Genomic DNA, 115,343 nt, shown 5'->3' with positions numbered 1-115,343 from the left:
GAAATGTCGTAGAGCAGGTTCTGCACCAGCAGGTGCATCGGCAGCATCGGCAGGAACGGAATGAACGCACTGGCCACGAGCACCGAGAACACGTTGCCGAAGTTCGAGCTGGCCGTCATCTTGATGTACTTGAGCATGTTGGCGAAGGTGCGGCGCCCCTCCAGCACGCCCTCCTCCAGCACCATCAGGCTTTTTTCCAGGAGAATGATATCTGCCGCCTCCTTGGCGATGTCCACGGCGCTGTCCACCGAAATGCCGATGTCGGCGGTGCGCAACGCCGGAGCATCGTTGATGCCGTCGCCCATGAAGCCGACCACATGGCCATTACCCTTGAGCAAACGGACGAGGCGTTCCTTGTGCGTGGGTGTCAGCTTGGCAAAGACGTTGGTGGTTTCCACGACCAACGCCAGCTCGGCATCTGTCATGCCCTCGATGTCATTGCCCAGCAGCAGGCCTTGCTGTTCCAGACCGACCTCCCGGCAGATCTTCGCGGTGACCAGCTCGTTGTCACCGGTCAACACCTTCACCGCCACGCCATGCGCGGCGAGGGCCTTCAAGGCCGGCGCGGTGCTCTCCTTTGGAGGATCGAGGAATGCCACATAACCGATCAGCGTCAGAGCCTGCTCATCCGCCAGGCTGTAGGCGTCGCGATCTTCGAGCATCGGCCGGGCGGCAACCGCCACCACGCGCAAACCCTCGACATTGAAGGTGGCGGTGACCTGGCGAATCCGCGCCAGCAAGTCATCGCTAAGCGCTTCATCGACCACGCCATGACGCACCCGGGTGCACACCGCCAGCACTTCCTCCACCGCGCCCTTGCAGATCAGCAGGTGCGAATGATCATGTTCGGCGACCACCACCGACATGCGCCGACGGGTAAAGTCGAACGGGATCTCGTCGACCTTGCGAAATGCCGTCCCCACCTTCAATTGCCGGTGGACCTCGACGTGTTCAAGCACCGCAACGTCCAGCAGATTTTTCAATCCGGTCTGGTAGTAGCTGTTGAGGTAGGCCATTTCCAGCACGTCATCGCTGTCGTTGCCCCAGACATCGACATTGCGCGCGAGGAAAATTTTGTCCTGGGTCAGGGTGCCGGTCTTGTCGGTGCACAGCACGTCCATGGCACCGAAGTTCTGGATCGCATCCAGGCGCTTGACGATGACCTTTTTGCGTGACAGGAAGACCGCGCCCTTGGCCAGGGTCGAGGTGACGATCATCGGCAACATTTCCGGGGTCAGGCCCACGGCAATCGACAGCGCGAACAGCAGTGCCTCGGTCCAGTCGCCCTTGGTAAAACCGTTGATGAACAGCACCAGCGGTGCCATGACGAACATGAAGCGGATCAGCAGCCAACTGATGTTATTGACCCCGGTCTGAAACGACGTCGGCGCACGATCCGTCGCCCCGACCCGCTGCGCAAGCGCGCCAAAATACGTGCTGTTGCCGGTGGTCAGGATCAGCACAATCGCCGTGCCCGAGACCACGTTGGTCCCCATGAACAGAATGTTGTCCAGGTCCAGCGGATTGCGGGTGTCGGCGTCCTGCTGGTGGCGGAATTTCTCCACCGGCATCGATTCCCCGGTCATAGCCGCCTGGCTGACGAACAAGTCCTTGGCATTGAGTATCCGGCAATCGGCGGGAATCATGTCGCCAGCCGACAGCACGATCAGGTCGCCTGGGACCAGCAGTTTGATCGGCACCTCCGTGCGCAGCGCATCACGACGCATCACCGTGGCCGTGTTGCTGACCATCGCCTTGAGCGCGTCGGCCGCCTGGTTGGATTTGCTTTCCTGCCAGAAGCGCAGCAGCGTGGACAGCACCACCATCGAGAAAATCACGATGGCGGCTTTCAAGTCCTCGGTGAGCCAGGAAATCACCGCGAGCAAGGTCAGCAGCAGGTTGAACGGGTTCTTGTAGCAATGCCACAAGTGCACCCACCACGGCAGCGGTTGCTCGTGCTCGACTTCGTTGAAGCCGAACTGTTCGCGAAGCGTATCGGCCTCGGTTTCACTCAGGCCATCGGTATGGCTGCCGAGCTGCGCCAGCACTGCACCGGTGTCGCTGTTGGCGGCGCTCACCAGCGTTTGCGCCAAGGTGGGCGGCACCTCGCGGCTGACCGTGGTGTCGGTGAAGGTTTCCAGCAATGCCAGACGCCGGAAGTGGCGGGCAAAGTGGCGAGTGCGCAGGAATCCGGCGAAGAATTCCTTGAGCAGGGTCAGGTTCATGGCAGTTCCCCCAGGTTGGGCCGGGAAACCTTCGAGCGGGCGTGCAAGAGCGCCGCGATAACGACCGCAGTCGAAATCACGCAGGGTTCAGCGTCGATGAGAGGACGTCGGGAACCGGGCCGGGACCGGCCAGGTATCGGGATGCCGCTGCTCGCTTTTACGGCGAGACGACGGCACGGAAAATCAGTGCGTTATCTTGCCGGGAAATTGCCGGTTACTAAAACCGGCCGACTACTGTCACTCGAACAAGTACCCACTGTGGGTCTCCGCAATTGATGAAAACGCGCGAAGCTTACGCCCCGATTTATGGAGAGTAAACGAAGGTTTGAGAGTCGATGGGGGGAATTGCGGGGTTCTTCAGGGAGGGTTCAGGAATGGAGATTTTGGGGTGATTGTGAGGGCCCCATCGTCGGAACGCCGCCCGGAGCCAGCTCGCTCCTACAGTGTGGGGGTGTTCACCACAAACCTGTAGGAGCGAGCTGGCTCCGGGCGGCGTTCCGACGATGACGGCCTGGAGGCTGCCGAAAATCAGCTGGCAGTGGCCAACAACAAATCCGCCACCGACCGCCCATGCCCGCGATGCTTGCCGTGCTCATACAGCGACCCGGCAATCTCATCGGCACGGATTGGCAGGATAGACAGCAAGGTATCGCTCAAGCCATGGCTCGCCTGGCAGAAGCCCTGCATGTAGAGGCCGGCCTTGCAGCGCTCGTCGGTGATCAGTTTGTAATGGCGGTCCACTTCGAAGTCACCCAGATACTCTTCCAGCGGCGCCAACAGCTGGCGGTGCATCTGCCGCTCATATCCGGTGGCCAGCACCACCGCGTCGTACTGCCGGGCCGTCACTTCACCGGTGGCGTTGTTGCGCACCACCAGTTCAATGCCACGCGCGGTGACGGTGGCCTTTTCGACCGTGGTCAGGGTCCGGAACGCATGGCGGGCGATGCCCGAGACTTTCTGCCTGTAGAAGATGCCGTAGATGCGTTCGATCAAGTCCAGGTCCACCACCGAATAATTGGTGTTGTGGTACTCGTTGACCAGGCGTTCGCGCTCGCTGCTGTCCTGCTGGAACACCAGGTCGGTGAATTCCGGCGAGAACACCTCGTTGACGAACGGGCTGTCATCCGCCGGCTTCAGTGCCGAGCCACGCAGAATCATGTCGACCTGCACCGACGGGAAGCTGTCGTTCAAATCGATGAAAGCTTCCGCTGCGCTCTGCCCGCCACCGATGATCGCAATGCTCATGGGTTGGTTGTTCACGCACGGCTGCTGGGCCATCCGGGACAGGTATTGTGAGTGGTGAAAAACCCGCCCGTCATCCTTCAGCGCCTTGAACGCCTCGGGAATACGCGGCGTACCACCGGCACTGACCACCACCGAGCGGGCGCTGCGCACATGCTGCTGGCCCTGGATATCCCGCGAGATCACCCGCAATGCATCAACCTGCTGGCCGTGCACCACCGGCTCGATGGTCAGCACTTCTTCGCCGTAACGACTCTGCTCGGCAAATTGGCCGGCGACCCAGCCCAGGTAATCGTTGAACTCCATCCGGCATGGGTAAAACGTACCCAGGTTGATGAAATCCACCAGACGCCCGTGCTGTTTGAGGTAATTGACGAAGGAGTACGGGCTGGTCGGGTTGCGCAGGGTCACCAGGTCCTTGAGGAACGAAATCTGCAATTCGCTCTGGGTCACCAGGGTGTCGCCATGCCACCGATAGTGGGCCTGTTTGTCCAGAAACAGCACATCCAGCGCGCCCTGGCTCGCGGCACGTTCCTGCAAGGCGATGGCCAGGGCCAGGTTCGAGGGGCCGAAACCCACACCGATCAGGTCGTGAACGAGGGGCGATGCAATTGCCTGTGTCATTTCCAGTGTCCTCTGGATGAACCGCTCAACCGCGGGGATTAAACCTCAATGACTTGATCTGCCCGGAGCAGAACTGCAAGTCGTCTGTTGATAGGGAACGAGGACAGTGAAATAAAATTTAATCCGACTGGCGTGCGATCAGTGCGCCTCCCACTGGCGCATCTGCACGCGGCAATGCTTCATCGCGTTGACGATGTGCTTTTCCACCAGCGCCCGGGAAATCCCCAGGCGCTCGGCGATTTCCGGGTGCGACAAACCTTCGATCTTGCGCAGCAGGAAGCTCTCGCGGCAAGGCTTCGGCAATTCGGCCAGGGCGCGCTGAAGCATCTCGAGGCGCTGGCCGTGATCGAGGCTGTTATGAGGGGATGGGATGAAATAGCGCTCTTCGTTGTCGAGCACCTCAAGCGATTCGACCTGACGCAGGGCGTTACGCCGATGTTCGTCGATCACCAGATTGAGCGCGGTGCGATAGAGAAATGCCCGGGGCTGCTCGATCGGCGTGTTACTGGAACGCTCCAGGACTCGCAGATAAGCGTCATGCACCACATCTTCGGCCACCTGACGGTTGCCCAGCTTGGCGTTGAGGAAACACACCAGCTCGCGGTAGTAGTTTTCCAACCATGACTCCCGGCCGCACGCATGCGACATCTGTCCTTGCGCCAGACCCGCAACCGCCCAATAGGCAGTGGCACGATAGTGGCAATTCTAAGGTGTAATTTATAGTAATTCTCATATAGATTTAAAGTGTTGTTTGAGTTTGCCTACCGAATCGTCATTTCCTACACACCTGTAACTCTGTGTGTCTGCGGTTAAATTCCTTCGCGATTCCATCGTTTACAGGACAGCCCCCGTTTCTGTCGGCCGTCCGACAGCGTTCGCCGTGTCGCCGATTTGCGCGCAGCCTGCATGACGGGCCGAACTCCATTGGCCGGAACACCGCATGAAACGTCCCCGTCACGCCCGACGCGCCCTGCTTGTCGCACTTTGTCTGATCCCGATCATTGCCGTGTCAGCCTGGCAGGTGCTGCCACCGGGCCGTGATCAATACGCCACGGTGCAGGTCGGGCGCGGTGACATTGAAAGCAGCGTCACCGCCCTGGGCACCCTGCAACCACGACGTTATGTCGACGTCGGCGCCCAGGCATCCGGCCAGATCCAGAAGATCCACGTGGAAGTCGGCGACGTGGTCAAGGAAGGCCAGTTGCTGGTGGAAATCGACCCGTCCACGCAACAGGCCAAGCTCGACGCAGGACGCTTTTCCATCGATAACCTCAAGGCCCAGCTCCAGGAGCAACGGGCCCTGCACGATCTCGCCCAGCAAAAGTACAAACGCCAACAGAATCTCGCCGCTGGCGGTGCGACCCGCGACGAAGACGTGCAGACGGCCCAGGCCGAGCTGCGCACCACTCAAGCGCGTATCGACATGTTCCAGGCGCAGATCCGCCAGGCCCAGGCCAACCTGCGCAGCGACCAGGCGGAACTTGGCTACACCCGAATCTATGCGCCCATGAGTGGCACCGTGGTAGCCCTTGACGCCCGCGAAGGCCAGACCCTCAACGCGCAACAACAGACGCCGCTGATCCTGCGCATCGCCAAATTGTCGCCCATGACGGTCTGGGCCGAGGTATCGGAAGCCGACATCGGCCACGTTAAACCGGGCATGACCGCCTGGTTCACCACCTTGAGTGGCGGCAATCGGCGCTGGAGCAGCACGGTGAGGCAGATACTGCCGATCCCGCCCAAGCCGCTTGACCAGACCAGCCAGGGCGGTGGCAGCCCGGCCAGCACCAGCAAGAGCGGCACCGGTCGCGTGGTGCTCTACACCGTGCTGTTGGATGTGGATAACGCCGACAACGCACTGATGGCGGAAATGACCACCCAGGTGTTCTTTGTCTCCAACCAGGCGAAAAACGTGCTAACGGCGCCGATAGCCGCTTTGCAGGGCAGTGCGCAACCGCACAGCCAGACTGCCAACGTGGTGGCGAAAAACGGCGCCATCGAACAACGCACCGTGCGTACCGGCATCAGCGACCGCCTGAAAGTACAGATTCTCGACGGGCTACAGGAAGGCGATCACCTGCTGATCGGCCCGGCCGACGGGAGTGGCGGCTGAATGCAGACACCCCTGATCGAACTGCAGGACATCCGCAAAGCCTACGGCGGCGGCGATTCGCCAGAGGTTCACGTGTTGCGCGGCATCGACCTGTCGATTCATGCCGGCGAATTCGTGGCGATTGTCGGCGCCTCCGGGTCCGGCAAGTCGACACTGATGAACATCCTCGGTTGCCTCGATCGGCCCACCTCGGGTGAATACCGCTTCGCCGGGGAAAACGTCGCGGCCTTGGGCAGCGACGAATTGGCCTGGCTGCGTCGCGAGGCCTTCGGTTTTGTGTTCCAGGGCTACCATTTGATCCCGTCCGGCTCGGCCCAGGAAAACGTCGAGATGCCGGCGATCTATGCCGGCATCCCGGCCGCCGAACGCCACGCCCGCGCCGCCGCCCTGCTCGACCGCCTGGGCCTGGCCTCTCGCACCGGCAATCGCCCGCATCAACTGTCCGGTGGCCAGCAGCAACGGGTGTCCATCGCCCGTGCGCTGATGAACGGCGGCCACATCATTCTCGCCGACGAACCCACCGGCGCCCTCGACAGTCACAGCGGCGCCGAAGTCATGGCCTTGCTCGATGAACTGGCAAGCCAGGGCCACGTGGTGATTCTGATCACTCACGATCGTGAAGTGGCGGCGCGGGCCAAGCGCATCATCGAGATCCGCGACGGCCTGATCATCAGCGACAGCGCCCAGGGCAATCCCAACGCGCAACACTCGGCCAATCCCGGCGCCCTGCAGGCCGTCGACCTGCGCAAGCGACTGAGCGAAGGCGCGGAGGCGACCGGTGCCTGGAAAGGCGAGGTGGTGGACGCGGTACACGCGGCCTGGCGCGTGATGTGGATCAACCGCTTTCGTACCGCACTCACACTGCTGGGCATCATCATCGGCGTAGCGTCGGTGGTGGTCATGCTGGCCGTCGGTGAAGGCAGCAAACGACAGGTGATGGCGCAAATGGGTGCCTTTGGCTCGAACATCATCTACCTGAGCGGCTCGGCCCCCAACCCACGCACCCCGCCAGGCACCGTTACCCTCGATGACGTCGCGGCGCTGGCCAGCCTGCCGCAAGTGATGCGCATCATGCCGGTCAACGGCGCCGAGGCCGGCGTGCGCTTTGGCAACCTTGACCACATGAGCTACGTCGGCGGCAACGACACCAACTTCCCGGCCATCTTCAACTGGCCCGTGGTCGAAGGCAGCTACTTCACCGCTGCCGACGAACAGAGCGCCGCAGCCGTCGCGGTGATTGGCCACAAGGTACGCAACAAGCTGCTCAAGGATGTCGCCAACCCCATCGGTCAGTACATCCTGATTGAAAACGTGCCGTTCCAGGTGGTCGGTGTGCTCGCGGAAAAAGGCGCCAGCTCCGGCGATTCCGACAGCGACGACCGCATTGCCGTGCCCTACTCGGCCGCCAGCGTGCGCCTGTTCGGCACCCACAACCCGGAATACGTGGCGATCGCGGCCGCCGATGCGCGCAAGGTCAAGGAAACCGAAGCCGCCATCGAGCAACTGATGCTGCGCCTGCACAACGGCAAAAAGGATTTCGAGTTGACCAACAATGCCGCAATGATCCAGGCCGAGGCACGCACCCAGAACACCCTGTCGCTGATGCTCGGGTCGATTGCCGCGATCTCGTTGCTGGTGGGCGGGATCGGCGTGATGAACATCATGCTCATGACCGTACGCGAACGCACCCGCGAGATCGGCATCCGCATGGCCACCGGCGCCCGGCAGCGGGACATCCTGCGCCAGTTTCTCACCGAAGCGGTGATGCTTTCGGTGGTGGGCGGCCTCGCGGGGATCGCCCTGGCGCTGATCGTCGGCGGCGTGCTGATCCTCAGCGAAGTCGCCGTAGCCTTTTCCGTGGTGGCCGTGCTGGGCGCCTTCGCCTGCGCGCTGGTCACCGGTGTCGTCTTCGGCTTCATGCCGGCCCGCAAAGCTGCCCGGCTCGACCCGGTCACGGCCCTTACCAGTGAATGATCGACCTATGAAACCGCGTCTCAGCCTGTTGACCCTGTGCCTGCTGCTCAGCGCCTGCGCCAATAACGTCCCGCGCCCGGACAGCGGCATCGTCGCGCCCGCCGCGTGGCAGTCGCCGCACATTGCCCAGGCGGCTCGCAGCAACGCGCAATGGTGGAACCGCTTCGGCAGCCCGGAACTCGATCGCCTGATCGAGCAGGCCCGGGCCGGCAGCTTCGACCTGGCCGCCGCCGTCGCCCGGGTGCGCCAGGCCCAGGCCGGCACCGTGATCGCCGGCGGCTCGCAACTGCCCGAAATCAAGGGCGCCGCCAACGCCAACCGTCAGAAGCTGCTACGCGGCAACGGCTACAACCAGCTCGACGTCGACGACAGCAACAAGGCCGTTGACTACTTCGACGCCAGCCTCACCGCCAGCTATGAACTCGACTTCTGGGGTGGCCAAAGTGCGACGCGCGACAGCGCCCGCTTCGGCTTGCAGGCCAGCGAGTTCGACCAGGCCACGGTGGAGCTGACCTTGCTCAGCGGCGTGGCCAGCACTTACGCACAAACCCTGTCCCTGCACGAACAACGGCGCATCGCCGAACTGAACCTGGCCAACGCCCAGCGCGTGCTGAATCTGGTGCAGACCCGTTTTGATTCAGGTTCGGCCACGGCCCTGGAACTGGCGCAACAGAAGAGCCTGGTGGCCGCCCAGCAACGGCAATTGCCAACCGTACAACAACAGGCGGTAGACGCCCGGATCAGCCTCGCCGCCCTGCTCGGCCACCCGGTGCAGGAATTGCCGCCGTTGCAAGAGACGTTCGACCAATTGCAATGGCCCACCGTCGACAGCGGCGTACCCAGCGACCTGCTCAGCCGCCGCCCGGACATCGCCCGCGCCGAAGCCCAACTGGCGGCGGCTCAGGCCGACGTGCGCGTCGCCCGCGCGGCCATGCTGCCAACCGTGACCCTGAGCGCCAACCTGGGTTCGGGGGCCAACACCGCTTCCGATATCTTGCGCAGCCCGTTCTACAACCTCACGGCCGGGCTCGTTGCGCCGATCTTCAACAACGGCAGGCTGGGTGCCGAGCGCGACAAGGCCAGCGCCCGGCAGCAAGAGCTTCTGGAAAACTATCGCGCCAGCATCATCAACGGCTTCGCCGACGTGGAAAAAGCACTGAACAGCATTCGTGGGCTGGATGAACAACGTCAATGGCAAAGCGAGGAACTGACCCAGGCGCAGACCGCCTTCAACATCGCCCAGAGTCGATATCAGGCCGGGGCCGAGGATTTGCTGACGGTGCTGGAAACGCAGCGCACGCTGTATGCAGCGCAGGATTTGAATGTGCAATTGCGGTTGGCGCGGTTGCAGGCGAGTGTGGCGTTGTACAAGGCGCTTGGGGGTGGGTGGCAGGCGCTGTGATTGGCGGTGACTGTCAGGCCGCCATCGCAGCCAAGCCGAGTCATCGCACCGCCGTTTCGACAGGGGCACGCATTCCCTTGTGGGAGCGGGCTTGCTCGCGATGAACGATAACGCGGTCTTACCCCTCAACTGCTGATCGGATTCACCTTCAAATGCCGCGCATACCAAGGCCGCTGCGGCACACGCCGGAACAACCCGGCCAGTTTTTCTTCATCGTCGATAAAGGTAATCCGCAACGCCAGTTTCATGGTCTCGGGGTCCATCTCCATCGACTTGCCCACCTGCAAACCTGGTGTGGTGCTGCATCCGTGGGTATCCGGCCCCAGCCAGGGATCAGCCACCTCGACCCAGCGCCCCGGCGCAAACCACGGCACACCATTGACCTGCAACCGACTGACTTCCCCCGGATGGAAACGCTCATGGGCGCGAAACCAATCTTCCAGGCGATCGTCGATCCAGCCGTGGAACTGCCAGAACACCGGATTGACGTGGGAAGAAAACGGGTCGCCGAGGAAATCATTTTCCGGCGCATACCAGCGCGCCGCGAAATCCGCCGGATCCCGGGCGAACGGCACCGGCTGGCCATTCGACGGATCGCGTGGCACCGAGGCCCAGCGCATGTGCAGCCAGTCATGCAAGCCCAGCTCGACTTCCGATCCGAACTGCCCCAGGGTCATTTTCGAGAGGTAACGTGGGTCGCGGTAGCGTGACTCCCAGACTTCGAAATTGCTGTGGTAGGTCTCGGCGGTCTTGATGTCGCTGACCCACTGCGTGTACTCGGTGTCTTCGGCGGCGAGCCAGGTGGGCGGCAGCGCCGCGCCGTCATGATTGTCGAAGTAGCGGGCGAAGCCCTGGCGATCCCGTTCCAACTCGGGCTGGGGCATGGGGAAGCTCGACCACGACGGCAGGTCCTGCATCGAACGCGCTGTGCCGAGCATGTGCCGGTGCATGAAGAAAAAGTCGATGCCCGAGCCATTGCGGTCCTTGCGATCCCCTCGAGCATCGCGTTCCTGGCCCCGAGGACCGGGCTGCCAGCCGATGCCGCGCAAGGCATTGCGCTTGTCTTCGGACAGGGTGTGCCATTTGTCCCGGCTCGCGTGCCACAGTTGATGGAACAACCGATGCTCGGGGGACACCAGCCAGGCCAGCAGCGTCGGGTTCAGGCCGACACGCTCACGGGCCTCGGGGAACAGGCGTTTACGCGCAACGAAGCGATTGTCCCGCTCCGGCTCGGCGAGTGGCCGGTCCAGGCGCAGCAGACGGCCACTAAGCGTGCCGCTGCCGGCGTTGCCGAAATCGGCCCAGACTTCATCGAGCACCACCGCCAGCTCATAGACGGGCGCGTCGTCGCTCGACTGGCTGTCGAACAGGCGCCAATACAGTTCGGTGGGTTGTGGCTGTACCAGATCGCCGATCACCCGATAGCGCGGTGGCGCGTCACCGCGCAATTGCTCGGTGGTGTCGAGGAAGCCACGCAGCCCGCGACCGCGCTGGGCAACATCAAGAAACAGCTCCAGGCCGGTCAACGGCAAGCCTTCCAGCCCCGCATGCGAACCTTCGAAACGAATGTCCCAGACCCCGCGCAGCGCGTTGGCCAACTGTTGGCCGGCGGCATCAGCCAGCTCGACCGTGGCCTCCCCGGGGGTGATCGTCGGGTCCGGTTTCGACCACTCACGATGCCCGAAAAAGCCGCCGGCACCGCAGCGCCTGTGAGCGCCAGGCCTGCCATGAACCATCGTCGAGAAATCTTCATTGCCCTACCTGTGTCAGCCGTGAAGCAGGCTTTATCAGAGCTAGAACGAGCGTTGCCCGGCTAAATTTAGAAGCCATCGCGAGCAGGCTCGCGATGAAGCCCGCACAAACACTAAATTCCTCCCTCAGCCACTCGTTCTCCCCAGATAGCAAAGGCCCCCGCGCCTGCACTTCGACGGCGAACCTGACTGAGACGGCAATGAAAAGACCACGTTCGAAAAAGGCTCTGTACATCGGCCTGCCATTGGCTTTGGCGATCGCCGCCGCGGGCGGGTTCGCCGCCTGGGATCACTGGTTCAGCGACGATCTCGGTTACCCAGCCAACGTGGTGAAGCAGGCTGATGAGCTGCACCAGCGCCTGCTCTCTTTCGACAGCCACGTCAGCCTCACGCAGAACTTCGGCACCGACGGCAACGAGGCTGACAAGGATGGCGACGGCCAGTTCGACCTGATCAAGGTCAACCGTGGTCAGTTGTCTGGCGCGGCGCTGACCATTTTCGGCTGGCCGGAAATCTGGAACGGCGCCAACGCCCCGCACAAGCCCACCGACGGGTTTGTCGACGAGGCGCGCAACCAGCAGGAGATCCGCTACAAAATCATCACCGGCATGGTCCGCGACTTCCCCAACCAGGTCGCCATCGCCTACACCCCGGACGATATGCGCCGCCTGCACGGCGAAGGCAAGTTCGCCATCTTCATCAGCATGCTCAACGCCTACCCGCTGGGCCACGACCTGAGCCAACTGGACCTGTGGACCGCGCGCGGCATGCGCATGTTCGGCTTCAGCTACATCGGCAACAACGATTGGGCCGACTCCTCGCGGCCGTTGCCGTTTTTCAACGACTCGCCGGATCCGCTCAACGGCCTCTCGGACCTCGGCAAGCAAGCGGTCGGGCGTCTGAATGACTTGGGCGTGATCATCGACGTGTCGCAGATGTCGACCCAGGCCCTGGAACAGGTGGCGCAGCTCAGTCGCACGCCGATGGTGGCTTCGCACTCGGCGCCACGGGCGATGGTCGACATCCCGCGCAACCTCAGCGACAAGGAAATGCAACTGATCAGGAACAGCGGCGGCGTGGTCCAGATCGTCGGCTTCTCGCAGTACCTCAAGCCGTTGACGCAGACCACCCAGGACAAGCTCAACGAGCTGCGCAAAAGCTTCGACCTGCCGCCGCTGCCCAACCTCGCCGTGGCCCTGATGCCAGGTGACCCGATCATCGCGGCCTGGTCCGAAGAGAAGTTCGGCAAGTACGCCAGCCGCCTCTACGCCATTCTCGAAGAAGAACCCAAGGCGAGCCTCAAGGACCTAGGCGATGCCATCGACTACACGGTACGCAAGATCGGTATCGATCACGTCGGCATCAGCTCCGACTTCAACGAGGGCGGTGGGGTCAAGGGCTGGGAGAACGTTGGTGAGATCCGCAACGTCACCGCCGAGCTGATTTCACGCGGCTACTCCGAAGCCGACATCGCCAAGCTCTGGGGCGGCAACTTCCTGCGGGTCTGGGACCAAGTGCAGAAAGCCGCCAAGCCCGCATTGATTTCCCGCCAGGACACACCATGACTGATCGTCGCACCTTTCTGAAACAGGCCGGCCTTCTGGCCGCCGCCCTGCCATTGAGTGGCGGCCTGCCTAACGTCTGCGGCGCAGCATCACTGGCGCCACCCCTGCCTCGGAACAAATGGGCGCAACTGCGGCAATTGTTCGATCAGGATCCGGACTACCTGCATTTCTCCAATTTCCTCGTCACCTCGCATCCCAAACCGGTACGAGACGCCATCGCCATGCACCGCGAGGCCATCGACAAAAACCCCGGGCTGGCCATGGACTGGGACATGGGTGTGACTGAACAGCGCGAGGAAGAAGTGCGCGTCTGGGCCGGTCGTTACCTGAACGCCGACGCCAAGCAGATCGCCTTGACCGGCAGCACCACCCAAGGGCTGGCGATGATCTATGGCGGCGTGCAGGTGCGTCCGGATCAGGAAATCCTCACCACGGTCCATGAGCACTATGCGACCCATACGATTCTCGATTTGCGCCAGGAACGGGACGGCACCCGCGTGCGCAAGATCGAATTGTTCAGGGACCCGCAAACCCTGTCGCGCCAGGAAATCCTCGACAACATCGACCGGGCCATCGAGCCGCACACCCGCGTGCTGGGCATGACCTGGGTGCATTCGGGCAGTGGCGTCAAACTGCCGATTGCCGACATCGGTGCGCTGGTGGACAAGCACAACCGCAACCGCAGCGAACAGGACCGCATCGTCTACCTGGTGGACGGCGTGCACGGGTTTGGCGTCGAGGACCTGGATTTCCCGACCATGAACTGCGATTTCTTCATCACCGGCACCCACAAATGGCTGTTCGGCCCCCGTGGCACCGGCCTCATTTGCAGCCGCAGCGCCGAGGTCAAATATGTCACGCCAATCATCCCGACGTTCTCCGAGGCCGAACACTTTTCCACCACCATGACACCCGGTGGGTTCCACTCGTTCGAGCATCGCTGGGCGCTCAACGAAGCCTTCAAGCTGCATTTGCAACTGGGCAAGGCCGACGTGCAGGCGCGTATCCATGAGCTCAATACCTACTTGAAACAACAGTTGGCCAAGCACCCGCAGATCGTACTAGTGACACCGCGCAGCCCGGAGTTCTCCTCGGGCTTCACCTTTTTCCGGGTCAAGGGCAAGGACTGCGACGCCATCGCCGCTTACCTGATGCAAAACCGCGTGGTGGCCGACGCCGTGGAGCGCGACGTCGGCCCGGTGATCCGCACGGCGCCCGGCCTGCTCAACAACGAGAGCGAAATCGATCGATTCATGCTGTTGCTGGCCAGGCAGCTCTGATTTATCCACTTGTTGACGAGGGAAACGATGAACCGTTCGTTGTCAGGTTTTTCCATGGGGGCGTTGTTGACGCTCGCCATCGGCGCGTTGTTGCCGGCCAGTGCCCAGGCGGACGCCATTGCCCCGGGCAAGGTGTTCAAGGACTGCAAGGATTGTCCGCAAATGGTAGTACTGCCCGCAGGGACCTTCACCATGGGCACCCCGGAAGATGAGGTTGGCCACGAGCCCGACGAAAGCCCGCAACACCCGGTGACCTTTGCCCATCCGGTGGCGATCAGTCGCTTCCAGGTACTGGCCGGAGAGTGGCAGGCCTACTTGCGCGACACCGGTTACGTCATGCCCGACGGCGACGACCGTCCAGGACGCGAGTGCAAGGCGGGCATCCCGCGTTACGAATACACGGCACGGCACCCAGCGGTGTGCATGGATCTTGAGGAAGCGCGTGCGTATGTAGTCTGGCTGTCGAAAAAATCCGGCAAAAATTATCACCTGGTCAGCGAATCCCTGCGCGAATACGCCGCCCGCGCCGGCAGCACCGGGCCGTTCCCCTTCCCGTTCGATGAAGGCAAGGAATACAGCATCGCCAAGCACGCCAACACCTACGGCGCCGCAGACGGCTACAACTTTACCTCGCCCGCCGGACGCTTCCCGGCCAACGCCTTCGGCGTGTATGACATGCACGGCAACGTCTACGAATGGACGGCTGATTGCTACACCGAAAACTACGTGGGCGCCCCCAGCGACGGCAGCGCCTGGCTGACCGAAGACTGCAAGGTCCAGCGCCTGCGCGGCAACGACTGGGGTGAAGCACCGGTGTTCTCCCGCTCAGGCAACCGCAACGCCGCCTACGGCGATGCCCGCGGGGATTGGCTGGGCTTTCGGGTGGCGCGGGATCTCTGATCCGCCCCCGATCCGTCCCCTCCTGTAGGAGCGAGCATGCTCGCGATGCAAGCCCAGTCACCACGGGCATCCAGACAGCCAGCGTCATCGTTGACGACCATCGCGAGCATGCTCGCTCCTACAGGGATTTGTGGTTAACGCAGATGTTGTGAACCACCTGAAATCATTGTGGGAGCGGGCTTGCCCGCGATGGCGGTGTGTCAGTCAATGCATTTTTCGCCTAACCCAGCGCATTCGCGAGCAAGTCGAATCGTCGCACCGCCGCTCCCACAGTTGATCACCAAACCCACCCACAAACCCGTGCGCGGCTAAATCATCGCCCACGGGTTTCGTCTTTTAACCAGCCCAACTCTTTGAACCCCGCCCTCGTCGGCACTTGCAGTGGAATTGCCCATGACCTCAAAACCCCGCGGAGCCATCAGTGAAGTCCTTGGCCTGCTCAGGCCCTATCGGGTCGTCGTGGTGCTGTCCATCCTGCTCGGCATGCTCGGGGGCCTGTCCATCACGGCGTTGCTGGCGACCATCAATGACGCCCTCAACGCCGAAGGCATTCCTTCACCAAAGGTGCTCGCCACCTTTGTCGGCTTGTGTATCGCGGCGCTTGCGACCTCGATCCTGTCCGACATCGGCACCAACCACGTCGGCCAGCACATCATTGCCGGCCTGCGCAAATCCCTGGGGGAAAAGGTGCTGCTGGCCCCCATCGAACAGATCGAGCGTTTTCGCAGCCACCGTCTAATCCCCGTGCTGACCCACGACGTCGACACCGTCAGCGACTTCGCCTTTTCCTTCGCCCCGCTGGCCATCGCCTTCACCGTAACCCTCGGCTGCCTGGGTTACCTGGCTTACCTGTCGGTGCCGATGTTCGCCCTGCTGCTGGTCGCCATCGTCATCGGCACGGTGGTGCAATACGTGGCCCGGGCGAAGGGCATCAGGGGATTCGAGGCCGCCCGTGAAGCCGAAGACGAACTGCAAAAGCACTACAGCGCCATCGCCGCCGGCGCCAAGGAACTGCGCATCCATCGCCCGCGCCGCCAGCGCATGTTCAGCCAGCGCATCGAAGGCACCGCCGACTACATCTGCCACACACACATCCGCTCGATCAATACCTTCGTGGTCGCCAAAACGTTCGGCTCGATGCTGTTTTTCGTGGTGATCGGTCTGGCGCTGGCCCTTCAAGCGTTCTGGCTGGGCACCGACAAAGCCGTACTCAGCGGTTTCGTGCTGGTGCTGTTGTACATGAAAGGCCCACTGGAATACCTGGTGACCACCCTGCCGGTAATCAGCCGCGCCAATATCGCCTTCAAGCGTATTGCCGAACTGGCCGAACAATTCTCCTCGCCGGAGCCGCACCTGCTATTGCGCGAAAACGCCGCCGAAAAGAAAGCCACCGTTCAGCAGCTGCAAATGCGCGACGTGCACTATGCCTTCCCCGCCGTCAAAGGCAGCGCCGCGTTCGAACTGGGCCCGGTCAACCTGACAATCAAACAGGGCGAAATCGTGTTCATCGTCGGCGAAAATGGCGGCGGCAAAACCACCCTGATCAAACTGTTGCTGGGCCTCTACGCGCCGCAACGCGGTGAAGTGTTGGTCGATGGCAAGGTGGTTGGCGCCGAAGGCCGCGACGACTACCGCCAGCTGTTCACCACGATTTTCGCAGACTATTACCTGTTCGATGAACTGGTACAGGGCGACCAGCAAGTGCCGGAAGACGCCAACCGCTACCTGGAACGCCTGGAAATCGCCCACAAGGTCAGCATCCAGGATGGCGCCTTCAGCACCACCGACCTGTCCACCGGCCAGCGCAAGCGCCTGGCCCTGCTCAATGCCTGGCTGGAGGAACGCCCGGTGCTGGTGTTCGACGAATGGGCCGCCGACCAGGACCCGACGTTCCGACGGATTTTCTACACCGAGCTGTTGCCCGAACTCAAATACCTGGGCAAGACCATCATTGTGATTTCCCACGATGACCGCTACTTCGACGTCGCCGATCAATTGGTGCGCATGGAAGGTGGGCGGGTCGTCGCGCAACAGCAACCGCTGGCGACAAACGCATGATGAACGATCTGATCGACGACGATGTACTTGCCCTGTTGCTGGCAGACGCCGCAGACCACACCCGGGACATCACCGCCCGGCCCCGTCAGGCGCCGGCTGCCATGTCCTTTGCCCAGCAACGCTTATGGTTTTTGCAGCAACTGGCCCCGGCCAGCGCCGCCTACAACCTGCCACGGGTGATTCGTATCGGCGGCGCGTTGCAGCCCCAGCGCCTGGAGCGTGCGTTGAATCAGTTGCTGGCCCGTCACGACATCCTGCGCACGGCGTTCCGCGAAATCGACGGTGTGGCGATGCAGGTGGTCGATGACCAGGCCCGGCTGACCCTCGACCAGCACGACCTCACGCACCTGGCCGAACAGCCCCGCACCGAGGAGATCGCCCAGCGTATCGAGGCCCAGGCCAACACGCCGTTCGACCTGCGCCAGGCTCCGCTGATGCGCGCCACCCTGCTCAAGGTCGACGCCGATGAGCATCTGTTGCTGATGGACATGCACCACATCGTTTCCGATGCCTGGTCCAACGCGATCCTCATGCACGACCTGACCCGCGCCTTTGTCCACGACCAACCGCTGCAGCGCCCCGCGATGCAGTACGCCGACTACGCCACCTGGCAACGCGGCGAGTACCTGCACAGCGCGGCCTGCGCCAACAGCGCCACGTACTGGCAAAACTACCTGGGCAAAGCGCTGCCGACCCTCGACATGCCGGTGGACTTTTCGCGCAGCGAGCAGCACCGCCATCCGGCCGGCCAGCACGACCTGCGCCTGTCGGCCGAGCTGTGCGCCGACCTCAACCGCTTTTGCCAGCAACAGGGCCTGACGCCGTTCGTGGTCGCCCTGGGCGCCTGGCAATTGCTGCTCAGCCGCTACAGCGGTCAGCAGGACTTCACCGTTGGCGTGCCCAACGCCACGCGCAATCGCAGCGAAACCCAGGAACTGGTCGGTTGCTTCGTCAGCAGCCAGGTGTACCGCGTGCGGATCGACCCGCTGCTGCCGGCCCGCGACTTCCTGCAACGACTGCGCCGCGAATCCATGGCAGCCTTGGACCACGGCGACTATCCACTGGAACTGAGTTTCGACGCCCTGCAATTGCAGGCCAGCGCGCAAGCCAACCCGCTGTTCCAGGTGCTGTTCAACTGGCGCACCGACAGCGTCGCCCACGAACGGATCGAACTCGACTGCCTGTCGCTGGAGTTTCTCGAAAGTGGTCCGGGCCAAGCCAAGTTCGTCCTGTCGCTGGATGTCAGCTACTCGCTGCTGGGTATCGAGGCGAGCCTGGAATACAGCCGCGACCTCTACCTGCCGGCGACCATCGCGCGCATGGCCGAGCATTGGCTGAACCTGCTGCGGGCGCTTGTGACTGAGCCGGCCTGTGCCCTGGGAGAACTGGCGCTGCTGAACGACGCCGAACGTCAGGTGCAACTGCACCAGTGGAATCCGCCTCTGTCGCTACCGCCCGAAGAGAGCGTGCATCAGTTGTTCGAACGTCAGGCACGGGCGACACCGGATGCCGTAGCGCTGATCTGCAACGAGCTGACGCTCAGTTATGCACAGCTCAACGCCGCCGCCAACGCAGTGGCCCATGGCTTGATCGCCCAGGGCGTCGGACCCGAGGTGCTGGTAGGCATTGCCGTCGAGCGAAGCGCTGCGATGATCATCAGCCTGCTGGCGGTGTTGAAGGCCGGTGGCGCCTATGTGCCGCTTGACCCCGATTACCCGCAGGAGCGTCTGGGCTGGATGATCGAAGACAGCGGCCTGAGTGTGTTGTTGAGTCAACAATCCCTGCTGGGACGCCTGCCGTCATTACCAGGCGTGCAGATCCGCTGTGTCGATGATCTCGACGTTCCGGGCACATCGAACATGCCCAATCCGCCTTGCCGCACCACCGGCCACAACCTTGCCTATGTGATGTTCACCTCAGGTTCCACCGGGCGCCCCAAAGGCGTCGGCATTACCCAGGCCGCGCTGACTCGCCACACCCAGGTGGCGTTGGCGTTTATCGGCCTCACGCCAGAGGACCGCTCGCTGCAATTCGCCACGTTCAATTTCGATGCCTTCGTCGAACAGCTTTACCCGGCGCTGATCTGCGGCGCCTCGGTGGTGCTGCGCGGCCAGGACATCTGGGACAGCGCCACCTGGTACCGCGAACTGCTCGACAAACAGTTCACCACCAGCGATCTGACCACCACCTACTGGAACATGCTGGCCAAGGATTTTGCTGCCGCAGGCAATCGCGACTACGGCGCGTTGCGCCAGGTGATCGTCGGTGGCGAAGCGATGCCGCCGGAAGGCGTGGCGGCCTGGGGCCAGGCGGGACTGGGGCATGTAAAACTGCTCAACACCTATGGGCCAACGGAGACGACAGTCAGCGCCACCCTGCTCGATTGCAGCGGCTACGTGACCGGGCTATTGCCCCTTCCCCCGCAGCATGCCGATTGGCCGACCGCTGGGCGGACGCAGCATTTACCTGCTGGACAATGGCGGCCAACCGGTGCCGGTAGGCGTGGTCGGTGAACTGGTGATTGCCGGCGACCTGCTGGCGCGAGGTTATTTCAAGCGCCCGGACCTCACCGCCGAACGCTTCATGCCCGATCCGTTCAGCACCCCGGGCGGGCGTCTGTATCGCACCGGCGACCTGGCGCGCTATCGCGCAGACGGGGTGATCGAATACGTCGGGCGACTGGATCATCAGGTGAAGATTCGCGGTTTTCGCATCGAGTTGGGCGAGATCGAATCCTGCCTGCTGCAATCGACGGCAGTGCGCGAGGCCTTGGTGGTGGCGCGTGAAGGGTCGGCCGGCATGCAACTGGTTGGCTATGTGGTCGCCCACGACGCGACCTTGAGCGAGCAGCAACAATTCGAACTGCGCGACTCCCTCAAGGCCGAGCTGAAGGCCAGCCTGCCGGGCTACATGGTGCCCGCGTACCTCATGGTGCTGGCCGCCATGCCGGTAAGTCCTAACGGCAAACTCGACCGCAAGGCGCTGCCGCTGCCGGAGCTGAGCCAGTCCCAGCGCCCCTTCATCGCTCCCGAAACGCCTCTGGAACAGGGTTTGGCCCAGCTCTGGCAGGAAGCGTTGCAGGTCGAACGGGTCAGCCTCGACGACAATTTTTTCGAACTGGGCGGCCACTCGATCCTGGCCATCCAGTTCATCTCGGCGCTGCATGCGCGCCTGGGCATCAAGCTGGCGCTGCAACAGATGCTGGCGCACCCGACCATCGAGGCACTGGCGCGGTTCATCGCCCTGGAGCACAAGCAGACTGTGCAATGCGTGGTCGAATTGAATGCTTCCACACCGACAGCCGCCCCCCTTTTCTGTCTGCACCCCAGCGGTGGCATCGTGTTCTGCTATCAGCCGCTGGCGAAAAAACTCGGCCCCCATGCCCGGACCTATGGCGTGATGCACAAGGGGTTCGCCAACAAGGACGCGAACCCGCAGGGCTGGGCTGAAATGATCGATGACTACAGCGCGCAGATCATCGACAAGCAGCCCTACGGGCCTTATCGACTGATGGGCTGGTCGCTGGGCGGTGCGATTGCCATGGATGTGGCGGCGCACCTTGAGCGCCAAGGTCATGAAGTGGCTTTCCTCGGTCTGGTCGACACAACCCTGCCGGACCGTTACCTGCCAACCGATCTGCCGCGCAAACCACTGGAAGAAGACAATCCCGACCACCTGAGCCCGGAGAACGAACTGCTGGCGACGCTGGAAGTGTTCAGCCTGATGTTCGTGCATCTGGAAGAAGCCGCCTCGGCCTACGTCGCCGAACATCCCGGCACTGACCTCAAGGCGTTCTACCGCTGGGCCAGCGCGCAGACGGCCACCGGCGAACAGGAAATGATCGCCACCCTGGACGGCATCAAGCAGGAAATCATGAACGCCCAGGCCTATGCGATTCATGATCGGCTGGTCGATGCGTTCGACGCCTTTACCCTGCCGATGCTGAAGGTCCAGGCCAGTTGCTGGTGGTCGCTGTCGCACAAGAGCCTGGAGCAGGTGTTGCATTCGGAGCATTTGCTCAGGGCTCACAGCGTGAGTGGGCAGTTACAGGGCTCGATCCATTCGCCACTGCCGCACAGGAGCATGATCTACAGCGAGGCGTTATTGGCGTCGTTTTTTGAGGTGTTCCTGCAGAGTCTGTAAATCCCCGACCCTCTGGAGAATCACCGCAAACCCTGTAGGAGCTAGCTTGCTAGCGATGGTGGTTAACGATAACGCGGGCAGCCTGATACCCCGCGGTGCCTGGTCTTCCATCGCGAGCATGCTCGCTCCTACAGAATGTTTGGTGTCACAAATATCCAGGGACCCATCGCCCCTGTAGGAGCTAGCTTGCCCGCGATGGTCGTCAACGATAACGCGGGCAGCCTGATACCCCGCGGTGCCCGACCCTCCATCGCGAGCATGCTCGCTCCTACAGAATGTTTGGTGTCACAAATATCCAGGGCCCCACCGCCCCTGCAGGAGCTAGCTTGCTAGCGACGGTGGTTAACGATAACGCGGGCAGCCTGATACCCCGCGGTGCCTGGTCTTCCATCGCGAGCATGCTCGCTCCTACAGAATCACCGCCGTCCCTGTGGGAGCGGGCTTGCCCGCGATGGTCGTCAACGATGACGCGGGCGGCCTGATGCCCCGCGGTGCCCGATCCTCCATCGCGAGCATGCTCGCTCCTACAGAATGTTTGGTGTCACAAATATCCAGGGACTCACCGCCCCTATAGGAGCTAGCTTGCTAGCGATGGTGGTTAACGATAACGCGGGCAGCCTGATACCCCGCGGTGCCCGACCCTCCATCGCGAGCATGCTCGCTCCTACAGAATCACCGCCGTCCCTGTGGGAGCGGGCTTGCCCGCGATGGTCGTCAACGATAACGCCGGCAGCCTGATTCCCCGCGGTGCCCGACCCTCCATCGCGAGCATGCTCGCTCCTACAGGGCAAAAAAAACGCAGAAGCTGGGCTTCTGCGTTTTTTTGTTTCAACCGTGCTTCAGTGCATCAAAACTCCGGCGTGTACTTCACGCTGAACATCACGTTGCGTGGGTCGCCGTAGTTGTTGTTGCCGTCGAGCTGGTTATAGCCAGCGGTGAAGTACGTCTTGTCGAACAGGTTGTTGGCGTTCATGGCCAGTTCGATTTCCGGTGTCAGCTGGTAACCGACGCGAGCGTTCCACACGGCATAACCAGGGACGTTGACGCTGTGATTGAAGCCAAGGGTGTGGGTTTGCGCGGTGAAACCCAGGCCAGTGCTGACACGGTTCCAGTCGCCAGTCCACTGGTAGTTACCCCACACGCGCACCATGTGTTTCGGTGTCCACCAGCTGAAAACCTTGCCCTCGTTAGTGGCATCCTCCAGGTATTTGGTGGTGTTGTAGGTATAGCCGGCGAAGAGTTGCAGGTTGTCGATCACTTCGCCGCTGATTTCGGCGTCGATACCTTGGCTACGAACCTTGCCCGAGGCCGTTGAGCAGTACCAACCGTCGCAGGTCTGCGGACCATCCTCATTGAGCACGGCACGGTTTTCCTGGTCGTAGCGGAACAGCGCCACCGACGTGTTGACCCGGCCATCCATCAACTGGCCTTTGAGGCCAATCTCGTAGTTGGTGCCAATGATCGGCTTGATCACGGAGCCGGCGGTATCGCGCTCGGTCTGCGGGGTGAATACGTCGGTGTAGCTGGCATAGACCGCCCACTCGCGACTCAGGTCGTACACGATACCGGCATAGGGCGTGACTTCGCCGGTTTCGTTGGTCTTGCTGTCAGGATTGGCAGTCAGGCTGGTCGCATCCTGGCTCCAGGATTTGTAGCTGTAGTCGTACCAACTGACCCGTGAGCCGACAACCAGTGTCAGATCATCCACAGGCTTTACGCGCCAGCTCCCGTAAAGGCCTTTCTGGCGGATGTCGTATTTACTCGGTGTGCCGAAACCGCCCGCATCGAGCAAGCTTTCATAACTGATTTCAGGACGGTCATGATCGATGTCGAAGATGTTGCCGGAGCCATCACCAAAGGTACGAGCGTACTTGTCGTCTGAGCGGTACTTGGAATAGTTGCCGCCGATCATGACTTCCTGCTGCATCGACAAGGCTTCGAACTTGCCGGTGAGGTTCATGTCCAGACCCAGTTTGGACGAGTCGGTATCGGTGACAAAGTCCGCGTATTGCAAGCCGCTGCCGTCGGGCTCAAGACCATCGCCAAAAGCTTGCGAGCGCTGGTTTTTCGCCTTGTTGGTTTCGCTCATGTGCACAGCGCCGACCTTGAACGCCCAGTCTTCGTTGAAGCGGTGTTCCAGGTCGGTATAGAGCGTGGTGACGTCGATGTCGGTGTGGTTCCACTTCGCACCGGTGTAGGTGGAACGTGGGATATCGACGGGTTTGCCATCAGCGTAACGTGGGAAGCCCCGAACGTTGCTGCGCGAAGTGCCGTCGGAGTTACTGACGGCAAAGCCCAGGGTGGTGTCTTCGCTCAGGTCGAAATCCAGTGCGCCGTAGAGCGAAGTGGTCTTGTACCACTCCTTGTCGACGAACGAGTGGCTGTTGTCCTGATCGGCGACGAAGCGGCCACGAATGGTGCCAGCCTGGTTCAGAGGACCGCCCGCATCCAGTTGCAGGCCATAATGATCCCAGGAGCCAGCCTTGCCGGTGAGGGTCACGGTCGGCGCAGCCTGGCCGCGCTTGCGCACCAGGTTGACCGCACCGCCCGGGCTGCCGGTGCCCTGCAACAAGCCGGAGGCGCCCCGCAGCACTTCCATGCGGTCAAAGAAGATCAGGTCCTGGGTTGCCCAGTTTCCCAGGGCATAGGTGTTACGCGGGATTGGCACGCCGTCGTATTGCCAGTCATCGATCTGAAAGCCTCGCGAGCTGAGGATCAAACCCCGCCCCACCCCTTGCGCGCCAACCAGACCGGTGGTCTTGTTGGCTGCGTCCTTGAGGTCGACGATGTCCTGGTCGTCCATCTGCTTGCGGGTCATCACGGTGACCGATTGCGGAATCTCCTTGAGGGTGTGGGTGCCCTTGCCAATGGTCACGGCGTTGGAGGTGTAGGAGTTGGAATTCTCGGTCGTGGCGTCCACCCGCTGGCCGCTGATGGTGGTGGCGCCCAGCTCCAGGCTTTCGCCCGTGGCGCCGCGCACGAGCATCAGCGTATTGCCTTCGAAGTTGTAGCGCACGCCGGTGCCCTTGAGCAGTTCGGCAATCGCCGCTTCCGGGGTGTATTTGCCGCTGACACGCGTGCTGCGCAGGTCGGCCATCTCGCTGGCGTCGTAGACCACCTGGCGGTTGGTCTGGTTGCCAAACGCCTTCAGGGCCTGGGGCAGCGACTGCGCCGGAATGTTGATGGCGAATTCTTCCGCCAGGACCTGCGCACTCAATGGCAACAGGCAAGCCATGCCCAACCCGGCCAGCGCGTGGCGCGAGCGAATGCTTCGGGACATGACCAAAGCCTTGAACAGAGGTTTGAACTCATGAATTGCTGACATCGTGCTCTCTATTATTGGTAGAAGGATTGGACGGCCAACCGTTGCCTGGACCTTCGACCGGACCCCTCCCCGGGTATCGGTCGTCCGAACAACGGAAAAATTCTTGTAGCGCCGCACGAACCCTGAGGCAGTTCTACCTGCCCGGTTTTGCGTGCTCACAGAAGTGAGACGCAGCACCGGGGAAAAACCGGAATGAGTTTATTTATCATTTGTGGATTTTTTGTAAAAAGCCCCCGATGGACCCCATTGCCCTGTGGGAGCGGGCTTGCTCGCGATGGTCATTAACGATGACGCTGGCTGCCTGGTGCCCCGCGGTGTCCGATCGTCCATCGCGAGCATGCTCGCTCCTACAGAGGATTGTGTTTAACCGTGCAGGGGAATTATCGGATGGCGCCTACAGGTCTTTGTAGGCAAACTCTGATTCTTGCTGTTGGGCAATTTGATGCCTTGTTCCGCGTTTCTTTGGCGGGATAGTCTCGGGTCGTCGCTGAGCATTCAGCGGTCGGGTGTGGTAACCCGAGAAACCAGCGCGACAGTGCATGAGTCATGAACACAGGCAGTTTTCATTGCCTGTGTTTTTGATATGGCGGCTGTGCGTGGGACGCCCTTGGGCGTGCCGGTTTCCTTGGTTTCCGGTTTACCACCCTGCGTGCAGCTGCCACCCTTTCGTGTGGTAACGAAATGGCAGCTCCTCAAACCTTGGAGCTAAATCAATGAAAAGCACAGATGCCTCTTACCCCGGAGACCTCAAAACCATCGGCCTCACCCCACTCATCTACTGCGAAAACCAACCCCTGTTCCACGTCACCCGCGACGTTCCCCTGTGTGACGCCCTGGCCATGGCCTCCGACTTCCTGTTCCTCGCCAAAGGCCTGACCCAGGACGCTGCCTACCCCGAGACTCCGACCGACACGCCTGGGCCGCGCATTACCTGACGCAGATGGGTAAGGCGTTGGTGGATGATGTGGTGAAAGTGCTGGAGCCCGTGCCAGAACGAACACAAGCCGAACCCAAGAAATAAACCTGCCTCCCCCTGTAGGAGCGAGCTTGCCCGCTCCCACAGGGGCAGTGTCCGTCAGTAGATATTGGGGGGACTGTAAGATCGTTATCGCGAGCAAGCTCGCTCCTACAGGGCCTTCGCCTCCTGCAGTTGCCGCGCCAGCAACGCCTTTTCCTCCAGGCTCATGTTGTCCAGTCGCAACCTCGCCTGGGCGATTTTTTCCAGTTGGCCCGGGACGCTCTCACTCGCCCGCAACGCCTGGGCCAGGCCGGCCACCGTGGGGTGGTCGAACACCAACCCCGGCTGGATCTCGCATTGCAGCAGCTTGCGAATACCCGCCACCAGCTTGATCACCAGCAACGAATGACCACCAGCCGCAAAGAAATCACGGTCGATGCCCAGGCGTGGCAGGTCGAGCAGTTGCGCCATGCGCGCCGCCAGCAACTGCTCCAGCGCATCGCGGGGCTCCAGGCCGGCGTCATCAACAGACGTGGCAGCCAGTTGCTGCAACGCCTGGCGGTCGATCTTGCCGTTGGCCAGGCGCGGGAAGCGCTCGACCGCCTGGATCTGTTGCGGCAGCATGACGCTCGGCAAGCGCAGGGCCAGCGCAGAACGCAGCTCATCAAGCCAGCCGGCAACCGGTGTTTCCCTGGCCACGACGAACGCCAGCATGCCTTCCTGCGCCGTGGCGCCCGGCAGCACCAGCGCCTGCGCCACGTTCGGCAGACGCAGCAGCTCGGCTTCGACTTCGGCCAGCTCGATGCGGAAACCGCGCACCTTGATCTGCTGGTCACGCCGCCCGTGCAACTGGATCGACAGGTCCGGCCGGTAACGCGCCAGGTCACCGGTGCGATACAGGCGCTGCGCGGCATCGAACGGGCTCTGGATAAACGCCTGCGCATCGGCTTCGGCGTTGAGGTAACCGCGGCACAGTTGCGCGCCGCCCAGGTACAACTCGCCCAACACACCGACCGGCGCCAATTGCAGCGCCTCGTCGAGCACGAACACCTGGTTGTTGCCCAGCACCTGGCCCAACGCCCCCGTGTCGCCGTCCAGCGCCAGCGGATGCACCAGCACCCCCACCGTCGCCTCGGTCGGGCCATAGTGGTTGAACACCCGGCAATCGCTGCGCAAACGAGCGATGCGCGTGAGCAAGGCCGGTGCAATGGGCTCGCCGCCCAGAATCAACGTGCGCGGCACGTGCGCCTGCTCGCCGTCGAGCAACGCAGCCAGGTGAGAAGGCACGATTTTCAGGCAGTCGATGGCCTGCTGTTGCACGAACGAGGCGAATCGGTTGGCGTCCTGCATCTGCTCGTCGCTGGCCACGTGCAGGGTAGCGCCGTTGAACAAAGCGCCGAACAAGGCCGTGTTGCCCAGGTCCGCCGCCACCGTGGAGGTGAATCCCACCTGCCGGCACTGCTCCAGCCCCAGTGCGTGGCTGACTTGTGCGGTGTAGTTGAGCAGTTGCCGATGTTCAATCACCACGCCCTTGGGCTGACCGGTCGAGCCCGAGGTGAACAGCACGTAGGCCACGTCGTCGCCCTGGGTTTGCAGTTCAACAGCAGGCTCAATCCCAGACACCGACGAGGCATTAAACAACGACGTCAGCGTGCTCACCCGCACCCCACTGCCCTGCCACTGTTCCAACTGCTGATCATCGACCAGCAACAACTCGGCACTCGCCTGCTCCAGCATCAAGGCCTGACGCGCCTGCGGCCATTGCGGGTCCAGCGGCAGGTACGCGGCACCGACCTGCCAAGCCGCCAGCATCGCCACCACCAGGTCGGCCGAGCGCGGCAACGCCAGCGCGACAATCTCGCCACGCCCCAGCCCCTGGGCGCGCAAAGCCTGAGCCAGCGTCGTCACCTGCGCCTGCAATTGCCCGTAGCTCAGACGCTGCGTGGCGTCGGTCAAGGCAATCGCGTCCGGGTTGTTGCGGGCATGCTCGGCAATGCGTTGCGGCAGATAACGGGCCTCGACCACGCTCGGCGCCGGATTGATCGCCAACAGGCGCTGCTGTTCTTCAGCGCCCAGCAACGACAACTGCCCAAGCTGCGCACGCGGGTTGGCGACCATGGCGCCCAGCAGCACCTTGAACTGGCCGACCAGCCATTCAATCGCCTGCGCGCTGTAGCGCGAAGCGGCAAAGTGCAGGTGCAGCGCCTGCGCAGCACCGTTGTCATCCAGCTCGGCTTGCATCAGCAGTTCCACCTCGCCTGGCGCCAGCGGCTGCGGCGAGGGCAACCATTGCAACCCGGTCGTCTCGGCACGCGGCGCACGCCACACGGCGAAACCATAGACGGGCAGCGCGGCTTTGGGCGCCAGTTCCGGCGCCCAGTATTCCTGCCAGGTGCGATGTTCATCCAGACGCGCCGCCAATTCCGTCAGCCAGCCATCGAACGGCGCGGCCAAGGGCAGCGCCAGGTTCAGCGGTAGGCTGCGCGTGAAAACGCCCAAGGCGTCGGCAAAATATTCGTAGTCCTCGCGGCTGTCGTGGCGCACCCCGACCAGCATCTGTTCCTGCCCGCTCAAACGGGCGAGCAACAACCACCAGGCCCCTTGCAGCAACAGGCTTTGCGGTTGTTGCAGCGCCGCGCTGGCTTGCTGCAAGCCGACCAGCAGCGCAGGTTCCAGCGCGCTGCTGAACAAGGCGGAAGCCGACTCGGCACTGGCCTTGCGATAGGCCAACCATGGGCTGGACAACTCGACGTCCGCATCCTGCAGGTGTTCCTGCCAATACAACCGGGCACTGGCAGCATCTTCATCGAGCACCACTTCGCTGCGCCATTCCAGGTACTGCCCGAATTCGCCTGGCGCATCGTCGCCCTCGGGCAAGCCCTGTTCATACGCCAGGCGCACTTGCTGATAAAGCAGATGCAGGCCATTTTCATCGCTGCAATGCCGCGCCACACCCAACACCAACTTCCACTGCGCATCTGCCAGGCGATACAGCACTGCCTGGGCATTCTCCGACTCGCCCGGCACAAACGAACGCGCCGCCCATTCGGTCAGTTGCGCCTGAATATCAGCCGCCGACTCGATCCGCGCCTGCACCGTCAACGGAAAGCGCCCAACCCCCGCTGCAAACTGGCGAAGACCATGGAACCCCGCTGCCTTGCCCAGGTGCGCGAGCAACATCGGCTGCTGCGCCAGCACCGCATCCAGCGCTGCTTGCAAGCGCTGCGGGTCCAGTCCGCCATTGATGTCCACTTCCAGGAAATGCAAGGCATCGGCGCACACCGAAGCCTTCGGCAACTGCGCCAGCACACGCTGCTGCTCCGGGGTCAGGGCATGCCCCGCATCCTGTTGATCCATGGTTACGGGGTTCATGCGCCGGTTTCCTCGGTGTTCGGTTGCGTCACGCGCAACGTGCTGTGATCAAACATGTCGCCCATAGCGACGACGATTTTGCGTGGTCCTTCGTACGGATCGCGGGCGTGGGCCACCAGCATGTTGTCGAGCAGGATCGCGTCGCCCTTCTGCCAGTCGAAACGCACTGCGCATTCCTCGTACAGCTCGCCGATGCGCTGCATCACCTCGTCTTCGATCGGCGTGCCGTCGCCGTAGTAGACGTGGCGCGGCATGCGTTCCAGGCCGTACATCGACAGCAGGTCTTCACGCACTTCCGGTTCCAGCCAGTAGATGTGGTGCAGTTGCACCTGGTTGAAGAACGACTTGGCGCCGGTCACCGGGTGACGAATGATGGCCGGGCCCGGCGTGCGGGTCTGCAACTCGTCGTTGTCCAGCCAGCGCCACTGGATGCCTCCCGCGCGGCAGCGGGCTTCGACTTCGGCGCGGTCCTCTGTCTTGAAGAAGTGCTGCCACGACACGTCGAGCTTGTCGGTGAAGGTGCGCACGTAGAGCAAACCCTTGTCCTCGAACTTCTCGCGCAAGTCCGCCGGCAGCTTTTCGTACATCAACCGGCAATCCACCACCGGCGTAGCACCGCCCGACAGCGAAGGCTGCTCGCAATAGAACATCTGCTTGCGCGGCCAGCGGTCCTGGTGCGAGCTCTCGTTGTGGAACAGGATCATCTTGCGTTCCGGGTACGGCGTGGAGCGGTAGGTGTTCTTGCCGCCCTCCTTCTTCGGCAGGTCGCCGTACTGGCCGTAGAGGCCCGGCTGGATGGCCTCGGCGAAGGCTTCGAAGCCCTGGATGCCGTCGAGTGCGAAACCACGGAACAGGATGCCGGCGTGTTCGGCCAGTTTCTGCTCGAGCAATGGCCGGTTCTGCTTGATCCACTCGATCAGGTCCAGGTTCGGCTCGTTCGGCTCCACCAGCAACGGGAACGGCTGTGGTGCAGCAAGCAGCGATTCACGCACCGGCGCCGGGCGGATCTTGCTCACGGTGGCGGCGGAACGCTTGAGGAATTTGCCGAGTTTGTCGGCTTTCGGTCCTGGCACGGCGGGCCTTGCGGCTGCGGCTGAGTGTTCGACTGGCATGCTGATAGCTCCCAATTGAATGTCCTGATCAGCGACGATCTGTTCCAACAGGGCTATCCAGGCCTTGACCAGGTACTGGATGCGCTCATGTCCGAACAAGGTTGTGGCGAATTGCCAATTACCCAGCAATTGCCCTTCTTCATCGTCAACGAACAACGCCATGTCGAATTTAGAATGGGACTCCAGCACCGGCAGCGTTTCCACGCTCAAACCGCCCAGGGTCTGCACGCGGCCGGGCAGATTGTTCATCACGAACAGCACCTGCACCAGCGGGTTCATGCCCTTGTGCCGCGCCACGCCGGACGCGTCGACGATCATGTCGAAGGGCAGGTCCTGGTGTTCCAGGGCGCCGAGCAGCGTCTGTTGGGTGTTCGCCAGGAAGCTGGCGAACGGTACAGCGGCATCGAAGCGCGAACGCAGCGGCAGCACGTTGACGAAGAAGCCGATCAGGCGCTCCAGCTCCGGTTGCCCGCGCCCGGCCACGTCGGCGCCGACCAGCACGTCCGCCGCTCCACTCACCTGATGCAGCAGCACCTGGAAGGACGCCAGCAGCGTGCTGTACAGGGTCACGCCGGCCTGGGTCGAGTGCTGGCGCAGGGCACGGGACAGTTCGCCGGTGAGGCGGAACTGCACCGAGTCGCCATCGAACGACGGCACCAGGCCGCGCGGGTTGTCCGTCGGCAGCGACAATTGGCCGCTGTAACCGGCCAACTGTCCCTTCCAGTAAACGGCCTGCTGCCCGAGCACGCCCTGCTGTTCCAGCGCCTGTTGCCACAGGGCGAAGTCGGAATATTGCACGTCCAGCGCTGGCAAGCGCGCGGTGTCCGGGTCTTCGCCCAGGTGGTAGGTTTGCACCAGTTCGTTGACCAGCACGCCCATCGACCAACCGTCGGAAATGATGTGGTGCATGCAGAACAACAACACATGCTCGCTCGCCCCCAGGTGCAGGATGCGCCCGCGCCACAATGGCGCCTGTTCCAGGTCGATGGGCGTGCGCACGTTGTCCAGCGCGGCCTGGGCCACGTGTTCTTCCTGGGCGCTGCGCGAAAAGCCGGACAGGTCGGTCAGCGGGAAGTCCACCGGCACCTGCTCGCGGATCAGGGCAATCGGGTCGCCCTCATCGTCCTGGGCATAGGCGGTGCGCAGCACTTCATGTCGCTGCACCACGGCAGCAAAACTGCCGATCAGCCGCTCGATGGACAACTCGCCGCGCAGGCGCAGGGCCATCGGCATGCCATAAGCGGAGGTGCCGCCGGCCAGTTGCTCGGCGATCCACAAACGGCGCTGTACCAGCGACAACGGCGCGACGGATTTGCGGCCAAGGGCCAACAGCTGCGGCACCTCGACCATCGGTTTGCCTTGCTCTTGCATCCACACCGCCAGATCCTGAAGCCGTGGATGGCTGAACAGGTCGCGCAGGCTCAACGGGTAATCCGTCAGCTTGCGCAAGCGCGACACCGCCTGGGTCGCCAGCAACGAATGGCCGCCCAGTTCGAAGAAGTGATCATTGCGCCCGACCTGCTCAAGCTCCAGCACCTCTTGCCAGACCGTGGCGATCTGCTGTTCCAGCCCCCCGACCGGGGCGATGAAGCCGCCCGTCGCCGCCGTGGCATCCACCTTCGGCAAGGCCTTGCGGTCGATCTTGCCGTTGGGGCTCATCGGCAGAGTTTCGAGCAGCAACACATGGGCCGGCACCATGTAGTCCGGCAGGCTCTCACGCAGGCGCGCGTTGATTTCATCACGCACCTGGGCCGCCCGCTCCCCCCGCGCCAGTACCGGGTCGTCGAACGCCACGTAGGCCACCAGTTGCTGACCGATGGCCGCCGGTTGCGCCACTACCAATGCCTGGCGCACCGACGGTGCCTGTAACAGGTGCGTCTCGATTTCGCCCAGCTCGATGCGGAAGCCGCGAATCTTCACCTGATGGTCCAGGCGCCCGGCGTAGTCGATCAAGCCGTCGGGGCGATAACGCGCCAGGTCGCCGGTGCGGTACAGGCGACCGCCGCCGACCGGGTCGAACGGGTCGGGAATGAAGCGCTCGGCGGTGAGGTCGGGCCGGTTGAAATAACCTCGGGCGAGCAAGTCGCCGCCGATCACCAGCTCACCGACCACGCCGACCGGTGCCGGCTGGCCGTGGATGTCCAACACGTGCAGGCCGCGACCTGGCAACGCATGGCCAATCGGCATGGTTGCCGGTAATGGTTTGTGACCCTGGGCGTAATCGGTGCACACCAGTTCCGTGGCGCTGACCGTGGCTTCGGTCGGGCCGTAGGTGTTGAGCAGGCGCACATGGCCCAGCCCCGCCTTGGCCCAGGTGGCCACGCCTTCCGGTGGCATCGCCTCGCCGCCGACGCTGACCAGGCGCAGCACACCGTAATCACGCGGTGCGCTGGCGGCGAAGTCCTTGACCAGCATGTTCCAGTAGGCCGTGGTCAAGTCGCTGACGGTGATCCGCTGCTGCAGCACCGCGCGGTGCCAGGTCTCGCTGTCCCAGATGTCCGAACCACGCAGAATCACCGTCGCGCCGCAGATCAGCGGTGGATAAAGCTGCTCCACGAAGGCATCGAAGTTGAACGTGGCAAATTGCAGGCAGCGGTCCGCCGCACTCAGGCCATGGAAGCCCACGGTGGCCAGGGTGTGCCGCGACAGTGCCGAATGCTCGATGGCCACGCCTTTCGGACGCCCGGTGGAACCGGAGGTGAACATCACATAGGCGAGGTTGCGCGCATCGCAGCGTACCGACAGGTTGTCGTCCTGCGCCGGCAACTGGAGGTGATCGAGGCTGAGCACGGTCACCCCCTGCACGACCGGCAATGCGCCCTGCAAGTGGCTTTGGGTCAGCAACAGACGCAGGCCGCTGTCCTCGATCATCGCCCCGAGGCGTTCGGCCGGGTATTCCGGGTCCAGCGGCACATACGCGCCACCGGCCTTGAGCACGGCCAGCAGGCTGACGATCATCGCCACCGACCGCTCCACGGCGATGCCCACGAGCACATCCGGGCCGACGCCGTGCTGTACCAGCAGGCGCGCCAACTGGTTGGCCTGGGCATTGAGCGTGGCGTAACTCAGGTGTTGATCGTTGAAGACCAGCGCGATGGCGTCCGGCGTACGGGCCACCTGCTGCTCGAACATCTGCTGCACGCGGCGCTCATCGCCCGGTTGCGCAAGCGGCTCGCGCAATGCCCCAGGCGTCAGGGTCAACTCACCCAGACAACGCTCGTCGGGCGCCTGCACCATCTGTTGCAACAACTCGCCGAAACACGCCGCCAGTTGCGCGATGCCCCCGCCGTCGAACTGCTGGCGGTTGTAGCTGAACTGCAAGGACAGCTGCTCGCCGAGCATCACCGACAGGGTCAGCGGGTAGTTGGTCTGTTCGAAGTTCGCCACCTCGCCGAAGCGCAGCGCTGGCGAGCCGCCCTGTTGCAGGGCCTCGGCAATTGGGTAGTTCTCGAACACCAGGATGTTGTCGAACAGCGCTTCACCGCCCTGCCCGGCCCAGCGCTGGATGTCGAACAGCGGCGTATGTTCCTGCTCGCGCAACGACAGGTTCTGCGCCTGCACCTGTTGCAACCATTGCGCCAAGGCTTGCTCGGCACGGGGGCTGGCGATGACCGGCAAGGTGTTGATGAACAGGCCGATCTGTTGCTCGACGCCAGCCAGTTGTGCCGGACGCCCGGACACCGTGGCGCCGAAGCACACCGTGTCCTGGCCGGTGCAACGCTGCAACAGCAGCAGCCAGGCGGCTTGCACCAGGGTGTTGGCGGTGACTTTGTGGTGGCGCGCAAACTGTTGAAGGTCGGCGGTGCGCTGGCGGTCGAGTTCGAGGACGTACTCGCCCTGTCCCGCTGGCTCGCTGTCATTGTGGATAAGTGCCTTGGCCAGACAGGTCGGCTCTTCGAAGCGGGTCAGTTGCGCCTTCCAGAAATCTTCGCTGACCTTGCCGTCCTGGAGCGCCAGCCATTGGATGTAATCGCGATAACGCCCGCTGCCCAGAACGGGGACCTGACCGTGGTAACGCTGCAACACGTCGCCCAACAACTGCGAATTGCTCCAGCCGTCCATCAGGATGTGGTGGCTGGTGTAGATCAGTTGATAACGCTCGGCAGCAAGCTGCACCAGCACCAGGCGCAGCAACGGCGCCGCTTGCAGATCAAAACCCTGCTGACGCTGTTCGCTCGCCAACTGTTCAAGGGCGGCGGGCAGATCGCTGCGCTCGCGACAGTCCAGCACGCTGAACGGCACCGGCAGATCCTTGTGGATCACTTGCAACGGACGCTGCACCTCACCGTCCCAGACAAAACTGCTGCGCAGCACATCATGGGCGTCCATCGCCGCTTGCCAGGCCTCGCGGAAACGCTCGACCTGCAAGCCGTCCACTGCCACGCACAGTTGATTGATGTAGTCGCCGGCCTGTTGCTCGTAGAGGGTGTGGAACAGCATGCCCTGTTGCATCGGCGACAGCGGGTAGATGTCTTCGACTTGGCGCGGTGTGACCGCCAGGGTGTCGAGTTGTGCCTGGTTCAGCGCGGCCAGTGGGAAGTCGGACGGCGTCAGGCCCTGGTGCAACGGCTGGCAGCAGTGTTCGATCAGGCGCTCCAGCTCGCGACCAAAGGCCTGGGCCAGGCGCTCGATGGTCACTGCGTCGAACATCTGCCCGCTGAAGGTCCAGGCGATGCTCAGCTCGCCGCCATACACCCGGCCATTGAGGGTCAGCCAGTTATCCAGCGCCGCTTGCGGGCTCTGGTGGGCGCCCGCCGATTCGCTGGCCGGGGTGAACAGTGCGTCGTCGGTGAAACCGGCGTCGAACTGGCCCAAGTAGTTGAAGGTGATGCGCGGCACGGGCAATGCCTTGAGGGTCCGCCGTGCCTGCTCGTTGCCCAGGTAGCGCAACGCGCCAAACCCCAAACCCCTGTCGGGAATGGCGCGCAGTTGCTCCTTGATCGCCTTGATCGACGCAGCGGTATCAGCGGCCGGGGTGAGGCGAACCGGGAACAGGCTGGTGAACCAGCCGACGCTGCGGCCGAGGTCCAGGTCGTCGAACAACGCTTCGCGGCCGTGGCCTTCGAGCTGGATCAGGGTCGAGGCTTGACCGGTCCAGTCGCCGATCACCTGCGCCAGCGCCGTCAGCAGCAGGTCGTTGATCTGCGTGCGGTAGGCGGCGGGCGCCTGCTGCAACAGTTGGCGGGTCCGTTGCGAGTCGAGTCGAGTCTCGACATGCAGCGCATGGCGGTTGTGCAATTCGCCGTGAGGTCGATCACACGGCAGGTCCACCGGCGCGCCGTGCAACTGCGCGGTCCAGAAACCGAGCTGCGCTTGCATCGCGGCGCTGTCGGCCTGAGCTTGCAGGCGGCGCGCCCAGGCCTGGGTGGAACTGGTCTTGGCCGGCAGCTTGAGCGCCTGGCCAGCCTGCAACTGTTCGTAAGCCTGTTGCAGATCTTCCAGCAGAATGCGCCACGACACGCCATCGACCACCAGGTGATGGATCACCAGCAACAAGCGCTGGCTGCCATCGGCCATGTTCGCCAGCACCGCACGCAGCAGCGGGCCGTTGGCGAGGTCGAGGCTGCGCTGGGCCTGTTCGGCCAACTGTTCGAGGGCCTCGGTATCCGCGACATTGGCCTGCCACAGCAGGGGCTGCTCGGCCAGATCGCGGTGGCTGGCGAGCACGGCGCCATTCTCCAGGTTGAACGAAAGGCGCAGGGCGTCATGGTGCCTGACCAGCGCCTGCAACGCCCGTTGCAGGTGGTCGGCGTGCAACGGCTTGGCGGTCTTGAGCATCACCGACTGGTTCCAGTGGTGCGGCTCGGCCAGGTCACGTTCGAAGAACAACTGTTGGAACGGCAACAACGGCGTCGAGCCGGTCACGGGGCCTTGCTCGATGCTCAACGCACCTTCGCCCACCGTGGCCACTGCGGCCAGACTTTGTACGGTCTGGTGCAGGAACAGATCCTTGGGGTTGAAATGAATCCCGACCTGACGGGCGCGGCTGACCACCTGGATCGAGATGATCGAGTCGCCGCCCAGCTCGAAGAAATTATCGCCGGTGCCAATTTGCTCACGCCCGAGCACGCTTTGCCAGATCTGCACCAGCGCCTGTTCCACCGCCGTGGTCGGTGCGCTGTAGGCGTGGCTGCTGGTCTGGATGTCAGCCTTGGGCAGCGCCCTGCGTTCCAGTTTGCCGTTGGGGCTGACCGGCATTTTCTCCAGCCACAGCCAATGCTGCGGCACCATGTAGTCCGGCAGGCTTTGGCCCAGGTGCGCCTTGAACACTTGCGCCAGGGCATGGTGGCTGGCATCGTCGGCGTGCAGCAGCGCGGTGTCGACGGGCACCACGTAAGCCACCAGTAAAGTGCCGTCCTGGGCGATGACCACGGTTTCCCGCACGGCGTCGTGCTCAGCCAGGCGCGCCTCGATCTCGCCCAGCTCGACGCGCAGACCACGGATTTTCACCTGATGGTCGATGCGTCCGGCGTATTCAATCACGCCATCGGCGCGGTAACGGGCCAGGTCGCCGGTGCGGTACAGGCGTGCGCCTGCGCCGAACGGGCTGGTGACAAAACGCTCGGCGGTCAGTGCCGGACGTCGGTGATAACCCCGCGCCAGGCCTTCGCCGCCCAGGTACAGCTCACCAATCACGCCCACCGGCAACGGCGCCAGTTCAGCGTCGAGGATGTAGGTGGACAGGTTGGCAATCGGCTGGCCGATCGGCACCCCGTCATGCCCTTCATCGACACAGGTCCAGTGGGTCACGTCGATGGCCGCTTCGGTCGGGCCATAGAGGTTGTACAGCGAGGCGTTGGGCAACTTGGCGAACACCTGCTGCTGCGCGTCCACTTGCAGCGCCTCGCCGCTGCACACGATGCGCGTCAGGCTGGTGCAGGTGGCCACGCCCGGGTCCTGCACGAACACCTGCAACATCGACGGCACGAAGTGCAGCGTGGTGATGCCGTGCGCGGTGATCAGCTCGATCAGTTGTGCCGGATCGCGATGCGCGCCGGGGGCGGCGACCACCAGTGTGGCACCGGTCAGCAGCGGCCAGAAGAACTCCCAGACCGACACGTCGAAACTGAACGGGGTCTTTTGCAGGACCTTGTCACTGGCGTCCAGGCCATAGGCCTGTTGCATCCAGCACAGGCGGTTGACCAGTGCCGAGTGACGGTTGGCCGCACCCTTGGGTTTGCCGGTGGAGCCGGAGGTGTAGATCACATAAGCGAGGTTTTCCGGGTCCAGGGCCAGGCACGGGTTGGCGTCGCTGCGCCCGTCCAGCCAGTCGTCGTCCTGATCCAGCACCAGGCTGCGCAGGCCCGGCGGAATCGGCAGGTGCCCCAGCAGGTGGTTTTGCGTCAGCAGCAGTTCGATGCCGCTGTCTTCGAACAGGTAGGCCAGGCGTTCGGCCGGGTACTCCGGGTCCAGCGGCACGTAGGCACCGCCGGCCTTGAGGATCGCCAGCAGGCCGACGACCATTTCCACCGAGCGCTCCACGGCGATGCCCACCAGCACATCTGGGCCGACGCCCTGCTCGATCAACACCTGCGCCAACCGGTTGGCCCGTGCATTGAGCGCGGCGTAGCTCAGGCGCTGCTCGCCGAACACCAGCGCGCAGGCGTCCGGCGCTTTGGCCACCTGCTCTTCGATCAGGGCGTGTACCGGGCGCTGCAACGAGTAATCGGTTGCCGTGGCGTTCCAGTCGGCGACCATGCGCTGGCGCTCGTCGTCATCGAGCAAGGCCAGTTGCGCCAGCGGACGGTTCACGTCGGCCGCGAGGCCCCGCAGCAGGTTCACCCAGTGGCGCCCCATGCGTTCGATGGTGGCGGCCTCGAACAGGTCGGTGGCGTAGGTCAACGAGGCGTGCAGCCCTTGCGGGTTGTCGCTGGTGTCCAGGGTCAGGTCGAACTGCGAGTTGCGGTGCTCCCAGCTGAGGGTGTCCAGCTCAAGGCCCGGCAACGCGGCGGCCATGTTCGACTCGGCTTCAGTGCGATGGTTGAACATCGCCTGGAAAAGCGGGCTGTGGCTGAGGTTGCGCTGCACCTGCAAGGCATCCACCAGTTGCTCGAACGGCAGGTCCTGATGCATTTGTGCGGCCATCGCCGTCTGCCGGACCTGTTGCAGCAACTGGGCGCCGCTCATCGAGCTATCGAACTCGGCACGCAGCACCTGGGTGTTGACGAAGAAGCCGATCAGGCGCTCGGTTTCCAGGCGGTTACGGTTGGCGATCGGCACGCCGACGCGGATGTCGGCCTGGCCGCTGTAGCGGTGCAGCAACGCCTGGAACGAGGCCAGCAACAGCATGAACAGGGTGACGTTTTCGCGACGGGCCAGGGCTTTCAGCTCGGCGGCCAAGGCCGGCTCGATGCCCACCTGCAGGCGTGCGCCGGCAAAACTCTGTTGCGCCGGGCGCGGATGATCGGTTGGCAGTTCCAGCAGCGGCTGTTCGCTTCCCAGTTGTCCGCTCCAGTAGGCCAACTGGCGCTCGCGCTCGCCCGCCGCCATCCACTGGCGCTGCCACACGGCGTAGTCGGCGTACTGCACCGGCAAGGCCGGCAATGGCTGGGCCGAGTACAGCGCCAGCAGATCGTCGATCAGCACCTGCAACGACCAGGCGTCGGAGACGATGTGGTGCATGGTCAGGATCAGCACGTGGTCCTGCTCACCGACCTGCAACAGCACGCAGCGCACCCGCTCACCGTCGAGCAGGTTGAACGGGTGCTGGGTCTCGGCTTCGACGAAGGCCCGGATGCTGGCCTCGTCACCCTGCGCGAGACGCTCCTCACGCAAATCGATGTGGCCACTCGGCTCGATCACCTGCACGGTGCGCCCGTCGTCCTCGACGAAGGTGGTGCGCAGGCTTTCATGACGCTGCACCAGCTCTGCGAAGCTGCGTTGCAGCGCGGGCTTGTCCAGTGCACCGCGCAGGCGCAACGCAGTGGGAATGTTGTAGGCGGCACTGTACGGGTCGAGTTTCCACAGGAACCACTGGCGTTCCTGGGCAAACGACAACGGCAGCGGCTGCTCGCGCGACACACGGCTGATCACCGCTGGCTGGTCGCCCTGCCCGGCGTCCAGGGCCTGGACGAAATCCGCCAGTACGCTGTGCTCGAACAGGCTGCGCAGCGGCACCTGAATGTCCAGCAGGCGACGCACCCGCGACACCACCTGGGTGACCAGCAGCGAGTGGCCGCCCAGTTCGAAGAAGTTGTCGTCCAGGCCCACGCGCTCAAGCTTGAGCACGTCCTGCCAGATGGCGGCCACCTGCTGCTCGCGTTCACTGCGCGGCGCCCGGTACTGCGCCTGCAACTGGTTGACATCGGCGGCTGGCAGGGCCTTGCGGTTGAGTTTGCCGTTCGGGGTCAGCGGCAGGTGCGCCAGGAACAGCAGGTGCGCGGGCACCATGAACTCCGGCAGGCATCCCTTTAGCGCAGACTTGAGTTGGTCACGCAGTTGTTGCTGCGCCTCGGTGTCATCGAGGTCCACTTGCAGGGCCACCACATAGGCCACCAGTTGCTGGCTACCCAGCGCCTCTTGGGCCAATACCACCACCTCGCGCACGCCCGGTTGTTCGAGCAGGCGCGCTTCGATTTCCCCCAATTCGATGCGGAAGCCGCGAATCTTCACCTGATGGTCGATGCGCCCCATGTATTCGAGTACGCCGTCGTGGCGGTGGCGCGCCAGGTCGCCGGTGCGGTACAGCCGCGAACCCTGGCCGAACGGATCGGGCAGGAAACGCTCGGCGGTCAGCGCCGGGCGGTCGTGGTAACCACGGGCCAGGCCATCGCCGCCGATCAGCAGTTCGCCGACGGCGCCCGCCGGGTTCGGTGCCAGTTCGTCACCGAGGATGTACAGCGTGGTGTTGGCAATCGGCTGGCCGAGGTATGGCCGGCGCTGGTCTTCGGTCAGTTGCCAGGCCGCCGACCAGATGGTGGTTTCGGTCGGGCCATAGAGGTTCCACACCTGCCCCGCCAGCCCCAGCATGCGCTGGGCCAGGTCGTCGGCCAGGGCTTCGCCGCCGCAGAAGAATTTGCAGCCGCGCAGGATCGGCGCCTGTTCGTGGTCCAGCAGCATGCGCCAGGTCGAGGGCGTGGCCTGCACAACGCTGACCTGTTGCGCGTCGATCAACGCCAGCAGCGCCTGCGGGTCCTGGGCGGTCTGTTTGTCCACCAGCACCACGCTCGCCCCGCAGAGCAGCGGGCCGTAGATTTCCAGGCCAAAAATATCGAACGAGAAGGTGGTCAGCGACAGCATGCGGTCACAGGCCGTAAGCCCTGGCGCACGGACCATGCTGGTGACGAAATTCACCAGCGCCTGATGGCGCACCATCACGCCCTTGGGCTTGCCGGTGGAACCGGAGGTGTAGATCGCATAGGCGAGGTTTTCGCCGTCGATGCGCACCTGCGGATTCGCTTCGCTATAGCCGCTGGCGTGCAGGCCCTGCGGGTCGAGCAGCAGCGTTTGCACCTCACGTGGAATCGGCAAGGCGTCCAGCAAATGCGCCTGGGTCAGCAGCAATTGCAGGCCGCTGTCCTCGATCATGTGGGCCAGGCGGTCCTGCGGATACTGCGGGTCGAGCGGCACATAGGCGCCGCCGGCCTTGAGGATCGCCAACAGGCCGACGAGCATCTCCAGGCTACGATCAATGGCGATGCCCACCAGTCGATCCGGACCGACACCCAGCTCGATCAGGCGATGGGCCAGTTGGTTGGCCCGGCCGTTGAGCTGCGCGTAATCCAGCGCCTGCCCGTCGAACACCAGCGCCGTGGCCGCTGGCGTTCGCTGGGCCTGGGCTTCTATCAACTGATGGATGCACCAGTCGCGCGGATACTCGGCGGCGCTGTGGTTCCAGTCCACCAGCACCTGATGTTGTTCTTCGCTGTCCAGCAGCGCCAACTCGCCCACCCTCTGTTGCGGGTCGGCGACGACGCTGCGCAACAAATTTTGCCAATGGCGGGCGAGACGTTCGATGGTCTCGCGCTCAAAAAGGTCGGAAGCGTAGGTCAACTGCGCGCCAAGGCCCTGGGCGTCGTCGAAGGTTTCCAGGGTCAGGTCGAACTGCGCCGTATGCGCAGGCTGGCGCAGGTGTTCAATCGTCAGCGCCTGGGTGTTGGCGCGGGCCTGACTACCGCCGGTGCTGCCCTGGTGGTTGTACATGACCTGGAACAGCGGGCTGTAGCTCAGGCTGCGTTCCGGTTGCAGCGCTTCGACCAGTTGCTCGAAAGGCAAATCCTGATGGGCCTGGGCCGCCACCACCGTGTGCTTGACCTGGGCCAGCAGCGTGCTGAAGCGTGCCTGCGGGTCAAGTTCGCTGCGCAGCACCTGGGTGTTGACGAAGAAGCCCACCAGCCGCTCGGTTTCGACCCGGTTGCGGTTGGCGGTCGGCACACCGACGCGAATGTCGGCCTGGCCGCTGTAGCGGTGCAGCAAGGTCTGGAACGAAGCCAGCAACAGCATGAACAGCGTGACGTCCTGGGCCTTGGCGACCGCGCGCAGTTGCTCAGCCAGCGCCGCCGGTAGCGCCAGTTCGACCCGCGCACCGCGCAGGCTCTGCACCGCCGGGCGCGCATGATCCGTGGGAAGCTCCAGCACCGGGTGTTCATGGCCCAACTGCGTTTGCCAGTAAGCCAACTGACGCTCGCGCTCACCGGCTTCCATCCAGTGCCGCTGCCAGATGCCGTAGTCGGCGTATTGGATCGACAGCGCCGGCAATGCCGGTGCCTGACCCTGACGGTAGGCGTTGTAGAGGTGCAGCAGCTCTTCGACCATGACCCGCATCGACCAGCCATCGGAGGCGATGTGGTGCTGGGTCAGGGTCAGCACGTGTTCAGCGGCGCCCAGATGCAACAGGCTGACGCGCAGCAGCGGGCCGTTGATCAGGTCGAACGGCAGCGCGGTTTGCGTGGCGACGAAGGCCTCGACCTGCGCATCACGGGGTAATGCCGCCGGCGATAGATCCAGTTCATGCACATCGACGGTCAACGCCATGTGCGCGTGGATCACCTGCTCCGCACGGTCATCCTGCTGGCGGAAGGTGGTGCGCAGGCTCTGGTGGCGCTCGATCAGGGCATTGAAGCTGCGTTCCAGTGCCGCCACATCCAGCTCCCCGTGCAAGTGCAGGGCGCTGGGGATGTTGTAGGCGGCGCTGTTTTCGTCCATCTGCCAGAGGAACCACTGGCGTTCCTGAGCGAAGGAAAGTGGCACCGGATCGAACTGCGACTGGGTTTCCGGGATCGGCAGGTTGGCCGGCGACACCCCTTCTTCAAGCATCTTTTGCAGATACACCCTGCGCTTGTCGAGCGGCAAAGTAATGAAGCGCCGCGCAATCTTCAAAGCGACATTGGTATCCATCAAGCTTCCTCCATTTCGTCAAGCAGGGCGTCCAGCTTGCTCAGTTTCAACGAGTCGACCTGCTCACCGGCAGCGGCCAGACGGCTGACGAAATCTGTCAGTACGGGGTATTGAAAAATCAGTTGCGGGGTCAGTTTCAGCCCCAGTTCCAGTTGCAGCCGCGACACCACGTTCACCGCCAGCAGCGAATGCCCGCCGAGCTCGAAGAAGTGGTCACTCCGGCCCACGCGGTCCAGGGTCAGCACTTGCTGCCAGATCGCCGCGACCTGCTGTTCCAGCTCGCTGACCGGCGCCACGAAGCTCGCTTGCAGGTGGCTGGCATCGGCCGCCGGCAGGGCCTTGCGGTCGAGCTTGCCGTTGGGGGTCAGTGGCAATTGCGCAAGGAACAACCAGTGGGCTGGCACCATGTACTCGGGCAGGCTGTCCTTGAGGCGTGCCTTGAGTTCCTCGCGCAGTTGGCGTTGCGCCTCGGCATCGTCGAGCGCCAGTGACTTGGCCACCACGTAGGCCACCAGTTGTGGGCTTCCGACGACGTCCTGGGCCAGCACTGCCACTTCGCCCACGAACTCTTGTTGCAGCAGGCACGTTTCGATTTCGCTCAGCTCGATGCGGAAACCGCGGATCTTCACTTGATGGTCGATCCGCCCGCGGTATTCGATGACGCCATCGGCGTGGTAACGGCTGAGGTCGCCGGTGCGATACATCCGCTCGCCCTTGCCAGCGAACGGATTCGGCACGTACTTCTCGGCGGTCATCGCCGCGCGCCCCAGGTAGCCACGGGTGATGCCGACGCCGGCCAGGTACAGCTCGGCGCTGACGCCCTTCGGCACTGGATGCAGGTTGGCATCGAGCAGGTAGCTGGCGGTGTGCTTCAGCGGCCGGCCGATGTTTGCCGTGCCGCCGGAAGTGCGTCGGGTCCAGGTGGAATAAGTGGTGTCTTCGGACGGACCGTACAGGTCGTAGACGTGCTCGATGGTTGCCTGTTGGTAAAGCGCATCGACCAGCGACTGCTTCAAAGGCTCGCCCGCCAGGTTGATGACGCGCACGCTCGGTGGAATCTGCCCCGCCGCGTGCAGCGCGTTGATCGCCGACGGCACGGTGTTGATCAGGCGTACCTGATCCCGCGCCGGCAACTGCGGCAATTCCAGGGCGTTACGGGCAATGACCAGCGAACCGCCGTTGGCCAGCGTGACGAACAGCTCCCACACCGACAGGTCGAAGCACACCGAGGTTGAGGCCAATACACCTTGAATATCGTCACGGCTGTACACCGATTGCGACCAGTCGATCAGCGCCAGCACGTTGCGATGGGCGATGGCTACGCCTTTTGGTTTACCAGTAGAGCCCGAGGTGTAGATCACATAGGCGAGGTTGTCCGGCGTGGCGCGGCTCAGCGGTGCGCGCTGCGGATAACCCGCCCATTCCTGCGCGGCATCCATCAGCAGCACTTGAGTGTCGCTGGCCACGGTGAGGTTCTGCGCCACCGCCGACTCGCTGATCAGCACACGAGCGCGACTGTCTTCAAGCATGTAGGCCACACGCTCGGCGGGGTAATCCGGGTCCAGCGGCACGTAGGCGCCACCGGACTTGAACACCGCGAGCAGTGCCACCAGCAATTGCTCCGAACGTTGCATGGCCACGCCGACCCGCACTTCCGGACCGACACCCAGCTCGATCAGCTTGTGCGCCAAGCGGTTGGCCTGGGTGTCGAGTTCGGCGTAGCTCAAGGTCAATGTGCCGAAGGTCACGGCCAGTGCATCAGGAGTTGCTGCCCCCTGCCGGGCGATCAACTCGTGGATGCACAGGTTGTCGGCAAAGCCCTCGCCCGTGAGGTTCCAGTCGTCGACGATGCGCTGTTGCTGCGCTTGATCGAGCAACGTCAACTCGCCGAGGCAACGTTCGCCGCCGCCGATCATCTGGCTCAGCAGGTGTTGCAGGTGACTGGCCAGTTGCACCAGGGCCGGCGCGGCGAACGCGCTGCGCTGATAACTGAAATGCAGTTCCAACTGGCGGTCCAGGCTCACCAGCAAGGTCAGCGGGTAGTTGGTCTGTTCGCGATTGGTCACCGGACCAAAGTGCAACCCTTGTGGCGCACCCTGCTCCAGCGCCTGGGAGACCGGGTAGTTCTCGAACACCATCAAGGTGTCGAACAGCGCCTCTCCGCCCTGCCCGGCCCAACGCTGGATATCGAACAACGGCGTGTGTTCGAACTCGCGCAACGCCAGGTTGTGCGCCTGCAACGCCTGCAACCAACTGGCCAGTGAATGCTCGGCACGCGGCGTGGCGATCACCGGCAAGGTGTTGATGAACAGGCCAATCTGCTGCTCCACACCCGGCAGTTCCGCCGGACGCCCGGCGACCGTGGCACCGAACGCCACGGTGTCCTTGCCGGTGTAGCGCTGCAACAGCAGCAGCCACGCGCCCTGCACCAGGGTGTTGACCGTGACTTTCGAGGCCCTGGCGAATTCGCCCACATTGTGCAGTCAGCCCAGCGTCCAGCACCTGGAAATGATCGCCGTAACCGTGCTCGCCGGGCGCTGGCGGCGTAAGGGTCTGAGCCAGTCGCGTCGGTTCTTCCAGCTCGCGCAAGGCCGGCACCCAGAACGCTTCGCTGGCCGCAGCATCCTGGCGTTGCAGCCAGGCAATGTAATCTCGGTAGCCCCCGGTCTGGCCCGCGACAACCTGCCCGCTGTAGCGTTGCAGCACTTCACCGAGCAACTGCGAATTGCTCCAGCCGTCCATGAGGATGTGGTGGTTGGTGTAGATCAGGTGATGGCGCTGCTCATCAAGACGCACAATCACCAGGCGCAGCAGGCTGGCATCGCCGAGGTGCAGTTGCTGGCGCTCGCGGTCGGCCAGTTCCCGCAGGGCCTGTTCTGGCTGTGGGTGCGCTCGCAGGTCGTGCAAGCCGTAAGGCATCGGCGCATGTTTGCTGACGACTTGCACCGGCGCCGGCAACTCACCCTGCCAGACAAAACGCGTGCGCAGGATGTCGTGGGCTTCGACCGCCGCCTGCCAGGCCTGATGGAAGCGCTCGGGGTCGAGGCCTTCGACGTCGAGGCGCATCTGGTTGATGTAGTCGCTCGAGGTTTCCTGGTACACGGCGTGGAAGAGCATGCCCTGTTGCATCGGCGACAGCGGGTACACGTCCTCGATCAGCGCCGCCGGCAGCGGCAGGCGATCCAGTTGCGCCTGGCTGAGCCGGGCCAGCGGGAAGTCCGACGGCGTGACACCGTCGTGACCGGCCGCACAGCAATGGGTGATCAACGCGTGCAGTTCGTGAGCGTAGTCGTCGGCCAGGCGCTGAATGGTCGCTTCATGGAACATCTCGCGGCTGAAGGTCCAGCCCAGGGTCAGCTCACCGCCGTAAACCTGACCATTGAGCGCCAGTTGGTTGGCCAGTGGCGCCGTAGCATCCAGTTCGTCCCCGGCCGCTTCGCCGGACGGCACGAACAATGCGCCGCCTTCGGCGTTGAAACTGCCGTCGAACTGGCCCAGGTAGTTGAAGGTCAGGCGTGGCACTGGCAATTGGGCGAGGATTTGCTGCGCAGCGGCGTCGCCCAGGTGGGCCAGCGCGCCGAAACCGAGGCCCTTGTCAGGGATCGAGCGCAGTTGTTCCTTGATCTGTTTCAGGCAGGCGCTCAGCTCGGCCACCGGGGTCAGACGCACCGGGTACAGGCAGGTGAACCAGCCGACGGTGCGGGTCAGGTCGATGCCGTCGAACAGCTCTTCGCGGCCATGGCCTTCGAGCTGGATCAGCGCACTGTCGGCGCCGGTCCAGCGCACGATGACGCGGGCCAGCGCGGTCAGCAGCAGGTCGTTGACCTGGGTGCGATAGGCTTTAGGGGCGTCTTGCAGCAGTTGCCGGGTGAGGTCGCGGTCCAGTTGCGTGCGCACCGTCACGGCGTGGCGGTTTTGCAGGCTGCCGGCGGGGTTGTCCAGCGGCAGCGCGCCGTCGGCGCCGGCAAGCCGCTGTTGCCAGTTGGCCAGTTCGGCTTGTAACGACGCGCTGCGGGCATAGGTTTGCAACTGTTGCGTCCAGGCCTTGGCCGAGGTGGTTTTCGTCGGCAGTTGCAGCGCTCGGCCCTGGGCCAGTTGGCCATAGGCCGTTTGCAGGTCGTCAAACAGAATCCGCCACGACACGCCGTCCACCACCAGGTGATGGATCGCCAGCATCAGTCGCTGGCTGCCGTCGCCGAGGTTGGCCAGCAGCGCCCGCAGGAGCGGACCCTGCTGAAGATTCAAGCTGCGTTGTGCCCGGCCGGCAGCGACTTCCAGTTCGCTGACATCGGCCACGTCGACCGCCCACACCAGCGCATCATGCTGGCTGCCGGGAGCCTGGTAATGGGCGTGCCAGCCATCCGCCTGCTCGATGAAGCTCAGGCGCAGGCCGTCGTGATGATCCACCAGTGCGCCGAGTGCTTGCTCCAGCAGGTGGGTGTCGAGCGGTTGCGTGGGTTTGAGCATCACCGCCTGGTTCCAGTGCTGGCGCTCCGGGATGGCCTGCTCGAAGAACAATCGCTGCACCGGCAGCAATGCCAGCTCACCGCTGACCGGTCCTTGCTCAATCAGTGGCGGCGCCTCGCCAACCCGCGCCACCACGGCCAGGGCCTGGATGGTCTGGTGCTGGAAGAGGTCTTTCGGAGTGAAACGAATCCCGGCATGACGAGCGCGGCTGACCACCTGGATCGAGACGATCGAGTCTCCGCCCAGTTCGAAGAAGTTGTCGCCCAGGCCCACCCGCTCAAGCTTCAGGACGTCTTGCCAGATCGCGGCCAGTTGCTGCTCCAGCGCGCTTTGCGGCGCCATGTAGGTTTGCTGCAATTGGCTGACATCGGGCTTGGGCAGGTTCTTGCGGTCAAGCTTGCCATTGGGCGTCAGCGGCAGGCGCTCCAGCACCAGCACGTAGGCCGGCACCATGTGAGCCGGTAGCGTGGCCTTGAGCTGCTCGCGCAGGCGTTCGGCAAAATCGTTGCGCGCGGTATTCAACGCATCGGCCACCACATAAGCGACCAAGCGCTTGCCACTGCCGGCGCTGCCTTCCTGGGCGACGACTACCGCTTCACGCACCCCGGCGAGGGCTTGCAGGCTGGCTTCGACTTCCCCCAGTTCAATGCGGAAGCCGCGAATTTTCACCTGGTTGTCGATGCGGTCCAGGTAGTCGAAGGTGCCGTCGATGCGTTGGCGCACCAGGTCGCCGGTGCGGTACAGCAAACCGCCGACGGTGCTGAATGGGTCTGCCACAAAGCGCTCGGCGGTCAGGCCCGGACGGTTCAGGTAACCCCGGGCCAGCCCGGTGCCGCCCAGGTACAGCTCGCCCGCCATGCCTTGGGGCAACAGGTTCAGGTCGGCGTCGAGCACGTAGGCACTGCGGTCGCCGATGCGGCTGCCGATGGGCGCATAGGCGGCGCCGCAGGGCACCTCGCGCCCGGCTTTCCAGATCAGTGGCGTGACCACGGTTTCGGTCGGGCCGTAACCGTTGATGATGTAGTCCGGGTCGAGCGCACGCTTGACCCGCTCGAAACTGGCAGCCGGCACGGCGTCGCCGCCGAAGCAGTAGATGCGCACTTTCGGCGGATGGCCTTCACGCTCGGCATGTTCGGCCAGTTGTTGCAGGTACACCGGCGGGAATGCCACCACTGTCACGCCATGTTCGCGCATGGCGTTGTAGGTCTGCTCCGGGGTCCACAAGCTGTCATCGCGGATCAGCAGCGACGCGCCATGGGTCAGGCTGGTCAGCCAGCGCTCATGGGCGCCGTCGAACGCGAAGGACATGAAATGGAATTCGCAATCGCTGTCGCGCATTTCGTAGCGCTCGCCGATGGCCTGGCAGTGCATGGCCAGCGGGCCGTGGGCGACGCTGACGCCCTTCGGGTTACCTGTAGAGCCTGAGGTGTAAATCACGTAAGCCAGGTGCTGCGGGTCGAGAGTCACTTCCGGCGCGCTGGTTGGCTGGTCGTCGAGGACAAGACGGTCCAGCTCCAACACTGTGCCATTGACCGGCAATTGCGCCGACACCGAAGAGTCGGTCAGCAACAGGGCCAGGCCAGAATCCTCAATCAGGTAGGCCAGGCGCTCGCGTGGGTAACGGGTGTCCAGCGGCACATAGGCGCCCCCGGCCTTGAGCACCGCCAGCAGCGCGACGATCAGCCCTTCACTGCGCGGCAAGGCCACGCCAACCCGGCTTTCCGGGCCGACACCCCGGGCAATCAGCGCGTGGGCAAGGCGGTTGGCGCGCTGGTCGATCTCACCAAAGCTGAAGCGGCGACCGGCGAAGATCACCGCCGTGCGTTCAGGTTGCTGCGCTGCCCATTCGGCGATGCGTTGATGGACCGCCACGTCGACCGGGTACGGTTGCGGGTGGTTGGCGGCTTGCTGCTCGGCCAGTTCGTCCGCGTTGGTCAGGGCGATTTCGCCCAGGCGACGCTCGGCGGATTCGCTGAATTGCGCCAGCACGTGCAGCAGGTGACCGCCGATGCGCTCGATGGCGGCCGGCGCGAACAGCTTGCGGTCGAAGCTCAGGTGCAGGGCCAGCGCCTGGCCCTGGGTTATCGCGATGCTCAGCGGGTAGTGGGTCTGTTCCAGGTTGGCGACTTCGCCGAACACCACACCCTGCTCGGCTCCCTGTTGCAGCGCCTGGGCAATCGGATAGTTCTCGAATACCAGGATGTTGTCGAACAGCGCTTCGCCGCTCTGCCCGGCCCAGCGTTGAACGTCCGCCAGCGGCGTGTGCTCGAACTCGCGCAGGCTGAGGTTTTGCGCCTGCACCGCTTGCAGCCAGGCCGCCACAGTCTGGTCCGGACGCGGCATGCCGATCACTGGCAAGGTGTTGATGAACAGGCCGACCTGTTGCTCGATGCCGGGGATGTCAGCCGGCCGACCGGCGACCGTGGCGCCGAACGCCACGCATTCATGGCCGGTGTAGCGTTGCAGCAACAGCAGCCACGCCGCTTGCACCAGGGTGTTGACGGTGACTTTTTGCTGGCGGGCAAACGCTTCCAGCGATTGGGTGTGCGCAGGCGTCAGGCTGAGGAAATGATCGCCATGACCGCTCAGGCTGCCACTCCCAGCCACCACCTGGGCCAGGCGCGTCGGCTCCTGCAACAGCGCCAGTTGTTCGCGCCAGTAATCCTCACTGGCTTGTGCATTTTGGCGTTGCAACCAGCCGATGTAGTCGCCATAACGCCCGGCAGCGGCCGGCGGGGTGTGGCCGCGATAACGTTGCAGCACTTCCCCCAGCAGTTGCGAATTGCTCCAGCCATCCATGAGGATATGGTGATGGGTGTAGATCAGGTGCCAGTCATTCGCAGCCGTTTGCACCAGCACCAGACGCAGCAACGGCGCCTGGCCGAGATCGAAGCCCTGCTGGCGCTCGACATCTGCCACAGCGGCCAATGCATCAGCCAGATCACTGCGATCGCGCCAGTCGAGCACGCTGAACGGCAATTTCACCTGCTTGTGCACGATCTGGATCGGCTGCTCAAGCTGCCACACGAAACCGGTTCGCAGAATGTCCTGGGCGTCGACGGTCGCCTGCCACGCGGCGCGGAAACGTTCGGGGTCGAGGCCCTGAACGTCGACCCGCAGTTGATTGATGTACTCGCCCGCCGCCTGCTCGTACAGGGTGTGGAACAACAGGCCCTGTTGCATCGGCGACAACGGATAGAGATTGTCCAGGCGGCTGGCGGCCACCGGCAAGCTGTCGAGCTGCGCCTGGGTCAGGCGCGCCAGCGGGAAGTCCGATGGCGTCGCCTGCGGCGTTTCGAGGCTGCAGCAATGCTCGATCAGCGCGGCGAGTTCGTCGGCGTACTGCCCGGCCAGTTGTTCGATGGTGCGGCGGTCGAACATCTCGCTGCTGAAACCCCAGCTCATGGCCAACTCGCCGCCATACACCTGGCCTTCGACCGTCAGCCAGTTGGCCAGCGGCGCAGACGGATCCTGCGCCGCGCCGTGGCCTTCGCTCGACGGCACGAACAACGCCGCCTCGTCGAACTGGCGGTCGAACTGGCCCAGGTAATTGAAGGTGATGCGCGGTGTCGGCAGCGCCGCCAATGCAGCGCCGATGGCAGGGTCTGCCAGATAGCGCAATGCGCCATATCCCGGGCCCTTGTCCGGCACGGCGCGCAGTTGTTCCTTGATGGACTTTATCGAAGCCCCGACCTCGGCGCCCGGCGTCAGGTTGACCGGGAACAGGCTGGTGAACCAGCCGACGGTGCGGGTCAGGTCGATGTCGTCGAACAGATCTTCGCGACCATGACCTTCGAGCTGGATCAAGGTACTGCCCTGCCCGGTCCATCGGCACACGACCCGCGCCAACGCCGACAGCAAGAGGTCGTTGACCTGGGTGCGGTAGGCCGCCGGGGCATCCTGTAACAACCTGCGGGTTTGCGCGGCATCGAGGCGGATCTCGACTTTCTGCTCGAAACGGTTTTCCAAGGCGCCGTTGGCGTGATCGCACGGCAGCTCGCCCGAGGCGTCGCGCAATTGCGTCTGCCAGTGATCGAGACTGTGCTGGAACACCGGCAAATGCGCTTGCAGGCGCGCAACCCAGTGCTGGTAGGCATTGGTCTTGGCCGACAGCGCCGCGTCCTGGCGGTAGAACTGTTGCAGATCTTCCAGCAACACCCGCCACGACACACCGTCCACCACCAGGTGATGGATCACCAGCAGCAGGCGTTGGCTGCCGTCGTACAGGTCCACCAACAGCGCCCGCAGCAACGGGCCCTGTTGCAGGTCGAGACTGCGCTGGGCTTCTTCGCACAGATCCAGCAAGGCCTGCGCCGAATCGGCCTGACGCTGCCACAACACCGAATCAGCCGTCAGCCCGGCATAGGCCTGCTGCCATTGCGCGCCGTCGAATTCATAACGCAGACGCAAACCATCATGGTGCTTGAGCAGTTGCTGCAACGCTTGATCCAGCCTTGCGCCGTCGAGGCGCTCGCGAGGGATCAGCAACAACGACTGGTTCCAGTGCTGACGCTCGGGGATGGCTTGGTCGAAGAACCAATGCTGAACCGGCGACAGGGCCACGGCGCCTGTTGCCAGCCCTTGGTCGATGAGGTTCTGCTCGCCGCTGCGCGCCACTTGCGCAAGGCTGCGCAGGGTCTGATGCTGGAACAGGTCCTTGGGGCTCAACAGGATGCCGGCCTGACGGGCGCGGCTGACCACCTGCATCGAGACGATGGAGTCGCCACCCAGTTCGAAGAAGTTGTCTTCCAGGCCGATGGCGTCAACCGCCAGGACGTCTTGCCAGATTGCCGCGAGGGCTTTTTCCACGGCGCTGCCGGGGGCGACGTGTTCGCGCTGTTGCTGGCTGCCGTCTACCGCTGGCAGGGCCTTGCGGTCGAGCTTGCCATTGGGCGTCAACGGCAATGCGTCGAGAAACAGCAGGTATGCCGGGACCATGTAGTCCGGCAAGTGCTGGCGCAACGCCGCCTTGAGGGTTTCGCGCAAGAACGCCTGTGCCTCGGCATCGCTTGCCACGATGGCCGGATCGTTCGGCACGATATAGGCCACCAGTTGCTGGCCGTGGTCGCTGTCCTGGGCCAGTACCGTCAGCTCGCGCACGGCTTCCTGTTGCAGCAGGCGCGTCTCGATTTCGCCGAGCTCAATGCGAAAACCACGCACCTTGACCTGATGATCGATGCGGCCGACGTATTGAAGCGCGCCGTCCGGCTGATAACGCGTGAGGTCGCCGGTGCGATACATTCGCTCGCCCTTGCCAGCGAACGGATTCGGCACGTACTTCTCGGCGGTCATCGCGGCACGCCCCAGGTAGCCACGGGTGATACCGGCGCCGGCCAGGTAAAGCTCGGCGCTGACGCCCTGCGGCACCGGTTGCAGGTTGGCATCGAGCAGGTAACTGGCGGTGTGCTTCAGCGGCCGGCCGATGTTGGCGATGCCACCTGCGGTGCGACGGGTCCAGGTGGAATAGGTGGTGTCTTCGGACGGGCCGTAGAGGTCGTAGACGTGTTCGACCGTTGGCTGTCCGTAGAGGGAATCCACCAGCGATTGCTTCAGCGGCTCGCCGGCCAGATTGATAATGCGCACGCTCGGTGGGATCTGCCCCGCCGCGTGCAGCGCGTTGATCGCCGACGGCACGGTGTTGATCAGGCGTACCTGATCCCGTGCCGGCAACTGTGGCAACTCCAGGGCATTGCGGGCGATGATCAGCGAACCGCCGTTGGCCAGGGTGACGAACAGCTCCCACACCGACAGGTCGAAGCAAACCGAAGTCGACGCCAATACACCTTGGATGTCGTCACGGCTGTACACCGATTGCGACCAGTCGATCAGCGCCAGCACGTTGCGATGGGCGATGGCTACGCCTTTCGGCTTGCCGGTGGAGCCGGAGGTGTAGATCACGTAGGCGAGGTCGTCCGGCGTGGCGCGGCTCAGCGGCGCGTGCTGGGGATAACCCGCCCATTCCTGCGGGGCATCCATCAGCAGCACTTGAGTGTCGCTGGCCACGGTGAGGTTCCGCGCCACGGCCGATTCGCTGATCAGCACACGAGCGCGACTGTCTTCGAGCATGTAGGCCACGCGTTCGGCGGGGTAATCCGGGTCCAGCGGCACATAAGCGCCACCGGCCTTGAGCACCGCAAGCAGCGCCACCAGCAGTTGTTCGGAACGCTGCATGGCCACGCCGACCCGCACTTCCGGGCCGACACCCAGCTCGATCAGCTTGTGCGCCAAGCGGTTGGCCTGGGTGTCGAGTTCGGCGTAGCTCAAATTCAATGTGCCGAAGGTCACCGCCAGCGCTTCGGGCTTTGATGCCACCTGCCGAGCGATCAGTTCGTGGATGCCCAGGTTGTCGGCAAAATCATCGCTGGTAGGGTTCCAGTCACGGACGATGCGCTGGTATTCGGCGCTTTCCAGCAGCGGCAAGTCGCTGATGCGTTGTTGGCTGTCACTGACCATGCCCTGCAACAGGCGAGTCCAGTGTTGAGCCATACGCTCGATGGTACAGGCGTCGAACAAGTCATTCGCGTAGGTCAGCGCCGCGTGGAGGGTGCCGGCCTTTTCATAGGTGTCCAGGGTGAGGTCGAACTGGGTGGTGCGCCCTTCCCACTCGATGACGCCCAGCTCCAGGCCCGAGGCGGTGGTGACGGTGGCAATGTCCGCGACTTGCGGCTGGTGGTTGTACATCACCTGGAACAGCGGGGTGTGGCTGAGGCTGCGCTCCAGCTTCAAGGCCTCGACCAGACGCTCGAACGGCAGGTCCTGATGGGCCTGGGCGCCGAGTGCGGTTTCCTTGATCGCGCCAAGCAGATCGGCCACGCGGGTCTGGCCGTCCAGTTGCGTGCGCAGCACCTGGGTATTGACGAAGAAACCAATCAGGCCTTCGATTTCGCCGCGGTTGCGGTTGGCGATGGGCACGCCGATGCGAATGTCGGTTTGCCCCGTGTAGCGATGCAGCAGCACGTTGAACGAGCCGAGCAACAACATGAACAGGGTGACGTTGTGCTTCTGTGCGGTGGCGCGCAGTTGTTCAGCCAACCGGGCGTCAACGCCGAATTCGTAGCGGGTACCGCGATAGCTCGGCATCGCCGGGCGCGCGTGGTCGGTGGGCAACTCCAGCATCGGGTGCTCGTCGCCCAACTGCGCCTGCCAGTATTCCAATTGCCGGGCCTGTTCGCCGGCCTCCAGCCAGCGGCGCTGCCACAGGGCGTAGTCGCTGTACTGGATCGGCAGCCCCGCCAGTTGCGGTTGCTGACCGACATCAAAGGCGTCGTAGCAGCGGATGAACTCGTCGATCAGCACGTTCATCGACCAGCCGTCGGAAACGATGTGGTGCAAGGTCAGCAGCAGCACGTGTTCCTGCTCCGCCAGCTTGAGCAGCTGCACCCGCAGCAACGGGCCGACTGCCAGATCGAACGGCAGCAATGATTGTTGCTGGGCGGCGTGGGCCACGGCCTGCTCGCGCTCTTGAGCCGGTAGCGCGCTGAAGTCGACGTTGTCGATTTGCAACACCGTGCTGGCCGGCATCTGCAAAAGGCTCTCGTCAGCCTGGCGCTGGAACACCGTGCGCAGGGTTTCGTGACGCGCCACCAGGCTCGCGAACGCCTGATCCAGCGCCACGGGGTTGAGGCGACCTTTCAGACGCACGGCACCGGGCAGGTTGTAGGCACCGCTGTGCGGGTCCAGTTGCCACAGAAACCACATGCGTTGCTGAGCGTAGGACAGCGCCTGCCGGTCCTCGGCCTCGACCCCCTGGGGGATCGGAAAACGGGCGAAATCCACACCCTCCTTGTGCAAGGCCGCGAGGAACATCTGGCGCTTTTCCAAGGGCAACCCGATAAACCGGCGAGCAAGTTTCAAGGAGTCTTCAGCATTCATTTCTTGGCATCCGGATCAGTAGGCAGAAAGCACAAAGGCGCGTCGTCCCTATAAAACGAATGCAGTCCGGAAAAATTAGCGGGTGGGAATAACTATCAGAGGGGCGGTGGGATGGGGTGTTGAATGCGGCGCTGACCCTGCAGGAGCGAGCTTGCTCGCGATAGCGGTGTGTCAGTCACTCATCCATTCACTGGCACACCGCTATCGCGAGCAAGCTCGCTCCTACAGTGGGATTAGGTGGTGTCTGGGAGATCGTCAGGCCGTTTCGGCCATCGCATGTCGGCGGTGATGAACGTCCAGTTGATCCTTGATCACCCGCAGCACGCGGGCTTCGTGCTCGTGGATAAAGAAGTGCCCGCCAGCCAGCATGTCGAGCGAAAAGCTGCCGTGGGTTTCCTTGCTCCAGGCGATGAGTTGTTCGGTACTGGCCTTGTCGGCTTTGCCGCCGAGCACGTGCACCGGGCATTTCAGCAAGGGGCGCTGCAGGGGCTCGAAGCGCCCGCACAGCAGGAAATCGGCACGCAGGATCGGCAGCGTCAGGCTCATGAGTTCTTCGTTGGCCAGCACCTCTTCGCTGGTGCCGTTGAGGGCGCGCAACTGGTCGATCAACTGCGCGTCGGTTTTGGGTTGCGCAAAGCCACGATCATAATCGGCACGCATCGTCGGCGCCGCCGTGCCCGAGGCGAACAGCGCCACGGGCTCAGGGCAGCCCAATGTGCGAAACGCATGGGCCATTTCACAGGCAAGCAAGGCGCCCAGGCTGTGTCCGAACAAGGCATAGGGCGCTGTGAGCCGGGCTTTCTGTTCCCGGGCCAATTGCAACGCCAGGGTGCGCATATCGGTGTGCAGCGGCTCGGCATAGCGGGCTCCGCGGCCCGGCAACTCCACCGGTTGCACATCCAGCCACTGGGGCACCTTGCGCCGCCAGCGGCTGTAAACCATCGCACTGGCGCCGGAGTATGGCAGGCACAGCAGGGTCAGCTTGGTCACCGCGTTCACCTTGGAAAAAGTCGTCTACTTCCATGAACGCGCGAACCCTGGGGCAAATTAGTCAAGCATGCGGATAAATTTGCGTCACGACGTTTCGTTCCCTGTTCAGACCCGAACCAAGAAGAGTGATCGTCGTGGACCTGCAAATCATCCTGGGCAAACTGTTCACCAATGCGGGCGCCGTTGGCATCGAAGGTGTTTTTCAATTCGTGTTCGGCCCGCAACAGGCCTACTGGTCCGAGGTCAGGGCCAGCAGCCACACCGAGGCCGGGCGCCATGCCAGTCCCGACGTCACCATCGAAGTCGCGCAGGAAGACTTTATGGGCATCATGGGGGGCTCGGCCAATGTCGAGGAACTGTTCGCCAGCGGTCGCCTGAAGATCGGTGGCAACATGGGCCTGGCGACGATGCTGCCGCAGATCATCGACAGCGCGCGTCATGGCGGCGCCGTGGTGGAAAAGGTCGACATGAACAAGCGCTACCCGACCCCGCCGCGTTTCAGCGAAACACTCACCGCCCGCCTGCCGATCCAACGCACGGTGGAGCGTCGGCCCCGCAGCGAATTATCCGTGGAGGAATTCAAAAGCCGCTACTTGCCCAATGGCGTGCCGGTCATCATCAGCGATGCGTTGCAGGACTGGCCGCTGTTCAAGCTCAGCCGCGAAGAATCGTTGGTGCACTTCGCCCAACTGCAAGGCATCACCCGCCATGGCGACTACGTGAAGAAAACCTTCTCGACAGAGCGGGATTTTCGCTCCACTTCAATGGCCGAGTTCATCGCCTCACTGGATACCCCGGCCGCCAAAAACGCCGACGGCGAACCACCGGCCTACATGGGCAACAACATCCTGCCGGCGCAATTGATGGAGCAGATCAAGTACCCGCCCTACTTCGACCCTTCATTGTTCATCCCCCCACGAATCTGGATCGGCCCCAAGGGCACCCTGACGCCACTGCACCGCGACGACACCGACAACCTGTTCGCCCAGGTCTGGGGCCAGAAAACCTTCACCCTCGCCGCCCCCCACCATCGCGAAGCCCTCGGCACCTGGTCCACCGCACCCCAGGGTGGACTGGACGGCTGCGACTTCAACCCGGACGCGCCAGATTACCAGCGCTTTCCAAAGGCAGCAGCGGTGACCTTCATGCGAGTGACGCTGGAGGCTGGTGACTTGTTGTTTTTGCCAGAGGGGTGGTTTCACCAGGTGGAGTCGGTATCGACTTCGTTGTCGGTGAATTTTTGGGTGAATTCGGGGAGGGGGGTGGTAGCTGGGGCTCATTTTTGCGGGTGTACATATCCATTTCTACGGCAACGGCCAGCCCCCCCTGTAGGAGCGAGTTTACTCGCGATGGTCGACAGAACACCGCTGGGTGTCAGGCTGCCCGCGTTATCGTTGACGGCCATCGCGAGCATGCTCGCTCCTACAGAAGATCAAAATCACAAGCAGAACACGGACCCTGTAGGAGCGAGTTTACTCGCGATGGTCGACAGAACAACGCTGGGTGTCAGGCTGCCCGCGTTATCGTTGACGGCCATCGCGAGCATGCTCGCTCCTACAGGGGGCCAAAGTGAGTCGCCGTAAGGACGAAACCATAAGCGGCCGTTACCGCAGCAATGGATATGCCCCCAATCAAGCCCCAACCAAACCTGACAAAAACTTCACCCACCCACCTGAACTCTCCCCGCCCCCCGCCAGTCAGCAGAATAAGCCCTAACCCCAAGGCGCCGTCCAACATGCAGATCTCACTGAAAAACCAGGTCGCCCTGATCACCGGTGCCAGTTCCGGCATCGGCGCAGGTAGCGCCAAGGCCCTGGCCGCCGCCGGCGCCGCCGTCGTGATCAACTACAATTCCCATGCCGCGCCCGCCGAACAACTGGCCCAGGACATCAACGCCCAGGGCGGTCGCGCTATCGCCATAGGCGCGGACGTCTCGCAGGAAGAAGACGTCGAACACCTGTTCGCAAAAACCCTCGAAACCTTCGGCACCCTGGACATCCTGGTCGCCAACTCCGGCCTGCAAAAAGACGCACCCGCCATGGACATGACCCTCGCCGACTGGAACCACGTGATCGGCGTCAACCTCACCGGCCAGTTCCTCTGCGCCCGCGCCGCCCTGCGCATCTTCAACAGACAGGGTATCCGCGAAGGCGTGTCCCGAGCGGCCGGTAAAATCATCCACATGAGTTCGGTGCACCAACGCATCCCCTGGGCCGGACATGTCAACTACGCCGCCTCCAAGGGCGGCCTCGACCAGTTGATGCAAACCCTCGCCCAGGAAGTCAGCCACCAGCGCATTCGCATCAACGGCATTGCGCCGGGAGCGATTGCCACCGCAATCAATCGCGATGTCACCGAAGGTGATACCACCCACCTGCTCAAGCTCATCCCCTACGGGCGTATCGGCGAGGTCGAGGACGTCGCCAATGCGGTGGTATTTCTCGCCTCCGACGCCTCCGACTACATCGTCGGCACGACGCTGTTCATCGACGGCGGCATGAGCCTCTATCCGGAGTTTCGCGGCAATGGCTGATCATCAACAGGAACGACAAAGCGCCATCGACGCCCACGGCATCATTGGCGACATGCGTAGCGCGGCGCTGGTCAATGACAGGGGCAGCGTGGATTTCTTCTGTTGGCCTGAGTTCGACAGCCCATCGATATTCTGCTCGCTGCTGGACAGCCCAGAGGCCGGAGTTTTCCAATTGTCCCCGGACCTGCCCGACGCCCGCCGCGAACAGATCTACCTGCCCGACACCAACGTGCTGCAAACCCGTTGGCTGAGCGAGCGGGCCGTGGTCGAAGTGACCGATTTGCTGCCGATTGGCGACAGCGAAGATGATCTGCCGATGTTGATGCGCCGGGTGCGCGTCATCAGCGGGCGCGCCACCTTCCACATGCGTTGCGCCGTACGCCACGACTACGCCCGCGCCAAAACCCGTGCGCGCCTGGACGATCAGGACGCAGTGTTCGAGGCGGCGGATCAACCAGCGATGCGCCTGGCCTCGGATCAGACGTTAAGCCTCGAAGACCACGCCGCACTGGCCGAATTCACTCTTGAGCAGGACCAGAGCGCACAGTTCCTGCTCGGGGGTGCCGACGATCCTCGCTTCAAAAAAGGCGCTGCCGATCTGTGCATGGCGCGCACGCTGAAGTTCTGGCGCGACTGGTCCGGTCAATCCAACTACCGTGGCCGCTGGCGGGAAATGGTCAATCGCTCCGCCCTTGCGCTGAAGTTGCTGACCTCGCGCAAACACGGGGCGATCCTCGCAGCGGCAACCTTCGGCCTGCCGGAAGCCCCGGGCGGCGAGCGCAACTGGGACTATCGCTACACCTGGATCCGCGACGCCTCGTTTACCGTCTATGCGTTCATGCGCCTGGGATTTGTCCAGGAAGCCAACGACTACATGCGCTGGGTACGCGGGCGGGTCAGCGACTGCCACGGCAAACCGATGAAAATCAACATCCTCTATGGTATCGATGGTCGCCAGGAATTGCCGGAAACCGAGCTCTCGCACCTGTCCGGCCATGGCGGCGCCCGGCCTGTACGCATCGGAAACGACGCCTACGCGCAGATCCAGCTCGACATCTTCGGCGAGTTGATGGATGCCGTGTACCTGGTCAACAAATACGGCGATGCCATCTCCCACGAAGGCTGGAAACACGCGGTTCACGTGGTCGATCAAGTGTGCGAGACCTGGCAGCAAAAAGACGTGGGCATCTGGGAAATGCGCGGCGAGCAGCATCACTTCCTGCACTCGCGATTGATGTGTTGGGTAGCCGTGGACCGGGCGATTCGCCTGGCGTCCAAACGTTCGTTGCCAGCGCCGTTCGCCCGTTGGGACGAGACACGACAGGCCATCTACGCCGACATCTGGGACAACTTCTGGAACGAAGAGCGTGGGCATTTCGTCCAGCACATCGGCGGTACCGCCCTCGACGGTTCGATGCTGTTGATGCCGCTGGTGCGTTTTGTCAGCGCCAAGGACCCACGCTGGCTCGCGACCCTGCAAGCCATCGAGAAACACCTGGTGCGAGACGGCATGGTCTATCGCTACCGTAACGACGACACCGGGATCGATGGCCTGGTCGGCACCGAAGGCGCCTTTGCCGCGTGTTCTTTCTGGTACGTCGAATGCCTGGCTCGGGCGGGGCAGGTGGAAAAGGCGCACCTGGAGTTTGAGCAACTGTTGCGCTACGCCAACCCGCTGGGGTTGTACGCCGAGGAGTTTGACAGTCACGGGCGGCATCTGGGCAATACCCCGCAGGCGCTGACACATCTGGCGCTGATCAGCGCGGCGGTGTTCCTGGATCGCAAGTTGAGCGGGGAGAAGAGTTCCTGGCAGCCTTGAGACTGTGTCGAATTCAATCGCGAGCAAGCTCGCGCCTACAGGTTTTGCAGCGTACACAAATCACCTGTAGGAGCGAGCTTGCTCGCGATGGGCCCCCGGCCCCCATCTCAAGCGCTGACCGAAAACCGCTCCCGATAAGCCTGCGGCGTCACCCCCATGGCCCGCAGGAAGCTGCGGCGCAACGTCTCCTCGCTGCCAAACCCGCATTGCAACGCCAGCCGTTTGATCGGCACGCCCGTGTCGCTCAGCAACCGTCGAGCGGTTTCCACGCGGATCAGTTCAATGGCCCGTGCCGGGGTCTGGCCGGTGTCGGCGCGGTAGTGACGCACAAAGCTGCGTTCACTCATGCCGGCTTGCTGGGCCAATGTGGGGATGCCGAGGTCTACGGTAAGATTTTCGCTGATCCAGGCATGAAGCTCGTCGAACCGGCCGCCTTCTTTTTGCAGTGACAGGGTCACGCTGAATTGTGACTGGCCGCCCGGACGCTTGAGAAACACCACCAGTTGCTGGGCGACTTCCAGTGCCAAGGTTCGACCGAGGTCAGCTTCGACCATGGCGAGCGCCAGATCGATGCCGGCTGTCACCCCGGCCGAGGTCCACACCGGGCCGTCGTTGATGAAGATCGGATTGGGCTCGACCGTAAGCTGCGGATGTTTTTGCGCCAGTTGCTCGCAACGGGTCCAGTGCGTCACCACACGCCGCCCATCGAGCCAGCCGCTGGCCGCCAGCAGGAATGCCCCGGTGCACACCGAAGACACGCGCCGACACCCCGCCGCGTGCTTGCGTACCCATGCCACCAAAGCCTCGTCTTCCGACGCGGCGTAAACGCCCCAGCCTCCAGCGATGATCAAGGTGTCCCCAGCCTGCTCGGGCAAAGGTTCGGCCAACAGCGCCAACCCCGCCGACGAGGCCACCGCCCCGCCACCGCTGGCGATCACCGTCGGCGCGTAAGGCTCGGGCAAGCCTTTCTGACGAGCAATGTCGTTGGCAGAGGCGAACACTTGCAATGGCCCCGTGACGTCGAGCAATTGCACGTTGGCGAAAGCGAGCACATGAATGATCTTCGGCATGGTTGGCGTAATTCGTGGGGTAATTGGCGTATGCGCCAAATGCTACGAGTCTAATGTGAAGGCGTCCACTCACTTCACGAGAAACATGCCATGACGTTGCAGATCGGTTTTCTGTTGTTCCCTCAGGTTCAGCAACTGGACCTGACCGGCCCTTACGACGTGCTGGCTTCGCTGCCGGATGTGCAGGTGCACTTGATCTGGAAAGACCTGGTGCCCGTCACCGCGAGCACCGGCCTGGTCCTCAAACCGACCACCACCTTCGATGACTGCCCTGCGTTGGACGTGATCTGCATCCCCGGCGGCAGCGGTGTCGGGCCGTTGATGGAGGATGAAGTCACCCTGGCATTCATCAAGGCCCAAGCGGCTCAGGCCCGGTACGTGACGTCGGTGTGCACCGGCTCACTGGTACTGGGTGCGGCGGGTTTGCTCAAGGGAAAACGGGCGACCACGCATTGGGCGTATCACGAGTTATTGGCGCCGCTCGGGGCCATTGCGGTGCAGGACCGGGTGGTACGCGATGGCAATCTGTTCACTGGTGGTGGGATTACCGCCGGGATCGACTTTGCACTGACGCTGGCGGCGGAGCTGTTCGATAAGGAGACCGCGCAACTTGTGCAGCTGCAACTCGAGTACGCGCCTGCGCCGCCGTTCGACTCCGGCAGCCCTCGGACGGCGCCTGCCGCCGTTCTGCAAGAGGCCAACAAGCGTACCGCGCAATCGCGCCAGCAAAGGGCGCAGATCACCGAGCGGGTGGCGGCGAGGTTGGGGATCTGAGCCCGTCAGCAATGGACTGTCATTCGCTTTTGATCTTCTGTGGGAGCGATTGTCAGCACGCAGGGTTTTCGACAGACCAAAAAAACCCGCCAGAGGCGGGTTTTCCAAGACCATTCGACTCCCTGTCGATAGCGAGTCCCTGCTGATGGTCGATCATCCGTGATCCTGAAGCACTCCCTGTGCTTCAGTTGATGGCGCTAGATTACGTTTCGGATCCAATCTTCGATAGGCGACATCATTACCAACGCGTGTAAGACATTCGCCATAGCCACCCTTCCGAAAACCCTTAGGTCCGTAAGCTTGCTCTTCCTAACGCTCGTTCGCCCGGGTGTTGATCTTCAGAAATTCTTCGATGTTGTTCATCTGTTCATCCCACCCCCGGCTGTCCATGCGGAACGCCTTGAGCCGGCGCGACTGGGGAATGTGATCAAAACCCGACTCGGTCACCTTGAGCAAGGTGCCGTTATCCATGTCTTCGAGATCGAAACGCACCAGCGTGGTGGGCTCCTGGGAGTAGTCGATGTCCGGTTCCACGGCATAGGGGTGCCAGCGGAAGGAAAACACCCGCTCGGGTTCGACCCGCTCCACCAGGACGTTCCACAGCAAGTGTTCGTAGCCGGGGTAGGTAATTTGCCCCTGGGTCCACTCCCCGGCGACAAAACGCTTGCCTTCCAGGGCGACGCCAAACCATTGCCCGAACGCTTCGGCGTTGGCCACCACACGCCAGACCTGTGAGCGCGGCGACTTGAGCAGGATCTTCCTTTCGATGCGATCTGATGCTGGGTTCATAAATCACCTCCTTTACTGCACAGTAGGCCGGTCAGGCCCTTTGTCCAACCTTGAATGTGTTTCTCAATCCATTTGCCTGACATATTCGGCCGCACATCCGGGGCAAAGTTCGAAGGCAGGGTTTCACATCCTGTCACGCTCGTTTCGCTACACTGCCCTCACGTTTCCCGACTCAGTGAGATTCCCATGCCCCCTCGCCTGCTCCTGGCGCTGACGCCACTGCTGTTCACCCCCTTGCCCACGCCGTTGACTGCGCCAACGCCAGCGACCAGGCGACCATGAATCAGTGCGCGGCACAGGAGCACAAGGCAGCGGACAAGGAATTGAATGCGCTGTACCAGCAGATCACTGCGCGATTGAAGAGCAGCCCCGAGAGCAAGAAGCTGTTGGTCGGTGCCCAGCGGGAGTGGATTGGCTTTCGCGACGCCGAGTGCAAATTCGCTTCGTCGGCGGTGACGGGCGGGAGTGTTTATCCGTTGATCTACAGCAACTGCGTCACCGAGCTGACCAAGGCGCGGGTGGAGACGCTGAAGAATTACCTGAAATGCCAGGAGGGGGATTTGAGTTGTCCGGTGCCGGGGCAGTAGATCTTCAGTGGCCTTGAGGGCCTCATCGCGGGCAAGCCCGCTCCCACAGTGATTTGCGCACACCGCGAACCTGTAGGAGCGGGCTTGCCCGCGAAGGCGTCAGCCCAGACGCCACAAATTACCGGATAAACACCTGAGCCGTCGTAATCGCCATATCCCCCCCAGGCAACTTGATGCTCCCCACCTGTTTCAAACTGTCGGCATCGAAGATCGCCACATCGTTGAACGTCCCCGCCAGGTAAATCTTGCTGCCGTCCTTGTTGAAGGAAATGCAGTAGTAGGAGTGATCCAGCGTCGCCGCCTGGAGCATCTTTTTCTCCTTGATGTCGTACTTGGCCAGGCGGTTGAGCACGCCGAACATCAGGTTGGGGTCCTTCGGCGAGCGCATGCCGCTGAAATAGATCTCCGTCAACGGACCGAAGTCGGTGGTTTCGGTCTTGCCGGTCTTCAGGTCGACACTGAACAACCCGTACAGGTAGTCGGCGGTGGCGGGGTCCTGCTTCTTGTCCTTGAATTTCGCCGTGGTGTAGAGCAGCGAGAAGTCATGGCGATAGGTCTGCTGGTTCCACACGTAGAGCACGTCCGGTGCGGCATAGTTCGCCCGTTTCCAGTGGCGACTGGGGATCAGCACATCGAACTTGCCGGTTTTCACATCGACCTTGTAGATGTCCGCGCCGGCCACATATAGCGTACCGTCGTCACCACTTTGCATGATGGTCAATTGCCGGGGAGCCGGAAAGCTGCGCACGGGTTTGGCGTCCATCCCGGCATCGGTGGCGTACACATCGAGTCGCGGCTGCTGCACTTCGTAGCGATCGTTGAGCATCAGGGTCGGGTTGGCGATCGCGAACAGTTCCTTGCCGTCGTGGCTCAGGGTGAAGGCGAACATCGATTTGGCCTTCTCCCCCGGCTTCTGGGTGATGCTGGCGTGGAACACCGGCTTGCAACTGTCGAGCTCGACGCCGTAGATGTCCGCGTAGTGGTTGTTCAACACGTAGGCGGTCTTGCGGTCCGGTGACAACTGCACGGTGCCGGGGCCAAACGCATCCGGCATCTTGCAGGTCTTGAACAGGCTGTCTGTCGCCAGGTCAATGACGTGCAGGTTGTTCGGGTAGTTGGTGGTCAACATGTACTCGTGACCGTCTTGCAACGCGGTGTTTTCATCGGCCAGGACGTTGAACGAACAGACGACGGCAAACGCGGCCAGGCCGCAGGCTTTGATGCTAGGCATGCTGGATTCCTTATTCTCTGTCCGATCACTTGTCTTTGGGGAAGACCGTGCCAAGGTTGCGCCAGTTGTCGTTGGACGCCTGGGCATCCTTGTTCCAGTCCGGGTAGGTGCTCATCATGTCGGGCACCTGGGCCGGCCACCAGCAAGGGTCGGAGCAGCCATAAAGGTCCGCCTCCATGGGCTGGCACAGCGACGACACACCGCCGAACGCATCGATCTCCCAGCCAGGGTCGGTGGTGGAGGCGCAACCGGCCACGGAACTCATGGCCACGACTTCTTCAATGCGGTTTTCATCCGCGGCCTGATCCAGCTTCAATGCTTTGTTATTGATTGCCTTGAGATGTTTCATATCAGTGAGCCTTGCGCGGAGTGATGTAGCTGCTGATGAACGCAGGGTTATTGGCCATGATCCGGGTGTAGACCTCGATGCCGAAATCCACCCAGTCACGCATCAGTTCGCAGTAGTGATAGGTCGGGTGGGCCGGGTCGCCGTAGCGGGCGTAACTTTCGTGATAGCAGCCGCCGGAGCACAGGTTGCGGATGTTGCAGTCGTGGCAACCGGTGTTGGTGCGGTCCAGGCGCTGGGACAGGAAGTCGTTCAGCTCGACCTGCTTGACCCCTTCATGGACGTTGCCGAAAGTCGGCAGGGAGGAGCCGGTAAAGCGGTGGCACAGATTCAGCTCGCCCTTGTGATCCACGGCCAGCATCTTCAGGCCCGCGCCACAGGGCAGGGCTTTCTTGTGGCCTTCGTGGATATCGGTGATCAACTGATGCAGGTTGGAGAAGCCGATGTTGCGGTGCTCCAGCGCCGCGGCCAGATAGCGTCGTCCCAAGGCCTTCATGCTGGCAAACACTTGCCCCAGTTCTTCGTTGGTCAGGTTGAAGCTGCTGATGTCGCCGGAGGTCACCGGGGCGAACCCCACTTCGGCAAACCCCAGTTCGTTGAACAGGTGGTCCCAGATGGTTTCGACATCCGTGACGCCAGTGGTCAGCGTGACCCGCGCGCCGACCGGGCGGCTGTTGTAACGTGACAGCAGCATCTCGGCCTTGCGCCGCACCACCTCATAAGTGCCCTGCCCGCCCACGGTGATACGATTGCGGTCGTGCACGGTCTTGGGCCCGTCGATGCTCACCGACAGCCCGAAACGGTGGGCGTTGAGGTAGTCCACCGTTTCCTCGGTGAGCAGCGTGGCATTGGTGGTCATGACGAATTCGACGAACTTGCCCGCCTCGCGAAAGCGTTTCTCACAGTAATCGACCATGTACTCGATCAGCTTGCGATTGCTCAACGGCTCGCCACCGAAGAACACCACGGTGAAGCGCTCTTCGTCGGGGGATTCCTTGAGCAGCATCTCCACCGAGGCGATGGCGGTCTCCACGTCCATCCTCTTGCCGGCGGATGGCTTGTCGAGGTCTTCCTTGTAGCAGTAGGTGCAGCTCAGGTTGCAACCGGTGTTGACGTTGAGCACCACGGTGTTGATGGCGGTGCGCTCGACCCGCTTGGTGGCGATGTCCGGGGTTAGCGGTGAGCCATCACTGACCAGCTCCAGGGCCATCAGCTCGCGCAGGGTCTCGGTGATTTCCTCGCCGTTGAACCGCGTCGCCAGGCGCTGGATCAAATCGTCCGAAGAACAGCCCGGACCGCGCAATGTGTCGATGATCGTGCCCGTCAGTTCGTCGCTGGCGAATAGCGAACTGCTGGGGATGTGAAACAACATGCGGTCGGCATCAACCTGCACTTCGTGCAGATTGCGCTCAACCAGATTCAAGATAGCGCCCATTGCAACCTCCTTTGCAGACCCCGGCTTCGGGGGCCTGCGTTCATTCCGAAAAGTGTCTGGAGCCGTGCCGGATCAGCCTTACGGAATGGGTGGATTGTTCCAGCGTTGCACGGTCACGATCATGTGGGCCTCGCCGGTCAGGGATTTCCCTGCGTCGTCGACGGCGGCAATGACCTTGAGGTTGCCGGCATTGTTGGTGGACATCTTGCGTTGCGGGTTCGGCCCGGCATCGCCTGGTGTGAACACGCCCGTTTCGGCCTCCATGGTGCCGGCGAACTTGACGTCCTCATCTTCCTTGGCACGATCGTCGAAGGCTTCGACCTTCCACTGCGCAGGGAACACACCGATGCGATACGGTTTGCCGTCAGCCCCCTTGCCCCAAGCCTCGGCGTCGAAACGCCCCTGCACCTTGGGCGTCGACCCACCGCCCTCGCCGATCCGCGCCACCGAGAATTCCGGCACCACCTTGACCTCGGCGATCTTGCTGTAGACCGACAGGCTCGGGCCTTTCAGCGTTCCCACCGTGACCGCCCGCAAGCCCGGCTGGGCATTGGCGGCGGCCTTGAGCTTGACCTTGATCTGTTCGGGCGTCTGCGAGACGACCTCGACCACTTCCACGCCCTTGCCGAAATTCGGCTTGCCGGTCAGGCCACTGCCGATCAGGGTCACTTCGGTTTCGCTGCCGGCCTTGAGGTAACCCGGTTGCACCGCCAGCAAGCGGCTGCTGCCCTGCTTGGCGGCGACGAAGTCCAGGCCACGCTCGTCATGCTCGGCCTCGAACATCCGGCCCTGCATCGCGTTGCCCTGGGCGGCGAACACCTGGCGCAGGGTCACGCCGTCGATGCTCACGTTGCCGCGCCATTCGTAGCCGGTGTAGAGGATCGCGCTGCCGTCGCCGTTGAACGGCGTACCGTCGGCGTACTGACCTTTGATGCTGACCTTGAAGGTGTCATCGCCAGCGGCGCTGACGCTCATTATCCCGGCTAACTCGCCCTTGCCTGGCAGGTGGCCGGTGAAACTCCAGTCGCCCGCCAATGCTTCAGCCTTCGGCGCGCTGGCTAGCCATCTTTTCCACGCTGGGTTGTCCAGTGGATAACGCTTGGCCAGCAGCGGCACCATCTCCTTGCGGGCGAGATCGAACCAGTCGCGGTCGCGGGACAACGCCTGGTACTCCAGCGACGGCCACTGGCCGAGGTGGAAGTTCACCAGGCGCTCCCACTCCTGGGCGGGCCGGCGTTGCAGGGCCACCCGCGCACCGGAGTGGCAGCGGCCACACATCTGGCTGGTTTTCTCGTCGAACTGTTCGACCGTGTTAAGCCGGCGCTCCATGGCGTAACGCACGCCGTCGGTTTCGCTCGGCGCCAGGCCCTGGGTGTCGGCCAGGTATTTGACCAGGGTGCGGCGATCGTCATCGCTGATCTGCAAACCGTGCATGGTCTGCATCCGCGCGATGCTCATCAACCAGCCTTCCGGCGTCTTGCGCTGGTGGCTGATGCGGCTCAGGGCGTTATCGGCTTCGGGGGTGTGACAGCCCTGGCAGGTTTCCTTGAGGATGGTCTGGGCGTCACGGGCGGCCAGGCTGGCCGGCGAATGCAGCGCTACACAGGCGGCCACGGCCAATAGACTGACACTCAGGCCTGATCGGAGTCTTCTCTTCATCAACGTCGAACCTCGCACGGTGCTTTCTTATTTTTGTGGCTTATCGTTTTTATGGTTTCTGCCGTTGGCCATGAGCAGCCAACGGAGGCAAGAGAAACGTCTGCGATGAGCAATACACGGAGCGTGCCAGCTTGTGAATTTGTTGACTAATCAATGGTTTGTGTCGAACAGGGTAGGTTTTTCCAGGAACGACAGCGGCGTTGCACGTTTTATTTCGCGACAGCCGTTGCAACCTGAGACAAGCATAGCCCCGCTCTCTTCCCCTGTAGGAGCGAGCTTGCTCGCGATGGACTAAAGAACACCGCTGCGTGTCAGGCAGCAGCGTCATCGTTGACGACCATCGCGACGGTTCGACGCCTCGACAAGCTCGCTCCTACAGAGGGCGGTGTCGTCGTTGTCTCATGTCGTCGCAAATTGCGACGTCTGGCGATGACTTTACGATCGCGCAAACAACGGGAAAACCCGCCCGCTCGGGCTCCCGCCAGCAAAACCCACAACTGGCACACCCATTGCGAAAGACCTCGTCACACGAACAAGACGAGGTTTCAACATGTCGCTTCCCAACCTGCTCCCTGCCACCACGGCTTTCATCCAGAGCGCTCCGCGCATGTTGGTCGGAGGCGACTGGGTCGAGGCCTCCGATGGCCAGACCATGCCGTTGCACAACCCGGCCACCGGCGAGGTGCTCTGCGTGGTGCCTCGGGCGACGCCCGAAGATGTTGATCGCGCGGTGCTCGCCGCCCGCCAGGCGTTCGATGATTCGGCCTGGACCCGCACCCGACCGCGCGAGCGGCAGAACCTGTTGTGGAAACTTGCCGACCTGATGCAGCGCGACGCCGAACTGCTGGCGCAACTCGAATGCTTGAACAACGGCAAGAGCGCGGCCGTGGCCCAAGTGATGGACGTGCAACTGGCCATCGACTTCCTGCGCTACATGGCCGGTTGGGCGACCAAGATCGAAGGCTCGACGGTGGATGTCTCGGCGCCGCTGATGCCCAACGAGCAATTCCACAGTTTTATCCGCCGTGAAGCGGTGGGCGTGGTCGGCGCCATCGTCGCCTGGAACTTCCCCCTCCTGCTGGCCTGCTGGAAACTCGGCCCGGCCCTGGCCACCGGCTGCACCGTGGTGCTCAAACCCGCCGACGAAACCCCACTGACGGCGCTGAAGCTGGCGGAACTGGTACTGGAAGCCGGCTACCCCGAAGGCGTGTTCAACGTGGTGACCGGCACCGGCATCACCGCAGGCTCCGCCCTGACCCACAACCCGCTGGTGGACAAGCTGACGTTCACCGGCTCCACCGCCGTAGGCAAGCAGATCGGCAAGATCGCCATGGATTCGATGACCCGGGTCACCCTGGAACTGGGCGGCAAATCGCCGACCATCGTCATGGCCGACGCCGACCTTTCCAGCGCGGCGGCCGGTGCGGCCAGCGCGATCTTCTTCAATCAGGGCCAGGTCTGTTGCGCAGGCTCGCGCCTGTATGTCCAGCGCAAGCACTTCGACAACGTGGTAGCGGACATCGCCGGGATCGCCAACGCGATGAAACTCGGCAACGGCCTGGACCCAAGCGTCGAGATGGGACCACTGATCTCAGCGCGGCAGCAGGAACGGGTCTACGGCTACATTGAAAAGGGCCGCGAAAGCGGCGCGACCATCGCCTGTGGCGGCGAACAGTTCGGCCCGGGGTATTTCGTCAAGCCGACGGTCATCGTCGACGTCGACCAGAAACACTCGCTGGTACAGGAAGAAATCTTCGGCCCGGTGCTGGTGGCGATTCCGTTCGACGATGAGGCCGAAGCCTTGCGCCTGGCCAACGACAGCCCTTATGGGCTGGGGGCGAGTATATGGTCGAACGACCTGGCGGCGGTGCACCGGATGATCCCGCGAATCAAGTCGGGTTCAGTGTGGGTCAACTGCCACAGCGCGCTGGACCCGGCATTGCCGTTCGGCGGTTACAAAATGTCGGGGGTCGGGCGGGAGATGGGGTATGCGGCGATTGAACATTACACGGAGTTGAAGTCGGTGTTGATCAAGTTGTAATTGCGGCGCCCTGCCAACACAAGGCTCAGGGCTTATACCCCTGAGCCAACAACCACCCCCTGACCACTTGCCCCTGCTCCACCGACAACCCCGCCAACACCTGCCCAACCGGCTCCACCCACAACCGCCGCAGCAACGGCGCCAGCTCTATCCCCTGCAGATGCCAGATCCCCAGCGGTTGATCCGCCGTGACCACGACCTCGGCCTCATCGACAAACCCATCTCGCAACACCGGCGCCTGCTCGATGCGCAGTGACGCAAAATCCGCCTGGGCATGCACCACCTCGGCGTCCGGCCATTGCCGCCGGGCCAGCCAGAACGGCTGATCCGCCCAGCGCTGCTCATCGGCATAAAAGTCCCGGCCGATGCGCGCAAAGCGCAGGAACAGCTGCTCCACCCGCTGCTGGTGAAATCGCTGGGCCAGGGCCGCCCGTTCCGGTTTTCGCAGCAGCGTGTTGATCACCACCGGCGCCTGCAACGCCGAGGACAACGACTGGAAAATCCCGTTGCCCGACAGCGGGTCCACCGCCATCGCCGCGTCGCCGACACGAATCCATTGATCACCACACACCTGCGGGCTCAAGATCGCCGTGCTGCTGCGTGCATGCAATTGCGCTTCGGCCTTGGCCTCGGCATCGGCGCCGAAAAACGCCCGCCCCAACGCCGAGCCCTGACGCCGCTGTCGGCAATATTCGAGCAACTGCGCCTTTCCCGGCAGTTGCGCGCTGGCCACGTCCACCGTCCATTGCCAGTAGCATTGGCCGTCCGCCCGCCGCGCCATCCACGCCCAGCCGTCCTCAAGGCTCTCCACGGCGCTGGCGGTCTCGCCCGGCGGGCCTTGCCAGCGGTTGAGCAGGCTGACCGTCTCCGGCCCGCGCAGCCCCTTGCCCAGTGCTTTGTGCGAGGCCGGCGCCTGACGACCGCGAGCTTCCACCAGGAAGTCACAGGCGAGTACGCCATGCCCTTCGATCTCGATCCGCGCCCCCGTGGCCAATGACTGCACCCCCAGCACGCGGCCCTCGATCAGTTCAACTCCAGCCAGGCGCAGGTCTTCGCGCAGGCCACGGTCGAACGCCGGGCGATCCAATAGATACTCGATATTTTGTGCATGCTGCTGGCCATTCCACGACACCTGACGCTGGGACGGCAACGTCGCCTCAGCCACGGCATGCTGCAGGCCGGCGCCGCGCAAGGCTTCCAACACCCGCACGGACACACCTTCCAGCGCCGCGAACCGGCGCCACTCGGATACCAGCGTCACCTCAAAGCCCAATCGGCGCAGACCCAGGGCCACGGCCGCCCCGGCAGGGCCTGCGCCAAGAATCGCGATCATGGCCCACTACGCCGTTCAGGACCGCGATAACGGGCGTTGTCTCGCAGCCGATCGATGATCTGCTGATTGCTCGCCTCGGGGTGCTCCAACAGAAAAGCGGCGATGTGCCCGCTTAGCGCCGCACACCCCAGGCTCGCCCCCGATTGCCCAGGATAAGTGCCATGCACGCACGCGGCGAAATCCGCCTGGGCGCTGTCCAGCCAGGACCACTCCTGCTCCGCGCAACGCGCATCGCCGGTGATCCGCAGCACTTGTGGATAACGGGCCGGGTAAACACCCTCACCCTGGGCCGGGCTGGAGGCGCACAGCAAAACGCCCCGCTCGACCGCCATTGCACAGGCCTCACGCAGCAGGTTGCGGTCCTGGCGCAAGCCGAGGCTGAGATTGATCAGCCGCACATCCTGCGCCACCAGCCAGTCGATGGCCGTGGCGATCTGCAAGGCGCTGGTGACACCGCGTTGATCGAACACCTGGGCCACGCAGAACAGCGCCGCGGGGGCCCGTCGGCTAATCGCCTCGATCACCGCACTGCCGTGGCCAAGGACGTCGTCGTGCAAGGCATCCTCAAGCAAGGCGTCTTCGAGCAATGAGAACCGCCGACCGGCAACCACCTGCACCCGCTGCGCCGCCGAATGCCCGCTGTCGACCACGCCGATTCGCAGATCACGCTTCATGGGCCACCGTTTTCGACGTCAGCACACCATCGATCAGTTCGAAGCGCAGGTCGGCGTCAGCCAGGGTGGAAGGCCGATGGCTGATGAGGATGCGCGTACGCCCGGCAAACAATCGGTCGATGGCCTCGATCACTTCGCGCTCGGTGGCTTCGTCCACCGCCGAGGTCGCTTCGTCCAACACCAGGATCATCGGATCCTGCAACAGCGCCCGGGCAATCGCGATGCGCTGTTTCTGCCCGCCGGACAACTGCTGGCCACGTTCGCCCAACGGGCTGTCGAGGCCTTCGGGCAGGGAGGCGATCAGGCTGTCGAGTTGCGCCAGGTGTGCCACTTTGGCAATGGCTTCGCGGTTTGCATCCGGCACCGCGTAGGCGAGGTTGTCGGCAAGGCTGCCGCGAAACAGCACGATGTCCTGGCTGACAACGGCGATCTGCCTGCGCAATTGCATCAGGTCCAGTTCGCGTACATCGGTCTCGCCCAGCAGTACCCGACCGGACTGCGGATCGTGATGGCGTTGCAACAGGTCGATCAACGTCGACTTGCCCACCCCGGAGCCACCGCTGAGGGCCACTTTCACACCGTAAGGTATCTGTGCCTGGATCCCGCTCAGGGTCGCCGGCCGACCCGGATGGCTGAAGTGCACGTCGTCAAAACGCAAGTCGCCGCACGCCGGCATTGGCTGGGGTTCGGCCGGGGTCAGCACGGTTGGCTCTTCGCCGCGCAACTCCATCACACGGCCGAGGCTGACGGTCATGCGCTGTATGGCCACATACAGTCCCAGCAAGCTCTGCACCGGCCCGACGGCCATGCCCAGGTACGTTGAAAACGCGATCAGCGCACCCAATTGCCAGGTGCCCTGCACCACCCAGTAACCGCCGATCAGGAATGCACAGGCGCGGGACAATGAGGTCAATGTGCCCGGCACGGCCTGGGTGAAAAACTCGGTGACCTGCAGGCGCAACAACTGACTCATGTAGCCCTGCCCCAGAGACTCCAGCCGCCGAGATTCGCGCTGTTGCTGCCCGGCCGACTGGATGAACTTCATCACCGGCAGTGTCTCGACCATGAACGAGGACATGTCTGCCGATCGCTCACGCAACTGCCGCACGTCACGTTCGACCTTGCGCCTCATCCAACGCAGCCACAACACGTCGAGGGGAATCAGCACCAACGCCAGCAGGGAAAGTTGCCACGACAGGGTCACCAGCATCGCCACGGCGACCACCAGGCCGATCACGCTGGACACGGCGGAAAACAACGAATCCACGGCAAAGCGCTGGATCTCCGCGACATCACCATCCAGGCGCGACATCAGGTCGCCAATGCGCCGTTGCCCGTAGAAACCGGGCGAAAGGGTCTGCAGGTGGCGATAGAGGTCGTCGCGCAGCGCGAACAGAATCCGCCCGGACAGCCGCGTGTGCAGGTAACGATTGATTCCCGAGAGTGCCGTGCCGAGCAGCCCGGCGACGATCATCAACACGGCAATCAGCACCAGCATCGGGAAGTTACGGGCCAGCAGGCCATCGTCGATCAACAGCTTGGTCAGCCAGGGTTGCACCAACACCAGCGCCGATGCGCAGACCGACAGCCCAAGCAACCCGACGATGGCCAGGCGCTGCGGCCTGACGAAACCGTACAGCCAGTGCAGCGCCGCTTGGAGGGCTTCGGGGTTGTGGCTGTCGACCAGCCGAACAATCCACATCAGGAACGCAACTGTTTGAGTTTGCGGTAAAGGGTCGCACGGCTGATGCCCAGGGCGTCGGCGGCTGCCGAGACTTTGCCCTGATGGCTGTCCAGGGACTGGCGAATCATCTCCAGTTCATTCTCGCGGATACTACCTGCCTGCGGACGTTCGTTGGCGGTCAATTCGTCGAGCATGCTGTCGGGCAGGTGATCGAGGGTGAGCACACTCTCGCCCGGCTCACGCATGGCCAGTGCGGTGCGCAGGACCATTTCCAGTTGGCGAATGTTGCCCGGCCAGTGGTAACCGGCGAGCAGCCGCCCGAGATCGTCGTGCAGGACTACGCTCGGCGCGTCGAGCCGTGCCAGCAGCCGACTCACCAGCGCACTGAAATCGTCGCGCTCGCGCAACGCCGGGAGCATCACGCTGATGCCGTTGACGCGATAGAACAGGTCTTCGCGAAAATGCTTGTCTTCGACCAGGCGCTTGAGGTCACGGTGGGTCGCGCAGATCAGGGCGACGTCGATGTCCTGCTCTTCGCCCGCCCCCAATGGTGCCACCTTGCGGTCCTGCAACACCCGCAGCAGACGTGCCTGTAACGCGAAGGGCATGTCGCCGATTTCATCGAGGAACAAGGTGCCGCCATGGGCCTGCTGCAAACGGCCGATCATGCCGCCCCGTCGCGAACCGGTGAAGGCGCCTTCGCGATAGCCGAACAATTCAGACTCGATCAGGCCTTCAGGGATCGCCGCGCAATTCACCGCGACGAAGGGTTTGTCTGCGCGGCTACCGGCCATGTGCAGGGCGCGGGCAATGACTTCCTTGCCGGTGCCGGTTTCACCGAGCAGCAACACCGGCAACTCGTTGGCCAGGCCCTGGCGCGCCATACGCAGTGCGCGGGCGTAACGGCTGTTGCTGCCGGCCAGGGATTCCAGGTCCGGGGCTGTCTTCGCGGTTTTCGTGGTGCTGCGCGGCGCGGGTGCGCTGACATTGAGTGAGCGCAGGGGAGCGCGCAGGGTTTTGTAGAAGAACTCGCCCTTGGCGGTCTGCAGGCTGCCGGCGCCACCCTGATGCAGGCGTGAAAGCAATTGCAGGCCATCCACGCCGAGAAACTCTTCGCAACGCCTCCCTACCAGCGCCGAGCGCTCGGCCCCCAACAACTGGCAGGCCTGGGCGCTGACCGCGAGGATCTGTCCTCCGAGGCTCACAGCCAGCAGCCCTTGCCAGGGCGACTCGAGGTATTGCCGACGGCTATGGAAGGCCAACACAATCTGGTCGGGAAAACTGGCGTTGAACACCCGGCTCTCGATTTGGCTGACGGCCAGGGCCAGCAGCGCGGTGCTGTCGTGAACGCGGCCGAGCGGGCCTTCGCGGGTCAAGTCGAGGACGCCGAGGATGTCTCCTTGCGGGCAGTAGATCGGCACGGAAGTGCAGGAAAAATCAGTCAGGCGATCCAGGTAGTGTTCGCCGCAATCAATCATCGTTGGCCGGGCTTCCACCAGGGCAGTGCCCAGTGCGTTGGTGCCACGAGCGGCTTCGCTCCAGCAGGCCCCCAGGGCGATGTCTTGCAGGCCACTGCCCTTGAGTCGATCGGCACGGCCCTCGACGGCCAGGATGGTCGCATCGGAGTTTGCGAGGATGATCAACCCTTCCTTGCCCTGACGCTCGGCCAGGTAATCGATGGCGGGCAATGCGGCGTCGATCAACAAGCGATTATTGCTCAATAGCACGTCAAGGCTCGCGCTCGATTCCAGCGCCAATTCATGCTTGCTGTTGAAATGCACACCATGACTCAAGCTGCGTCGCCACGAAGCATCGATCTCGGCCCGCAGCACACCGTCAGGCACTTCGCCTTCCAGGTGGAGTTTTTCCCGAGCCAGCCGGGCTTCACGGTGAAGTTTGGGGGAGTTTGTTTTTATCAGCGTCATCAAGCGCTCCGGGTCGTCCGCCCTGCGCCTTCGAACATCGGCGCCCTGAAGCATCTTTACGTTAACGTCAGGGCGATGGCAAGTGCCTTACGGCGCTTGTGGTTTCATGGGGGGACCGCGTTATCGTTCTTCGCGGGCAAGCCCGCTCCCACAGGGTTACGTGTTGTACACAGGATATGTGAACGACACCGGCCACTGTGGGAGCGGGCTTGCCCGCGAAGACGGCCTATCAGGCGCTAAAGAACCCCAGATCAAACATGCGGATCCCCAGGCACCTTGCTAGGCGTCGCATACTGGGGCTTGAGGTGCCCATCCTGATCCAGCAACCAGGCATCCATGATCTGCCGCACCACAGGCCCCGCGACACGGCCACCGGCCTCGCCGTTTTCGATCATCACCGATATCACGATCTTCGGGTGCTCGGCCGGGGCGAAACCGACGAACAAGGCGTTGTCGCGGTGACGCTCGAGGGTTTTCTCACGGTTGTAACGTTCGCCCTGCTTGATCGCGACCACTTGCGCGGTGCCGCTCTTGCCGGCGATGCGGTACTGAGCGCCTTGCGCGGCTGCACGTGCAATGCCGCGTGCATCGTGCATGACCATCTGCATGCCGTGGTTGACCTGCTCCCAGTCACGCGGGTCCTTGAGCAGGATGTTGGGCATGGGGTGTTCATCAACCGGAGCGACACCGTCCACGGTCTTGGCCAGGTGCGGGCGGTTCCAGACACCCTTATTGGCGATCAGCGCGGTGGCCTGGGCGAGTTGCAGCGGGGTGACCTGCATGTACCCCTGACCGATGCCAAGGATCACGGTTTCGCCTGGGAACCACGCCTGACGGCGCGTCGCACGCTTCCAGGCCTGGGACGGCATCAGGCCAGCAGACTCTTCGTTCATGTCCAGCGACACTTTCTCACCGAGACCAAACATCGCCATGTAGTCATGCAGGCGGTCGATGCCCAGCTTGTGGGCCAGATCGTAAAAGTAAGTATCGTTGGAACGCATGATCGCCGCGTCCATGTCCACCCAGCCGTCACCGCTGTGGTTCCAGTTGCGGTATTTGTGATCGTAGTCCGGCAACTGGTAGTAACCGGGATCGAAGACGCGAGTCTGGGGTGTAACTACACCGGCATCCAGACCGGCGATTGCCACTTCAGGCTTGATTGTCGAACCGGGCGCATAGAGGCCCCTGAGGACACGGTTGAACAATGGGCGGTCGATGGAATCATGCAACGCCGCGTATTCCTTGAAGCTGATACCCGTGACGAACAGATTGGGGTCAAAACTGGGTTTGCTGACCATGGCCAGCACTTCACCGGTGGACGGATCGAGAGCAACCACCGAGCCGCGACGGTCCCCGAGTGCATCCTCAGCGGCTTGCTGAAGCTTGGCGTCCAGGCTCAGGACGATGTTTTTGCCGGGTATGGGATCGGTATGTTTGAGCACGCGCAGGACTCGGCCCTGGGCATTGGTTTCAACCTCTTCATAGCCCACATGGCCATGCAGTTCTGACTCGTAGAATTTCTCGATGCCAGTCTTGCCGATGGATTGGGTGCCACGGTATTCAACCGTGTCCAACGCCTTGGCTTCCTTTTCGTTGATACGACCGACGTAGCCGATCGAATGCGCGAAATGCTCGGCCATGGGGTAGTGACGAACGAACTGCGGTTCGACATCGATTCCGGGCAGGCGAAATTCATTGACGGCAAGCACAGCGATCTGTTCTTCACTCAGCTCGTAAAACAGGGTGACGGGCACGAAGGGATGACGCCCCTGCTTCATCGCCTTGTCGAACAACGCGCGATCTTCGGCGGACAAATGCAGGAGGTTGACGACCTCGTCCAGCTCTTGCTTGACGTCGGTGGCGCGTTCGCGGGTGATAGTCAGGTTGAAGCTGGGACGGTTGTCGGCCAGGATCACACCGTTGCGGTCGTAGATCAGCCCTCTGGTCGGGGTGATCGGCAAGACATGGACACGATTGTTCTCGGAGATCGTCGAGTGATAATCGAACTCCATCACTTGCAGCACGTACATACGCGCAACCAGCGTACACATTATGGCGACGACGAACAGCGCGCACGCCATCAGCCTTTTGTTGACCAGGCGCGTCTCTTTCTCGTGATCCTTGATCGGAATCGGTTCGGGCATTTCTACAGCTGCTCTTTGACTGGCAATGAAGCGCCGTTCCTAGGCTAGAAATCAGTCCGTGAAAAAATGGACGAGCACCATATCAAAAACGAAGGGCATGCTTGATGACGATTCCGTCAGCCAGACTTTTCCCGGGACAAAAACAAAACCCCAACTGCTTTCGCAATTGGGGTTTCGGAATTTAATCTTGACGATGACCTACTCTCACATGGGGAAACCCCACACTACCATCGGCGATGCATCGTTTCACTGCTGAGTTCGGGATGGGATCAGGTGGTTCCAATGCTCTATGGTCGTCAAGAAATTCTTGAGCTGACGTGTCTTTCGACATTCCAGCGAATCGGGTATGTGATGGCTTTCGGCTTTGTGAGTCGCAAACTTTCGGTTCGTTTCGTCTTCACAACACCGCAATCTGGCCTTTCGACTCAAATTGCTTGGGTGTTATATGGTCAAGCCTCACGGGCAATTAGTATTGGTTAGCTCAACGCCTCACAGCGCTTACACACCCAACCTATCAACGTCGTAGTCTTCGACGGCCCTTCAGGGAACTCAAGGTTCCAGTGAGATCTCATCTTGAGGCAAGTTTCCCGCTTAGATGCTTTCAGCGGTTATCTTTCCCGAACATAGCTACCCGGCAATGCCACTGGCGTGACAACCGGAACACCAGAGGTTCGTCCACTCCGGTCCTCTCGTACTAGGAGCAGCCCCTCTCAAATCTCAAACGTCCACGGCAGATAGGGACCGAACTGTCTCACGACGTTCTAAACCCAGCTCGCGTACCACTTTAAATGGCGAACAGCCATACCCTTGGGACCGGCTTCAGCCCCAGGATGTGATGAGCCGACATCGAGGTGCCAAACACCGCCGTCGATATGAACTCTTGGGCGGTATCAGCCTGTTATCCCCGGAGTACCTTTTATCCGTTGAGCGATGGCCCTTCCATACAGAACCACCGGATCACTAAGACCTACTTTCGTACCTGCTCGACGTGTCTGTCTCGCAGTCAAGCGCGCTTTTGCCTTTATACTCTACGACCGATTTCCGACCGGTCTGAGCGCACCTTCGTACTCCTCCGTTACTCTTTAGGAGGAGACCGCCCCAGTCAAACTACCCACCATACACTGTCCTCGATCCGGATAACGGACCTGAGTTAGAACCTCAAAGTTGCCAGGGTGGTATTTCAAGGATGGCTCCACGCGAACTGGCGTCCACGCTTCAAAGCCTCCCACCTATCCTACACAAGCAAATTCAAAGTCCAGTGCAAAGCTATAGTAAAGGTTCACGGGGTCTTTCCGTCTAGCCGCGGATACACTGCATCTTCACAGCGATTTCAATTTCACTGAGTCTCGGGTGGAGACAGCGCCGCCATCGTTACGCCATTCGTGCAGGTCGGAACTTACCCGACAAGGAATTTCGCTACCTTAGGACCGTTATAGTTACGGCCGCCGTTTACCGGGGCTTCGATCAAGAGCTTCGCGTTAGCTAACCCCATCAATTAACCTTCCGGCACCGGGCAGGCGTCACACCCTATACGTCCACTTTCGTGTTTGCAGAGTGCTGTGTTTTTAATAAACAGTCGCAGCGGCCTGGTATCTTCGACCGGCATGGGCTTACGGAGCAAGTCCTTCACCCTCACCGGCGCACCTTCTCCCGAAGTTACGGTGCCATTTTGCCTAGTTCCTTCACCCGAGTTCTCTCAAGCGCCTTGGTATTCTCTACCCAACCACCTGTGTCGGTTTGGGGTACGGTTCCTGGTTACCTGAAGCTTAGAAGCTTTTCTTGGAAGCATGGCATCAACCACTTCGTGTTCTAAAAGAACACTCGTCATCAGCTCTCGGCCTTAGAATCCCGGATTTACCTAAGATTCCAGCCTACCACCTTAAACTTGGACAACCAACGCCAAGCTGGCCTAGCCTTCTCCGTCCCTCCATCGCAATAACCAGAAGTACAGGAATATTAACCTGTTTTCCATCGACTACGCTTTTCAGCCTCGCCTTAGGGACCGACTAACCCTGCGTCGATTAACGTTGCGCAGGAAACCTTGGTCTTTCGGCGTGGGTGTTTTTCACACCCATTGTCGTTACTCATGTCAGCATTCGCACTTCTGATACCTCCAGCAAGCTTCTCAACTCACCTTCACAGGCTTACAGAACGCTCCTCTACCGCATCATCCGAAGATGATACCCGTAGCTTCGGTGTATGGTTTGAGCCCCGTTACATCTTCCGCGCAGGCCGACTCGACTAGTGAGCTATTACGCTTTCTTTAAAGGGTGGCTGCTTCTAAGCCAACCTCCTAGCTGTCTAAGCCTTCCCACATCGTTTCCCACTTAACCATAACTTTGGGACCTTAGCTGACGGTCTGGGTTGTTTCCCTTTTCACGACGGACGTTAGCACCCGCCGTGTGTCTCCCATGCTCGGCACTTGTAGGTATTCGGAGTTTGCATCGGTTTGGTAAGTCGGGATGACCCCCTAGCCGAAACAGTGCTCTACCCCCTACAGTGATACATGAGGCGCTACCTAAATAGCTTTCGAGGAGAACCAGCTATCTCCGAGCTTGATTAGCCTTTCACTCCGATCCACAGGTCATCCGCTAACTTTTCAACGGTAGTCGGTTCGGTCCTCCAGTCAGTGTTACCTAACCTTCAACCTGCCCATGGATAGATCGCCCGGTTTCGGGTCTATACCCAGCGACTAAACGCCCTATTAAGACTCGCTTTCGCTACGCCTCCCCTATTCGGTTAAGCTCGCCACTGAATATAAGTCGCTGACCCATTATACAAAAGGTACGCAGTCACAGAACAAAGTCTGCTCCCACTGCTTGTACGCATACGGTTTCAGGATCTATTTCACTCCCCTCTCCGGGGTTCTTTTCGCCTTTCCCTCACGGTACTAGTTCACTATCGGTCAGTCAGTAGTATTTAGCCTTGGAGGATGGTCCCCCCATATTCAGACAAAGTTTCTCGTGCTCCGTCCTACTCGATTTCATGACTAAGAGACTTTCGCGTACAGGGCTATCACCCACTATGGCCGCACTTTCCAGAGCGTTCCGCTAATCTCAAAGCCACTTAAGGGCTAGTCCCCGTTCGCTCGCCACTACTAAGGGAATCTCGGTTGATTTCTTTTCCTCAGGGTACTTAGATGTTTCAGTTCCCCTGGTTCGCCTCTTAAGCCTATGTATTCAGCTTAAGATAACCATCTTATGATGGCTGGGTTCCCCCATTCAGACATCTCCGGATCAAAGTCTGTTTGCCGACTCCCCGAAGCTTTTCGCAGGCTACCACGTCTTTCATCGCCTCTGACTGCCAAGGCATCCACCGTATGCGCTTCTTCACTTGACCATATAACCCCAAGCAATCTGGTTATACTGTGAAGACGACATTCGCCGAAAATTCGCAAAACTCTTAAGAGTCACTCACAAATTTTACCTTAGCCTGATCCGTTACCAGTGAAAGTAACGTCCAGTCTATCTTTCTATCACATACCCAAATTTTTAAAGAACGAACTAGTCAAAGACTAGAAATCAACATTCATCATCAGTTCGATGGAATGCTCATTTCTAAGCTTTTACAAACAGAAGCAGTAGTGGTGGAGCCAAACGGGATCGAACCGTTGACCTCCTGCGTGCAAGGCAGGCGCTCTCCCAGCTGAGCTATGGCCCCGTATTTCTACAGGCGTTTCCCACACAAAATTGGTGGGTCTGGGCAGATTCGAACTGCCGACCTCACCCTTATCAGGGGTGCGCTCTAACCAACTGAGCTACAGACCCAATTTCGGGCTGCTTCTTTCGTCTTCTTCAATGAATCAAGCAATTCGTGTGGGAGCTCATGGAGCAGCTGAGTCGTCGATTAAGGAGGTGATCCAGCCGCAGGTTCCCCTACGGCTACCTTGTTACGACTTCACCCCAGTCATGAATCACACCGTGGTAACCGTCCTCCCGAAGGTTAGACTAGCTACTTCTGGTGCAACCCACTCCCATGGTGTGACGGGCGGTGTGTACAAGGCCCGGGAACGTATTCACCGCGACATTCTGATTCGCGATTACTAGCGATTCCGACTTCACGCAGTCGAGTTGCAGACTGCGATCCGGACTACGATCGGTTTTGTGGGATTAGCTCCACCTCGCGGCTTGGCAACCCTCTGTACCGACCATTGTAGCACGTGTGTAGCCCAGGCCGTAAGGGCCATGATGACTTGACGTCATCCCCACCTTCCTCCGGTTTGTCACCGGCAGTCTCCTTAGAGTGCCCACCATAACGTGCTGGTAACTAAGGACAAGGGTTGCGCTCGTTACGGGACTTAACCCAACATCTCACGACACGAGCTGACGACAGCCATGCAGCACCTGTCTCAATGTTCCCGAAGGCACCAATCCATCTCTGGAAAGTTCATTGGATGTCAAGGCCTGGTAAGGTTCTTCGCGTTGCTTCGAATTAAACCACATGCTCCACCGCTTGTGCGGGCCCCCGTCAATTCATTTGAGTTTTAACCTTGCGGCCGTACTCCCCAGGCGGTCAACTTAATGCGTTAGCTGCGCCACTAAAGACTCAAGGTCCCCAACGGCTAGTTGACATCGTTTACGGCGTGGACTACCAGGGTATCTAATCCTGTTTGCTCCCCACGCTTTCGCACCTCAGTGTCAGTATCAGTCCAGGTGGTCGCCTTCGCCACTGGTGTTCCTTCCTATATCTACGCATTTCACCGCTACACAGGAAATTCCACCACCCTCTACCATACTCTAGCTTGTCAGTTTTGAATGCAGTTCCCAGGTTGAGCCCGGGGCTTTCACATCCAACTTAACAAACCACCTACGCGCGCTTTACGCCCAGTAATTCCGATTAACGCTTGCACCCTCTGTATTACCGCGGCTGCTGGCACAGAGTTAGCCGGTGCTTATTCTGTCGGTAACGTCAAAATTGCAGAGTATTAATCTACAACCCTTCCTCCCAACTTAAAGTGCTTTACAATCCGAAGACCTTCTTCACACACGCGGCATGGCTGGATCAGGCTTTCGCCCATTGTCCAATATTCCCCACTGCTGCCTCCCGTAGGAGTCTGGACCGTGTCTCAGTTCCAGTGTGACTGATCATCCTCTCAGACCAGTTACGGATCGTCGCCTTGGTGAGCCATTACCTCACCAACTAGCTAATCCGACCTAGGCTCATCTGATAGCGCAAGGCCCGAAGGTCCCCTGCTTTCTCCCGTAGGACGTATGCGGTATTAGCGTCCGTTTCCGGACGTTATCCCCCACTACCAGGCAGATTCCTAGGCATTACTCACCCGTCCGCCGCTCTCAAGAGAAGCAAGCTTCTCTCTACCGCTCGACTTGCATGTGTTAGGCCTGCCGCCAGCGTTCAATCTGAGCCATGATCAAACTCTTCAGTTCAAACATCTTTGGGTTTTGAGAAAACCCTAAACTTGGCTCAGCAATCGTTGGTTACATCTTTGATTTCTCGCGGAGTAACTCGTGATGCTGATAATCTGTTGACTAGCAGTCTGACTCCACAAGCACCCACACGAATTGCTTGATTCAGTTGTTAAAGAGCGGTTGGTTAAGAGCTTTCGTCTCAACCGAGGCGCGCATTTTACAGCGCCTGGCGTATCTGTCAAGCGGTTATTTTAAGAAGTTTTCAAAGTTTCCTCTGCAACTTCAACCACTTGCGCTTCCGATCCCTCGTCAGCGGGAGGCGAATTCTACAGCGTTACACGCTGCTGTCAACACCTCTTTTTCACCGCTTTCGACCGAGAAGATCGAACCGTCCATCAAGCGACAACTTGCTGCTTGACCGACTCCTTCCAGGCTTCGATGACCTGAAGCTGAACACCGTCGAAAACCGCGTAACTCGTTGTTTACCAAGGAGTTTTCCGTTTCGACTGCGCCGGAAGTGGGGCGAATTATAGACTTCTGAAATCTGCCGTCAACATCTAATTTAGCTTTTCTATCAAAAAACCTGAAATCCCTCTATATATAGATGCGCGCCTGGAGAGTGCGCAGTATATTGCTCAATCGACAATCAGCTTTTTGATTTCTGCCCTGGACGATTTCTCATAATGAATGAACAACCCCGAAGCCTTGCTTCGACCTTATTCCCGGTCGGCCTGCTGTTGATAGCCATGGCGTCGATCCAATCCGGCGCCTCCCTGGCCAAAAGCATGTTTCCCATAGCCGGCGCCCAAGGCACCACCACGTTGCGACTGATCTTCGCCAGTTTGATCATGATCGCGCTGCTGCGCCCCTGGCGTGCAAAACTCACCGCGAAATCCATGCGCACCGTCATCGTCTACGGAATAGCGTTGGGCGGCATGAACCTCCTCTTCTATATGTCTCTGCGCACAGTGCCACTGGGTATTGCCGTCGCGCTGGAGTTCACAGGCCCGTTGGCAGTCGCCATCTATGCTTCGCGCCGCGCAATCGATTTTTTGTGGGTCGCTCTCGCAGCGATCGGGTTGATGCTGCTCATACCGACAGGTGCAACGACCTCAAGTATCGACCCGCTCGGCGCAGGCTACGCACTGGCGGCGGGAGTCTGCTGGGCCTTGTACATTCTTTTCGGGCAGAAGGCCGGCAATGACAACGGCGTACAGACTGCCGCGCTGGGGGTGATGATCGCCGCACTGGTTGTCACACCTTTTGGCATCGCCCATGCTGGCAGTGCCCTGCTGACGCCTTCATTGATTCCCGTGGCCATCGGTGTCGCCCTCCTCTCCACGGCCCTGCCCTACACCCTGGAAATGATTGCCCTTACCCGGTTGCCAACCCGCACGTTTGGCACGCTGATGAGTATCGAACCGGCGTTCGGCGCACTGTCCGGCCTCCTGTTCCTTCAGGAGTACCTCACCCTGTCACAATGGATGGCGATCATGTGCATCATTTCAGCTTCGGTTGGCGCGACCCTGACCATGGGCAGCAGTGCCAAGCCCGCAATCGCGGCAGACTGACACGCAAATGATGAAACTCTGGTATTTGCCGCTCATTTAGGCCATGTTTAGCCCGCACTTAATCTCAAACATGGACTTTTCAGGATAGGGACATCAGCGACGCTTCAGCGAAAGCGATTACTGCCAGACCCGGGCACGAAGATCCGGGACGCTTTAAGGACAGCAATGAAACGTATTTTGATACTGATCGCCGTGCTTGCAATTGCAGGCTGCGCGGCGACGGCGGAAACCCACACCAAACGTGGCAAGAAAGGTTTGCATATCAACTGCTCCGGGTTGTCGTCGTCGTGGGACAAGTGCTACGCCAGTGCCGCCAACTCATGCGCGCCGAAGAGCTACAAGGTCATCGCCAAGTCAGGGGATGGCGTGGAGGAGCCCGGCGACTATCCGTTCGGTCTCAACCCTGCCGGCTACACCAGCCGCAGCATGATTGTCATCTGCAAATAAAGGCCGGTCGTCTGTCCGTTTCACCGTCTTGACGCCCGTCCGATCCCCGGCATAACGTCCGTTGCATCAACGATCGTTCAGCGATGGGGTCGAGCATGGATAACAGCAAAGTCGTTCTGGTAGTGGGGGCGGGGGATGCCACGGGCGGCGCAATCGCCCGGCGATTCGCGCGGGAAGGCTTCATCGCCTGCGTGACCCGGCGCAGCGCCGACAAGCTCCAACCCTTGGTAGATGCCATCAACCTTGCCGGTGGGCAAGCCCACGGTTTTGCCTGCGATGCGCGCAAGGAAGAGGATGTGGTGGCGCTGATCGAGCAGATCGAAAGCCAGCTCGGCCCCATCGAAGCGTTCGTGTTCAATATCGGCGCCAATGTGCCATGCAGCATCCTCGAAGAGACCGCACGCAAGTACTTCAAGATCTGGGAAATGGCCTGCTTCTCCGGCTTCCTCAATGCCCGTGAAGTCGCCTTGCGCATGGTCAAGCGCCAACGGGGCACGATCCTGTTTACCGGTGCGACCGCTGGTTTACGCGGAGCCGCCGGTTTCGCAGCCTTCGCCGGTGCCAAGCATGGCATCCGCGCACTGGCCCAGAGCATGGCGCGCGAGCTGGGCCCGATGAACATCCATGTGGCCCATGTGGTCGTCGATGGTGCCATCGACACCGATTTCATTCGCGACAATTTCCCCGAAAAGTACGCCACCAAGGATCAGGACGGCGTCCTCGACCCCGAGCACATCGCCGACAACTATTGGTTCCTGCACAGCCAACCTCGCGACGCCTGGACTTTCGAGCTGGACCTGCGTCCCTGGAACGAACGCTGGTAAGCCTCCCCCAAACAATAACAAGGAGCGCACCGATCATGAGCAAAACCGTGGAGTTCTACTTCGACCTCGGCAGCCCTGCCACCTACCTCGCCTACACCCAGCTTCCGAAAATCTGCGCGCAGACCGACAGCCATTTGCTCTACATTCCGATGCTGCTCGGCGGTGTATTCAAGGCCACGGGCAATGCATCCCCGGCAACCATTCCGGCCAAGGGTCGCTACATGTTCCAGGACCTGGACCGTTATGCCCAACGATATGGCGTACCCCTGAGATACAACCCGAACTTCCCCATCAATACCCTGATGCTGATGCGCGCCGTCACGGGCATGCAACTGCGCCATCCGCAACGTTTTCAGGCGTTCATCGAGTGCCTGTTCCACGCACTCTGGGTCGAAGCGCGTAGCCTTGACGATCCGGCGACGGTCGCCGCCGTGCTGACGCAGAACGGCTTCGACCCCACTGAAGTGCTGGCCTTGACTGCCGATGAAGAGGTGAAGACGGCGCTGAAGGCCAATACCGAGCAGGCCGTGGCTCGTGGCGTGTTCGGTGCACCAAGCATGTTCGTCGATAACCAGTTGTACTTCGGCCAGGATCGCCTGGACTTCGTCATCGAAGCCTTGCGTTAGACCTCGATGACCAACCGCCCCTCGGCTGCTCCCGACTTCAGCAGCTCATGGGCGGATTCGGCATTCTCCAGCGTGAAGGTGCGCGGATCCATCAATGGCTTGAGCTCGCCCGCCTCGATCAACTGCGCCGCCTGGCGAAGAATCTGCCCGTGCTGCTCGCGCCCTACGCCAGTGAGCAGCGGCAGCAAGGTAAACACCCCGGAATACGTTGCCCCGCGAAACGACAGCGGAGCCAGACTGTGTTGCCCCCATCCGAGGCAACTGACCACATGACCGTGATAAACCCTGGCCGCCTTGAATGATGCGTCCAGAACTTCACCGCCCACCGTGTCGTAGACGATATCGAAGCCCTCCCCGGCAGTGTGTTGTGCCACATATGCCTCGATCGGGATATGCCGATCTATGAACGTCGCGCCCAGGTCTTCGATAATTGCCTGATGCCGCGCAGACCCCGTGGCGAAGACTTCAGCACCAAACGCTCGGGCAATCTGTATCGCAACGTGCCCCACACCGCCGGCACCGCCGTGAATCAACACTTTGTGACCTGCGCGCACCCTTGCCCGATCCACCAGCCCTTCCCAGGCTGTAATCAATACCAGCGGCAATCCCGCTGCTTCACGCATGTTCAAATTGCCTGGCTTGGCAGCCAGCAATCGCGCGTCGACGGCAGCGTATTCGGCTAACGACCCTTGTGCGCCGCCAATCCCCGTAGCCATTGCATAAACTTCATCGCCCGGTTGCCATGCGCTGACGCTCTCACCCACAGCCTCAACAACGCCTGCCAGATCCATGCCCACAATCGCTGGTAACGGCTGGCGGGCGTGGGCTGCCTGGCCGGCACGGATTTTTCCGTCCAGAGGATTGACCCCGCTGGCCTTGATCCGCACCAGTACCTGGCCCGCTTGCAGGCTCGGCCGGGGCACGGACACCAAGCGTAAGGGGGCCATGGCCGAGTCGACAATCAGAGCGCGCATTTCAAGTGAGTCAGTCATTTCGTTTACTCCCATCAGAGGTGGCTGCGGGATAAATCATCGTCCCACCGGCTCATGCCGATAAGACGCTATATAGCTATAGTGATCATGCCCATTTGGCATGAATGAGAATCTCCGTGGACAAACTCAACGCAATGGCGATCTTCGTCCGGGTCGTCGAACGTGGCAGCTTTTCGGCGGTCGCTCGGGAGCTGCAAACCAGCCAGCCGACCGTCAGCAAAGTGCTGCGCGCACTGGAGAGCGAATTGGGCGGCAAGCTGATTGCTCGCAGCACCCGCCAGCTTTCCCTGACCGATGAAGGTCAGCGTTACTACAACGAATGCCGAAACATCCTCGCGGCGGTGGAGACGGCCGAGCTCAGTTTCCAATCCGGACGGGAGAGCATCGCCGGTCATTTGCGCATCGGCTCCTCGGTGAGTTTCGGTCGATTACAGATCGCCCCGCGCCTTGCACAATTCCTGCGACAACACCCTGGTCTGGACATCGACCTGCAATTGAACGATCAGAATCAGGACCTGATCAGCGAAGGCCTGGATGTGACGTTCAGAATCGGCGAATTGAACGACAGCAGCCTGATCGCCCGGCACATTGGCTTCACCCACCGCGTGACCGTCGCCGCGCCCGCTTACCTGCAGCAACACGGCCGACCGCAAGCACCGCAGGACTTGAGCGCGCACAACTGCCTGCAATTCAACCTGCTGAACAGTCAAAACCTGTGGGTGTACGAAAAAGCGGGACGACGCCACGAAGTACGAATCAAGGGCAACGCCCAAAGCAACAATTCGGAGGCAATCCGCGAGATGGTGTTGGCAGGGTTGGGGATTGCGCTGTCGCCGGTCTGGCTATTCAGCGAAGACCTGAAGGCAGGTCGAGTGATGGCGATTCTGTCTGACTACGTTGCGCAGTCGCTGCCGATACACGCGGTGTCCCCGGCGAATCGTCGCCAATCCGCCAGGGTCAAGGCCTTTGTCGACTACATGAGCCAGGCGCTGCAGGCAGCGCCCGAATTCAAGCCGATCAGATAGCCGCCGTGCGCGTGTTCAACCACTGGAGTGCTGCACCATCGACCAGCGGGCTCAAACGCTCGCGCACCTGCGCGTGATAGTCGTTGAGCCATTGTTTTTCCTCGGCCGTCAGCAACGACGGTTCCAGGCAGCGGGTGTCGATCGGGCACAAGGTGAGGGTTTCGAACTTGAGGAACTCGCCGAACTCGCTCTTACCTGCCTCGCGGTTCATCGCCAGGTTCTCGATACGCACACCCCAGCGGCCAGGACGATAAGTGCCCGGCTCGATGGACGTGATCATGCCTGGCTGCATGGCAGTCTGCGGCGCCGCCACGGCCTGGTAGGCAATCACTTGTGGCCCTTCGTGGACATTAAGGAAATACCCCACGCCATGACCGGTGCCGTGACCGTAGTCGACGTTGTCCGCCCAGATGGGTGCACGGGCGATGGCGTCCAGCAGCGGCGACAGAATCCCGCGAGGAAAGCGCGCGCGAGACAGGGCAATCACGCCCTTGAGGACGCGGGTGCAATCGCCCTTCTGCTCTGCGGTCGGCGTGCCGACCGGCACCATCCGCGTAATGTCTGTGGTGCCACCCAGGTATTGGCCGCCGGAGTCGATCAGCAACAGGCCGTCGCCTTCGATCACCGCATGCTCTTCTTCGGTCGCGTGGTAATGCGGCATGGCGCCATTGGCGTTGAACGCGGCAATGGTGTTGAAGCTCAGCGACACGTAGTCCGGACGCCTGGCGCGTGCAGCGGTCAGGTGTTCGTCAATGGTCAGTTCGGTGATGCGCTCACGGCCCCAGGCCGATTCCAGCCAGGCGAAGAATTCGCACAGCGCCGCGCCATCCTGCTCCATCGCGCGGCGAATGTGCGCGGCGTCGTCCAGGCTTTTCTGCGATTTGGCCAAAGTCGTCGGGTTCAAGCCTTCGACCAGTTTCACGCCGCTGCCCAGGTTATCCAGCAGCCCGGCCGTGACACGTGCCGGATCCACCAGCAGGCTGGCGCCATCCGGCACCGCGCGCAGGGCCTCGGCCACTTCGCTGTAGTCGCGCAGGGTGATGCCATCCTGCTCGAGCACTGCGCGCAGCTCAGCGCTGACCTTGCTCAAGGCCACGAACAGCATCGCCTGTTGCTGGCTGATGAGTGCAAAGGACACGAATACCGGGTTGAACGACACGTCGCCGCCGCGCAGGTTGAAGAGCCAGGCGATGTCGTCGAGGGTGGCGATGAAATGCCAATCGGCACCCCGCGCATTCAGTGTTTCGCGCAGGCTGGCGAGTTTCTCGCCACGGCTGACGGTCGCTTGTGGAGGAAGGTGCTGATAAATCGGCTCGTTCGGCAGTTCCGGGCGATCGCCCCAGACCTGATCGAGCAGATCAAGGTCGGTACGCAGGCGCGCGCCGCGCTCTTCGAGCTTGCCACCCAGGGTCCGCGCCGACGCCACCGCCATCACTGCACCGTCCACGGCAACCACACCGCCTTCCGGGGTTTGCTCGGCCAGCCAGTCCAGCGGGCTCGGTTGGCCCGGTTGCAGCTTGACCAGTTCAATGCCGCTGCCCTTGAGTTCCTTGGTCGCCTGTTCCCAATAGCGGCTGTCGGCCCATACTCCGGCGAAATCCGGCGTGACGATCAATGTACCGACCGAACCGTGGAAGCCCGACAACCATTGCCGCCCCTGCCAGTAGCCGGGCAGGTATTCCGACAGGTGCGGGTCGGCCGACGGCACCAACAGGGCATGAATGCCCTCCCGGCTCATCAGCTCGCGGGTCTGCGCCAGGCGCTGGGGCACCGAACCGTTGATCGAAGGCTGCGTACTCATCATGTCTCCTGCTAACCACTCATTGTTGAGTGCCGGTCAGGCCGGCACTTTAGTATCACGTTGCCCAGAATGCCGGAGCACTGGCGCAGTTGGCTTTAATCAGTTGCACCGCCTGGTCGATATCCTGCTCGGTGGTGAATCGGCCCAGGCTCAAACGCACGGTACGGCTCGCCGAACGGGCGTCATGCCCCAGGGCCAACAGCACGTGGGAAGGCGTGTTGCTCGCGGAGTTGCAGGCCGAGGTCGCCGAAAACGCAATCGAGGTGCTCAACGCCGTGGAATTGAACTCGCCCTCGGAGAAGGTCAGGCTCAGGGTATGGGGAATGCGCTGGGTCGGGCTGCCATTGACGCTCACCCCCGGCAGGCTCGATAAGCCATCGAGCAGACGCTGGCGCAGACGCACGATGGTGGCTTTTTCTTCATCGAACACCTGCGCCGCCAGTGCGAAGGCTACGCCCATGGCGGCAATTTGATGGGTGGCCAGCGTACCGGAACGCAAACCACCTTCATGGCCCCCGCCATGGATCTGCGCCTGCAATCGCTGCTGGGCCCGCGGCCCGACATACAGCGCGCCGATGCCTTTGGGGCCGTAGAGTTTATGCGCCGAGAAGGACATCAGGTCTACCGGCAGCTTCGCCAGGTCTATTGCCACTTTCCCCGCGCCCTGAGCGGCGTCGACATGGAACAAGGCCCCACGGGCGCGTACGACTTCACCGATGGCAGCGATGTCATTGACTGTGCCCAACTCGTTATTGACCAGCATCAGCGACACCAGGAAGGTGTCCTCGCGCATCGCTTCGCTGACAGCCTGGGCCGTAATCAGGCCCTGCGCGTCCGGCACCAGGTAGGTCACGACAACGCCGCTGTCCTGCAACTGTCTGGCCGTATCGAGAATGGCCTTGTGTTCAATCTGGCTGGTTATTATGTGACCGCCGGACACGCCTCGGGCCTGGGCCACGCCCTTGAGGGCGAGGTTGTTGGATTCGGTGGCACCGGACGTCCAGACAATCTGCGATGCCAGGGCGCCGACCAGATCAGCGACTTGCCGGCGCGCCTGCTCGACCGTTTGCCGCGCCTCGCGACCGAACGCATGGGAGCTGGACGCCGGGTTGCCGAAATTGCCGGCAAAGCCAAGACACTCGACCATCACCTGAATGACTCGCTCATCCACCGGCGTGGTGGCGGCGTAGTCGAAATACAGCGGGCGTTTATTCATAAGAGACTCGCAGAGCTTGTTCCGGGATCAGTGGCCGGGAATCTGTCCACCGGCGCGGCCTGATCGGATGCGTTGAAGAGGACGACTTCATTTGAAAGTGCGTTGGAACGCTCCTGAAGGCGAGCTTAACAGGCATCGGGCAACGGGTTGAAGCAATGCGTCAGCTAAAGCTTTCGAGCAGTAACGGATACAACGAGACCACCAGCAGCGCGGCCATGCCCCAGTTGAACAGGCGCAACCAGCGACGATCCTTGAGCACGTTGCGCAATAGCGTGCCACACGCCGCCCAGACGCCGACGCTGGGCAGGTTGATGATGGCGAAAACGGCTGCGATCACGATGACATTAGTGAAATAGCCCTGCATCGGCGTGTAAGTGCTGATGGCGCCGATGGCCATGATCCAGGCTTTGGGGTTGACCCACTGAAAGGCAGCCGCACCGAGGTAGCTGATCGGTTTTCCCTGGCCGCTCTCACTGTCGGAGACCGGCCCCGAGTGGGCGATCTTCCACGCCAGGTACAGCAAATACGCCGCGCCGACATAACGCAAAACGGTGTAGAGCAACGGATAGGTTTGAAACACTGCCCCCAGGCCGAATCCGACCGCCACCACCAGCACAAAGAAGCCGCAGGTAATGCCAAGTATATGCGGGATAGTTCGGTTAAAGCCGAAGTTCACGCCGGATGCCAGCAACATCGTGTTGTTCGGGCCGGGCGTGATCGAGGTCACGAGAGCAAACAGGGCGAAGCCCACCAGCAGGTCGAGCGAGAGCGTCATCGGTGGCAGTCCAGGGTCGGTCAGGTATTGACCCTATCGCACGCCTGCCGGGAAACCCATGGACAGTTGCGTGAAAGTTCGAGCAGTACAGTGGCTCAGCTTGGACGACCATGCAATTGGACAGCACGTCCAGCGCTCATTTCACCCTGCTTGTCGTAACCGAAGGTTTTCTGTGGCTGGCCGAGCAATTCGGCTTTTTTAGCATGGTATTCGTCGAACGAAAGGCCCCGACGATTCAACGCTTCCATCGCCAGTTCTCGCGTTTCTTCGTCGGTGTAGGGACGCAGTTCCGGGGAGACATGGGTGGCGCATCCGGCGAGGACGGAGGCGGCGAGCAGCACGGCAGTGGTGAGTAAGGCTTTCATGATTGGGCGTCCTGGCATCTGGGTTCGGGGCAATGAACACAGGCTACTCGCGCCCTCCGGCCGGCAGAAATCAACGCTTTCGATAGTGGCTATCGAGTTTTTCTAATGCCCCCGTGCGCACCCATTGAATATTCGATAAAGATCTATAAATATTATTTTATAGTATTTTGCGGAATAACAATCTGGCTTTATAACAACCCCATCACCTGATCCCACTGTTGCCCACGCAACTGTTCGCCAGGCAACAGTCATTCAACAAACAGTCTTGAAACACCTACAGCGCTGCCCAGTCGTCACGCTGCAAGCCCCGGAAAACCTGGGGTTGGGTGGACTGGTACAGCTCTTGCTCAAGCCCAGTGACTACTCACTGCTCACTGAGCAACTGTTTAAAAAGGAACTGATGATGTCGCGTCCATTGAAAGTCGTCGCCCTTTCCGGCGGAACCTGGCGTCCTTCGCGCACCCTGGTGCTGACCCAGGCACTGCTGCGCGAGCTGGCCGAGCAATTGCCGATCGAAAGCACACTGATCGAGCTGGGCGACATCGCCCGACCATTGGGCGCGGCGCTGTCGCGCCAGGAACTGGAAGCCAGCGTCGAGGCCCAGTTGCACGCCATCGAGACCGCCGACCTGCTGATTGTCGCTGCACCGGTCTATCGGGGTTCTTACCCTGGCCTGCTCAAGCACCTGTTCGATCTGATCGACCTCAATGCACTGGTCAACACGCCAGTGCTGCTCGCTGCCACGGGAGGCAGCGAGCGCCATGCGTTGGTGCTCGATCACCAGTTGCGTCCGCTGTTCAGTTTCTTCCAGGCCCTGACCCTGCCGATTGGTGTCTACGCCACCGAAGCCGATTTCGCCAATTACCAAATAACCAGTGAGCCCTTGAAGGCCCGCATTCGCCTTGCTGCTGAGCGCGCTGCGCCGTTGTTCGGCGTGCACCCCAACAATCTGCTGAAAATCGCATAAGGATCTGTTCATGGATGTTTTCTGGTTTCTGCCGACCCACGGCGATGGCCATTACCTGGGCACTACCCAGGGCGCACGCCCGGTCACCCTCAATTATCTGAAACAAGTGGCTCAGGCCGCCGACAGCCTCGGCTACCACGGCGTGCTGATCCCCACCGGGCGCTCCTGCGAGGATTCGTGGGTGATCGCCTCAGCCCTGGTGCCGTTGACCGAACGCCTGCGTTACCTGGTGGCGATCCGACCGGGGATCATTTCACCGACCGTGTCGGCGCGCATGGCGGCGACGCTGGATCGCCTGTCGGGCGGCCGTTTGCTGATCAACGTGGTCACCGGCGGTGACCCTGACGAAAACCGGGGCGACGGGATTTTCCTGGATCACAGCGAACGCTACGAAGTCACCGACGAATTCCTCAGGATCTGGCGCCGCGTGCTGCAAGGCGAAGCGGTGGATTTCGAGGGCAAGCATTTGCAGGTGCAGAACGCCAAAGCACTGTATCCGCCCGTGCAGAAGCCCTACCCGCCGCTGTATTTCGGTGGCTCGTCCGACGCCGCCCACGACCTGGCGGCCGAACAGGTCGATGTCTACCTGACCTGGGGTGAACCGCCGGCCGCCGTGGCACAGAAGCTCGCCGATGTGCGTGAGCGAGCGGCGCGTCACGGGCGCACGGTGAAGTTCGGCATTCGCTTGCACGTGATTGTCCGCGAGACCGCCGCAGAAGCCTGGAAGGCCGCGGACAAACTGATCGAACACATCAGCGACGAAACCATCGCGGCGGCGCAGAAGTCGTTTTCGCGTTTCGACTCCGAAGGCCAGCGGCGCATGGCCGCCCTGCATGATGGCCGGCGAGACAACCTGGAAATCTCGCCCAACCTGTGGGCCGGCGTCGGCCTGGTGCGCGGTGGCGCCGGGACGGCGCTGGTGGGCGACCCGCAACAAGTGGCGGCCCGCATCAAGGAATACGCCGACCTGGGGATCGAGAGCTTCATCTTCTCCGGCTACCCGCACCTTGAAGAAGCCTATCGCTTTGCCGAACTGGTATTCCCATTGTTGCCCGAACCCTACGCGAGCCTGGCTGGGCGCGGGGTCACCAACCTCACCGGGCCGTTTGGCGAAATGATCGCCAATGATGTTTTGCCTGCCAAAGCCACTGCCTGACCTGCAGGTCCCTTGTGTGGGAGCGGGCTTGCTCGCTCCCACAGGAGGGCATGTGCCGACTTCAAAGAGGAACCCCGCGTGACCGCCAAGCCGCAAAGCGCTCTGATTTCCCCCCTGCAAACCGCCCGCCGCCTGGCCGCCGATTTTGCCCTGACGGCTGTCGAGCGCGATGAGCGTGGTGGCACGCCGAAAGCCGAACGCGACGCCTTGCGCGACAGCGGCCTGCTGGCCCTGAGCATTCCCACCCAGTACGGCGGCCTCGGCGCGAGCTGGAGTGAAACCCTGACCATCGTGCGTGAGTTCGCCAAGGTCGACAGTTCGATTGCCCACGTCTTCGGTTTCCACCACCTGATGCTCGCCACCGTGCGCCTGTTCTCGCGGCCCGAACAATGGCAGCCCTGGTTTGAACAGACGGCACGCAAGAACTGGTTCTGGGGTAACGCCCTCAACCCACTGGACACCCGTACCGTGGTCAAGGACCTCGGCGGCTGGCGCGAGTTTTCCGGCAAGAAAAGCTTCTGCTCCGGCGCCAGCGATTCACAGATGCTGATCGCCTCGGCGGTGGATGAAAACGCTGGCGGCAAGCTCTTGATCGCGGCCATCCCCAGCGGCCGCAGCGGCATCACCCTGCACAACGACTGGAACAACATGGGCCAGCGCCAGACCGACAGCGGCAGCGCATCGTTCGAACGAGTGCGGGTCGAGGAATCGGAACTGTTACTGGACCCGGGCCCATTGAGCACGCCATTTGCCTGCCTGCGGCCGTTAATCGCACAACTGACATTTACCCATATGTTTCTCGGCATCGCCGAAGGCGCCTTCGCGGAAGCGCGCCAATACACCCTCACCGAAACCCGTGCGTGGCACAAATCCAATACCCAGGATGTGCGACAGGACCCTTACGTGCTGGGCCATTACGGCGAGTTCTGGGTAGCGCTCGAGAGCGTTCGCTTGCTGGTGGAGCGCGCCACTGAACTGCTCGACAAAGCCTGGGCGAAAGGGCCCGCCCTCAGCGCAGAAGAACGTGGACACCTGGCCACGGCCATCGCCACGGCCAAGGTCGCCGCCACCCGCAACGGCCTGGAACTGTGCAGCCGGCTGTTCGAAGTCACCGGCGCCCGCTCGACCCACGCCTCGCTGCGCCTGGACCGCCACTGGCGCAATTTGCGCACGCAAACCCTGCATGACCCGGTGGATTACAAACTCCACGAACTGGGCGACTGGGCGCTCAACCAGGCCCTGCCGATTCCGACTTTCTATTCATAAATTGCCTACATGGAGCGTGCCCCCATGCAACTGCTGACCTTACCACCCTCGCCCGCTCTGGCCACCTCGATCCGTGCCACGGCCCAAGTCTTCGAAGACCCTAAATCCCAGGCACTGCTGGCGCATCTGCAACAAGTCGCCCCCAGTGAAGCCAGCGTGTTGATCATCGGCGAAACCGGCACCGGCAAGGAACTGGTAGCACGGCATATCCACAACCTCAGCGCCCGACGCAACCGTCCGTTCGTGGCGGTCAACTGCGGCGCGTTTTCCGAGTCCCTGGTCGAGGCCGAGCTGTTCGGCCACGAGAAAGGCGCCTTCACCGGGGCCTTGAGCGCCAAGGCCGGCTGGTTTGAAGAAGCCGACGGCGGCACGTTGTTCCTGGACGAAATCGGCGATTTGCCGATGGCGATCCAGGTCAAGTTGCTGCGGGTATTGCAGGAGCGCGAGGTGGTACGCCTGGGTTCACGCAAGAGCATCCCGATCAACGTGCGCGTACTGGCGGCGACCAACGTGCAGCTGGAAAAAGCCATCAACGCCGGACATTTCCGTGAAGACCTGTATTACCGCCTCGACGTGGTCAGCCTGGAGTTGAGCCCGCTGCGCGACCGTCCGGGCGACATCCTGCCGCTGACCCGGCACTTCGTCGACGCCTACAGCCAGCGCCTGGGCTACGGCACCATCACCATCAGCAAGGAAGCCGAGCTGAAACTGCGCAGCTACAGTTGGCCAGGCAACATCCGCGAACTGGAAAACGTGATTCACCACACCCTGCTGATCTGCCGTAACGGCGTGATCGAACGGGATGACCTGCGCCTGTCGCACATGCGCATCGAGCGTCAGGATGATGGCCAAGGTCACCCTCACGATTCACCGGAGGCCCTGCTCGAACGGGCTTTTCAGAAACTCTTCGAAGTACAGGCCGGTGCCCTGCACGAAAAAGTCGAGGACGCCTTGCTGCGAGCCGCCTACCGTTTCAGCCACTACAACCAGGTGCACACCGCTGCACTTCTGGGCCTGAGCCGCAACGTCACACGCACCCGCCTGATCAAAATTGGCGAATTGGCGGTGAACAAACGTCGGCCGACGGAAAACGTTCAGGGTGAGCGGTTGATGCACCTGTCGATTTAGCCCACCAGGTTGCAGTGCAGCGCGTCGTCCTGGCTACGTTCCAGGCTGTGCAACACCTGGAACGAGCCGAACGTCACGGTTTTTGCCTGATGCGCGCGAATCAGTTGCCAGAAATCCTGCTCGCCGCTTTCAAAACTCTGGAACGCGGCTTCTCCCGCTTCACGCGTTTGCCATTGCAGGTAACTGAGCACACGCCGGCCGTCCTCGCTGGCCTGAATACTCGCACTCAGAAAACCGCTGTAGCCCTGGGCCAGGCGTTCAGTCTGGCTAGAGAGCGCCGACACCAGCGCCGGTTGCTGATGGGGTTCGATCTCAAATTCGATCAACTGGGTGAAGCTGCGATTTTTCTCTGGTGCTTGCATGAAGATTCCCCACTGACGTGTAAGCCGAATCTTGCGATCCGAAGGCCTGCAGGGTAAAACCTCTAGTTAAGTCGAGGTCAAGAGGCAATTTCGATGCTCACCCCAGAACAGGCGCACAAGGAACTCACTGTCGGTCAACTCGCCGCGCGCAGTGGTGTTGCGGTTACGGCGCTGCATTTTTATGAGTCCAAGGGGCTGATCAGGAGCAACCGCAACCAGGGCAACCAACGCCGTTATCCCCGAGAAGTGCTGCGCCGGGTAGCGCTGATCAAGGTGGCGCAGCGCCTGGGCATTCCCTTGGCGGAAATAGGCACGGCGTTGAAATCGCTGCCTGACAACCGAGCACCGACGGCGGCGGACTGGCAGGTGTTGTCGGCGCAGTGGAGCCGGGAGCTGGATGAGCGGATCAACCAACTGGCCCTGCTGCGCGACAAGCTCAATGGCTGTATCGGGTGTGGGTGTTTGTCGATGGAGGCGTGTCCGTTGCGCAATTTGGGTGATGTGTTGGGGGAGCGTGGAGTTGGGGCGCAGCTCCTGGAATCGGGGGTTGATCCTGAATAGGGGGCGGCCATCGCGGGCAAGCCCGCTCCTACAGTGGATAGATCCCCTGTAGGAGCGGGCTTGCCCGCGATAGCGTCAGATCAGACAACGAAGATCAGAACCCCGGCGCAATCTGTCCCTTGTACCGGGTCAGGATGAACTGCCGCACTTCATCGGAATTCAGCGCCTTGGCCAGTTTCTGCAAACCCGGGTCGTTGATGTTGTCCGGTCGGGCCACGAGGAATTCGATGTACAGGCTCTTGCCCTTCTCGACAATCAACGCGCTGTTGGTGTCGATCCCGGCTTCCAGCGCGTAGTTGGCGAAAACGAACGCCAGGTCCACCTGGCTGACCGAGCGCGCCAGCAATGCACCTTCCAGTTCACGGATTTTCAGGTGCTTGGGGTTTTCGATGATGTCGCGCTGGGTCGCCAGCGTATTGCTCGGGTCCTTGAGTTTGATCAAGCCGGCTTCGTGCAACAGCACCAGGGCACGGCCGGTGTTCACCGGGTCGTTGGGGATCGAGACGCTGGCGCCATCCTTGAGCTCGGCGATGTTCTTGATTCTGGTCGAATAGGCGCCAAATGGCTCGATGTGTACACCGACCACGGGCACCAGGTCGGTATGCCGGGTCTTGTTGTAGTCATCGAGGAACGGCCGGTACTGGTAGTAGTTGGCGTCGAGGTTCTTCAACGCCAACTGCTGGTTGGGCTGGATGAAGTCGGTGAACACCTTGATGTTCAAGTCCACGCCTTCCTTGGCCAGGGTCGGTTTGACGAACTCGAGGATCTCGGCGTGGGGCACCGGGGTGGCACCGACGGTGAGTTTTTCGTTGGCGTGAACGCCGAGCGACACAAGGGCAGCCAGAATGGCCAGGGTCTTTTTCATGTTGCACTCCTAGGCAGATAAGGTGGCCGTCGTGGGGTGGACGTGGGGCCTGATTGTTTTCATTAAGGTTGTTGAAACCAAGCCATCGCCTCTTCAGCGTCGGCTGTAGCGCGCCACCAGGCGGTCACCGGTCATCTGCAGGGCCTGGACCAGGATCAACAGGAGCACCACGGTGACCACCATCACGTCTGTCTGAAAGCGTTGATAGCCGTAGCGGATTGCCAGGTCGCCCAGGCCACCGCCGCCGATCACCCCGGCCATCGCCGTGTAGTCCACCAGCACGATGGCGGTGACGGTAACCGCCGCGAGCAACCCGCCCCGGGCTTCCGGCAGCAGGGTGTGACGGATGATCTGCCAGGTACTGCCGCCCATGGCCTGGGTGGCCTCCACCACGCCGCGATCGACTTCGCGCAACGCGGTTTCCACCAGCCGCGCGAAGAACGGCGTGCAGCCAACCACCAACGGCGGAATGGTTCCCGGTACACCCAGCGAAGTGCCCACCAGCAGCGTCGTCAGGGGAATCAGCACAATCAACAAAATGATGAAGGGCAACGAGCGCAGCATGTTCACCAGCACCGACAGCACCCGATACACACCCGGCGCTTCGTGCAACTGACGCTTGCCGGTAATGAACAGCACCACGCCCAACGGCAACCCCAGCAGCACGGTAAAACCGAGGGCGGCACCGAGCATGGTCAAGGTGTCGAGGCAGGCCTGGCCGATGTCCGCCCAATAAATGTTCTTGAACAGTTCGCCCATGATCACGACCAGTCGTGGCGCGGCGGTTTCACGCCATTGAGCAGCCAGTTGCCGACCACGAGGTACTTCCAGCGCACCGGATCGTGCAAGGTGTGGACCCGGGCATTGCGCCAGTGACGATCGAAGTTGTGCTTTTTCAGGGTGGAGCGTGTGCCGCCAAGCTCGAACAGTTTGTTACTGGCCTCGATGGCGATTTCCGTGGTCAGCACCTTGGCCCTGGCGACGGCGAGGGACGCCTGGGCCACATTGTCTTCATCGGGTGCCGAGCGCGCGGCATCCAGCGCCCAACCGGCACGCTCGAGCAAGGCTTCGGCGGCTTCCAGGCGGATATCCAATGCGCCGATCTGAATGATGGTCAGCGGGTCTTCGCTGGCCTTGTCCACGCCCGCATCGATCCACGGACGGGCGAACTCGCGCACGAAGGCAAGGGTGTCCCGCAACGCCGCACGGGCGATGCCGGCGTCGATGGCAGCGGTGGTCAATTGCGCGAACGGCCCGGCCAGGGTCGGGCTCTCGTAGGATCGGTAAGTGGGGAACACATTAAACGCCGGGACGTGAAGGTCTTCGGCCAGCACCGTGCCGCTGGAGGTGGTGCGCTGGCCGATGCTGTCCCAGTCATCGACGATCACCAACCCCGGCGTACCTCGCGGCACAAATGACAACTGGCCCTTCTGCTCTTCATCCAACGCCAGCACCGCCAGCCAGTGCGCGTAGAGCGATCCAGTGCAGTAGCCCTTGCGTCCATTGATGACGTGACCGTCGCCATACCGGCGGATGGTGGCCTGAATGTCCTGCACGTTCTTGCCACCGGTCTCCGACAGAGCGTTTGCAAAGCGGTGGCCTTGCAACGCCAGGCCAAAGAAATGGGCCTGCTGCTCCGGGGTGCCCTGCAGGCGGATGTCTTCGAGCAGGCAATAATGGTTTTGCGGAATCTGCCCCAGGGACGGATCGGCCGCCGAGATGATCGCGATGACTTGCGCCAGCACCGCGTAGGACACCTGCGCACCGCCAAACGCCCTGGGCACGCTGATGGCCCACAAGCCGCTGTTGGAGTACAGGTCGACGACCTCGGCTGGCACTTGCCGGGTACGGTCGCGTTCGGCGTCCTGCTCCAATAGTACGGCGGCGACGCGCTCGGCCACACGCAGGGCTTCGGCCTCATCGGCGATGCGGTGGGCGGCAGGCGGGTTGATCGGATAAACGGCAGATTCAGGCATGGGTGTCTCTCGGTACCGGTGTTTACCGAGAACATTGCAGCTTCTGTGCCTGACGGCCGAAGCCCGTATTGGCGGGTGGTTGAGGCGATATCGAAGGGTTTGAACAGGCACCCGCCGAACACTCTGTTGCTTCACTGTTGATTGCCGAACAGTGGCGCTGCGGTTGGTCGGGGGCTCCCTGGTCGCCAGGCCGGTTGACCTATAGTCAACCGGCGACGCAACACCTTACCGACAACAACAGGGAGACGGACATGAACGTCAAACCCATTCCAGACGGATATCCCGGCATTACGCCGTACCTGGGCATCCAAAAAGCCGCCGAAGCCATCGATTTCTACAAAAAAGCCTTCGGTGCCGTCGAAATCATGCGCCTGGCCATGCCGGATGGCGGCGTTGGCCACGCCGAGCTGCGCATCGGCCATTGTCCGATCATGCTCGGTACGCCGTGTGATCAAGGACCGTTGAGTAATCCGGACGCCTCGCCATCCGTAGGGCTGCATCTGTATGTCGACGACGTCGACGCCTCTTTCAAGCAGGCGATTGCGGCAGGCGGCACGCTGGTGTCCGAGGTCAAGGATCAGTTCTATGGCGATCGGTCCGGCACGCTGAAGGATCCGTTCGGGCATTTGTGGTTTTTGGCCACGCGCAAGGAGGACTTGAGTCAGGAGGAGATTGAGCAGCGGGCCAGGGAGATGTTTGAGCAGGGATGATGCTGGGGCGCCTCTCAAACCACCACTCAGATAACTGTGGGAGCGGGCTTGCCCGCGATAGCGGAGAGCCAGGCAATGATTATTTGACTGACACTCCGCAATCGCGGGCAAGCCCGCTCCCACAGACTCATCCCACAATTTTTGCCATTTCCCAGAATAAGAAACATTTACTTTCATATTTGCTTCGGGGTTTTGAATTCTCATCCGTCTTATATAGATGTAGTCGGCTCGCGTAGGCAAAAGCCACGACCGCACTTTTCATGGACCTCACGCTGGGAAGCCCGCAGCAGGGGCCCTCTCATCTCATACAAGACCTCCACCATGTCGAAGAAATCCCGTTCAAAACTCTGGTTTCTGGTCCATAGCTGGCTGGCCCTGCCGATTTGGTTTTTCGTACTGATCGTCTGTGTCACCGGCACATTGGCTGTGGTCAGCCAGGAAATCGTCTGGCTGGCCAACCCCGAAATGAGGGCGACCCAGCCAACGGACGATGCGCCGCTACTGACGTATGACCAGATTCTCGCCGAAATGAAGAAGGCCGAGCCGAACACGCTGGTGCAGTCCATCAGCCGGCCGGACGAGTCGCATTTTGCCCTCGATGCCCGCGTCACCTACCCCGACGGTCGCAGCGTGACGGTCTACGTCAATCCGTACAGCGGGGTGATCCAGGGCGTCGCGCCGGAGTTCAACTTCCAGGCCTTTACCCGCGCCCTGCATGGCTGGTGGCTGGTGCCGTTCACCAATGGCTACAGCTGGGGCTGGTACCTGGTGTCCTTCCTCGGATTGCCGATGCTGGTGTCGTTGATCACCGGGCTGGTGGTGTACAAGAAGTTCTGGAAAGGTTTCCTGCGTCCGACCCTGCGCCTGCGCCACGGCGCGCGGATTTTCTGGGGGGACTTCCACCGTCTGAGCGGCATCTGGTCCATCTGGTTCATCGCGACCATTTCCGTGACCGGTACCTGGTTCATGATCGAAGCGTTCCTTTACGACAACCAGATCTCGATTTCCACCGCTCCGGTCGCGCCGGTGGTGCCACGTGAAAGCGTGCCGCTCACCACCAATGGCTCGCCAGCGCCGATGATCAGCCTGGAATCGGCGATCCAGGAGGTCAAGGAACGCATTCCCGGCCTCGACGACAGCTTTGTCCAACTGCCCGCCAATGCCTACAGCTACCTGTCCGTGGGGGGGCGCAGCTGGTATCCGTTGATTTACCAGACCGCCGAGGTCAATCCGTATACCGGCGATGTCGCCGTGACCCGCCTGCTGTCCGACCGCTCGGGCCTGGAACTGGTGACCGAGTCGATGCGGCCGCTGCACACCGGTGATTTCGGTGGGCTGTGGATCAAGCTGATCTGGTTCTTCTTCGGCCTGCTGCTGAGCATGATGGTCCTCAGCGGCCTGCTGATCTGGACCAAACGTACCGCACTGGCCACCGCCAACGCTCTCAAGCGCGAGAAAAAACGCCCACGCAACCTCGAGGTCGCCCCGGTGGCTGGCCATAGCACCGCGGAGGTGAGCCAATGAGCCTGTTTACCGCTGAAAAACCGGGCTCCGCACTCAGCCGTTTCTGGCAAAAGTGGCGCTTCCACATCAACGTTCTGCTGCTGCTGATACCGCTGGGCTTCATGCCCAAGTATTTTTCCGAAGTTGCGTTGTTTCGCGGTGACACCGGCCTGGGCGAGCGCGAAGTCGGTGAAGTGCAGGTCGGCCCATGGAGCCTGCGATTGGCCGAGTTTCGCAACGAAGCACCGCGCCCCGATCCAGCCGGCTACATGAAGGCTTTCAATGCCGCGCTGTGCGACAGCTGCCGCGACCAGGTCAAGGCCACTTACCTGCGCATCGGCAAACCGCGCAGCCTGCGCGCCGCCGGGGTGATTTTCTTCGGCGCGCCCTATCGCATGGGCGCCATGCTGCCCATTCCGGAAAAGACCAAGGCCACTGACGAACTGTGGATCACGATGGAAGGTTGGGACGGTTCGATGCACCAGGCATCCGTCCCCCTGAGCCAGGCATCTCCGGCCACCATTGCGTGGCTGAACAAACAAGGAGGCAAACCATGATCAACGCCATTCGCCCATTCCACGTCGCCCTGCTGGTGCTGTGCGCCGGTTTCAGCGCCAGCGCCCTGGCACACAACCCGATGTGTGAGTGCAAGGCCATCGACGCCGAGCAGATCCAGTGTACCGGCGGCTTCTCCGACGGCAGCGGCGCTCCGGGGGTAACCCTGGATGTGATCGGCTATGACGAAACGATCCTGGTGCCGGGCAAGCTCGGTGAAGACTCGAAACTGACCTTCAAGAAACCAGGCGCCGAGTTCTATGTGTTGTTCGACGCAGGTCCCGGTCACGTCGTCGAGATCGACCAAGCGGACATCCAGGCACCATGAGCAGACCCACCACGCAAATCGTGCGCCCGGCCGGGGCCGGTCATGAAACCCTCAATGTGCTGCTGTTGTGCCTGCTGATCCTGGCGGTTACCGGTTCCGTGGTTGCCTGGCGCCACGAGTCCCAGGACACCACCCGCATCAGCAATCATCAACTGGATGCCCGCCGCGACCTCAGCGCGTCCGAACAAGGCATCTACGCCGATCTGCGAGTCACGCTGGACGAAATCCGCCTGCTGCAACAGGAACAGCAAACCGTGCCAACGCCTGAAACCCTCGCCGACGAGGGTTTTGCGCCGTTCGCACAGGACGCCAGCTCCATCAGCCGGGGTGGCCATGCCTGGCAACTGCTCAACGCCAACGCGTACTTCGGGCACAGCCAGTCGCCCACTGTGGCGGGCTCGTTTCTGATGCGCCTGAGCGCGAACGAAGACGGCCCCGACATCTGGCTCAACCGAGCCGCCGACCTCAAGGCGCCCGCCGACCTGACTGACGCCGCGCTGCAAAGCGCCGGCTGGCAGCAGATCGTCGCGCAATTCGACGCCGGCGTAACGCGCCAGCATCGGCACTGACCCCTCGCCTTTCATCGAGAGAAGACCGCTTTCCCATGCCTATTTCATCTCAACGCTCTTTCTGGCGCCTGCTACTGGTCGGCCTGTTCGCCTGCCTGCTGACACCCTTGGCCTGCGCCGACGAAGCCAAGCGCCTGCGCATCGGCATCACCCTGCACCCTTATTACAGCTACGTGGCCAACATCGTCGGCGACAAGGCCGAGGTGGTGCCGTTGATCCCGGCCGGTTTCAACCCGCATGCCTACGAACCCCGCGCCGAAGACATCAAGCGCATCAGTGGGCTGGACGTGATCGTGCTGAACGGCGTCGGCCACGACGACTTCGCCGACCGCATGATCGCCGCCAGCGAAACACCCAACGTGGCCGTGATCGAAGCCAATGAAAACGTGCCATTGCTGGCTGCCACCGGGGTTGCCGCTCGCGGCGCCGGTAAAGTGGTCAACCCACACACCTTCCTGTCCATAAGCGCCTCGATTGCCCAGGTCAATAACATTGCCCGCGAACTGGGAAAACTCGACCCGGCCAACGCCAAGACCTACACCCAGAACGCCCGTGCCTACGGCAAACGCCTGCGTCAGATGCGCGCCGATGCCCTGGCCAAGCTGACCGAGGCGCCCAACGCCGAACTGCGGGTGGCTACCGTGCACGCGGCGTATGACTACCTGCTGCGTGAGTTCGGCCTGGAGGTCACCGCCGTGGTCGAACCGGCACACGGTATCGAGCCGAGCCCGAGCCAGCTGAAAAAGACCATCGACCAACTGCGTGAGCTGGACGTCAAGGTGATCTTCTCGGAGATGGATTTCCCGTCCACCTACGTCGACACCATCCAACGCGAATCAGGGGTGAGACTTTATCCGCTGTCTCACATTTCCTACGGCGAATACACCGCCGACAAGTACGAAAAGGAAATGACCGGCAACCTCAACACCGTGGTTCGGGCCATTCAGGAGTCTGGCGCATGACCGCTCAGGTACCCCTCAACCTGCATTGCAGCGGCCCGACCCTGGACTTTGCCGAGATCGGCCTGGTCCTGGGCCGCACCACCATCCTCGACAAGGTCACGTTCCAGGTGCAGCCCGGCAGCGTGCATGCGCTGGTCGGCCCCAACGGCGGCGGCAAGAGTTCGCTGATCAAGACCCTGCTCGGGCAAATGCCACACCAGGGCCGCCTGAGCCTGCAATGGCCCGGCGATCCCGGCACCATCGGCTATGTCCCCCAGGCATTGGAGTTTGATCGTGGCTTGCCAATGACCGTCGATGATTTCATGGCCGCGATGTGTCAGCGCCGCCCGGCGTTCCTCGGGCTGAGCAAGCACTATGCGACGGCCATTGGCGAGGCGCTGGAGCGTGTCGGCATGCAAGACAAGCGCAAACGCCGCATGGGCGCGTTGTCCGGCGGCGAGCGCCAGCGCGTGTTGCTGGCGCAGGGACTTATCCCGGCGCCGCAATTGCTGGTACTGGACGAACCGATGTCGGCCCTCGATGAGGCCGGCATCCAGGTATTCGAGCGGCTGCTGGGCGACTGGCGCCAGAGCGGCATTACCGTGCTGTGGATCGAGCACGACCTGGAGGCGGTCGGGCGACTGGCCGATCGTGTCACCGGCCTCAATCGTCGGGTGCTGTTCGATGCCACGCCGAAGCAGGCGCTGACACCGGAAACCCTGATGACCCTGTTCTCGACCCATCCACGGAGCGCTGCCTGATGAGTTACGAAGCCTTTCGCTTGATGGTTCAGGGCTGGGCGTCTTCGGGTTATCTACCGGAAGCACTGGCTTATGGGTTCGTGGTCAACGCGTTGCTGGCCGGTTTGCTGATCGGTCCGGTACTGGGCGGCCTCGGGACGCTGGTGGTGGTCAAGCGCTTTGCGTTTTTCTCCGAAGCCGTAGGGCACGCAGCGCTGACCGGCGTGGCCATTGGCATCCTGCTCGGCGAACCCTACACCGGGCCGTATGGCAGCCTGTTCGGTTACTGCCTGCTGTTCGGCATCCTGCTCAATTACCTGCGCAACCGCACGGGCCTGGCGCCAGACACCTTGATCGGGGTGTTCCTGTCGGTGTCGCTGGCGCTGGGCGCGAGCCTGCTGCTGATACTGGCCGGCAAGATCAACGTGCACATCCTGGAAAACGTGTTGTTCGGCTCGGTGCTGACGGTCAACGGCAATGACCTGCTGGTGTTGGCCATCGTCGGCTCGCTGGTGATGGCGCTGGCGCTGCCGCTGTACAACCGCATCATGCTCGCCAGCTTCAACCCGCAACTCGCAGCGGTACGCGGCGTGGCGGTGAAGGCCCTGGATTACCTGTTCGTGATCCTGGTGACGCTGATCACCGTGGCCGCGGTGAAAGTCATCGGCGCCATTCTGGTGGGCGCGCTGCTGGTGATTCCAGCCGCCGCAGCACGACTGCTGAGCCAATCACTGAAGGGCTTTTTCTGGTGTTCGGTGCTGATCGCCACCGTCAGTACCCTCTGCGGGATTCTCGCGCCGATTGTTTTCGACCTGCCGATCCCGTCCGGTGCGGCAATCATTCTGATGGCCGGTATCGCCTTCGCCCTCGCCGCCATCGCGCGCGGCGTCGTCCCCAGCCTGAAAGGGAATCTTGGATAAATGTCATTTTCTCTGCGTCAACTGACCCTGGCCGTTGCCCTCTGCGGGCTGGCCAACACTGCCTTCGCGGTAGACAGCGCCAGGCCGCTGCACGTGCTGGCGTCCTTGCCCATCACTTACGGCCTGGGCGAAGCCTTGCTCAAAGGCACCCACGTCAAGCTTGAACGGGCCGCGCCAGCCAACTTGCCTGGCAGCCGCCAGAACGCTTATTTCACCGGGCGCGGCGCGCCGGCGCTGGCCAAACAGGCGAGCGACGCCGACGCGGTGATCGGCTTGCGTTCATTGTGGGCGGACGATTCGCTTTATCCGATTGCACGACGCAGCAACATCCGCATCGTCGAAGTCGACGCCGCCCGCCCAGTGGATGGCGCCCTGCCCGGCATCGCGGTACAGCCTGGCAACAAGGTCGATGGCCTGAACAGTCAGCCATGGTTTTCCAGCAACAACATGGGGCGCATGGCGGATGTCATGGCGGCAGACCTGGTGCGCCTGGCACCCGCCGACAAGCCGACCATCGAGGCCAACCTGGCGGCGCTCAAGCAACGCTTGCTCAAGTTCAGCGCCGACAGCGAGGCACGGCTGGCCAGTGCCGACAACCTGAGTGTAATGAGCCTCAGCGATCACTTCGGCTACCTGATCGGCAGCCTGAACCTGGAACTGATCGGCGTTGACCCCCGCCCAGACGCCGACTGGACGCCCGAGGCGCTGAAGCAATTGACGGCGACGCTCAAGGACAATGACGTGGCCGTGGTCATGCACCACCGCCAGCCGTCCGACGCAGTGAAGTCGGCAATTGCCGAGTCCGGTAGCCGGTTGGTTGTGTTGAGTGTGGACGGCGCGGATCCGGTGGCTGAGCTGGAGGGGAATGTGGATTTGGTGATCAAGGGGTTGAGTGGGGTTTGAGGTAGGCCCTGTAGGAGCGAGCTTGCTCCGGGCGGCGTTCCGACGATGGCGGCTTTGCGGTGTACATATCCATTCCTTTGGTAACGGCGGCTAACGGTTCCGCTCTTACAGCGGGTCACTTTGCCCCCTGTAGGAGCGGGCTTGCTCCGGGCGGCGTTCCGACGATGGCGGCTTTACGGGTGTACCTATCCATTTCTGCGGTAACGGCCACTTAAGGTTCCGCCCTTACGGCGGGTCACTTTGGAAAGGCCTGCGCGGCCCGGCGCAAAGTAACCAAAACGCCATGCCCCTTTCGTTCGGTGCCTCGCCTAGGCTCGGCATGCCCTCGCTCCGGCATCCATCCGGGGACATCGCCTCCGGTTTGCTGCGCTGCACCTCCTCTCGATGTGTGCGGCTGCGCCGCACGGCGCTGCGCGCCTACTCCCCGGATGAATGCCTCCACTCGGCCTCTCGAGGGGGCGGGCACCGCGTAACGGCACGCCGACGCGGCCTACCGGCCGGCCTATCCTTTGAAGCGACGCACTCACCTGTAGGAGCGAGCATGCTCGCGATGGTGGTTCGGGCGCCGCGGGAATTCAGACAGCCCGCGTCATCGTTGACGACCATCGCGGGCAAGTCGAATCGTCGCACCGCCGCTCCCACAGTGTTTTATGCAAACCCGAGACTTGTGTTTAATTGATGTGACGAAATATCGGATGCTTCCTACTGCCCTTTGTAGGCAAACTCCGAATCTTGCTGTTGGGCACTTTGATGCCTTGTTGCGCGTTTCTTTGGCGGGATAGTCTCGGATCGTCGCTGAGCATTCAGCGATCGGGCTTGGAAACCCGTCATACCGAAGCGCACCTAGCAACCCTCAGAATGCATCCGTTTTACGCGTGCGTTCTGGTTTGATGGCGGCTGTGCGCGGGACGCCCTCTGGCGTGCCGGTTCCTCGGTTCCCGGTTTTCCAACCTGCGTACAGCTGCCACCCCTTCGCTTGGAAACGAACATGGCAGCTCCTTAACCCGAGGAGTAAATACAGTGAAAGCAACAAAATCATCAAGCTCCGCCGAACTCAAAACCATCGGCCTCACCCCCCTCATCTACTGCACCGACAATCCACTCTTCCGCGTCTCTCGCAACGTCCCGCTCGTTGACGCATTGTCCATGGCTTCCGATTTCCTGTTCCTGGCCAAAGGCCTGACCGAGGACGCCGCCTACACCCGCGATTCCGACCGACACGCCTGGGCCGCGCATTATCTGACGCAGATGGGCAAGGCGTTGGTGGATGATGTGGTGAAGGTGTTGGAGCCTGCGCCAGAGCGGACACAGAAATAACACTGTCCCCTGTAGGAGCGAGCTTGAACTGGTCAAGTAATCTTGGACACTGATTACGGTTCACGCCGCCAATCTTTCCTTCACGACCGGCGACCTGTAGTCGTTATAGCTGTGAGGCCTGCTGATGTTGTAGCGCGAGACATAGCGCTGCACATCTGCCCGGGCCTCATGCTCCAGTTTGTAGCCCGTTTCAGGCACCCACTCGGACTTCAAACTACCAAAGAAACGCTCCATCGGGGCATTGTCCCAGCACTCGCCTTTACGGCTCATACTTTGCCTGAACCGATGTTTCACAAGCGCATTTCGGAATTTATGGCTGGTGTACTGGCAACCTTGATCAGAATGAAACAACACATCCTGGGGATGGCCGCGCAGCTCAACCGCCATGCGTAGCGCTTCGCAGGTCAGGTTGGCATCAGAAATCATCGAAAACGACCACCCTACGATCCTGCGAGCGTACAGATCCAAAACGGCGGCGAAGTACATCCACCGCTTGCCGACCTTGATGTATGTCACGTCGCCACACCACACCTGATTAACCGCCGTCACATCAAATTTTCGCTTGAGCACGTGCGGCGCCACCAAGGCCTCCACACCCGGCGACTTGTACTTATGGCGCCGGCGCTGACGACTAGCGATGCCAGCTTCGCGCATCAAACTGCGAGCCATATAACGCCCGATACGATGCCCTTTGGCTTGTAGCTCCTTGGACAAAGTACGTGCGCCGGCCGACTCTCTGGACGCCTTGTGGTGCCTGACCAACGCGGCTTTGAGCTTGTCCCGTTCAGGATTTGCTCTGCCTTGGCGCTGGCGCCAGGCGTAAAAGCTACTGCGGTTGCCCCCAAACGCCCGGCAACACTTTTTAACGCCGTACTGCTCGCCCAGCTCATCGATCAGCGTGAATGATCTTTGGCGTCCAAAAGCAGGAGAGCACTGGCCTTTTTTAGGATTTCGATATCCAGGTCTTTCTCTCTGAGCAGAGCTTTGAGTCTCTGGATTTCTCGTTGATCAGCGGTAATCGCCTTGGCCCCCACCGGAGTCGAGCCCAAGCGCTCTTTTTGCACTTGATCAACCCAACGGCGCAGGGCTGTGGGGCCGATATCCAGGCTGGCACAGACTTCGGTAACCGGCTGACCTTCATCCAACACCATGCTGGCAGCCTTGAGCTTGAACTCACTCGAATAGGATTTACGCATATCCAAACACCTCAGATTTGGGCGCTATCATAGCGCCCGATTGAAGTGTCCAAAATCATTAGGCCAGTTCAGCTTGCTCGCGATGGTGGATCACGCACCGCGGGGTGTCAGACAGCCCGCGTCATCGTTGACGACCATCGCGAGCATGCTCGCTCCTACAGGGACAGCGCCAACCCAACCAAACCACAAGGCCGAGCGTTAGCTCGCCTTGCAGGCTTTTGATCCACCCGCCCCTTCGGAAGGCTGAGTGGAGGCATTCATCCGGGGAGTGGGCGCGCAGCGCCGTGCGGCGCAGCCGCACACATCGAGAGGAGGTGCAGCGAAGCAAACCGTAGGCGATGTCCCCGGATGGATGCCGGAGCGAAGGAACCCCGAGCGTCAGCGAGGGGCCGTACGCTGGGGCGAGCGTTTTTTGCTTACTTTTTTAGGCGCTTGTAAAAAAGTGAGTCGCCGTAAGGGCGAAACCATAAGCGGCCGTTACCGCAGCAACAGATATGTACACCGTCAGGCCGCCATCGTCGGAGCGCCGCCCGGAGCAAGCCCGCTCCTACAGGGGCCAAAGTGACCCGCTGTAAGAGCGAAACCATAAGCGGCCGTTACTGCAGCAATGGATATGCCTCCATCAGCAGGCCAACCAAAAGAGTTTTAGTGCGCCACCGCCGCCTGCTCTTCCATCTTCTTGCGCAGGCTCAACGGCCGCATGTCCGTCCAGGTTTCTTCGATGTAGGCCAGGCATTCCTTTTTCAGGCCGCTCTTGCCCACGGTGCGCCAGCCTTCGGGTACGGCTTTGTAATCGGGCCAGATAGAGTATTGCTCTTCGTGGTTGACCACCACCTGGAAGAGGATGTCCTCGCGGTCGAATACTGAAGTCATGGTGTCTCTCCATCGCTGTTGGGTGGGCTGTGCCGTGTGCGCAGCCGTTATGTTGGAAGAACGTTGCGGGATTCGAAAAATTTAGAGGCTGGCGGTCGCTGCAGCCATTGCTCGACCGAAAATCCCTGCCACCTGATCAATTTCCGCTGCGGTAATGACCAGCGGCGGCAGGAAGCGCACCACCGCGCCATGGCGGCCACCGAGTTCGAGAATCAGCCCGCGCTTGAGGCATTCGCGCTGAACCAGCGGTGCCAGTCGCCCAAATGCCGGCGGATGGCCCAGGGCATCCGGCGTACCTGTCGGGTCGACCAGTTCTACGCCAAGCATCAGGCCGCGCCCACGAATGTCGCCCAGTTGCGGGAAATCGCGCTGCAGGATGCGCAAGTGCTCGCTCAACCGTTCGCCCATGACGGCCGCGTGCTCGCAGACCTTGTGTTCGACCAGATAACGCATCACCGCGGAACCCGCGGCCATGGCCATCTGATTGCCACGGAACGTGCCAGCATGGGCGCCCGGCAGCCAGGTGTCGAGCCAGTCGCGGTAAACCACCACCGCCAATGGCAGGCTGCCGCCGATGGCCTTGGACATCACCACCACGTCCGGGATGATTCCGGCGTGCTCGAAGGCGAACGTCTTGCCGGTGCGAGCAAAACCGCTCTGGATTTCATCGACGATCAGCGCTACCCCCGCCTGCTCGGTAATGCGCCGCAAACCGCGCAACCAGTCGAGGTCAGCGGGAATCACCCCGCCCTCCCCCTGCACCACTTCCACAATCACGGCAGCCGGCAATTGCACGCCGGCCTCGGGATCGTTCAGCAGGTTTTCGAGGTAATTGAGATTGGCCTGCACGCCTTGCGCACCGCCCAGGCCAAACGGGCAACGATAGTCGTAGGGATAGGGCATGAACTGCACGCCGTTGCCGAGCAGCGCACCCATCGGCTTTTTCGGCCCCAGGCTGCCCATCAGGCTCAATGCGCCCTGGCTCATGCCGTGGTAACCGCCCTGGAACGACACCACGGTGCTGCGTCCGGTGGCGGTGCGCACCAGTTTCAACGCTGCTTCCACGGCGTCGGTGCCGGTCGGACCGCAGAACTGGATTTTCGCTTGCGCGGCCAGCGCTGGCGGCAGCAGGCCGAACAGGTCCTGGACAAACTGATCCTTGACTGGCGTAGTCAGGTCGAGGGTGTGCAACGGCAGTTCATCGGCCAGCACCTGCTGGATCGCGTCGATCACCACGGGGTGGTTATGCCCCAGCGCCAACGTTCCCGCGCCGGCCAGGCAGTCGATGAAGCGCCGCCCCTCGACATCTTCGACATGAATGCCCTTGGCGCGCTTGAGGGCCAGGGGAATGCGTCGCGGGTAGCTGCGGGCATTGGATTCCTGCTGGCTCTGGCGGGTAAGTAACGGCGAGTCGTTGAATTGATAAAGCATTTCGGCCGGCGTCGTCCGGGCCGACTGATCTTCCACAAGGCTGGTAGCGACTGACATCTCTCGACCCTTCAGTAGGTTTTCCTGTTCTGGAAACGCATTAGCGCACCGAGGATTTAGCCCCTTGGTCAGGTTTCTCTGCTGATCGTGCCAGGGCCTTCTGCATGGGGATGGCGTGCAGACCGGCGGTGGTGAAGGCTTGCGCGCAGGGCTGATAACCGAGGTGGCAATAAAAAGGCTCGCCAGTGCGCGTGCTGTTGAGGTGCACCTCCACCCGCCCCTGCTCGATCAGCCAACTTTCAGCGTCGTGCACCAGCGCTCGCCCGGCGCCACGGCGAAACCACTCCGGCAGCACATAACAAAGGGCCAGCCGGCCACTGAGGGTGGCCATCGCAACGCCGACCGGTTTGTCCTGCAGCAGGGCGATGTTGAGGTACAGCCGGGGGTCAGCCAACCATGGCTGGATATGTTCGAGGGTTTTGTTGCGGGTCCAGATGGCGAGGGTGTGGGGGTCATTGCGGTGGTCGAGGGCACAGCCGACGCGTATCGATCGCTCGATGATGCGGCTGATGATGCCGGTATCGGCAGGGCTGGCTTTGCAGACTTGCAGGGGTGATTGCATGGAGCTGTTACCTCAATCCATTGAGAGAAAGCTGCGATGCAAGATAGCGCTGGGGTGGGGGCAAGGCTAATGGAGAGGCGTTACATTTGATGTGGGGCTGGCAAAGAACCTCATTGCCTGTGCTGGCGCCATCGCGGGCAAGCCCGCTCCCACCGTAAATTGTCGTCGTGCACAAAGCTATTGTGGGAGATTACGGGCTGTCAAACCGACTGCAACGGCATCGTCAGTTCCACCCGAAGGCCATCCGGCCGGCTGTCGAAATGCAGGGTACAGCCGCAGCGCTGGACGATGGCCTGGACAATCGCCAGCCCCAGGCCGCAGCCGGTGCTCTGGCCGTTGCGCCAGAAACGCTGGGTCAGGTGTTGCAGATCGTCCGCCGCAATACCCGGGCCATGGTCGCGGACCACGAATCGTACGCGGTTATCGCGGGTTTCGAGGCTCAGCTCCACCGGGCCGTCGTTCGGCGTATGGCGCAGGGCGTTGTCCAGCAGATTGCGCAGCGCGGCTATCGACAGCACGGCAGGCATTTGCACCGGCGCATGGGACAGCGTCGACGCCGGTTTGAAGGTGATGCGCTGGCGTTCACCGCTGGCGGCGTCCTGAATCGCCAGTTTCGCCACCTGTTCGGCATCGCATTGCACGCCGTCATCGAATGACAGGCTGCCCTCGACCCGCGCCAGCAACAGCAATTGTTCGAGGGTCCGGTGCATGCGGTCGGCCCCCTCCTCAGCCTTGGCCAGGGATTGGTCCCGCGCCGCGCCTTCGGTCATGCGCGCCACTTGCAGGTGGGTCTTGATGGCCGTCAGTGGGCTGCGCAACTCATGGGCGGCATCGCCCGTGAGGCGGCGCTCGCGCTCGATGGTCTTGCCGATGCGCTGTAGCAGCTGGTTCTGGGTATCCAGCAGCGGCTTCAACTCACTGGGCAGCGGCTGGATCTGCAAGGGTTCCAGGGAATCGGCGCTGCGGCGCATCAAGGCATCGCGCATGCGGTTGAGCGGCGCCAGCCCCTGGCCGATGCCCAGCCACAGCAGGCACAGACAACCCAGCAGTGCCACACCGACCGGCACCGAGGCAGCCAGCAGGATCGACATGTTCAGGGCTTCACGCTCGATCTGCCGGTCTGCCGTGGTGATGCGCAGGTCGCCACGGGCCAGGGTGAAGCTGCGCCACGGCGCGCCATCGATGATCTGATCGTGAAAGCCCATTTTCTCGGCTTCCAGGGTTTGCTGCGGGTCGGTGTGACTGCGGGCAAGGATTTCACCGCGCAAGGAGCTGACCTGGCACGCCATACCGCCCGGAATGTTCAGTTGTTCGGCGCTGAAATGGGTGCCCTCGCCCTTGGTCGGCAGGGCCGGCAATTGCTCCATCAGCCCGGCGACCATGCGCGCCGAGGCCACCAGCCGCTGGTCGAGGGAAAACATCATCTGGTTGCGCAGGTCACTGAGCATCCAGGCCGCCGCCAGCGCCCAGATCAGCGCAAAAGCAGCGCCCAGGGTCAGGCTCAAGCGCACACGCAGGCTCATCACTTGGATTCTTCTCCACCGTCGGCCGGCCCCAGGCGATAACCCAGGCCGCGCACCGTCTCGACAATGCCATTGCCGAGTTTGCGCCGCAGGTGATGGATATGCACGTTGAGGGCGTTGCTTTCCAGTTCGTCATTGAAGCCGTAGACGCTGTCTTTCAGTTGCTCGGTCGA

The 115,343-nt window shown here is 62.0% G+C and carries 64 protein-coding genes, 2 tRNA genes, 3 rRNA genes and 6 pseudogenes (2 of these 75 cut by a window edge); 35 read left to right on the top strand and 40 right to left on the bottom strand.

Features of this window, described 5'->3' with window-relative positions:
* The 3 genes from mgtA to AB4N33_RS01130 all read right to left on the bottom strand — a co-directional run.
* Window positions 1–2,225: the 5' portion of a magnesium-translocating P-type ATPase gene (gene mgtA, locus AB4N33_RS01140; protein ID WP_476456208.1), read on the bottom strand. 478 nt of this gene lie to the left of the window's left edge; the window shows 2,225 of its 2,703 coding nt (coding positions 1–2,225); the start codon lies at window positions 2,223–2,225; its stop codon lies beyond the left edge, outside the window.
* Window positions 2,226–2,753: 528 nt separating this feature from the next.
* On the bottom strand, window positions 2,754–4,091 hold the full coding sequence (locus AB4N33_RS01135; RefSeq protein ID WP_476456207.1) for a lysine N(6)-hydroxylase/L-ornithine N(5)-oxygenase family protein: 1,338 nt from the start codon (window positions 4,089–4,091) through the stop codon (window positions 2,754–2,756).
* 138 nt (window positions 4,092–4,229) lie between these two features.
* Window positions 4,230–4,709: a sigma-70 family RNA polymerase sigma factor gene (locus tag AB4N33_RS01130; protein ID WP_460122273.1), complete on the bottom strand. Its 480-nt coding sequence runs from the start codon at window positions 4,707–4,709 to the stop codon at window positions 4,230–4,232.
* A 322-nt stretch (window positions 4,710–5,031) separates the two neighbouring features.
* Here AB4N33_RS01130 and AB4N33_RS01125 point away from each other — a divergent pair, with 322 nt between their 5' ends.
* From AB4N33_RS01125 to AB4N33_RS01115, 3 genes are read left to right on the top strand one after another with little or no spacing between them, the layout of a single operon-like run.
* Window positions 5,032–6,204: an efflux RND transporter periplasmic adaptor subunit gene (locus AB4N33_RS01125; protein ID WP_476456206.1), complete on the top strand. Its 1,173-nt coding sequence runs from the start codon at window positions 5,032–5,034 to the stop codon at window positions 6,202–6,204.
* Entirely contained in the window at window positions 6,205–8,178 is a 1,974-nt protein-coding gene (locus AB4N33_RS01120; protein WP_476456205.1) for a MacB family efflux pump subunit, read from the top strand.
* 7 nt (window positions 8,179–8,185) lie between these two features.
* A complete protein-coding gene (locus tag AB4N33_RS01115; protein ID WP_476456204.1) occupies window positions 8,186–9,580 on the top strand; it encodes an efflux transporter outer membrane subunit in 1,395 nt (464 codons plus the stop codon).
* A 125-nt stretch (window positions 9,581–9,705) separates the two neighbouring features.
* On the opposite strand, the pseudogene pvdP reads toward AB4N33_RS01115, so the two are convergent.
* Window positions 9,706–11,333, bottom strand: a pseudogene (gene pvdP / locus AB4N33_RS01110) (pyoverdine maturation tyrosinase PvdP).
* A gap of 198 nt (window positions 11,334–11,531) precedes the next feature.
* Between pvdP and pvdM the strand changes: the two are divergent.
* The 5 genes and pseudogenes from pvdM to AB4N33_RS01085 all read left to right on the top strand — a co-directional run bounded on the left by pvdM (window position 11,532) and on the right by AB4N33_RS01085 (window position 21,277).
* The gene (pvdM, locus tag AB4N33_RS01105; protein ID WP_476456203.1) at window positions 11,532–12,896 is read left to right on the top strand and encodes a pyoverdine-tailoring dipeptidase-like protein PvdM; all 1,365 of its coding nucleotides are present in this window, start codon (window positions 11,532–11,534) and stop codon (window positions 12,894–12,896) included.
* Window positions 12,893–14,176: a pyoverdine-tailoring periplasmic protein PvdN gene (pvdN, locus tag AB4N33_RS01100; protein ID WP_476456202.1), complete on the top strand. Its 1,284-nt coding sequence runs from the start codon at window positions 12,893–12,895 to the stop codon at window positions 14,174–14,176. Before pvdM ends, pvdN begins: the two co-directional genes overlap by 4 nt.
* Before the next feature lie 27 nt (window positions 14,177–14,203).
* A complete protein-coding gene (gene pvdO / locus AB4N33_RS01095; protein WP_460141190.1) occupies window positions 14,204–15,076 on the top strand; it encodes a dihydropyoverdine dehydrogenase in 873 nt (290 codons plus the stop codon).
* A gap of 393 nt (window positions 15,077–15,469) precedes the next feature.
* Window positions 15,470–17,134, top strand: coding sequence for a cyclic peptide export ABC transporter (locus AB4N33_RS01090; RefSeq protein ID WP_476456201.1), 1,665 nt, complete (start codon window positions 15,470–15,472; stop codon window positions 17,132–17,134).
* Window positions 17,134–21,277, top strand: a pseudogene (locus AB4N33_RS01085) (amino acid adenylation domain-containing protein). The gene AB4N33_RS01090 and the pseudogene AB4N33_RS01085 overlap by 1 nt, the downstream one beginning before the upstream one ends.
* A gap of 847 nt (window positions 21,278–22,124) precedes the next feature.
* On the opposite strand, the gene AB4N33_RS01080 reads toward AB4N33_RS01085, so the two are convergent.
* The gene (locus tag AB4N33_RS01080) at window positions 22,125–24,602 is read right to left on the bottom strand and encodes a TonB-dependent siderophore receptor (RefSeq protein ID WP_476456200.1); all 2,478 of its coding nucleotides are present in this window, start codon (window positions 24,600–24,602) and stop codon (window positions 22,125–22,127) included.
* 713 nt (window positions 24,603–25,315) lie between these two features.
* On the opposite strand from AB4N33_RS01080, the pseudogene AB4N33_RS01075 reads away from it, so the two are divergent.
* Window positions 25,316–25,623, top strand: a pseudogene (locus tag AB4N33_RS01075) (DUF3077 domain-containing protein).
* 105 nt (window positions 25,624–25,728) lie between these two features.
* Here the strand turns inward: AB4N33_RS01075 and AB4N33_RS01070 are convergent.
* From AB4N33_RS01070 to AB4N33_RS01055, 4 genes and pseudogenes are all read right to left on the bottom strand, one after another.
* Window positions 25,729–28,932: a non-ribosomal peptide synthetase gene (locus tag AB4N33_RS01070; protein ID WP_476456199.1), complete on the bottom strand. Its 3,204-nt coding sequence runs from the start codon at window positions 28,930–28,932 to the stop codon at window positions 25,729–25,731.
* Window positions 28,929–42,380, bottom strand: a complete 13,452-nt coding sequence (locus AB4N33_RS01065) for a non-ribosomal peptide synthase/polyketide synthase (protein WP_476456198.1) — start codon at window positions 42,378–42,380, stop codon at window positions 28,929–28,931. The genes AB4N33_RS01070 and AB4N33_RS01065 overlap by 4 nt, the downstream gene beginning before the upstream one ends.
* A pseudogene (locus tag AB4N33_RS01060) lies at window positions 42,380–54,719 on the bottom strand (non-ribosomal peptide synthetase). Before AB4N33_RS01060 ends, AB4N33_RS01065 begins: the two are co-directional and overlap by 1 nt.
* Window positions 54,720–54,974: 255 nt before the next feature.
* The gene (locus AB4N33_RS01055; protein WP_476456197.1) at window positions 54,975–55,709 is read right to left on the bottom strand and encodes a thioesterase II family protein; all 735 of its coding nucleotides are present in this window, start codon (window positions 55,707–55,709) and stop codon (window positions 54,975–54,977) included.
* Window positions 55,710–55,843: 134 nt separating this feature from the next.
* On the opposite strand from AB4N33_RS01055, the pseudogene AB4N33_RS01050 reads away from it, so the two are divergent.
* From AB4N33_RS01050 to AB4N33_RS01040, 3 genes and pseudogenes are all read left to right on the top strand, one after another.
* Window positions 55,844–56,971: pseudogene (locus AB4N33_RS01050) on the top strand (cupin-like domain-containing protein); the annotation flags it as partial.
* Window positions 56,972–57,444: 473 nt separating this feature from the next.
* Entirely contained in the window at window positions 57,445–58,242 is a 798-nt protein-coding gene (locus AB4N33_RS01045; RefSeq protein WP_476456196.1) for a glucose 1-dehydrogenase, read from the top strand.
* Window positions 58,235–60,061 (top strand): glycoside hydrolase family 15 protein, encoded by a 1,827-nt coding sequence (locus AB4N33_RS01040; protein ID WP_476456195.1) that lies wholly within the window; start codon window positions 58,235–58,237, stop codon window positions 60,059–60,061. Before AB4N33_RS01045 ends, AB4N33_RS01040 begins: the two co-directional genes overlap by 8 nt.
* 107 nt (window positions 60,062–60,168) lie before the next feature.
* Here AB4N33_RS01040 and AB4N33_RS01035 read toward each other — a convergent pair whose 3' ends face one another.
* Complete coding sequence (locus AB4N33_RS01035; RefSeq protein WP_476456194.1) at window positions 60,169–61,131, bottom strand: GlxA family transcriptional regulator; 963 nt, start codon at window positions 61,129–61,131, stop codon at window positions 60,169–60,171.
* Window positions 61,132–61,221: 90 nt separating this feature from the next.
* Here AB4N33_RS01035 and inhA point away from each other — a divergent pair, with 90 nt between their 5' ends.
* A complete protein-coding gene (gene inhA, locus AB4N33_RS01030; RefSeq protein WP_460122241.1) occupies window positions 61,222–61,905 on the top strand; it encodes an isonitrile hydratase in 684 nt (227 codons plus the stop codon).
* A 309-nt stretch (window positions 61,906–62,214) separates the two neighbouring features.
* Here inhA and AB4N33_RS01025 read toward each other — a convergent pair whose 3' ends face one another.
* Window positions 62,215–62,694, bottom strand: a complete 480-nt coding sequence (locus tag AB4N33_RS01025) for an SRPBCC family protein (protein ID WP_460122239.1) — start codon at window positions 62,692–62,694, stop codon at window positions 62,215–62,217.
* Window positions 62,695–62,880: 186 nt separating this feature from the next.
* On the opposite strand from AB4N33_RS01025, the pseudogene AB4N33_RS01020 reads away from it, so the two are divergent.
* Window positions 62,881–63,281: pseudogene (locus AB4N33_RS01020) on the top strand (lysozyme inhibitor LprI family protein).
* Between the two features lie 118 nt (window positions 63,282–63,399).
* Here the strand turns inward: AB4N33_RS01020 and peaD are convergent.
* The 4 genes from peaD to peaA form a co-directional block, all read right to left on the bottom strand.
* On the bottom strand, window positions 63,400–64,512 hold the full coding sequence (gene peaD, locus AB4N33_RS01015) for a quinohemoprotein amine dehydrogenase subunit beta (protein WP_476456193.1): 1,113 nt from the start codon (window positions 64,510–64,512) through the stop codon (window positions 63,400–63,402).
* A 25-nt stretch (window positions 64,513–64,537) separates the two neighbouring features.
* On the bottom strand, window positions 64,538–64,861 hold the full coding sequence (qhpC, locus tag AB4N33_RS01010) for a quinohemoprotein amine dehydrogenase subunit gamma (protein ID WP_008016081.1): 324 nt from the start codon (window positions 64,859–64,861) through the stop codon (window positions 64,538–64,540).
* A 1-nt stretch (window position 64,862) separates the two neighbouring features.
* Complete coding sequence (gene peaB, locus AB4N33_RS01005) at window positions 64,863–66,293, bottom strand: quinohemoprotein amine dehydrogenase maturation protein (RefSeq protein ID WP_476456192.1); 1,431 nt, start codon at window positions 66,291–66,293, stop codon at window positions 64,863–64,865.
* A gap of 78 nt (window positions 66,294–66,371) precedes the next feature.
* On the bottom strand, window positions 66,372–67,952 hold the full coding sequence (gene peaA / locus AB4N33_RS01000) for a quinohemoprotein amine dehydrogenase subunit alpha (RefSeq protein ID WP_476456191.1): 1,581 nt from the start codon (window positions 67,950–67,952) through the stop codon (window positions 66,372–66,374).
* A gap of 550 nt (window positions 67,953–68,502) precedes the next feature.
* Between peaA and AB4N33_RS00995 the strand changes: the two genes are divergently transcribed.
* The gene (locus AB4N33_RS00995; RefSeq protein WP_476456190.1) at window positions 68,503–69,993 is read left to right on the top strand and encodes an aldehyde dehydrogenase family protein; all 1,491 of its coding nucleotides are present in this window, start codon (window positions 68,503–68,505) and stop codon (window positions 69,991–69,993) included.
* A gap of 25 nt (window positions 69,994–70,018) precedes the next feature.
* On the opposite strand, the gene qhpG is transcribed toward AB4N33_RS00995, so the two are convergent.
* From qhpG to AB4N33_RS00945, 10 genes are all read right to left on the bottom strand, one after another.
* Complete coding sequence (gene qhpG / locus AB4N33_RS00990) at window positions 70,019–71,326, bottom strand: flavin-dependent monooxygenase QhpG (protein ID WP_476456189.1); 1,308 nt, start codon at window positions 71,324–71,326, stop codon at window positions 70,019–70,021.
* Window positions 71,323–72,000: a subtilisin-like serine protease QhpE gene (gene qhpE, locus AB4N33_RS00985; RefSeq protein WP_476456188.1), complete on the bottom strand. Its 678-nt coding sequence runs from the start codon at window positions 71,998–72,000 to the stop codon at window positions 71,323–71,325. The genes qhpG and qhpE overlap by 4 nt, the downstream gene beginning before the upstream one ends.
* Window positions 71,990–73,702, bottom strand: coding sequence for an ABC transporter ATP-binding protein (locus tag AB4N33_RS00980; protein ID WP_460122226.1), 1,713 nt, complete (start codon window positions 73,700–73,702; stop codon window positions 71,990–71,992). Before AB4N33_RS00980 ends, qhpE begins: the two co-directional genes overlap by 11 nt.
* Window positions 73,702–75,609, bottom strand: coding sequence for a sigma-54-dependent Fis family transcriptional regulator (locus AB4N33_RS00975; RefSeq protein WP_476456187.1), 1,908 nt, complete (start codon window positions 75,607–75,609; stop codon window positions 73,702–73,704). The genes AB4N33_RS00980 and AB4N33_RS00975 overlap by 1 nt, the downstream gene beginning before the upstream one ends.
* Before the next feature lie 251 nt (window positions 75,610–75,860).
* Window positions 75,861–77,753 (bottom strand): penicillin-binding protein 2, encoded by a 1,893-nt coding sequence (mrdA, locus tag AB4N33_RS00970; RefSeq protein WP_460141182.1) that lies wholly within the window; start codon window positions 77,751–77,753, stop codon window positions 75,861–75,863.
* A 185-nt stretch (window positions 77,754–77,938) separates the two neighbouring features.
* A 5S ribosomal RNA gene (gene rrf, locus AB4N33_RS00965) occupies window positions 77,939–78,054 on the bottom strand.
* Window positions 78,055–78,198: 144 nt separating this feature from the next.
* Window positions 78,199–81,092, bottom strand: a 23S ribosomal RNA gene (locus tag AB4N33_RS00960).
* Between the two features lie 245 nt (window positions 81,093–81,337).
* Window positions 81,338–81,413: transfer RNA gene (locus AB4N33_RS00955), tRNA-Ala, on the bottom strand.
* Window positions 81,414–81,443: 30 nt separating this feature from the next.
* Window positions 81,444–81,520 (bottom strand) — tRNA-Ile (locus AB4N33_RS00950).
* Between the two features lie 80 nt (window positions 81,521–81,600).
* Window positions 81,601–83,137, bottom strand: a 16S ribosomal RNA gene (locus AB4N33_RS00945).
* The 16S, 23S and 5S rRNA genes sit together here with 2 tRNA genes alongside, the layout of an rRNA operon.
* Window positions 83,138–83,802: 665 nt before the next feature.
* Here AB4N33_RS00945 and rhtA point away from each other — a divergent pair.
* The 4 genes from rhtA (at window position 83,803) to AB4N33_RS00925 (ending at window position 86,587) form a co-directional block, all read left to right on the top strand.
* The gene (gene rhtA, locus AB4N33_RS00940) at window positions 83,803–84,690 is read left to right on the top strand and encodes a threonine/homoserine exporter RhtA (protein ID WP_476456186.1); all 888 of its coding nucleotides are present in this window, start codon (window positions 83,803–83,805) and stop codon (window positions 84,688–84,690) included.
* Between the two features lie 165 nt (window positions 84,691–84,855).
* The gene (locus AB4N33_RS00935) at window positions 84,856–85,137 is read left to right on the top strand and encodes a hypothetical protein (RefSeq protein WP_460122219.1); all 282 of its coding nucleotides are present in this window, start codon (window positions 84,856–84,858) and stop codon (window positions 85,135–85,137) included.
* Between the two features lie 95 nt (window positions 85,138–85,232).
* Window positions 85,233–85,961, top strand: a complete 729-nt coding sequence (locus AB4N33_RS00930) for an SDR family oxidoreductase (RefSeq protein ID WP_476456185.1) — start codon at window positions 85,233–85,235, stop codon at window positions 85,959–85,961.
* Window positions 85,962–85,996: 35 nt separating this feature from the next.
* Window positions 85,997–86,587: a 2-hydroxychromene-2-carboxylate isomerase gene (locus AB4N33_RS00925; protein ID WP_476456184.1), complete on the top strand. Its 591-nt coding sequence runs from the start codon at window positions 85,997–85,999 to the stop codon at window positions 86,585–86,587.
* Here the strand turns inward: AB4N33_RS00925 and AB4N33_RS00920 are convergent.
* A complete protein-coding gene (locus AB4N33_RS00920; protein ID WP_476456183.1) occupies window positions 86,584–87,579 on the bottom strand; it encodes a zinc-dependent alcohol dehydrogenase family protein in 996 nt (331 codons plus the stop codon). The genes AB4N33_RS00925 and AB4N33_RS00920 overlap by 4 nt on opposite strands.
* A gap of 104 nt (window positions 87,580–87,683) precedes the next feature.
* On the opposite strand from AB4N33_RS00920, the gene AB4N33_RS00915 reads away from it, so the two are divergent.
* The gene (locus tag AB4N33_RS00915; RefSeq protein ID WP_476456182.1) at window positions 87,684–88,604 is read left to right on the top strand and encodes a LysR family transcriptional regulator; all 921 of its coding nucleotides are present in this window, start codon (window positions 87,684–87,686) and stop codon (window positions 88,602–88,604) included.
* Here the strand turns inward: AB4N33_RS00915 and AB4N33_RS00910 are convergent.
* The 4 genes from AB4N33_RS00910 to AB4N33_RS00895 all read right to left on the bottom strand — a co-directional run bounded on the left by AB4N33_RS00910 (window position 88,597) and on the right by AB4N33_RS00895 (window position 92,761).
* Entirely contained in the window at window positions 88,597–90,405 is a 1,809-nt protein-coding gene (locus AB4N33_RS00910; RefSeq protein WP_476456181.1) for an aminopeptidase P family protein, read from the bottom strand. The genes AB4N33_RS00915 and AB4N33_RS00910 overlap by 8 nt on opposite strands.
* A gap of 55 nt (window positions 90,406–90,460) precedes the next feature.
* The gene (locus AB4N33_RS00905) at window positions 90,461–91,621 is read right to left on the bottom strand and encodes a cysteine desulfurase family protein (protein WP_476456180.1); all 1,161 of its coding nucleotides are present in this window, start codon (window positions 91,619–91,621) and stop codon (window positions 90,461–90,463) included.
* A gap of 160 nt (window positions 91,622–91,781) precedes the next feature.
* Window positions 91,782–92,396 carry a LysE family translocator gene (locus tag AB4N33_RS00900; protein ID WP_476456179.1) on the bottom strand — a complete coding sequence of 205 codons (615 nt, stop codon included), beginning with the start codon at window positions 92,394–92,396 and terminating at the stop codon, window positions 91,782–91,784.
* 95 nt (window positions 92,397–92,491) lie between these two features.
* Entirely contained in the window at window positions 92,492–92,761 is a 270-nt protein-coding gene (locus tag AB4N33_RS00895; protein WP_460141177.1) for a hypothetical protein, read from the bottom strand.
* A 403-nt stretch (window positions 92,762–93,164) separates the two neighbouring features.
* On the opposite strand from AB4N33_RS00895, the gene msuE reads away from it, so the two are divergent.
* From msuE to AB4N33_RS00875, 4 genes are all read left to right on the top strand, one after another.
* Window positions 93,165–93,728 (top strand): FMN reductase, encoded by a 564-nt coding sequence (msuE, locus tag AB4N33_RS00890; protein ID WP_460126592.1) that lies wholly within the window; start codon window positions 93,165–93,167, stop codon window positions 93,726–93,728.
* A 10-nt stretch (window positions 93,729–93,738) separates the two neighbouring features.
* On the top strand, window positions 93,739–94,884 hold the full coding sequence (gene ssuD, locus AB4N33_RS00885; protein WP_476456178.1) for an FMNH2-dependent alkanesulfonate monooxygenase: 1,146 nt from the start codon (window positions 93,739–93,741) through the stop codon (window positions 94,882–94,884).
* A 78-nt stretch (window positions 94,885–94,962) separates the two neighbouring features.
* Window positions 94,963–96,150 carry an acyl-CoA dehydrogenase family protein gene (locus AB4N33_RS00880; RefSeq protein ID WP_476456177.1) on the top strand — a complete coding sequence of 396 codons (1,188 nt, stop codon included), beginning with the start codon at window positions 94,963–94,965 and terminating at the stop codon, window positions 96,148–96,150.
* A 24-nt stretch (window positions 96,151–96,174) separates the two neighbouring features.
* Entirely contained in the window at window positions 96,175–97,278 is a 1,104-nt protein-coding gene (locus tag AB4N33_RS00875) for a sigma-54 interaction domain-containing protein (RefSeq protein ID WP_460122203.1), read from the top strand.
* Here AB4N33_RS00875 and AB4N33_RS00870 read toward each other — a convergent pair.
* Window positions 97,275–97,640 (bottom strand): antibiotic biosynthesis monooxygenase, encoded by a 366-nt coding sequence (locus AB4N33_RS00870; protein WP_476456176.1) that lies wholly within the window; start codon window positions 97,638–97,640, stop codon window positions 97,275–97,277. The genes AB4N33_RS00875 and AB4N33_RS00870 overlap by 4 nt on opposite strands.
* A gap of 93 nt (window positions 97,641–97,733) precedes the next feature.
* On the opposite strand from AB4N33_RS00870, the gene soxR reads away from it, so the two are divergent.
* On the top strand, window positions 97,734–98,201 hold the full coding sequence (soxR, locus tag AB4N33_RS00865; protein ID WP_460122198.1) for a redox-sensitive transcriptional activator SoxR: 468 nt from the start codon (window positions 97,734–97,736) through the stop codon (window positions 98,199–98,201).
* A 94-nt stretch (window positions 98,202–98,295) separates the two neighbouring features.
* Here the strand turns inward: soxR and AB4N33_RS00860 are convergent, their stop codons facing one another.
* The 3 genes from AB4N33_RS00860 to AB4N33_RS00850 all read right to left on the bottom strand — a co-directional run bounded on the left by AB4N33_RS00860 (window position 98,296) and on the right by AB4N33_RS00850 (window position 101,042).
* A complete protein-coding gene (locus AB4N33_RS00860; RefSeq protein WP_460122196.1) occupies window positions 98,296–99,066 on the bottom strand; it encodes a MetQ/NlpA family ABC transporter substrate-binding protein in 771 nt (256 codons plus the stop codon).
* Between the two features lie 93 nt (window positions 99,067–99,159).
* Window positions 99,160–99,825 (bottom strand): methionine ABC transporter permease, encoded by a 666-nt coding sequence (locus AB4N33_RS00855; protein ID WP_476456175.1) that lies wholly within the window; start codon window positions 99,823–99,825, stop codon window positions 99,160–99,162.
* A 2-nt stretch (window positions 99,826–99,827) separates the two neighbouring features.
* Window positions 99,828–101,042, bottom strand: coding sequence for an SfnB family sulfur acquisition oxidoreductase (locus AB4N33_RS00850; RefSeq protein WP_476456174.1), 1,215 nt, complete (start codon window positions 101,040–101,042; stop codon window positions 99,828–99,830).
* 251 nt (window positions 101,043–101,293) lie between these two features.
* Here AB4N33_RS00850 and AB4N33_RS00845 point away from each other — a divergent pair, with 251 nt between their 5' ends.
* From AB4N33_RS00845 to AB4N33_RS00800, 10 genes are all read left to right on the top strand, one after another.
* Window positions 101,294–101,752: a VOC family protein gene (locus AB4N33_RS00845; protein WP_460122191.1), complete on the top strand. Its 459-nt coding sequence runs from the start codon at window positions 101,294–101,296 to the stop codon at window positions 101,750–101,752.
* Window positions 101,753–102,073: 321 nt separating this feature from the next.
* A complete protein-coding gene (locus AB4N33_RS00840) occupies window positions 102,074–103,276 on the top strand; it encodes a PepSY-associated TM helix domain-containing protein (protein ID WP_476456173.1) in 1,203 nt (400 codons plus the stop codon).
* Window positions 103,273–103,812: a thiamine pyrophosphate-binding protein gene (locus AB4N33_RS00835; protein WP_476456172.1), complete on the top strand. Its 540-nt coding sequence runs from the start codon at window positions 103,273–103,275 to the stop codon at window positions 103,810–103,812. Before AB4N33_RS00840 ends, AB4N33_RS00835 begins: the two co-directional genes overlap by 4 nt.
* Window positions 103,809–104,138, top strand: a complete 330-nt coding sequence (locus AB4N33_RS00830; RefSeq protein WP_460122186.1) for a hypothetical protein — start codon at window positions 103,809–103,811, stop codon at window positions 104,136–104,138. Before AB4N33_RS00835 ends, AB4N33_RS00830 begins: the two co-directional genes overlap by 4 nt.
* Window positions 104,135–104,707 carry a DUF6162 family protein gene (locus AB4N33_RS00825; RefSeq protein ID WP_476456171.1) on the top strand — a complete coding sequence of 191 codons (573 nt, stop codon included), beginning with the start codon at window positions 104,135–104,137 and terminating at the stop codon, window positions 104,705–104,707. Before AB4N33_RS00830 ends, AB4N33_RS00825 begins: the two co-directional genes overlap by 4 nt.
* Before the next feature lie 35 nt (window positions 104,708–104,742).
* Window positions 104,743–105,669, top strand: coding sequence for a metal ABC transporter substrate-binding protein (locus AB4N33_RS00820; protein ID WP_476456170.1), 927 nt, complete (start codon window positions 104,743–104,745; stop codon window positions 105,667–105,669).
* On the top strand, window positions 105,666–106,409 hold the full coding sequence (locus AB4N33_RS00815; RefSeq protein ID WP_476456169.1) for a metal ABC transporter ATP-binding protein: 744 nt from the start codon (window positions 105,666–105,668) through the stop codon (window positions 106,407–106,409). The genes AB4N33_RS00820 and AB4N33_RS00815 overlap by 4 nt, the downstream gene beginning before the upstream one ends.
* Window positions 106,409–107,308 (top strand): metal ABC transporter permease, encoded by a 900-nt coding sequence (locus AB4N33_RS00810; protein ID WP_442098991.1) that lies wholly within the window; start codon window positions 106,409–106,411, stop codon window positions 107,306–107,308. Before AB4N33_RS00815 ends, AB4N33_RS00810 begins: the two co-directional genes overlap by 1 nt.
* A complete protein-coding gene (locus AB4N33_RS00805; protein WP_476456168.1) occupies window positions 107,309–108,211 on the top strand; it encodes a metal ABC transporter substrate-binding protein in 903 nt (300 codons plus the stop codon).
* A gap of 1,020 nt (window positions 108,212–109,231) precedes the next feature.
* Entirely contained in the window at window positions 109,232–109,528 is a 297-nt protein-coding gene (locus AB4N33_RS00800; RefSeq protein WP_460122176.1) for a DUF3077 domain-containing protein, read from the top strand.
* Window positions 109,529–109,588: 60 nt separating this feature from the next.
* Here AB4N33_RS00800 and AB4N33_RS00795 read toward each other — a convergent pair.
* From AB4N33_RS00795 to AB4N33_RS00770, 6 genes are all read right to left on the bottom strand, one after another.
* Window positions 109,589–110,724 (bottom strand): IS3 family transposase gene (locus AB4N33_RS00795; RefSeq protein ID WP_460140388.1). Its coding sequence is split into 2 segments (ribosomal slippage): window positions 109,589–110,475 and window positions 110,475–110,724, totalling 1,137 coding nucleotides; the frame shifts between segments, so codons are not numbered across the junction.
* A gap of 645 nt (window positions 110,725–111,369) precedes the next feature.
* The gene (locus tag AB4N33_RS00790; protein WP_008033724.1) at window positions 111,370–111,597 is read right to left on the bottom strand and encodes an MbtH family protein; all 228 of its coding nucleotides are present in this window, start codon (window positions 111,595–111,597) and stop codon (window positions 111,370–111,372) included.
* 81 nt (window positions 111,598–111,678) lie between these two features.
* Window positions 111,679–113,085, bottom strand: a complete 1,407-nt coding sequence (locus AB4N33_RS00785; RefSeq protein ID WP_476456167.1) for a diaminobutyrate--2-oxoglutarate transaminase — start codon at window positions 113,083–113,085, stop codon at window positions 111,679–111,681.
* Window positions 113,086–113,125: 40 nt separating this feature from the next.
* Window positions 113,126–113,647 carry a GNAT family N-acetyltransferase gene (locus tag AB4N33_RS00780; protein ID WP_460122172.1) on the bottom strand — a complete coding sequence of 174 codons (522 nt, stop codon included), beginning with the start codon at window positions 113,645–113,647 and terminating at the stop codon, window positions 113,126–113,128.
* 200 nt (window positions 113,648–113,847) lie between these two features.
* Window positions 113,848–115,173 (bottom strand): ATP-binding protein, encoded by a 1,326-nt coding sequence (locus AB4N33_RS00775; RefSeq protein WP_460122171.1) that lies wholly within the window; start codon window positions 115,171–115,173, stop codon window positions 113,848–113,850.
* A protein-coding gene (locus AB4N33_RS00770) for a response regulator (RefSeq protein WP_476456166.1) crosses the window boundary here: on the bottom strand, window positions 115,170–115,343 show its end. Its footprint extends 507 nt past the window's final position; only the last 174 of its 681 coding nucleotides appear in the window; the start codon falls outside the window, past its right edge; its stop codon occupies window positions 115,170–115,172. Before AB4N33_RS00770 ends, AB4N33_RS00775 begins: the two co-directional genes overlap by 4 nt.

The organism is Pseudomonas sp. S1_E05 (assembly GCF_056337105.1).
The sequence above is the reverse complement of the archived record's forward strand: the minus strand, read 5'-3'. Positions and strand labels throughout refer to the sequence as shown.

Bases quoted from the DNA above. Each gene is read 5' to 3' on its own strand.
- AB4N33_RS01135 (WP_476456207.1), bottom strand. From the start codon at position 4,091: ATGACACAGGCAATTGCATCGCCCCTCGTTCACGACCTGATCGGTGTG.
- AB4N33_RS01125 (WP_476456206.1), top strand. From the start codon at position 5,032: ATGAAACGTCCCCGTCACGCCCGACGCGCCCTGCTTGTCGCACTTTGT.
- AB4N33_RS01120 (WP_476456205.1), top strand. From the start codon at position 6,205: ATGCAGACACCCCTGATCGAACTGCAGGACATCCGCAAAGCCTACGGC.
- AB4N33_RS01115 (WP_476456204.1), top strand. From the start codon at position 8,186: ATGAAACCGCGTCTCAGCCTGTTGACCCTGTGCCTGCTGCTCAGCGCC.
- pvdM (WP_476456203.1), top strand. From the start codon at position 11,532: ATGAAAAGACCACGTTCGAAAAAGGCTCTGTACATCGGCCTGCCATTG.
- pvdN (WP_476456202.1), top strand. From the start codon at position 12,893: ATGACTGATCGTCGCACCTTTCTGAAACAGGCCGGCCTTCTGGCCGCC.
- pvdO (WP_460141190.1), top strand. From the start codon at position 14,204: ATGAACCGTTCGTTGTCAGGTTTTTCCATGGGGGCGTTGTTGACGCTC.
- AB4N33_RS01090 (WP_476456201.1), top strand. From the start codon at position 15,470: ATGACCTCAAAACCCCGCGGAGCCATCAGTGAAGTCCTTGGCCTGCTC.
- AB4N33_RS01080 (WP_476456200.1), bottom strand. From the start codon at position 24,602: ATGTCAGCAATTCATGAGTTCAAACCTCTGTTCAAGGCTTTGGTCATG.
- AB4N33_RS01070 (WP_476456199.1), bottom strand. From the start codon at position 28,932: ATGAACCCCGTAACCATGGATCAACAGGATGCGGGGCATGCCCTGACC.
- AB4N33_RS01065 (WP_476456198.1), bottom strand. From the start codon at position 42,380: ATGGATACCAATGTCGCTTTGAAGATTGCGCGGCGCTTCATTACTTTG.
- AB4N33_RS01045 (WP_476456196.1), top strand. From the start codon at position 57,445: ATGCAGATCTCACTGAAAAACCAGGTCGCCCTGATCACCGGTGCCAGT.
- AB4N33_RS01040 (WP_476456195.1), top strand. From the start codon at position 58,235: ATGGCTGATCATCAACAGGAACGACAAAGCGCCATCGACGCCCACGGC.
- AB4N33_RS01035 (WP_476456194.1), bottom strand. From the start codon at position 61,131: ATGCCGAAGATCATTCATGTGCTCGCTTTCGCCAACGTGCAATTGCTC.
- inhA (WP_460122241.1), top strand. From the start codon at position 61,222: ATGACGTTGCAGATCGGTTTTCTGTTGTTCCCTCAGGTTCAGCAACTG.
- AB4N33_RS01025 (WP_460122239.1), bottom strand. From the start codon at position 62,694: ATGAACCCAGCATCAGATCGCATCGAAAGGAAGATCCTGCTCAAGTCG.
- peaD (WP_476456193.1), bottom strand. From the start codon at position 64,512: ATGCCTAGCATCAAAGCCTGCGGCCTGGCCGCGTTTGCCGTCGTCTGT.
- qhpC (WP_008016081.1), bottom strand. From the start codon at position 64,861: ATGAAACATCTCAAGGCAATCAATAACAAAGCATTGAAGCTGGATCAG.
- peaB (WP_476456192.1), bottom strand. From the start codon at position 66,293: ATGGGCGCTATCTTGAATCTGGTTGAGCGCAATCTGCACGAAGTGCAG.
- peaA (WP_476456191.1), bottom strand. From the start codon at position 67,952: ATGAAGAGAAGACTCCGATCAGGCCTGAGTGTCAGTCTATTGGCCGTG.
- AB4N33_RS00995 (WP_476456190.1), top strand. From the start codon at position 68,503: ATGTCGCTTCCCAACCTGCTCCCTGCCACCACGGCTTTCATCCAGAGC.
- qhpG (WP_476456189.1), bottom strand. From the start codon at position 71,326: ATGATCGCGATTCTTGGCGCAGGCCCTGCCGGGGCGGCCGTGGCCCTG.
- qhpE (WP_476456188.1), bottom strand. From the start codon at position 72,000: ATGAAGCGTGATCTGCGAATCGGCGTGGTCGACAGCGGGCATTCGGCG.
- AB4N33_RS00980 (WP_460122226.1), bottom strand. From the start codon at position 73,702: ATGTGGATTGTTCGGCTGGTCGACAGCCACAACCCCGAAGCCCTCCAA.
- AB4N33_RS00975 (WP_476456187.1), bottom strand. From the start codon at position 75,609: ATGACGCTGATAAAAACAAACTCCCCCAAACTTCACCGTGAAGCCCGG.
- mrdA (WP_460141182.1), bottom strand. From the start codon at position 77,753: ATGCCCGAACCGATTCCGATCAAGGATCACGAGAAAGAGACGCGCCTG.
- rhtA (WP_476456186.1), top strand. From the start codon at position 83,803: ATGAATGAACAACCCCGAAGCCTTGCTTCGACCTTATTCCCGGTCGGC.
- AB4N33_RS00935 (WP_460122219.1), top strand. From the start codon at position 84,856: ATGAAACGTATTTTGATACTGATCGCCGTGCTTGCAATTGCAGGCTGC.
- AB4N33_RS00930 (WP_476456185.1), top strand. From the start codon at position 85,233: ATGGATAACAGCAAAGTCGTTCTGGTAGTGGGGGCGGGGGATGCCACG.
- AB4N33_RS00925 (WP_476456184.1), top strand. From the start codon at position 85,997: ATGAGCAAAACCGTGGAGTTCTACTTCGACCTCGGCAGCCCTGCCACC.
- AB4N33_RS00920 (WP_476456183.1), bottom strand. From the start codon at position 87,579: ATGACTGACTCACTTGAAATGCGCGCTCTGATTGTCGACTCGGCCATG.
- AB4N33_RS00915 (WP_476456182.1), top strand. From the start codon at position 87,684: ATGAGAATCTCCGTGGACAAACTCAACGCAATGGCGATCTTCGTCCGG.
- AB4N33_RS00910 (WP_476456181.1), bottom strand. From the start codon at position 90,405: ATGAGTACGCAGCCTTCGATCAACGGTTCGGTGCCCCAGCGCCTGGCG.
- AB4N33_RS00905 (WP_476456180.1), bottom strand. From the start codon at position 91,621: ATGAATAAACGCCCGCTGTATTTCGACTACGCCGCCACCACGCCGGTG.
- AB4N33_RS00900 (WP_476456179.1), bottom strand. From the start codon at position 92,396: ATGACGCTCTCGCTCGACCTGCTGGTGGGCTTCGCCCTGTTTGCTCTC.
- AB4N33_RS00895 (WP_460141177.1), bottom strand. From the start codon at position 92,761: ATGAAAGCCTTACTCACCACTGCCGTGCTGCTCGCCGCCTCCGTCCTC.
- msuE (WP_460126592.1), top strand. From the start codon at position 93,165: ATGTCGCGTCCATTGAAAGTCGTCGCCCTTTCCGGCGGAACCTGGCGT.
- ssuD (WP_476456178.1), top strand. From the start codon at position 93,739: ATGGATGTTTTCTGGTTTCTGCCGACCCACGGCGATGGCCATTACCTG.
- AB4N33_RS00875 (WP_460122203.1), top strand. From the start codon at position 96,175: ATGCAACTGCTGACCTTACCACCCTCGCCCGCTCTGGCCACCTCGATC.
- AB4N33_RS00870 (WP_476456176.1), bottom strand. From the start codon at position 97,640: ATGCAAGCACCAGAGAAAAATCGCAGCTTCACCCAGTTGATCGAATTT.
- soxR (WP_460122198.1), top strand. From the start codon at position 97,734: ATGCTCACCCCAGAACAGGCGCACAAGGAACTCACTGTCGGTCAACTC.
- AB4N33_RS00860 (WP_460122196.1), bottom strand. From the start codon at position 99,066: ATGAAAAAGACCCTGGCCATTCTGGCTGCCCTTGTGTCGCTCGGCGTT.
- AB4N33_RS00855 (WP_476456175.1), bottom strand. From the start codon at position 99,825: ATGGGCGAACTGTTCAAGAACATTTATTGGGCGGACATCGGCCAGGCC.
- AB4N33_RS00850 (WP_476456174.1), bottom strand. From the start codon at position 101,042: ATGCCTGAATCTGCCGTTTATCCGATCAACCCGCCTGCCGCCCACCGC.
- AB4N33_RS00845 (WP_460122191.1), top strand. From the start codon at position 101,294: ATGAACGTCAAACCCATTCCAGACGGATATCCCGGCATTACGCCGTAC.
- AB4N33_RS00840 (WP_476456173.1), top strand. From the start codon at position 102,074: ATGTCGAAGAAATCCCGTTCAAAACTCTGGTTTCTGGTCCATAGCTGG.
- AB4N33_RS00835 (WP_476456172.1), top strand. From the start codon at position 103,273: ATGAGCCTGTTTACCGCTGAAAAACCGGGCTCCGCACTCAGCCGTTTC.
- AB4N33_RS00830 (WP_460122186.1), top strand. From the start codon at position 103,809: ATGATCAACGCCATTCGCCCATTCCACGTCGCCCTGCTGGTGCTGTGC.
- AB4N33_RS00825 (WP_476456171.1), top strand. From the start codon at position 104,135: ATGAGCAGACCCACCACGCAAATCGTGCGCCCGGCCGGGGCCGGTCAT.
- AB4N33_RS00820 (WP_476456170.1), top strand. From the start codon at position 104,743: ATGCCTATTTCATCTCAACGCTCTTTCTGGCGCCTGCTACTGGTCGGC.
- AB4N33_RS00815 (WP_476456169.1), top strand. From the start codon at position 105,666: ATGACCGCTCAGGTACCCCTCAACCTGCATTGCAGCGGCCCGACCCTG.
- AB4N33_RS00810 (WP_442098991.1), top strand. From the start codon at position 106,409: ATGAGTTACGAAGCCTTTCGCTTGATGGTTCAGGGCTGGGCGTCTTCG.
- AB4N33_RS00805 (WP_476456168.1), top strand. From the start codon at position 107,309: ATGTCATTTTCTCTGCGTCAACTGACCCTGGCCGTTGCCCTCTGCGGG.
- AB4N33_RS00790 (WP_008033724.1), bottom strand. From the start codon at position 111,597: ATGACTTCAGTATTCGACCGCGAGGACATCCTCTTCCAGGTGGTGGTC.
- AB4N33_RS00785 (WP_476456167.1), bottom strand. From the start codon at position 113,085: ATGTCAGTCGCTACCAGCCTTGTGGAAGATCAGTCGGCCCGGACGACG.
- AB4N33_RS00780 (WP_460122172.1), bottom strand. From the start codon at position 113,647: ATGCAATCACCCCTGCAAGTCTGCAAAGCCAGCCCTGCCGATACCGGC.